Source organism: Mycolicibacter sp. MU0083 (assembly GCF_963378075.1).
GTDB lineage: Bacteria > Actinomycetota > Actinomycetes > Mycobacteriales > Mycobacteriaceae > Mycobacterium > Mycobacterium kokjensenii.
In genome coordinates this window covers 3,541,981-3,654,811 of record NZ_OY726394.1, presented here as the reverse complement: position 1 = coordinate 3,654,811, position 112,831 = coordinate 3,541,981, and the positions used below count along the sequence as shown (strand labels likewise).

Sequence of the window (112,831 nt, the reverse complement as noted above, 5' to 3'; positions counted from 1 at the left end):
CACCTACTACAACGACGTGCGCGTCCCGGCGGACATGCTGGTCGGCGAGGAGAACGGCGGCTGGCGACTGATCACCACCCAGCTCAACAACGAGCGGGTCATGTTGGGCCCGGCCGGTCGTTTCGGCTGCCTCTACGACAAGGTGCACGCCTGGGCGACCATGCCCGGCAGTGATGGGACCACGCCGATCACCCAGGACGCGGTCAAGCGGGGCCTCGGCGAGATCCATGCGATGTGGCGGATCAACGAACTGCTGAACTGGCAGGTCGCCGCGGCCGGCGAGATCATCGAGGTCGCCGACGCCGCCGCCACGAAAGTCTTCGGCACCGAACGCATTCAGTACGCGGGACGGCTCGCCGAGGAGATCGTCGGCTGCTACGGCAACCCCGCCGACGGGCACACCTCCGAGCTGTTGACCTGGCTGGATGCGCAGGCCAAGCGCAACCTGGTGATCACCTTCGGTGGCGGGGTCAACGAGGTGATGCGCGAGATGATCGCCGCCTCGGGCCTGAAGGTCCCGAGGGTGCCGCGGTAGGTTCCGGCCCGACGAGCTGAGGAGACAGATGAGCGATCTTTCCGCCGGGATCGAACAGATCCTTGCTTCCGGAGGCAGTAAACCGCGTACCGGTCGGGATCCGGTGAACCAGCCGATGATCCGCCACTGGGTGGACGCCATCGGCGATGCGAACCCGATCTACATCGACGAGGACGCCGCACGCGCGGCCGGCCACCCCGGGATCGTCGCCCCGCCGGCGATGATCCAGGTGTGGACGATGATGGGCCTGGGCGGACAGCGTGCCGCCGACGACCCGCTCGGCAAGGTCATGGAACTGTTCGACGCCGCAGGCTATGTCGGCGTGGTGGCCACCAACTGCGAGCAGACCTACCACCGCTACCTGCGGCCCGGTGAAGAGGTCAGCGTCACCGCCGAGGTGACCGACATCGTCGGCCCCAAGCAGACCGGTCTGGGCGAGGGCTACTTCGTCACCCAGAACATCCGCTGGTGGGTGGGCGACGAGAATGTGGCCGACATGGTCTGGCGCATCCTCAAATTCGTTCCGAAGAGTCAGACCGAGGCGGCCGAAACCGTCGCCGTGCCGGACGACCTCGACCCGTCGAAGATGATGCGTCCGTCGTGGTCGCGGGACACCGCGTACTTCTGGGAAGGCGTCAACGCCCACGAACTGCGCATCCAGCGTCGCCCGGACGGCAGCCTGCAGCACCCGCCGGTGCCGGCGCTCTGGAAGGACAAGACCGAGACCACCGACTACGTCGTCGCCAGCGGCAAGGGCACGGTGTTCAGCTACGTCGTGCACCACGCCCCCAAGGTGCCCGGGCGCAGTCTGCCGTTCGTGATCGCCCTGGTCGAACTCGCCGAGGGCGTCCGGATGCTCGGCGAACTCCGCGGTATCGACGCCGCGGAGGTGAAGATCGGAATGCCGGTTCACGCAACCTATCTCGACTTTCCGGAGAGTGACGCCGGTCCGGCGTGGACCCTGTACGCCTGGGAGGCGGACGAATGAGCGTGGTGAGCACCGAAGTGGGCACCAAGCTGCCCGAGCTGAAGATCTACGGCGACCCGACGTTCATCGTCTCCACCGCGATCGCCACCCGCGACTACCAGGACGTGCACCACGACCGGGACAAGGCGCAGGCCAAGGGATCCAAGGACATCTTCGTCAACATCCTCACCGACACCGGTCTGGTGCAGCGCTACATCAGCGACTGGGCCGGGTCGAACGCGGTGATCCGCTCGATCGGCCTGCGACTGGGTGTGCCGTGGTACGCCTACGACACGGTCACCTTCAGCGGTGAGGTGACCGCCGTCGAGGGCGATCTGGTGACGGTGAAGGTGGTCGGCAACAACAGCCTGGGCGACCACGTCATCGCCACTGCCACACTGACTCTCGGGGAGGTCTGATGTTGTCCGGTAAGGCCGCGATCGCCGGGATCGGCGCAACCGACTTCTCCAAGGAATCCGGTCGCAGCGAACTGCGGCTGGCAGCCGAGGCCGTCCTCGACGCCCTCGACGACGCGGGTCTGAAGCCTGCGGACGTCGACGGTCTGGTCACGTTCACCATGGACTCCAACCTGGAGACCGCCGTGGCACGCGCCACCGGCATGGGTGATCTGACGTTCTTCTCCCAGATCGGCTACGGCGGCGGAGCGGCCGCGGCCACCGTGCAGCAGGCCGCACTGGCGGTGGCGACCGGCGTGGCCGAAGTCGTCGTCGCCTACCGGGCCTTCAACGAGCGCTCGGAGTTCCGGTTCGGTCAGGTCATGACCGGGCTGACCGTCAACGCCGATTCCCGCGGTGTCGAGTACGGTTGGTCCTACCCGCACGGGCTGAGCACGCCGGCCGCCTCGGTGGCGATGATCGCCCAGCGCTACATGCACGAATACGGTGCCACCAGTGCCGATTTCGGTGTGGTGTCGGTGGCCGACCGCAAGCACGCGGCGACCAACCCCAAGGCGCACTTCTACGGCAAGCCGATCACCATCGAAGACCACCAGAACTCGCGGTGGATCGCCGAGCCGCTGCGGCTGCTGGACTGCTGCCAGGAGACCGACGGCGGGGTGGCGATCGTCGTCACCACCCCGGAGCGCGCCCGCGACCTCAAGCACCGCCCGGCGATCATCGAGGCGGCCGCCCAGGGTTCCGGGGACGACCAGTTCACCATGTACTCCTACTACCGCGACGAGCTCGGTCTGCCCGAGATGGGTTTGGTGGGCAAACAGTTGTGGGCGCAGTCCGGGCTGACCCCCGCCGACATCCAGACCGCGGTGATCTACGACCACTTCACCCCCTACACGCTGCTGCAGTTGGAGGAGCTGGGCTTCTGCGGTCGCGGCGAGGCGAAGGACTTCATCGCCGGCGGTGCGATCGAACTCGGTGGCCGGTTGCCGATCAACACCCACGGCGGCCAGCTCGGTGAGGCCTACATCCACGGCATGAACGGGATCGCCGAGGGCGTGCGTCAGCTGCGCGGTACCAGCGTCAACCAGGTGCCGAACGTCGAGCACGTGCTGGTGACCGCGGGCACCGGTGTGCCCACCTCGGGCCTGATCCTGGGCTGACCGCCGGACCTAGGCGCTTTCGGTCCAGCTCTCGGGCAGCAGTGGCAGCGTCGGTCCGTCGCCGTACGCGCCTCCGGACAGGGTGGCCAACCCGGTAGCGGGTACTTCGGGCTTGGGCTGCGCGCCGGCGAATCCCAGGGGCCCGGCCCCGCTGTCGGAGGCGTCCATGACGGCGGGCATCTGCAGGTATTCGTCGGCGTTGTCGCGAATGATGCGCCGTCGGCGGGCGCGCTTCCGCTCCTGTGCGGAAGCCCCAGCTGCCTCGGAAGCCTCGTCCGGGTTCGGTGCCTTGCCGACCGTGCGTGCCCGGGCGGTGGCGGCGATCCGGCCGGTCGCCCCGGGGGGACCGATCACGTACGGCGGGAACCAGGCCGGGCTGAACCCGGCCGGGGGGGCGGCGGGCGGTGCGGCTGCGGGTGCCCCGGCGGCCGCCGGAGCGGTGACCGAGCCCGTCGTGGCCGGTGCCCCGGCGGCATTGACCGCCGGCGTGGAGCTGCCGCCCGACCCGATAGAAGACAGCACCGGTTCAGGAGTTGCCTCGATCACCGGGACCATCGGCGCGGGCTGGATGCCGGCCAGCCCGGCCAGTCCGGCCGCCCAGCCCAGGTTGCCGATCGCCAACGTCAGCGCGGGCTGTAGCAGCGCGGGGGCGAACTGGCTCAAGGTGGCGGCCAGTTGGCTGGCGTGGAAGGTGACGTCGGCCATGATCACCGGCAGATCGCTGATCAGCGCCGCCGGATCGGTCAGCAGATCGTGGACGATGAGCTCGGCCCACTGGTTCATCTCGCCGAAGACGTCGGTCCACCACTCCGGGTCGGTCGGGTCGAGGTCACCGTCGTGGATGCCGTCGTGGTCGTGGTCATGATCGTGATCGTGGTCGTGGTCGTGGTCGTGGTCGTGGTCGTCGGCCGCACCGTCATGGTTGACGATCGGCGGCGCCGCCGCCAGTTGCGGAGCCGACGCCATCGCCGCACCGGAGACCGCTTCGTAGGTCGCCATCGTGGTGGCGGCCTGAACCCACATCCGTGCGTAGTCGGCTTCGTTGAGGGCGATCGGAATGGTGTTGATGCCGAAGAAATTGGTGGCCACCAGGACGCCGTGGATCGCGTGATTGGCGGCCAGTTCGGGCATGGTGGGCATGGCCGCCAGCGCACCGACGTAGGCGGAGGCCGCCGTCTCGTGCCGGGATGCATGCGCGGCGCTGTCGGCGCTGGCCGTCGCCAACCAGGCCAGAAACGGCAGGTGCGCGGCGAGGTACTGCTGGGCGCTGGGCCCCTGCCAGGAAGTGGCCTGGGTGGTTGCCAGCAGTTCGCGCAGCGCCTCGGCGATCGCGGTGTATTCCAGGCTCAGCGCTGACCAGGCGCCGGCGGCGGACAGCAACGGCCCGGCACCCGGTCCGGTGCTCAGGGCCGCCGAGTGCACCTCGGGAGGTGAGGCCATCCATACCGGCGCGGTCATGGCGACAGCTTATCCGAAGATGAAAGTCATTTTCAATTAGGGTTGCCTGGGTTGACGGCCGCCCGATCGGCGCCCCCGGCCCCTGCCGCGACCACACGCCGAAGCCCCCAATCCGTGATGGAAAAGGGGGCTTCGGTGACTGCTCGGCCGCGGAGAACTAGGCGGTCACCAACTCCACATCGTTGAGGATGGCCGCGTCCTCGCGCGAGGGCGCCACCACGTTGCCCACCAGGCGGTCGCCGTCCTTCCACAACCGGGCCTGCAGGGTCTCGCCCGGGAACACCACGCCGGCGAAGCGGGCGCCGAACGAGCGGACCGCACCGGCGTCACTGCCCAGCGCGGCGTCCACGGTCGACTTGGCGGTCATGCCGTAGGTGCACAGGCCGTGCAGGATGGGGCGGTCGAAACCGGCCGCTTTGGCGAACGCCGGGTCGCTGTGCAGCGGGTTGCGGTCACCGCACAGGCGGTAGAGCAACGCCTGCTGCGGCGAGGTCGGGATGTCGATCCGGAAATCCGGTGCCCGGTCGGGCAGTTCGGTCGCCGTCGACGGTCCGCGCTCACCGCCGAAGCCGCCTTCGCCGCGGGCGAAGATGGAGCGGTGCTGGGTCCACAACGGCGTACCGTCGGTGCCGGTCACCGAGGTCTCCAGCACCACCACGGCGGCCTTGCCCTTGTCCCAGATCTCCACGATCCGGCTGACCGCGCGGGCGCTGCCCGACGGCGGCAGCGGCGCGGGCACGGTCACCTTCTCCGAGGCGTGCAGGATCTTGGCCAGGTCGATCTCGACCCCGGGCCAGCTCACCTTCGGCGGGTCCACCTCGTTGAACGACGCTGCGACACAACCGAACGTCGGCAGCACCTGCGGGGTGTTGTCGACGACGTAGCTCAGTTCGTGCGGGTCCATCGGGTCCGACCCGGCGCCCAGTGCCAGGTTGTAGAGCTGCACATTGGTCGCGGTCCAGGAGAATTCGACCTGGCCGAATTCGGCACCCAGTGCGACGTCGAGATCGATCGCCATGTCACGCCTTCCCTGCGATGTCCAGTGCTGCCAGATAACCGAACGTCATGGCGGGTCCGATGGTGCCCCCCGGGCCCGGGTAGGTGTGGCCCATCACCGGGGCGCTGACGTTGCCGGCCGCGTACAGGCCGGGGATCTCGCTGCCGTCCGCGCGCAGCGCCCGGCCCCTGACGTCGGTGCGGATGCCGCCCTTGGTGCCCAGGTCGCCGGGAACCATCTTGGCCGCGTAGAACGGCCCCTGGGAGATCTGGCCCAGGTTGGGGTTCGGCTTGTTGGTCGGGTCGCCGTAGTAACGGTCGTAGGCGCTCTCGCCGCGGTGGAAGTCCTCGTCCTTGCCGGTGCGGGCGAACTCGTTGAACCGCTCCACGGTCGCGGCCAGCGAGGCGGCCGGCACGCCGGTCTTGCTGGCCAGCTCCTCCAGGGTGTCCGCGGTGACGATCACGCCGGACTCCAGCCATTTCTTCGGAATCCGTTGTCCGGGCTGCAATCCCGCGAAGATGTAGTTGTTGCGGTAGCGCTGGTCGAAGATCAGCCAGGCCGGGATGTTCTCGCCGGGGCCGTCACCCTGGCCGTACTGGCCGCCGTACATGTGGTGGCAGGCCTCGACGTAGGGCATCGACTCGTTCATGAACCGCTTGCCGGCCATGTTGACGATGATCGACCCGGGGGAGTTGCGCTCCGACAGCGCGAACCACGGTGCGCCCTCCAGTGGCACGGTCGGCCCCCACCAGGAGTCCTCCATGATGTCCAGTGCGGCGCCGAGCTTCTCGCCGGCCAGGATGCCCTCGCCGGTGTTGGCCTTGGCGCCCACGGTCCACTCGGTGGTGATCGGGGCGCGCTGGTACTTCTGCCGCATCTGCTCGTTGTGCTCGAAGCCGCCGCTGGCCAGGATGACCCCGCGCCGGGCGCGGATCAGTTGGGGCTGAGCCGATTCGGGCGCGTCGGTGCTGCGCACGTAGACGCCGCGGACCACGCCGTCTTCGACGTAGAGGTCGGTCAGTGCGGTGTTGAGCTGCACCGGAACACCGGCGTCGCGCAGGCCGATGCGCAGCGGCGCGATCAGGGCGCGGCCCATGCCGACCAGGTTCTTGCCGGTGGCCTGTGCCCACATGGTGCGGGCGCCGACCTTCAGGCTGCGCAGCACCCCGCGCGGGTGGCGCTTGAGCTGGTTGAGCCGGACGTAGTCCTGCTGCATGACGACGACGTTGAGCGGAACCTTGCCGTAGGCCGGCTCCAGGCCGGCCATGTCGGCGCCGAGCTTCTTGGCGTTGAACGGTTTCGGCTCGATCGAGCGTCCGGTGGGCTTGCCGCCGGGCTGCTCGGGGTAGTAGTCGGCGTAGCCGGGAACCCAGCACATCTTCAGCGGCGAGTTCTTCAGCACGAACGACAACATCTCCGGCCCGCGCTGCAGGTAGGTGTCGATCTTCTCGGCCGGCACCACGTCGCCGACGATGGTGTGCAGGTAGGTCCGGGCGGCGTCGGCGGTGTCCTTTACGCCGGCGCGTGCAAGCACCTCGTTGTTGGGAATCCACACACCGCCGCCCGAGCGGGCGGTCGAGCCGCCGTAATGGGCGGCCTTCTCGATGACGATGGTGGACAACCCCTGGTGGGCAGCGGTGAGGGCGGCGACCATCCCGGCGCCGCCGCTTCCGACTACGACGACGTCGTACTCCTGTTCGGCCATGTAGAACACGTTATAGAACTGCCCCGCCCGGGCGCCACTTGGCCGGTGGTATCGGTGCACCGGTGTCGAGACGACTATTCCCTGCCGCGCTGGTAACCGCGGCGGACCGACGCGGGTCGGGGCAGGTCAGGCTCGCGGTGCAACAAACTAGAACACGTTCTAATTTATCGCGCCGAGCAGGGTCTTTCTGCCCTTTCTTCTGCGGTGAAGCCTTGCTTTACTGGCACGAGAACATATCGTCTTCGCCAGCAGTTCCGGGATCGTTTTCCCAGTGAGGAGTTGTCATCGTGGCCAGTCCCGCCGTCGCCTCAACCACCCGTCTCCCCGCCGGATTCGACTTCACCGATCCGGAGATCTACGCCAAGAGACTGCCCGACGCGGAGTTCGCCGAGGTGCGCCGCAGCGAGCCGATCAAGTGGATCGAGCAACCCGATGACAAGAGCGGCGGCTTCAAAGACGGCGGCTACTGGGCGATCACCCGGCACGAGGACGTCAAAGAGGTCTCGCGCCTCGACGACGTCTTCTCCAGTGAGCGCAACGGCGCCATCCCGCGCCACCACGACGAGACCACCCGCGAACAACTCGACGCCCAGCGCATCCTGATGCTCAATCAGGACGCCCCCAAACACACCCGGCAGCGGCGGATCATCTCCCGCGGCTTCACCCCGCGGCACATCCTGCCGCTGCACGACGAGTTGCAGTCCAGGGCGCAGGCGATCACCAAGGAGGCCCTGGCCCGGGGCCGCGGTGATTTCGTGGTGGAGGTGGCCGCGGAGCTGCCGTTGCAGGCCATCGCCGGCCTGATGGGGGTGCCGCAGGAGGACCGCCGCAAGCTGTTCGACTGGACCAATCAGATGACGTCCTACGACGACCCGGAGTTCGCGCACTACGATCCGGCGAACTCGGCCCTGGAGATCATTCAATACGGCCTGCAGCTGGCCGAGCTCAAACGGCAGAACCCCGGCCACGACATCGTCACCACGCTGGTCGAAGCCGACGTCGACGGCGAGAAGCTCAACGACGACGAACTGGGCTACTTCATCATCCTGCTGGCGGTGGCCGGCAGTGAGACCACGCGCAACTCGATCACCCAGGGGATGATGGCGTTCGTCGACCATCCCGACCAGTGGGAGCTGTTCAAGGCCCAGCGTCCGGAGACCACCGCCGACGAAATCGTGCGGTGGGCCACCCCGGTCACGTCGTTCCAACGCACCGCCACGCGCGACCACGACCTCAACGGCACCCTGATCTCCGAAGGCCAGCGGGTGGTGATGTTCTACCGGGCGGCCAACTTCGACGAGTCGGTGTTCGACAAGCCGCAGGAGTTCAACATCCTGCGCGACCCCAACCCGCACGTCGGCTTCGGCGGCACCGGTGCGCACTACTGCATCGGTACGCACCTGGCGCGGATGACGATCGGGCTGATCTTCAACGCGATCGCCGACAACATCCCCGACCTCAAACCGTTGGACAAGCCCGAGCGGCTGCGTTCGGGCTGGCTCAACGCCATCAAGCACTGGCACGTCGACTACACCGGCGGGTCGTAACGCTGGGGAGATCACGTCGGGATCGGGTCGCGGCGGGGCCTCGTCTCAGTGTCGGGGCGGGCTGGAACACGTTATAGAGTTGGTGGAGTAACCGCTGGCCGGCCCGGTCACGATGATTAGGGGATTTTCGAAGGATGCTCAGCGCCCAGATCCGCGATCAACTTGCCGCCGACTTGGCGCAGGCCGAACGCAGCCGAGTTCCGATCTCGCCGCTGACGGCGGCCCAGCCCGACATCGACGTCGTCGACGCCTACGAGATCCAGCTGATCAACATCCGCCAGCGGATCGCCGAGGGCGCCCGGGTCGTCGGGCACAAGGTCGGCCTGTCCAGCGAGGCGATGCAGCAGATGATGGGCGTCGACGAGCCCGACTACGGCCATCTGCTCAACGAGATGCAGGTCTTCGAGGACACCCCGGTCAAGGCGTCGAACTACCTCTACCCGCGCATCGAGGTCGAGGTGGCGTTCATCTTGTCCAAAGATCTGCCGGGTGCGGACTGCACCGAGGAAGACGTGCTGGCCGCCACCGAGGCCTACGCCCCGGCCATCGAGTTGATCGACAGCCGGATCAGCGACTGGAAGATCAAACTCTGCGACACCATCGCCGACAACGCCTCCTCGGCGGGATTCGTGCTGGGCAAGCAGCGGGTCAAGCCCGGCGACATCGATATTCGAGCCATCGACGCCTCGCTGACCAAGAATGGCGAAGTGGTCGCCGAAGGGCGTAGCGACGCGGTGCTGGGCAACCCGGTCACCGCGGTGGCGTGGCTGGCCCGCAAGGTGGAGAGTTTCGGGGTGCGGCTCAAGGCCGGCGACATCGTGTTGCCGGGGACTGCGACCCGGGCCATCGACGTACACGCCGGCGACGACTGCGTCGCCGATTTCACCGGGCTGGGTTCAGTCCGACTGGTCTTCGAATAATTCGAATAGAGGAGCGTTCATGGCTGCCAAGGCCTCTGTCGCGATCGTCGGATCGGGCAACATCAGTACCGACCTGCTGTACAAGCTGCTGCGTTCGGAGTGGCTGGAGCCGCGCTGGATGATCGGCATCGACCCGGAGAGCGAGGGCTTGGCCCGGGCACGCAAGCTGGGTCTGGAGACTTCGCACGAGGGCGCGGACTGGCTGCTGGCCCAAGATGAGAAGCCGGACTTCGTGTTCGAGGCCACCAGTGCCTATGTGCACAAGGCGTATGCGCCCAAGTACGAGGCCGCCGGGATTCGGGCCATCGACTTGACGCCGGCGGCGGTGGGTCCGGGTGTCATCCCGCCGGCCAACCTTCACGCTCACGTCGATGCCCCCAATGTCAACATGGTCACCTGTGGTGGGCAGGCCACCATCCCGATCGTGTATGCGGTGAGCCGGGCGGTCAAAGAGCAGGGCGGCACGGTTCCCTATGCCGAGATCGTGGCCAGTGTCTCGAGTGTGTCGGCGGGGCCGGGCACGCGGGCCAACATCGACGAGTTCACCAAGACCACGTCGGCGGGTGTGCAGCACATCGGTGGCGCCGAGCGGGGCAAGGCGATCATCATCTTGAACCCGGCCGATCCGCCGATGATCATGCGCGACACCATCTTCTGCCAGATCCCCGAGGACGCCGACCACGACGCGATCACCAAGTCGATCAAGGATGTCGTCGCCTACGTGCAGACCTATGTGCCGGGCTACCGACTGCTCAACGAGCCGCAGTTCGACGAGCCGTCGCTGAACTCCGGCGGGCGCGCGGTGGTCACCACGTTCGTGGAGGTCGAGGGTGCCGGCGATTACCTGCCCCCCTATGCGGGCAACCTGGACATCATGACTGCGGCCGCCACCAAGGTGGGCGAGGAGATCGCCCGTGAGATGGCGTCGGCGAAGACCGGAGGAGCGTAACCGCTATGTCTGACTACATCTTCGATGTGCGGATCACCGACACCAGCCTGCGCGACGGTAGCCACCACAAGCGCCACCAGTTCACCAAAGACGAGGTGGCCGCGATCGTCGCGGCCCTCGACGCCGCGGGTGTGCCGGTCATCGAGGTGACCCACGGTGACGGCCTGGGCGGGTCGAGCTTCAACTACGGGTTCTCCAAGACCCCCGAGCAGGAGCTGATCAAGCTTGCCGCGGAGACCGCCAAGGACGCCAAGATCGCGTTTTTGATGCTGCCCGGGGTGGGCACCAAAGAAGACATCAAAGAGGCGCAGGACAACGGTGGCTCGATCTGCCGGATCGCCACGCACTGCACCGAGGCCGACGTCTCCATCCAGCACTTCGGGCTGGCCCGGGAGCTGGGGCTGGAGACCGTCGGGTTCTTGATGATGGCCCACACCATCTCCCCGGAGAAGCTGGCCGCCCAGGCCCGGATCATGGCCGATGCGGGTTGTCAGTGCGTCTACGTGGTGGACTCCGCCGGTGCACTGGTACTCGAGGGTGTGGCCGACCGGGTCTCAGCGCTGGTCGCCGAGCTCGGTGACGACGCCCAGGTGGGCTTCCACGGCCATGAGAACCTCGGGCTCGGGGTGGCCAACTCGGTGGAGGCGGTGCGCGCCGGGGCCAAGCAGATCGACGGCTCGGTGCGCCGCTTCGGTGCCGGTGCGGGCAACGCGCCGGTGGAGGCGTTGATCGGGGTGTTCGACAAGATCGGTGTCAAGACCGGTATCGACTTCTTCGACATCGCCGACGCCGCCGAGGACGTGGTGCGCCCGGCCATGCCGGCCGAGTGCGTGCTGGACCGCAATGCGCTGGTCATGGGCTACTCCGGGGTGTACTCCAGCTTCCTCAAGCATGCGGTGCGCCAGGGCGAACGCTACGGTGTGCCCGCCCATGAGCTGCTGCTTCGGGTCGGCCAGCGCAAGCTGATCGGCGGCCAGGAGGACCAGCTCATCGACATCGCGCTGGAGATCCAGCGGGAGCGGGCTGCCAACTCGTGATTTCGGCGCGGTATTACCCGCTGAGCGGGCATAAGCGCGCCGAAATCGCATGAGAACGCAAGCCCAGGCGATCCTGGAACAGCTGGCCGGTCCCGACGCCCGGTTGCGCGACGACCAGTGGGCCGCGATCGAGGCCCTGGTGGTCGGGCGCCGCCGTGCACTGGTGGTGCAACGCACCGGCTGGGGTAAATCGGCGGTGTACTTCATCGCCGCCAAGCTGCTGCGGGCCGCCGGTCACGGGCCGACGGTGATCGTCTCGCCGCTGCTGGCGTTGATGCGCAACCAGGTCGCCGCCGCCGAACGCGCCGGGGTGCACGCCGCCACCATCAACTCCGCCAACGTCACCGAGTGGGCCGACGTGCAGCGCCGGGTGAGCGCCGGTGACCTCGACGTGCTGCTGGTCAGCCCGGAACGGCTCAACAACCCCGACTTCCGCGACGAGGTACTGCCGGCGCTGGCGGCCCGCGCCGGGCTGGTGGTGGTCGACGAAGCGCACTGCGTCTCGGACTGGGGGCACGACTTCCGGCCGGACTATCGGCGCATCCGCACCCTGATCGCCGAATTGGGTGCGGACGTGCCGGTATTGGCGACCACCGCGACCGCCAACGATCGGGTGGTCGACGACGTCGCCGGCCAACTCGGGGTCGGCGGCGCCGACACCCTGGTGCTGCGCGGGGGCCTGGACCGGGAATCGTTGCGGCTGTCGGTGATCGCCGCCGGGGGTCCGGCGCAACGGACCGCCTGGGTCGGCGCCCACCTGAACGAGCTGCCCGGTTCGGGGATCGTCTACACGCTCACCGTGGCCCAGGCCCACGACCTGGCGGCAGACCTGCGGGCGCAGGGGTTCGCGGTCGCCGCCTACACCGGGTCCACCGACTCGGCCGACCGGGAACAGCTCGAGGCCGACCTGCTGGCCAACCGGGTCAAGGCGCTGATCGCCACCTCGGCGCTGGGCATGGGATTCGACAAGCCCGACCTCGGCTTCGTGGTGCACCTGGGTGCCCCGTCTTCGCCGATCGCCTACTACCAGCAGGTCGGTCGCGCCGGGCGTGCCACCGCCAGCGCCGAAGTCATCCTGCTGCCGGGCACCGAGGATCAGGACATCTGGAACTACTTCGCCTCCCTGGCGTTTCCGGCGGAATCGTTGGTGCGCAAGGTGATCGGCGAGCTCTCGCCGGATCAGCCACTGTCGACGCCGGCACTGGAGTCCCGCGTCGACCTGAACCGGTCACGGCTGGAGATGGTGCTCAAGGTCCTCGACGTCGACGGCGCGGTGCGCCGGGTCAAGGGGGGATGGCTGGGCACCGGGGTGCCGTGGATCTACGACGAGCAGCGCTACCGCAAGCTCGACGAACTGCGCCGCGCCGAGCAGCAGGCGATGCTGGACTACCAGCGCACCGACGACTGCCGGATGAGCTTCCTGCGCGCCCAGCTCAACGACCCGCAGCTGCAGCCCGGGGAGCGTTGCGGGCGCTGCGACAACTGCGCCGGACCGCGATTCGACGCCGCGGTGGATGCCGCCGCCGCGGAGGCCACCCGCGAGCGGCTGATGCGCCCGGGTGTGGAGATCACCCCGCGGCGGCAGTGGCCGTCGGGGTTGGCGCGACTCGGCCTCGAGCTGTCCGGCCGGATCACCGACGGTCCCGAGCCGGGCCGGGTCATCGGAAGGTTCACCGACCTGGGCTGGGGGGTGCGGCTGCGGCGACTGCTCGACGAACCGGATCAACAGGTGCCCGAGGAGGTGGTGCGTGCCGCGGTGCGGGTGCTGGCCGACTGGGATTGGCGAACCCGGCCGACCGCGGTGCTGGGGCTGGATTCGGCGACGCATCCGGTGCTGATCGGTTCGCTGGCCGACCGGCTGGCCGAACTCGGCCGGCTGACCCGGCTCGACGATCTGCGGTATGCGCCGGGGCGGCGGGCGACGACGGCGGCGAACTCGGCCTACCGGGTCGCAGCCCTGCAGGGCAGCTGGCTGCCGCCCGCCGAACTCCCGGCCGGCATCGGGCCGGTACTGCTGGTCGACGATGTCACCGACACCGGGTGGACGCTGACCATGGCGGCCCGGGTGCTGCGTGCCGCCGGCGCACCGCAGGTCCTGCCGTTCGCCCTGGCCAGCGTCAACTGAACCGGGCGGCGGGCGCGCGTACCGTCGAAGGAATGAACGTGACCCGCGCAGTGCTGACCGCTGTGGCCGGTGCGATGGTGACGTTGGCACCGGCCGCTACCGCCGCCCCCGAGCAGTGCGACCAGACCGTCGGCGAATCCATCGACGCCTACCTGAATCGGCATCCCGACGTCCGGGCGGAACTGGACGAGCGGGGACGGCAGGAAGACCCCGGCGCCCCCAACCCCGCGCTGTCTTACCTGGAACGCCACCCGCATATCCGGGAGGCGTTGATCACGCTGTCTCAGCAGTGCGTGTGAGAAAACGGTGACCGGAACGCGTACCGACTGGTGGGCACCGTGTCGATGTTGAGGTGGGCGCCGAATCGGGAGATGCTCTCCACCATCTTCTGCACCCGCTGGCCCAGGTCGGCCTCGTCGGCGGCACCGTAGAACGCGTACGGGTCCGACACCGCCTCGTCGGGGAAGTTCTCCTCGACGATCGCGTCGATGTTCGGCGCGTCCTCGGTGAGGGCACGGATCACCACGTTCTGGGTGTAGCCGAACGTCGCCTGGGTGTCGATGGCGATCTGGGTGTGGTCGATGTGCCAGCGGTGCAGCCAGGTCGCCTCGTCCAGGTCGGCCGGTCGGCGCAGCAGCGCCACATTGGCCAAGCCGCGGGTGCGACGGCCCTCCCCGAGGTCCGGCGGCGGCATCGGCATCGACTCGGTCACCAGATACGCGGCCACCGCCTCGGATTCGGCTTCCACGGCGGCGATCGCGGCGCGGGTCTGTTCGCCGTAGTACTGCTGGGTCCAGATGCTGATGACGGCCGCGGCCGGCGGCTCCAGCGTCGTCAGCGTCATCATCGAGTCGCGTACGAGTTCGTCGCGCACGTTGACCGCCAGGCCCGGTAGTCCCAGACCCAGCAGCTTCTCCGCCACCGGCCCGCGCATGTTCGCGCACCACTCGTCACTGAAATCGGTTGTCCGAGCGATGATCATGACTTTTTCCATGGATGTCTCCTTTAGCGTGTTGCGGCGTGGAACGCCTCGACGAGTTCGCTGAGCAGGTCGGTGGCCCGGCCGATGTCCTTCGGCAGTGAGCAGGTGACGCGTACGTCGGTGATACCGGCGGCTACCAGTGCGGGGGCCGACGCCGCGGTGGCGGCGGCATCGAGCGTGCCGTCCGGCTTCTTGGCGGTGGTCGCATGCCCCAGCACCTGCATTCCGCTGGGGTCGCCGCCCTGTGCGGTGACGCGGTCCCGCATCGCCGCGATCGCCCCGGCCGGGTCGCGCATCGCCGGGCCCCACGGGATCCATCCGGTGCCGAACCGGGCCAGCCGGCGGGCCACCGCGTCGTTGACGGTCCCGCTCACCCAGATCGGAACACCGCCGGGTGCCACGGGTTTGGGCATCTGATGAATGTTCTCGAAGGACAGCTCGGGGGAGTCGTAGCCGGCGCGCTGCTGCGTCCACAGTGTCTGGCACACCTCCAAGGTGTGGTCCAGCAGTCGTCCCCGCCGCTCGAACGACAGGCCGGTGGCCTCGTACTCCTCGCGTTGCCAACCGACTCCCACGCCCAGGTCCAACCGGCCGCCCGACAGCACATCGAGGGTGGCCAACTCCTTGGCCAGCACCGTCGGACGGCGCAGCGCCGCCAGCAGTATCGCGGTACCCAACCGGATGCGAGTGGTGGTCGCGGCCAGTGCCGTCAGCACGATCACCGGGTCCAGCCACTGGCCGTCCGGCCCGGTGGGCTGGCGGCCGCCGGCGATCCCGCCGAGACGCGGATCGGCGTAGGCCTCGGGATTCTCGCCGAACGCCACGTGATCGGAGACCACCAGCCGATCGACGCCGGCGGTGTCCATCGCCGCGCCCAGCGCCAGGGTGGTGCCCCAGTCGTGGTCGGGGTCATCGGTGAAAGTTCGGAGCTGCAAAGAGATCTGGGGATGTGTCATGTGCGCACCTGCCGGGCCGGACGGGATTCGATGGCGTCGATCGTCAGGGCGCGGGAGGCGATCCGCCAGCCGTGCTGGTCGCGGCGGTAGGTGTCGCGGTAGCGCAGATACCAGACGTGGTCGGTCAGTCGTCCGTCGTCGTCGACCCAGTGGTGTGCCACGCCGGTGATCTCGCCGGTCGCCTGACCGTCGTCGGCGGTGGCGTAGATCTCGCCGTGGATACCGTGGTGGGTGCGGGCCACCGCTGCCAGCGCGGACATCGCCTCGCCGATACCGGCGTGACCGCGGTGTCGCACGCACGGCTCCAGTCGGCGCGGCGGGTCCGGGAGAACCAATTCGGCGTCGGCGGTGAACAATTCGATCAGCTCGGCGAAGCGCCGGGCGTCGACGCAACCGGCGTAGCGCTGTACCAGCCCGGACAGTTCGACCCGATCGGCGGCGGTCAGGGGCGTGGTCACGGCTTGATTCCGCCGAGTTGCGCGGTCAGGGCGCCGGCGGTCCGGAGCAGCCCGCGCGCCCACTTGCTGATCTCGGCGTCGGTCAGGGCCCGCTGGGCGTGCAGCGAGACCACCATCGCCTGGCGCTGGTGGTGGTCGTAGACCGGCGCGGAGATCACGCTGATGTCGTGCCGTCCACGGCCCTCCGCCTCGCTGCGCAGATACACCCGCTCACCGATGTCGGAGACCAATTCGCCCAGCAGGGCACGCAATTCGTCGGGCAGATTGCTGGACAGGCCGGCCATCAGGGCGTACAGCCGTTGCCCGCCCGGGGTCAGGCGCTCGACCAGGTACCCGTCGGCGCGGCATTCGGCGACCACACGTTCCAGGCGCTCGCTCTCGGAACGCAACGGGATCGTGGGCTGTCGGGTCAGCCAATCCTGCAGGGCCGCGTCATCCCAGAGCACGAACATCAGGCCGACCGGCGGGGCGAACGGATAGCTCTCGCCGGCCTGGACCCCGAGGTGCGCGTTCGGCGCCGCGGCCAGCTCCAGCACGGTGATCCGGTCCTCGACCACCGCACTCAATGCGGCGGAGGTGGCGAATTCCGCGGACAGTCGCCGCAGTTGCTCGCGGGCCTCCGGGCCGACCCGCAGTGACTGCTGGGCGGCGCGGCCGAGCGAGATCAGCCCCGGGCCCAACCGGTAGGTCTTCTCCGGTTCGTCGCGGGTCACATAGCCCGCATCGGCGAGTGTGGTGGCGATACCCAGGCAGGTGGGCTTGGCCAGCCCGGTGCGCCGGGCCAGTTCGGACAGCCCGAAGCGCTCCTCGGGGTGGCGCGCCAGGAATTCCAGCACGGTCACCACGCGCTCGGTCGGGGGAGACGTGCGCACGACCTGTCGGGTAGTCGTCTGATCGGGCCCAGCCATTGCAGCATGCTACCGCGACCCACTAAAGTCGGTTCGAGATATCTACCATTGCGGTCCATTTATGGACCGATTGACCGTCACGGAGGCGCTGCAGTGATGTACTCCGAACCGCTTTCGGCCGCGATCGCCGAAGCGGAGAAACTGGTGACCGAGGCTCCGCACATCGAGACCGAAGCCGACCTGCTCGAGGGCCTGCAGTATCTGGCCGGCGGCGTCGAAGCCTGTGTGCACGCCGCCTTCAACGGCGAGCGCGACCACCCGTTCCTGATGTCGGGCACCGGGCCGTTCACCAAGATGGGCCTGGACAACCCCGACACCCTGTACTTCGGCACGGTGGTGCGGCCCGGCAACGACTACATCGTGCGCGGAACCCGCGGCACCACCACCGATCTCAGCTTCCAGTTGCTCGGCGGCGAATACACCGACGACAACGTCCCGGCCAGTGAAGCCGCGTTCGACGACCGTGAACTCGACGTCGCGGCCGACGGCAGCTTCGAATGGCGCTTCCAGTCGAAGACCCCGGCGCAGCTGGTGATGCGCGAAGTCTACAACGACTGGTCCGCCCGTCGCGGCACACTCTCGATCGCCCGGACCGACACCGAGGGCACCGCGCCGCCGCCGCTGACCAGGCAGCTGATCGAGAAGCGTTATGCGGCAGCCGGAAAGCAACTGATCAACCGGGTCAAGACCTGGCTGGCGTTCCCGCAGTGGTTCTACCTGAACCTTCCGGTCAACACGATGGTGGCGCCGCGGCTGACCCCGGGCGGGCTGGCCACCCAGTACTCCTCGGCCGGACACTACGAGTTGGCTCCGGGGCAGGCTCTGGTGATCACCCTGCCCGTCACGGACGCGCCGTATCTGGGCTTCCAGCTCGGCAGCCTCTGGTACATCTCGCTGGACTACATCAACCACCAGACCTCGTTGAACGGCACGCAGGCGCAGGCGGATCCGGACGGCAAGATTCGGATCGTGGTCAGCGACGAGAATCCCGGCGTCACCAACTGGGTGGAGACCCTCGGGCACCGGCGCGGATTCCTGCAGTTCCGCTGGCAGCGGGTGTCGCGGCAACTGACCGAGGCCGACGGCCCGACCGTCGAGCTCGTCGATGTCGAGGCACTGCCGGGCGTACTGCCGTTCTACGACCACAACAAGATCTCGCCGGAAGACTGGCGGGCCCGTATCGCGCTGCGGCAGCAGCAAATCGCTAACAGAATGCTGGGGTGAACATGACCGGAATGCTGATGGACAAAGTCGTGGTGATCAGCGGGGTCGGGCCGGGCCTCGGCAGCACCCTGGCGAACCGCTTCGCGGCCGAGGGCGCCGACCTGGTGCTGGCCGCACGCAGTGCCGACCGCCTCGAGGAGGTGGCCAAGCAGGTCCGCGACGCCGGCCGTCGCGCGCTGGTGGTGCCCACCGACATCACCGACGAAGACCAGGTCGCCAACCTGGTGGCGACCGCCACCGCCGAGTACGACCACATCGACGTGTTGATCAACAACGCCTTCCGGGTTCCGTCGATGAAGCCGCTGGCGGACACCACGTTTCAGCACATCCGTGACGCCATCGAACTCAGCGGCCTCGGCGCGCTGCGGCTGACCCAGGGCTTCACGCCGGCACTGGCCGCCGCCAAGGGATCCATCGTCAATCTGAACTCGATGGTGATCCGGCACTCGCAGCCCAAGTACGGCGCCTACAAGATGGCCAAGGCCGCGCTGCTGGCGATGTCGCAGTCGCTGGCCTCCGAGCTCGGAGAGCAGGGCATCCGGGTGAACTCGGTTGCGCCCGGCTACATCTGGGGCGACACGCTGCAGAGCTACTTCACCCACCAGGCCGGCAAGTACGGCACCACCGTCGAGCAGATCTACGCGGCCACCGCCGCCAACTCCGACCTGAAGCGGCTGCCCACCGAGGACGAGGTGGCCTCAGCGGTGCTGTTCCTGGCCAGTGATCTGGCCAGTGGGATCAGCGGCCAGGTCCTGGACGTCAACTGCGGGGAGTACCACAACTGATGACCGCGCGTACCAACGTCGGAACCGTCGAGGATCTGCACGCCTCGGCCACCAAGATGGTCGGCCTGGACGACTTCGGCCCCGACGACGACAACTACCGCGAAGCACTCGGCGTGCTGCTGGAGTCGTATCGCACCGAGGCCGACCTGACCGAGCTGGGCAGCAAGATGAACCGGTTCTTCCTGCGCGGTGCGCTGGTGGCCCGGCTGCTGTCGCAGGCCGGCTGGAAGGCGAACCCCGGGTACGCCGACGTCGCCATCGAGCGGCCGATCTTCGTCACCGGGCTGCCGCGCACCGGAACCACCGCGCTGCACCGCCTGCTGGGGGCCGACCCGGCGCATCAGGGCTTGGAGATGTGGCTGGCCGAGTTCCCGCAGCCCCGCCCGCCGCGCGAAACCTGGGACACCAACCCGGTTTTCACCCAGATGCAGGCGCAGTTCGAGCAGCATCACCAGGAGAACCCGGACTACACCGGGCTGCACTTCATGACCGCCGACGGTCTGGAGGAGTGCTGGCAGCTGCTGCGCCAGTCGCTGCACTCGGTGTCCTATGAGACGCTGGCGCACCTGCCGACCTACTCGCGCTGGCTCGCCGAGCAAGACTGGGTTCCGTCGTATCAGCGTCACCGCCGCAACCTGCAGCTGATCGGCCTCAACGAGCCGGAGAAGCGTTGGGTGCTCAAGAATCCCAGCCACCTGTTCGCCCTCGACGCGATCATGGCGGTCTACCCCGATGCGCTCATCGTGCAGTGCCACCGGCCCGCGGAGACCATCCTGGCGTCGATGTGCTCGTTGGCCCGGCACACCACCGAGGGCCAGTCGAACACCTTCGTGGGCGCGCGGATCGGCGCCGACGAGATGGAGACCTGGGCCCGCGGCCTGGAGTTGTTCAACACCCAGCGCAAGCAGTACGACCAGGCCCAGTTCTGCGACATCGACTATCGCGATTTCGTCGCGGACCCGCTGGCCACCGCCGCGAGCATCTACGAACGGTTCGGAATTGCGCTCTCCGACGAGGCACGCCAGGCGATGGCCGACGATTACGCGGCCAGCAAGACCGGGCCGCGCGCGCCGAAACACGAGTACTCGCTTGCCGATTACGGCCTGACCACCGAGCAGGTCAAGGAGCGCTTCGCCGGCCTGTGAGCCCGCTGGGCCCCCCAACCGCGAGCGTGCGTGTCTGTACAGGACACGCCGCGGTCAGGCGTACAACCGTGCACGCTGGTGCCGGGCGGTGGGCGGTAACTGGCTCAGTCGATTCCGTCGCACGGTGGCGGGGCGCTGGAGACCGCCTCCAGATGCCCCTCGGCCACCGCATGCCGGATGCTCTTGCCCAGGTTCGGGCAGCCGCGGTTGCGACTGCTGGGGTGGCCGGCTTCCCGCTCGGCGGTGAAGTAGGCGCACTGCTGCATCGCCGCCGAATTCCATTGCACCGAGGTGTATCCGGGTCCCAGCTTCTTGACCTCGACGGTGGCCCGGCAATGCCGGCACTCCACCGGCATCAGGCCCGAGTGCAGGTAGCGATCCGTATCCCGTTCGGTGGCAGCGCGCAGCGCCTCATAACGTTCCGGATCCACCGGGAACAGCGGCTGCCGGGAATAGCGGGTATCGGGCCCGTCGTCGTCGGACCGGCTGCCGTGCGCACCGTGCTCGTCGTGGTCCTCGTGCGGGCCGTAGAGCATCAGCATCGACCGAGCCAGGTCGTCGGCGTCGGGCACCTCGGGGGGCATGGCGCCGGACCTACTCTGCCTTAACGGTTTCGGCGGCCTTCTCGGACTCCTCCGCTTCGGCCTGCAACCGCAGGTTCTCGGCGACCTCGGCGTTCCACTTCTCGTTGGCCACCGTGGCGTCGATCTCGATCTCGAAGCGGTCGGTCATCTCCGGCGTGACGTCGGCGGCGTCGACGTAGAACTGCGAGTACCACCGACGCAACTGGTAGACCGCACCGTCTTCCTCGACCAGCAGCGGGTTTTCGATACGGCTCTTGTGCGTCCAGATCTCGACGTCCTGCAGGAAGCCCTTGCTGACGCCGTCGGTCATGGCGTCGGCGATCTTCTCCGTGGTGGCGTCGTCGAGGCCCTTGGGCTTCTGCACGATGACGCCCCACATCAGCCGGAACTGGTCCTGGCTGATCGGGTAGTGGCAGTTGATCAGGATGGATTCGGCCTTGAAGCCGCCGTAGCTGTTGTGCAGCCAGTTGATCATGAACGACGGGCCGAAGTAGGAGGCCTCGGAGTCCAGTTCGGAACCGCCGTAGCTGGTACCCAGGCCGGGCACGTCGGAGCGGCCGACGTTGTGCAGGTACTGCGAGGCGATGTGCCCCTCGAAGACGTTCTTGAACGACGTCGGCAGGCCGTAGTGGATGTAGAAGAAGTGCGCGAAGTCGGTGACGTTGTCGATGATGTCGCGGCAGTTGGAGTCGATCACCATGGAGTTCCAGCGCCAGTCGGTCCATTCACCGCTGGACCACTCCGGGATCTCCGGGATCCGCACCTCGTCGGGCGGCGGGTTGCCCTCCGGGTCGTTGTAGATGAACAGCAGACCGCCACGGACGTCGGTGGGGAAGGATTGGGTGCGCGCCACCCGCGGCGTCCGCTTGGAGTAGGGCACCAGCTTGCAGCGGCCGTCGCCGCCCCAGCGCCAGTCGTGGAACGGGCAGGCGATCTCGTCGCCCTTGATCTCGCCGCGGCTGAGGTCGCCGCCCATGTGCCGGCAGTAGGCGTCGAGCACGTGCAGCTCGCCCTTGGAATCGCCGAACACCACCAGCTTGGCGCCGAAGGCATTGATGGAGTGCGGCTTGCCGTCCAGGAACTCCTTCACCGGTCCGAGGCAGTGCCAGCCCCGGGCATAGCGGTCCGGAAGTGTGCCCGTGTCGATGTGGCGGACGCCTACGTCGGCGTTGTCAGTGCTCACCTGTTGCCTCCAACCCTCTGCTTCTAACTAGAACACGTTACAGTTTTGACGCCTGTTTATGCAATAAGACCTGCTGGTTCCGGGTCTTTGGTCCCTGGTATATGTGGACGATGCAGCTGTTCTCGTTCAACGGACGTTCGCCGCGGATCGCCCCGACTGCTTTCGTCGCTCCCACCGCGACGCTGATCGGCGACGTCACCGTCGAAGCCGGTGCCTCGATCTGGTTCGGCGCCATCCTGCGAGCCGACGACGCGCCCATCGTGGTGCGGGAGGGTGCGAACGTCCAGGACGGCTCGGTGCTGCATGTGCCGCCCGGGGTGCCGGTGGATATCGGGCCGGGCGCGACGATCGCCCACATGTGCCTCATTCACGGCGCGCACATCGGTGCGGAGTCGCTGGTCGGCAATCACGCCACCGTGCTCGACGGCGCGGTGATCGGCAGTCGCACCTTGATCGCGGCGGGCTCGACGGTGTTGGCCGGCACCAAGATCCCCGACGGGGTGCTGGTGATCGGCGCGCCCGCCGTCGTCAAGGGGCCGATCGCCGGTACCGGCGCGGAGGTCTGGATCAACGCCAACCCCCCGTACTACCGGAACCTCGCCCAGCGCTATCGCGAGGGGCTGGCGCCGGTCGAGCCGAGTTAAGCCGCGCTGGCCGCGAGTTCGGCCAGCAGTTGCGCGAACCCGTCAGCGGCATCTGAGGCGTCGGCCCCGCCCGAATCGTCGGTGAAGGGGATCTCGAACAGGGTGAACTGCTGCCCGGCGACGCCCACCACGTCCTTCATGCCGTCTTCGGTGATCAAGAAGGTGTTGATGAAGACCGGCCAAATGGTGAACTGGCTGGCGTACCCCAGCTCCGGGTCGTCGATGACGGTGTTGGTGAACAGGTCGATGAGCCCGATGACATGGGTGTCGATCTGGAACAGAGTGGTGGTGTCGACGACGGTTCCCACGCTGGGGTACCCGGCCGTGTCGTCGAGTAGGCCGGTGATCTCGGTGTGCTCGCCCGAGTAGAGATACGGCACGTGGAAAGTGCTTCGATGGGCGGTGTACCAGTCGTCGCTACCTCGGGCGGTATGGGTCGCGGTGTAGTCGCCGTACGAACTGCCGATCGGGCCGAACTGGTCACCGCCGGTGTTCGTCCACGAGGTTCCGTCGATGTAGCCGGGCAAGCTCATCCACGTGCCGGTGCCGTAAGGCCAGGCGTCCTCGATCGCGTCGGCGGCGGCGCCGGCGGCGAGTGCGACCGCGATTCCGGCTGTGGCCAGCCCCATCATGATGCGAGCCCCGTGCATAACAACCCCCGAAAGAAAAAATCGCTCTTTTTAATCTCAGGAAATTATCATCTTGCGGTATGTGAGGTCAATGGCGGTTCAGGGTTCGAAGCGGCGGAGCGTGGGGCGAGGGCTCACGCCAGGTCTGTCGTATTCAGCGCGGGATCGGTCAGTTCGGCCATGAGCTGAGTAAACCCGTCGTCGACGCCCGTGGCGCCCCCCGCGCCGGAGGTGTCGGAGAAGGGGACCTCGAACAGCGTGAACTGCTGGCCAAAACCGCTCATCACGTCCTTGATGCCGGCGTCGGTGAATACAAAGGTGTTGTTCAGCAGTGGCGTCAGGGTGAACTGCGTGGCGTATCCCCGATCCGGATCGTTGATGCTGGTGGTGGTGAACCAGTCGATCGCGCCGATGGGGCTGTTGCTGCGGAACAGTTCGATCTTGTCGAAAATCGTTCCCACGCCGGGATAGTCCGTCGAGTCGTCGACGATGCCTGTGACCTCCGTGCGCTGATCGGTGTAGAGGCCCGGGATGATGAACGTCCTGTCGTGGACGGTGTACCAGGAATCGCTGCCGCCGATGGTGTGGGTGGCCACGTAGTCGCCCCACGAATCGGTGACGGGACCGAAGGCATCCTGACCCTCGTTGGTGCCGTGCCCCTGGGCGATCAGCGCAAAACCGGGCAGCGCCAGCGGGTAGCTCGAGCCGTAGGGCCAGGCGTCATCGATGACGTCCGCAACGGCGGGAGCGGCGAGTGCGGCGCCGCACCCCATCGCAGCGCCGGCAAGTGCCGTCAACGCATTGATCCGCATCATCCACCCCCTGGAGAGGCGAGCGCTCGTCGAACACGTCGCCTTGTCTGATCGCGGCTATGCGCCGCAAATTACTCCGGGTGGTGGCACCCGTCAACGAATGACGGTGCGAATCAGAGCTTGCGGGCGGTCTTGGCAGCCCGGTCCAACTCCCAGTAGGCGCGCAGCGCGACGAGTTCGCCCTTCTCGTTCGCCCGGTAGGTGAAGACACCCTCGGTGACGATCTGGTGGCCACCCATGGTGATGGTGATGTTGCCGGTGTTGGCTTCCTCGTCACCGCACTGGAAGGTGTCGGAGAAGTTGAACTCGATCTTGTCGGTGGACGCGATCGCCTTATCCCAGAACGCCGAGATCTCGTCGCGGCCGCGGTGGCCCTTGCCCTCCGGGTCGAAGTGCGACGGCCCGATGGGGTCCTGCACGATCGCGTCGTCGGCGAAGACCGCCAGCCAGGCTTCCTTGTCGCGGGCGATGACGGCGTCGCGCGAGCGCTTACCTGCTACGTGGGCGGGGTGATCTGCATTCATGCGGGTAGTCCTTTCAGTTGGCGGGCTTGTCGGCGCCGACGACCCACATCGAGAAGTACTGCGCGCCACCGCCATAGGCGTGGCCCAGTGCTTTACGTGCGTTCGGCACCTGGTGATCGCCGGCCTTGCCCATCACCTGGATCGCCGACTCGGCGAACCGGATCATTCCGGACGCGCCGATCGGGTTGGACGACAGCACCCCACCGGAGGCGTTCACCGGGATCTTCCCGCCGATCGCGGTCTCGCCGGCCTGGGTCAGCTTCCAGCCTTCGCCTTCGGGGGCGAATCCCAGGCTTTCCAGCCACATCGGCTCGAACCAGGAGAACGGCACGTAGATCTCCGCGGCGTCGATCTCGTCGATCGGGCTGGTGATGCCGGCGTCGCGCCACAGTGCGGCGGCGGCGTCTCGACTGGCCTGCGGGTTGACCTGGTCGCGGCCGGAGTAGGCCAGCGGTTCGGTGCGCAGCGCGGTGGCGTGGATCCAGGCCACCGGGTGGCCTTCGTCGACCCGGGCCTGTGCGGCTTCCTCGTCGCCGATCACGATGGCGCACGCGCCGTCCGAGGACGGGCAGGTCTCATCGAAACGGATGGGGTCCCACAGCATTTGGGACGCCATGACCTTCTCGACGGTGATGTCGGGCTGATGCAGGTGAGCCAGCGGGTTGCGGGCCCCGTTGAGCCGGTCCTTGACCGCGACGATCGCGCCGGTGTCCAGCGGAGCCCCGGAACGACGGATGTAGGCGCGCACGTGCGGGGCGAAGTAGCCGCCGGCACCGGCGCCGACCGGCTTGGTGAAGGGCACCGGCAGGCTCAACGCCCACATGGCGTTGGACTCCGACTGCTTCTCCCAGGACATCGCCAGCACTCGCCGGTACTTACCGGCCTTGACCAGGCTGGCGGCGACGATCGCGGTCGAGCCGCCCACCGAGCCTGCGGTGTGCACCCGGATCATCGGCTTGCCGGTGGCGCCCATGGCGTCGGCCATGAACAACTCGGGCATCATGACGCCCTCGAAGAAGTCCGGTGCTTTACCGACCACGACGGCGTCGATGTCGTCGAACGTCGAACCCGAGTCGGCCAGTGCGCGGTCGATAGCCTCACGCACCAAGCCGTTCATGGATACGTCGTGGCGCTTGGCGACGTACTTCGTCTGCCCGGTGCCCAGCACCGCAGCCAATTGACCGGCCATCAGTTGCGTCCTTCCATCACTGCGACCAGGTTCTGCTGCAGGGCAGGACCGCTGGTGGCGTGGGCCAGTACCCGGCCCGCCGAGCCGTTGAAGATGTGCTGTGCGGCGAAACCGATGCGTTCCAGGCCGGCGACGAACATCGGGTTGGCCGCCAGGGCGCCTCCAGATGGATTGACCTTCGTCTTCGACGGCAGTCGCATCGCCTCGGTCAGGATCAGGTGCTGGTGCGTGAACGGCGCGTGGATCTCGGCCACGTCCACCGCAGGCATGTCGTCGCCCGTGGCGGCCAGTGTCGAGGCGGTGGTGGACGCCGAACGGGTCAGATCCCGGCTGCCCAGCACGGGGGACTCGATGCGGTGTTCGAAACCGGTGATCCAGGCCGGGTTTTCGCACAGTTCGCGGGCCTTGTCGCCGGCGGCCAACACGATCGCGGCGGCCCCGTCGGTGATCGGCGCGATGTCGTGGCGGCGCAGCGGGTTGGCGAAGAACGGACGCTCAAGCAGTTCGTCGAGGTTCGTCGTCGATTCCACGGAGTCCACGCGGTCGGACTGTGCGAACGAATCCAGTGCCACCCGGGCCATCTGCTCGGCGGTCCACTGACCGCCGTCGAGCCCCATGCGGGCCTGCAGCGCGGCGATCGAGACGGAGTCCGGCAGCAGCGGAGCGACGGTGTAGGGGTCGGTCTGCAGGGCCAGGATCCGGCGCAGCTGGCCGGCCGAGGATTTGCCGAACCCGTAGGCCAGCGCGGTGTCGACCTCGCCGGTCAACACCTTGATGTAGGCCTCGTACAGCGCCCAAGCGCCGTCCATCTCCACGTGCGACTCGTTGATCGGCGGCACCGCGCCGATCGAGTCGATCGCCGAGATGAACGAGAATGCGCGTCCAGCAAGGTAATCCGATGAACCGGAGCACCAGAATCCGATGTCGGTCTGGGCGATGCCCAGGTCGGAGTACAACTGGGCGAAACACGGCATCAACATCTCGACGCCGTTGGTAGTGCCGTCGGTGCGGCGAACGTGCGGGGCGTGGGCGAATCCCACCACCGCGACATCGCGTTGCGTCATGCTGCCCCTCACAGGTGATGCTTGTAGGTGTCGTAGTCGGCGTCCGGTTCGCCGGTCGGCCGGAAGTATTCGATGTTGTCGATGCCCAGGCCCCACTCCTCGCGGGGCTTCCAGACCGCTTCGACACGCATGCCCATCCGCACCTCGGCGGCGTCGATCTCCTGGATCAGGTGCAGGAACGGGATGTCTGCGCCGTCGAGCAGCACATAGGCGGCCACGTACGGCGGCTTGATGCGCTGGCCGGCGAACGGGATGTTGATGATGGCGAAGGTGGTCACCGTGCCGGTGTTGGACAGTTCGACGAAGTTGTCCAGCTGCTGTCCGGTAGCCGGATCGGCTTCGCGCGCAGGGAAGTACACCTTGCCGTCTTCGCCGGTGCGGGCACCGAGCAGCTTGCCCTCCTGCAGCGCGAGCAGGTAGGCGCTCTCCGGGCGCGATGCGCTGTGCTGGATCTCCAGGCTGGTCGGGACGACCACCATGGTCACCGGATCCCGGTCGTCGGTGGAGTCGCCCACCGGCTCGGGTTCTTCACCGACGGCGAAGTAGGCGATGTCGGTGATCGCGCCGACGGTCTCGTCGGCCCAGTGTGCGTGCACCCGGGTGCCGGCGCTGATGTCCTTGGGGCTGTCGACGGCGACCGCGTGCAGCATCGGTACGTCGGCGCCGTCGAGCTTGATCAGTGCCCAGGCGAACGGGACCGTCAGCGGCTGGCCCTCAAGCGGCTCGGGCTGCCACGACCACGAGACCACGGTGCCGACACTGGCCACCGGTACGATCTCGGTGAGCTGTTCGTAGGTCACCGGGTCGTATTCGGCTGGCGGCACATAGACGCGTCCGTCGGATCCGCGGACGCCGACGATGCGGCGCTCACGCAGGGCGGTGAAGAACGCGCCGAGGACGGGGCCGACTGAACGTGTGTAGTCGAAGGACAACTTCAGCGGCGCAGAGAGGGGTGGCTCATGCTCATCGATCTGCGCGCGGTGGCTTTGGCTAGCAGTCACGGCATCGAGTAGAACAGGTTCTAACAATGGTGGCAAGCAGGCAATCGAGGAGCCAAGGATGAAGCTGGGACTGCAACTGGGCTATTGGGGCGCGCAGCCGCCGCAGAACCACGCTGAACTGGTGGCCGCGGCCGAGAATAACGATTTCGACGCCGTGTTCACCGCCGAGGCCTGGGGGTCCGACGCTTACACGCCGCTGGCTTGGTTGGGTTCCTCGACGTCGCGGGTGCGGCTGGGTACGTCGGTGGTGCAGCTGTCGGCGCGCACCCCGACCGCGTGCGCCATGGCCGCGTTGACGCTGGACCACCTCTCCGGCGGGCGGCACATTCTGGGCCTGGGTGTGTCCGGGCCGCAGGTAGTCGAGGGTTGGTACGGCCAGCGTTTCGGTAAGCCGTTGGCTCGCACCCGTGAGTACATCGACATCCTGCGTCAGGTCTGGGCGCGTGAGGCCCCGGTGACCAGCGCCGGTCCGCACTACCCGCTGCCGATCAGCGGTGAGGGCACCACCGGGCTGGGCAAGGCGCTCAAGCCGATCACCCACCCCCGTCGCACCGACATCCCGGTGATGCTCGGCGCCGAGGGACCGAAGAACATCGCGCTGGCCGCCGAGATCGCCGACGGCTGGCTGCCGATCTTCTACTCGCCCCGACTGGCCGGCATGTACAACGAGTGGCTCGATGAAGGCTTCGCCCGGCCCGGCGCGCGGCGTACCCGCGAGAACTTCGAGATCTGCGCGACCGCCAACATCGTGATCACCGACGATCGCGCTGCGGCGTTCGCGGGGATGAAGCCGTACCTGGCGCTCTACATGGGTGGCATGGGCGCCGAGGACACGAACTTCCACGCCGACGTCTACCGCCGGATGGGCTATGCCGAGGTCGTCGACGACGTGACGAAGCTGTTCCGCAACAACCAGAAGGACAAGGCCGCCGAGGTGATCCCCGACGAGCTGGTGGATGACGCCGCGATCGTCGGGGACATCGACTATGTCCGCAAGCAGATCAAGGTCTGGGAGGCCGCGGGGGTCACCATGATGGTGGTCAGCGGTCGCAGCACCGAGCAGATTGAGCAGCTGGCCTCGCTGGTCTAGCGCATGGGTTGCCGGCCGGGTTTGCTCGGCCGGCCTGGTGTAGCTGCGGCGGCGTCTGCTTGAGGTAGTCCTGCCCGGGCGCACTCTCGCGTCGGTCATGCCGCAGGGGCATGGTGAAGCGTTTGCCCGGGGCGGCTCTGGCGTTCGCGTGCGGAGGCGTGCGCCGAGGCTGCCTTCGGTGAGCCCGGCGGGGCATCTACCTGCGTAAAGATGATGTAAGCGCCGATGCGCCTCCCGGGGATACGATCCGTAGCGTGACTATGAATCAGCCTTGGCCCCAGACGTCACCCACCCGTAGTCGGACCTGGCCCGCGATGGTCCTTTCCAGCTTGGCGCTGGTCCTTGCGGCGGCGGCGTTGATCGTGGCGTTGAGTCGGTCAGGCGCGGGGGCGGGGGACGCTCCGAGTTATACGGCGGCGCAAAAGGCTGAGGCGAAGGCGCAGTTGTGTGATCGGTACCGGTTGGCTGGTCATGCTCTGAATATTGAGACACAGCCCGGGAATGATGTTGTCCTGGCTCGGATATCGATGATCAACGGGGCGCTGATTCTTGAGACCGCTGCTGCCGATCCGGCGTTGGAGGAGAAATATAGAGACGCTGCTCGGGCGTTAGCTAAGACATATCAAACTACGGCGGCAATTGGCACAATGGGAATGTCCACCGATGAGCAATGGGATGCGGCCGTTGGCGACACTAACGCCAAGGATCGTGTGATGCAGGGACTGTGCGGTGACTGACCTACCCGATTCAAGGCCTTTTACGCCCCTGCTGATAGGCGCTTGGTGGCCTTCGAAGCCTATCCAGTCAATTGAAGCAGTCTCATTTTGGACTGGGCAGTGCATAATAAAAGAGCGTGAAGCGGAAGAAATTGACGGACTCTGCGCCCAACTTGGCGAACGGAACGCCGGTGTAACTGCTGAAGATATGTTGCGGCGTCTGCGTGCGTACCGGAAACGGTTACTTGACTTTGCCCACGCTTGTCGGTCCAAGGGTGAAGCTAACGACGCTGCCGTTGGTGTAGTTACCTGTCTACGGGGCGCGTTGGATAGTATTGCAAAGTCGGCGAATTCTCAGATTGACGAAATTTTGAAGAAAGATATGCCGGCAAGCATCAAAGCGTCAGCGATAAGCGGAATTGTGGGCGAAGCGAATCGTCAAGCTGGAACCGCTGCGGCAAATTCTAATAATTCCATAGTGGGCATCACTCAGAAGCTGTTTGATCAATTAGGTATTGATGGAAATGCTGAAAAGTGGTTGAAGTCTCGGGGTGCGAATTTTGCGGTACCGCCGCCACGGCAGGCCGATTTGACGCCGGATGAAATTTCCCGGATGTTGAATTTTGACGGAGGCCAGGGTGGACTCGACGCGTCCAGTTTTCAATCGTCCGACGGAGCGGGATCTAACGGATCGGATGGCGGGGCGGGTGGCAACAGCGGACTCGAAGCCAATGGGCCCCCGTTCGCTGGCGATGGCGACGGGGGAGCGGCCAGTGCAGGCAGGAGCGGTGGGGATCGCACCGTTTCGAGTCACGCGGGCGGAGGCAATTCGGGAGTATCTATCGCTGGGGAGGGTTCCCGAAGCGGCCCTTCTGGCAACGCTGGCGGGGGTCGTTCTGGCGGCGGGACTGGTAATGCAGGTGCAGGCCATGCAGTGGGTGGCACTGGGAATGCGGGTACCGGTCATTCAGGGGCCGATCCGGGCAATGCGATTGCGGGCCAACCGGGAGGTGGCACTGCTAATGGCGGTGCTGGCAATGGTGGTAGTCAGGGCGTTGCGGGTGCTAGTAGCGGTACCCTCGCCTCTTCCCCTGCAGCCGGCCTCCCCGGCGGCATCAGCACCCCAGGCGGCGGGATCGCCGGTAATTCACCACTCGCGTCGGGCATGCCCGGACTCGGGGGAGTCGGCGCTCCAGACCCTTCTGGAATGGCGGGCGGCGGCCCGAGCCAAGCCTTCGCCTCGCCCGTGTCCGGTGGTTCGCCCGGCGCGGGTGGCCTGAGCTCTCCGTTGTCGCACGGCGGCGCGGACGCTACGGGGCAGGGGCAACCATCGACCCCGCAGGTCCCGCCGTCGCCGCAGGTGACACCCATGTCGGGAGGGATGCTGGGCAACGTGGCCCGATTGGCCGGTTCGGCGCAAGACATCGCTCAGCAGACACCGGCCGCGGGGATCACTCCGACAACGGCGACGTCACCGGTGCCCCAGACGGCCGCGCCGGTCGCCCCAACTCCCGCTTCCGTCACGTCGGCGCAGATCGGTCCCACCCCCGTGACACCGTCGGGGCCGCTGCCCGGGTACGGGGCCGACCTGCGCCCGGCGGCTGCGTCGGCACCCGTCGCGCCGGCGGCTCCCGGTTCCCCCGCGGCGCCTGCGCCCGGTGGTCCCACCGCGCCGGCCTCCGGTGGCCCCACGGTGGCGTCGACCGGAGACCGTTCGGCAGCATCGGGCAGACCGGCGGCCGGTGGTGGGCAGTCGGGTGCTTCGGTGGCCGCGAATATGGGGGTCGGCGCCACCGCCGGGGCTGGCGCCGGTACGGCTGCGCGGCGACTGGCCGAACGCCAGGACCTGCAGCGAAAGGTCGACGCGGTGGCTCGTCAGGCGCCAGGCCTTGCCTGGGCGGCGGGGCTGCGCGATGACGAGACGACGACGGTCCTGACCACCGATCTGGCCGGCGGTTGGATACCGCCGATCGTCAAGCTCCCGCCGGGCGTGACCGTGCTGGGTCCGGCCCACCGCCGTCCACAGACCAGTGCGGTAGACCTGCTCGGCGCGGTGATCGCAGCCGTCGAACATCAGCCGAATGCCTATGTCGCCGAACCCGGATCGAATGATCTGCTGCCCGGCGGCGGCGAACGTGCCCGCTACGGCCAGCATGTCGACGAGCTAGGCCCGATGCTCATCGACGCGGCGGGTACCAGTGGGCGTTTGCCGCGCATCGTGCAGACCGTGGCCCGTGCGGTGGCGCGTCGATCGGGCGTCGCCGACAACGAAGTCGAGATCTTCCGTCAGGTACTCACCGACATGCAGGAGCAAGTGCTGGGGGCCTATCCCCGGCACACGCCCGAAGACGTCTCCGATTGGATGTTGTTGGCCGCCATCGACGCCCTGATCGACGGCAGTGAAGAACTTTCCCGCTACCACCTGGCGTGGCATCTAGCGGTGGCGGTGGCCAAGCACGCTCGCTAGGGCGTGATCACCACGGCGTCGCCGAAGGTCATTTCGACGTGGCCCACCGTCGAGGACATCATCGGCCGCTTCGGCAGGCCGAGCGCGGCCAACTCGCGGGCATACGGGTGGGTACCCAGCCGGATCTGCGTACCGCCCAGCGCACCGCGCACGTTGGAAACCTTCATCTCCCAAGGCACCTGCCGGGTAGCGCCGTCGATGTGGCTGAACGCCTGCAGCACCTGCGGGCGTGACGTGAACAGGCCGGGCACCGGCAGCCCGCGACCGAACTCCATCGTGATGATGTGCTGGCCGTCGGCGGCCACATCGAAACCCAAGGTCTTTCCGTCACGAACCGTGAAGTCCGACATGATTTTTGGGAAGCCCCAAATGGTGCGCCCGGCCTCCAGGGTGAACTCCTGGTCGACGGGGAGGTGGTGGATGAATGCGCCGGCGGATCTCAGCGCACGCAAACCACGGGCCTTGGTACCCGGCGGGTTGACCATTACCGCGGTACCGAATTCGTGGTAGCCGCCGAGGTCACCGTCGATGTAGCGCGCCAACATCAGGTTGACGACGGAACGCCCTGGCCGATGCTGGAAGACCTGCAGTCCGCTGTAGTCGATCATCGCCTGCGCTGCATCGGCGTCGACTGAGAACATCGCGGTATGCACGTCTGCGTGACGGACGCGGACCGGCATGGTAAGCACAGTGCCAGCGATGGTGTGCTGCGAAAGAGCCATGACGCCCACTGTAATCGGGAGGATCTAGATGACCGAGGTAATGGCCGAACAGGACTCGACCACCAAGCCCGATGTCGATCTGACCGACGGCACGTTCTACGCCGACGGCGGGGCTCACGCCGCCTACCGGTGGATGCGTGCCAACGAGCCGGTCTTCCGCGACCGCAACGGGCTGGCTGCGGCGTCGACCTATCAGGCCGTGATCGAGGCCGAACGCACGCCGGAGGTGTTCTCCAACGCCGGCGGTATTCGTCCTGATCAGCCCGGCTTCCCCTACATGATCGACATGGACGACCCGGCACACCTGCTGCGCCGCAAACTGGTCAACGCCGGTTTCACCCGTAAGCGAGTGCACGCCCAGTTGCCGTCCATCGAGACGTTGTGCGACACGCTGATCGACGCGGTCTGCGAGCGCGGCGAATGCGACTTCGTCCGCGACATCGCCGCGCCACTGCCGATGGCGGTGATCGGCGACATGCTCGGCGTGCTGCCCGAAGAGCGCGGCATGTTGCTGAAGTGGTCCGATGACCTGGTGTGCGGGCTCAGCTCGCACCTGGACCCGGAATCGGCCACCTTCCAGGCCGTGATGGAGGCGTTCAGCGCCTACACCGCTTTCACCATGGACCTGATCGGTAAACGCCGCGCCGAACCCGCCGACGATCTGTTCTCCATCCTGGTCAACGCCGAGGTGGACGGGCAACGGATGACTGACGACGAGATCGTCTTCGAGACCCTGCTGATCCTGATCGGCGGCGACGAGACGACCCGGCACACCCTCTCGGGCGGCACTGCCGCGCTGCTGCGCCACCCCGAGCAATGGGACATGCTGCAACGCGAACCCGACCGGCTGCCGGTGGCGATCGAGGAGATGCTGCGCTGGACCTCGCCGGTGAAGAACATGTGCCGCACGTTGACCCGCGACACCGAATTCTGCGGTACGCAGCTTCGCGAGGGCGAGAAGATGCTGCTGCTGTTCGAGTCGGCCAACTTCGACGAAACCGTGTTCGACGACCCGGAACGCTTCGACATCACCCGAGAACCCAACAGCCACCTGGCATTCGGGTTCGGTACGCATTTCTGCCTTGGCAATCAGCTGGCCAGGCTGGAGTTGCGGTTGATGACGCAACGGGTCCTTCAGCGCCTGCCCGACCTGCGGTTGGCATCCGGTGAGGCTTTGCCGCTGCGGCCGGCGAACTTCGTCAGCGGCCTGGAATCGATGCCGGTGGTGTTCACCCCGACGGCTCCGGTGCTCTAGCCCGTCGCCGAAGGTGTCAGTGCGGAAATCTCGCCCGAAAGTCACGGGGAGTGCACGCGCGACGCGCCCAGGCGTCCGCGACTTGGCCGAGGATGTTGCCCTCGGTGTCTTCCTTGGTGATCCGTAAGTCGATCCAGTCGCGACCGGTCACTGCGTTGTGACGACGTATGCCCAGGTTGAACCGCTGCGGGGACGACGTGGCGCGACGCGCCGGCGCCCGGTCGCCCTATGCCCGCAGCGCCTCGATAATCGCGTCGGTCGGCGAACTCCACTCCAAGCCCAGCTCACTCAACGTCGCCGAATCATCCGTCGGCGTGGGAGTGGTCAGCAGCCATGCCGCTTCATAACTGAGGCTCTCCGGCAATGCGGCGAACTTGCTCACCAGATCACTGACCCGGCCGATACCGCGGAAAACGCTGGGCGCAACACGGATTCGGCGCACCCGCTGACCGAGGCCCTCTTCCACCGCGTCGATCATCTGACCGAAGTCGACCAGGATCCCGCCGCACACGTAGCGGTGTGGGCCGCGGCCCGGGCGCATCAGCGCCTCGTGCACTCGGCCGATGTCGCGGACGTCCACCATCGCCATGCCGCCGCGCACCACGGGCGCCACCCGATACCGCGCGATCGCCGACCAGCCCCGCTCGGTGATGCCCGGCGCCGTCCAGAATGCCGGCCCGACCACGCTGGACGGATAGGTGATCACCACCGGAGCGCCGTCGGCCTGCAGTCGGCGCGCCACCCGCTCGCCGTAGGCCTTGGTGCGGGCGTACGCGCTGCGGCCGTCCACGGTCGGCGTGTCCGGGCCGATGACGCCGTTCGGCGGCGGGAACAGCGCGCTGTAGCTGCTCACCAGCACCACGGGGTCCAGGTTCAGTGCCACCGCCCGGTTCAGGATCGCCTCGGTGGCGTGGGCGTTGATGTCCCACATCAACTTTTCCTGGCGGTCGTTGGTGCCCACCACCCCGGCGGCGTGAAACAGCGCCTCGCAGCCGTCCAACAGACCGGCGACCACGGCCGTATCGCGGATGTCGCCGTCGAGGACCTCGAGTGAACCCAACTCGCGCAGCCGACCGATGACCGGTTCGTCACCGCAGCCCGGAGCGACCAGCAGTCGTACCGAATGCCCGGCCGTCAGCAGCGCTTTGACGGTGTGGGCGCCCAGATAACCGGTGCCGCCGGTGACGGCGACCCGCATCAGCGGTTTTTGAACTGCGGGGGCCGCTTCTCGGAGAACGCCCGGGGGCCTTCCTTGGCGTCCTCGCTCAGGAACACCTTGATGCCGATCTGCGTGTCGAGCTTGAAGGCCTCGTTCTCGTGCATGCCCTCGGTCTCGTGGATGGTGCGCAGCATCGCCTGCACGGCCAGCGGCCCGTTGTTGTTGATCTGCTCGGCGATCTCGAGGGCCTTGGTCAGGGCCTGGCCGTCTTCCACCACGTAGCCGATCAGGCCCATCTCCCGGGCCTCGGTGGCGGTGATGTGGCGGCCGGTGAACAGCAGGTCGCACGCCATGGTGTAGGGGATCTGGCGGGCCAGGCGCACCGCGGAGCCGCCCATCGGGTACAGGCTCCACTTGGCCTCGGAGATGCCGAACTTGGCGCTCTTGCCGGCGATGCGGATGTCGGTGCCCTGCAGGATCTCGGTACCCCCGGCGATGGCCGGGCCCTCCACCGCCGCGATCAGCGGCTTGGTCAGCCGGCGGCCCTTGAGCAGGCCGTCGATGCGCGACGGGTCGTAGCTGCCGTCCTTGAACGAGTCGCCGGGCGCCTTCTTGTTGGCGGCTTTGAGGTCCATGCCCGCACAGAAGTAGCCGCCGGCGCCGGTCAGGATGCACGAGCGGATCTCGTCATCGTTGTCCACCCGGTCCCAGGCCTCGACCATGATCGCCAGCATCTCGGTGCTCAGGGCGTTTCGGGCCTCAGGCCGGTTCAGGGTCAGGATCAGGGTGTGTCCACGCTGTTCGATGAAGGCGTGGGGCTGTTCTGACGACTCGCTCACCGGCGTCTGCCTTTCTGAGGTTGGGTCCTCGACTTGAAAACGAAATGTAACACGTTCTAGTTTGTGTGTTGTGGCTCTCAACATTGCTGACCTCGCTGAGCACGCTATCGACGCCGTACCGGATCGCGTGGCCCTGATTTGTGGTGACGACCAGCTGACCTACGCGCAGCTGGAGGAGAAGGCGAACCGGTTCGCTCATTACCTGATCGCCCAGGGAGTGAAGAAGGACGACAAGGTCGGCCTGTACTGCCGCAACCGCAACGAGATCGTCGTCGCGATGCTCGGCATCGTCAAGGCGGGCGCCATCCTGGTCAACGTCAACTTCCGCTACGTCGAGGGCGAGTTGCGCTACCTGTTCGAGAACTCGGACATGGTCGCGCTGGTGCACGAGCGCCAGTACTCCGACCGGGTCGCCAACGTGCTGCCCGACACCCCCGCCATCAAGACCATCCTGGTGGTCGAGGACGGCTCCGACCTGGACTACCAGCGCTACGGCGGGGTGGAGTTCGAGTCCGCACTGGCTCAGGGCTCGCCCGAGCGTGACTTCGGCCCGCGCAGCGCCGACGACATCTACCTGCTCTACACCGGCGGCACCACCGGGTTCCCCAAGGGTGTGATGTGGCGCCACGAGGACATCTACCGGGTGCTGTTCGGCGGCACCGACTTCGCCACCGGCGAGCCGATCGCCGACGAGTACGACCTGGCCAAGCAGGCCGTCGCCAACCCGCCGATGGTCCGCCACCCGATTCCGCCGATGATCCACGGTGCCACCCAGTCGGCCACCTGGATGTCGCTGTTCAGCGGTCAAACCGTGGTGCTGGCACCGGAATTCGACGCCGACGCGGTGTGGCGCCTGATCCACGACCACAAGGTCAACCTGCTGTTCTTCACCGGTGACGCGATGGCGCGTCCGCTGCTGGACGCGCTGCTGGCCCACCAGGACGCGGGTAACGAGTACGACCTGTCGTCGCTGTTCCTGCTGGCCTCCACCGCGGCGCTGTTCAGCCCCAGCATCAAGGAACGACTGCTGGAGTTGCTGCCCAACCGGATCATCACCGACTCGATCGGCTCCAGCGAGACCGGATTCGGCGGCACCAGCGTCGTCGCCAAGGGCGAGGCGCACACCGGCGGTCCGCGGGTCTCGATCGACAAGAACACCACGGTGCTCGACGAGGACGGCAACGAGGTCAAGCCCGGCTCCGGCGTCCGCGGCATCATCGCCAAGCGTGGCCACATCCCGGTCGGCTACTACAAGGACGAGAAGAAGACCGCCGAGACCTTCAAGACCATCAACGGGGTGCGGTACGCGATCCCGGGCGACTTCGCGCAGGTCGAAGCCGACGGCACGGTGACGATGCTGGGCCGCGGCTCCGTGTCGATCAACTCCGGTGGCGAGAAGATCTACCCCGAAGAGGTCGAGGCCGCGCTCAAGACCCACCCGGACGTCTTCGACGCCCTGGTGGTCGGGGTGCCCGACGAGCGTTACGGCCAGCATGTGGCCGCGGTGGTACAGGCGCGCGGGGATGCCCGTCCGTCGCTGGAGGAGATCAACACTTGCGCGCGAACCGAGATCGCCGGCTACAAGGTGCCCCGCAGTCTGTGGTTCGTCGACGAGGTCAAGCGGTCTCCGGCCGGCAAGCCCGACTACCGCTGGGCCAAGGAGCAGACCGAGGCGCGCCCGGCCGACGAGGTCCACGCCAAGCACGTCAAGGCAGAGAGCTAACTCACGGAACTTTTTGGCGCAGAGCCGCCCTCGGGGGACCGCTGCGCGAGCTAGTCTCGGTCGATGCAACGACTTTCCGGCGTCGACGCCGCGTTCTGGTCCGGTGAAACAGCGGGCTGGCACATGCACATCGGTGGGTTGGCGATCTGCGACACCACCAATGCGCCGAACTACAGTTTCGAGCGGGTTCGGCAGCTGCTGATCGAGCGGCTTCCGCAACTGCCCCAGTTGCGCTGGAAGGTCGCCGACGCGCCGCTCGGGTTGGACCGGCCGTGGTTCATCGAGGACGAGAACCTCGACATCGATTTCCATCTGCGGCGCATCGGGGTTCCCGCCCCGGGCGGTCGGCGCGAGGTGGAACAGCTCGTCGGCCGGTTGATGTCCTACAAGCTGGATCGGTCCCGCCCGCTCTGGGAGATGTGGGTGATCGAAGGCGTCAGCGGTGGCCGGATCGCGACGCTGACCAAGATGCACCACGCGATCGTCGACGGAGTCTCCGGTGCGGGCCTGTTCGAGATCATGCTCGACGTCACCCCGGAGCCGCGTCCGCCGCAATCGGAGTCGGTCGGGTCGCTGACCGGAACCAAGGTGCCCAGCTACGAGCGCCGGTTGGCGGAGGCGCTGGTCAACGTCGCGCTCAAAACCCCGTTCCGCATCGGCCGACTGTTGCAGCAGACCGTCCGCCAGCAGATCGCCACCGTGGGCCTGGGGCTGCCGCGTAAACCACCGCGCTACTTCGACGCCCCAGTGACCCGGTTCAACGCCAGCGTGTCGCCGCACCGGCAGATCAGTGCCTCCCGTGTCGAACTGGCCCGGATCAAGGCCGTCAAGGACGCCTACGGTGTGAAGCTCAACGACGTGGTGCTGGCCCTGGTGGCCGGCGCGGTCCGGGAATATCTCAGCGAGCGAGGGGAACTACCCGACCGGCCGCTCGTCGCACAGATCCCGGTGTCGACCCGCACCGAGGAGAGCCAGGGCGAGGTCGGCAACAAGGTCAGTTCGATGACGGTGTCGATGGCGACCGACATCGAGGGAGCGGCCCAGCGGCTCAAGTCGATTCACGCCAGCACCCAGAGCGCCAAGCAGATGGCCAAGGCACTGTCGGCGCATCAGATCATGGGCCTGACCGACACCACGCCCCCCGGGTTGCTGCAGCTGGCCGCCCGCGCCTACACCGCGACCGGGCTTTCGAATCGGTTCGCCCCGATCAACCTCGTCGTCTCCAACGTGCCGGGACCGCCGATCCCGATCTACATGGCCGGAGCGGAACTGGAATCCCTGGTGCCGCTGGGCCCGCCGGTGATGGACGTGGCGCTGAACATCACCTGCTTCTCCTACCGGGAGCACCTCGACTTCGGCTTCGTGACCACCCCGGAAGTCGCCGAGGACATCCACAAGATGGCCGACGCGATCGAACCGGCGTTGGCGGCGTTGGAGCGCGATATCGACCGCGGGAAGAACCGCACCGGCCGGCGCTGAGCGCTACCGGAACGGCAGCGCCTGCACCGCGCGGATCATCGGCGTCAGCAGCTTCTGCCACACCGGTGTCGAGATGCCCAGCGGCGGATCGAGATTCAGCACGCGAGCGGTGGAGACCGTCTGGGACTCGGTGTACTTCAAGATGCCGTCCGCGCCGTGTCGGCGGCCCACGCCGGAGGCTTTCATGCCGCCCATCGGAGCGGCGGTGGACCCGAAGGCCAGTGCGTAGCCCTCGTCGACGTTGACCGTGCCGGACTTGATCCGCGCGGCGATCGCCTCTCCCTCGGCCTTGCTGCCGGCCCACACGCTGGCGTTCAAGCCGTATTCGGTGTCGTTGGCTTTGGCGATCGCCTCTTCGACGCTGTCGACGGGGTAGATGGAGACGACGGGCCCGAACGTCTCGTTGCGCGCGCACTCCATCTCGTCGGTGACGTCGGTGAGCACCGTCGGTTCGTAGAACAGCGGGCCGATGTCGGGTCGGGCCTTGCCGCCGGCGATAACCTTGGCACCCTTGGCCTTTGCGTCGTCGACGTGGTTGGAGATGGTCTTGATCTGGTCTTCGGAGATCAGACTGCCCATGTCGGCGGAGAAGTCGTAGCCGGCCGCCAGCTTCATCCCGCGCACCTGCTCGGCGAACTTCGCCGCGAACTCGTCGGCGGCCGCACGCTCGACGTAGATCCGCTCGATCGAGATGCACAACTGGCCGGCGTTGGAGAAGCAGGCGCGGGTGGCGGCCTTGGCGACCTCGGACAGGTTGGCGTCCTTGGTCACGATCATCGGGTTCTTGCCGCCCAGTTCTGCGGAGAAGCCGATCAACCGGGAGCCGCACTGCTCGGCCAGGGTGCGGCCGGTGGCGCTGGAACCGGTGAACATCAGGTAGTCGCTCTGTTGCACGATCGCGGTCCCCACCACCGATCCCGGGCCGGGCACCACCGCGAACAGATCCCGGGGCAGCCCGGCCTGATACAGCAGCTCGGCGTTGGCCAGGGTGCAGTAGGGGGTCTGGCTGTCCGGCTTGACCACGACCGCGTTGCCGGCCAGCAGTGCGGGGATGGCGTCGGAGATCGACAGGGTCATCGGGTAGTTCCACGGTGCGATCACACCCACGATGCCCTTGGGGTGGTGGTTGACCACGGTCTTGACGACGCCGGGCAGCAGGCCCGGTACCCGCTTGGAGGCCAGCAGCTTCGCGGCCTGGCGCGCGTAGTAGCGCGCGTTGAGCATGATGTCGAGGATCTCCTCCTGGGCCGCCGAGCGGGCCTTGCCGGTCTCGGCCTGGCAGACGTCCATCAGGAAGTCCCGATTGGCGATCACCAGGTCGCGGTAGCGTTCCATGACCGCGCAGCGTTCCTTGACGCTGCGGGCCGCCCACCCGGCCTGGGCGGCACGGGCTTTGGCGACCGCCGCCGTCACGTCGTCGGCGTTGCCGACCGGGATGGTGGTCAGCGGCTTGCCGGTGAACACCTCATCGATGGTTCTCGACTGCCGGTTCTCGGGGTCGTCGATGGCGGCCAGTTGACGCAGCCGGTCGAATTCTGCGGCGGTTGGGGCGGGCATGGCTGGCTCCTACTTGCGGGTAACAACTGATCAGCGGCCAACCTACCCCGCGCAGCGGCCGCCCGGTAGCTCGGCGGCATGGGAGTTCAGCCACTGGGTCATCTGGTTGAGTGCGGCGATCCCGGAGGAGAAGCTGCCGTCGTTGGGTTCGGCGGCCAGCGCCACCGCCAGGTCGCCGTGCGGGGTGCGTACGACGCCGAACTGCCGTACCAGGTAGCCGCCGCCCGGACCGGGCCCCCAGCCGGCTTTGCTGGGGACGCTGAGGCCGGCCAGGCCCCAGCGCTGATCGGGGATGGTGTTGTTCATGAGGTTGTAGACCTGTCGGGCGGCGGGCAGGCACGGCAGGTGGGCGGCGAACACGGCCTGACGGGCGAGCGGCCATTGGGTCTGGCCGAATGCGCTGAATTCCGGGCGCAGTCGCCGGGACTCGACCGCGGTGCCCGGGTCGCCGCCGGCGCGCAGGACGGCCTGCACCTGTTGGGCGGCCTGGGGCGCGGGCCCGAGCTCGGACCACAGTTTCTCGGCGGCATCGTTGTCGGAGGCGGTGACCGCGCGGGCCGCCAGATCCTGGGCGTTGGGCACGCCTGCGTGCATCGCGGCGATGGCCAGCGGCACCTTGATGGTGGACCAGGCCACCCCGCTCTGCAGCTTGCCCAGCGTGGCGGCGCCGTTCTGGCCGACCGGTGCGTAGGCGATGCCGATGGTGGCGGGGATGGTGCCGGCGAGCCGGGTGAAGTCGTCCTGTAACGGGGCGGCGGAGGCGGGGGCGGCCAGGGCCAGGGCCAGGACGGCGGACAGGGCCGCGACGAGTGCTCGGCGAACAGCGGACATCGACTCAGTATTGCGTGTGGGTCGGCAGGGGCCGTGCAGTTCGACCCGTGTCGGAAATCCGTGTACAATCGAACACATGTTCGATACGACGGGTGTTTTGGAAGGTCAAGCCGGTGCAGCGGTGCCTGCCGGCCTGCCGCCCGCCCGTCTCGCGGATCTGATCGCGGCGACCCATCGGATGGAATCGGTACTGATCGCCAGGCGGCTCGGCGCCATCGCAGCGCTGCTGGATCACCACGGCGGGACCTCGCCGTCGGTGATCGGGCAGGACCCGGACACGGTGACCGGCTACGAGCAGACCTGCGCGGAAGTGTCGGCGCTGATGAACCTGGCGCCCGCGGCCGCCGGGCGTCAGGTGCATTACGCAGAGGTTCTGAGTATCCGGTTTCCCGAGGTCGGCAAACTGTTCGCCGCCGGTGGGCTGGATTGGCGCACCGTGCAGCTGATCATCGATCGCACCGACTTGGTGATGGACGACGATCTGATCGCCGGGTTGGACCGCCAGTTCGCGGCGCGGGCGGCGAATTGGATCAGCTGGTCACGGCGCCGGGTGATCAACGCCGTCGATGCCGCGGTGCTGGCCATCGATCCCGATGCCGCCCGGCGGCGCCGCAAGGAGGCGGTCGACAACCGCTACATCTGGGTCTCCGCGGAGCAGGACGGCATGGCTGAGATCCGTGGCAACGTCGCTGCATCGCAAGGGGCGGCGTTCGACCGGAGGCTGACCCAGTTGGCCGAGGGCGTCTGCCCCGCGGATCCCCGCAGCCTCGATCAGCGTCGGGTGGACGCGTTGGCCGCGCTGACCGAAGGGGTGCCCCTTGCGTGCGGATGCGGGCGTCCCGAGTGTCCGGTCAGCGGCGGCGAGATGCAGCCGTCCGGAACGAAGACCCGGGTGGTGCTCAACGTGATCGCCACCGCCGACACGATCGAGGGGATCAGTCACCGGCCCGGCTATCTGGAGGGCTTCGGGGTCATCGACGCGGACCAGGTGCGTGAGCTGGCCGAGGCTGCATCGCAGTTGGTGCTCGACGCCGCCGTCGATCCTGCGGCCGCGCGGCGGTACCGGCCGTCGGCCGCGGTCGCGCGGGCGGTCCGATGCCGGGATCTGACCTGTCGGTTCCCGGGTTGCTCGCGCCGCGCGACGATCTGCGATTTGGACCACACCATCCCGTTCGATCACCTGGATCCGTCCGCGGGTGGGCAGACGGTCCCGTCGAACCTGAAGTGCCTGTGCCGTTTCCATCAGCGGACACAATTAGTACACTACAACTTATGCGTACAGCCGTCTATACCCGGATCTCAATCGACCGCACCGGCGAGTCGCTGGGCATCCAACGCCAGTCCGACGACTGCCGTGCGCTGGCGGACCAGCTTGGCTGGCGCGTAGTCGCCGAATACACCGACAACGACCGGAGTGCCACCAGTGGCAAGCCGCGACCCGGATTCGAGGAACTGCTCGAAGCAATGGGCTCAGGGGCAGTAGACGCTGTCATTGCCTGGCACCCGGACCGGCTGTACCGCAAACTGTCCGACCTGACTCGACTGCTCGACGTAGCCAAAGGCATCGAGTTCCGCATGGTCACCGCGGGCGAACTCGACCTATCGACCCCAACCGGTCGCATGGTCGCGTCGATTCTGGGCAGTGTCGCAACCGCCGAGGTCGAGCATGCTGCCGAGCGCAAGAGACGTGCATTCCAGCAGATGGCCGAGTCTGGCCGGCCGAAGTGGCGCAAGGCGTTCGGCTACCTCGATGCTGGTGGCGACCGCCGCGAGCTGGACCCCGCAACGGCCCCACTGGTCGCCCAGGCGTACCGCGACATCCTCGCCGGAGCCTCGTTGAATGACATCTGCCGTACCTGGACGGAAGCCGGTGCGACCACCATCAACGGCAAGCCGTGGAAAGCGCCGCAACTGTCATTGTTCCTACGCAATCCACGCAATGCCGGCCTACGCGCCTACCAAGCCAAGCGCGGCAAGGTCGACCGTGACAGCATCGTCGGCAAGGGTTCGTGGCCCCCGCTGGTCGATGAACAAACATATTGGGCTGCAATGGCATTGATGGATGCACCCGAGCGGCAGCCGGGACCGAAGACGGCACGGAAGTACCTGCTTACGGGGATGTTGGGTTGCGGCAAATGTGGGCCTGGATATCACCTGTCTGGTCTATGGGGTAAAGACGCGACTGACACGGTGTACGTCTGCAAGACCTGCCGCGGATGCTCGGTGCGGGCACGCTACGTGGAGCCGCTCGTAATGGACTTGGTCGCGGGACGGCTGGCGATGCCTGATGCCGTCGACCTTCTCACCGCTCAGGAACATGACGCAGCCGAGGCGGAACAATTGCGCACTGAGGCGACGACATTACTGGCCGAGATCGACGCCATCGGAATGGAACGCGCCGATGGGCTGCTGACTGGCAGGCAGGCCAAGTTAGCGACAGACCGATTGCAGGCCAAGCTGGACGCGGTACAGGCCCGGATGAATGACGTTGCACGCGTTCGCGTATTCGACGGAATTCCATTGGGAAAAAAAGAAGTAATTGATGCAGTAAAGGGGCTGTCGCCGGATCGGTTCCGGGTTGTCATGGGCGTACTGATGGACGTGAAAGTGCAGCCTGTCGGTAAGGGGCACTGGGCGGGTGCCAATAGGTTCGATCCAGAGCGAATCAAGGTGGTGTGGCATGACTGAGCAGAAATTCACGGTGGGCTGCAGCGACCGCGGTCAGCATCGTCGGCTTCCCCTCTCGCGCTTGACGCTGACCGATGACGGACAGATTCAGGAAGAATCCAGTCGCGTCGGATCAGCTCACCTACCAGTCGGTGACATCGACGGCACTATGGTCACCAACAAGACGGTTGTGCATGTCGAGAGTCATAGGGACGCAAATGGTTTGTGGCGGTGGAAGTGCCCACGGTGCGGCCGGAACAAGCCGCTGACCGAGCCGCACTTTCGGGCGTGGATGGCCGCGACACGCGAGGATTTCCTAGATATCTCGCTACTGCCTAGGTAGCTAGTAGCCTTTGACACAAGCGGTCGTGAGCGCTTTCTGAACCTCACGGGCAGGCCCCGCCACAAAGCCGGGCAAAGTTCTGCTGCCCGGAGAACGAAATGTCACGCGCACTGGCCGCACGCAATCGGTTGGGAATTACTACCCGCCACCATCGCGGCAATTCCGAGAAGATCACCGAGGCCCGCCGAGAGCTGGCTGAAGCGAAGATTCACGACTTCGTTGAACGGACGTTGTCGCAAGCCCCTCCGCTAACAGATGAGCAGCGCACGCGCCTCGCCGAACTGCTTAAGCCGGTTCGTAAGAGCGGTGCGGCGTGAGCGCCGCGTCGACCGGGGGGCCGCCGGAAATGGAAGCGCCGGCCCCACCCCTGAGACCGGCTGCCACCACATCACCAATGCACCCCGATTCTACCGTTTCTGGCCCCGCGGTGCGGGCAGCCATCGAATTGTTGACCAGTGTCGGATTCGGCTTGTCGATGCCGTGCCAATGCTGCGGGCACCCGCTTTCGACACCGGAGTCGCTGCTCAGCGGAACTGGCCCTAAGTGTCGACGCCGCGCAAAGGCGGTGACCCCATGACGCACCCCTTGAAACTCCGCCGTGCTGCGGCGCAACGACTGCCAGGCGGCGACCCCTGGCCGGCCGAATACGAGCCGGTACCGATCACCGACAACCAGGCCGAGAGCTGGCACGCGACCGTTGAGCACCTCAATCACGCTGGGTGCCTTGCCCTGGTGCCCATAGCGATTCGCCGTGAGCTATGGCGGCGTGGCGGAACTGATCGCCAGCTCTCTCTGCGCCTTCGGTGCGGGGAGGTGGCCGATGCCTAACGACATCGAACGCGGCCGGGAGCTGGTCACCAGCGGCAAGTACGCAGCCGCTTCCGAAGAAAATCTTCTAGCCGAGAAGATTTTGCACGCCACCGGAGCACATGGAGCGGATGTAGCGGATACGAACGGTGTTGGCCGCGATGACGGTGCACGGCTGTTTGACGATGTGGAGACGTTCCTTACGCGGTTCGTGGTGTACCCGAGTCCCCACGCACTGATTGCGCACGTCTTGTGGATCGCTCACGCCTGGTTGATGGACTATTGGGAATCCACGCCGCGGATGGCCTTTCTGTCACCCGAACCGGGGTCAGGGAAGTCGCGTGCACTGGAAGTCACGGAGCCGTTGGTGCCGCGGCCCGTGCACGCGGTCAACACCACGCCGGCCTATCTGTTCCGCAAGGTATCCGACGAGGGCGGGCGCCCAACGATCTTGTACGACGAGATCGACACGGTGTTCGGACCGAAAGCCAAGGACAACGAGGACATCCGCGGGATGCTCAATGCTGGGCATCGCAAGGGCGCTACCGCTGGCCGGTGCGTGATGCGCGGCAAGGTTGTCGAGACCGAGGAATTGCCCGCCTACTGCGCGGTCATGCTCGCTGGCCTCGATGACCTGCCCGACACGATCATGACGCGTAGCGTCGTTGTGCGAATGCGGCGTCGAGCACCCGGCGAAAATGTGGAGCCGTGGCGACCTCGCGTTAACCACCCCGAGGCTTTCGCTCTCGGAGACCGACTATCTGGGTGGGCCGGCTCCGACGCGGTACGGGTAGCCCTGGCTGGAAATTTCTGGCCGCACATCCCCGAATCGGTGACCGACCGTGACGCCGACGTGTGGGAAGCGCTGCTAGCTGTGGCAGACCTCGCTGGCGGCGATTGGCCGCAGCGGGCGCGTGGAGCCGCTGTCGCGCTTGTAGCGGCATCCAAGGAGAGGGCACCCAGCGTCGGGGTACTTCTCCTACGCGACATCCGGCAAGCGTTCTCCGACAGTCAAGTTGACCAGCTCACCACCGAGCACCTGCTGTCCGCGCTGAACAAGATGGATGAGTCACCATGGCCGACTATTCGGCGCGGGGAACCGCTCGATAGTCGTGGGTTGTCGCAACGCCTCGGCAAGTACGGGATCGGCTCGAAACTCCATGCCGGTGAACGGGGATTACGCGGGTACACCTCGGCTCAGTTCGCTGACGCCTGGTCGCGGTACCTCCCCGACGTATCCGCTCCATCCGCTCCATCCGCTCCAGATTCCAGCCCCGATGGCGCGCATGTAGCAGATGTAGCAGAAGTACGGCCTTGCCCGTGCGGGGTTGAACTGACCCGCCCCGAATCCATCGCCGCCGGCCGCTGCGCCGAATGCGCCATCCCCACCACCTGACAGGAGATAAGCAATGACCACCATCGAACCGAACGCAACCGACCTCGACAGCCTGGCAGCCGAATCGGCTACCTACGTTGAGCAAGCACGCCAAATCCTCGACAGAATCGAACAGGCCCGAGACGAACAGCCCGCCCGCCTGGCCGAAGCCCGCGCCGCCGCCGAGACCGCTCGAGACTGGGCGCTGATCGAGGAGCCATGGCACGGCAACGTGACGGCCGTACGGGCGCACACCGCAGGCGGGGAACCCACCGCGACAACCCTCGCCATCCCGAGCATCATTGCCAAGGAACTGTTCGGCGCACGACTGGCGTTCGACATCCTCGACGCCGGCGAAGACCCCGACCTCGTAGACGACGTCAAGGCCCGCTATTTCAGCATGGTCGGAGGCGACCCCGGACAAGCGTTCCTGTTGTTCGCCGCAGCCTTGGACACCGTTGCGAGCCTGGTCGTACCGCAGATGCTTCGGGACCTCGAAGACCACGGCTCCAACTACGACGCCCGAGTGATGCTCGCCGAAGCCCGCACTAAAGCATGGGCGGACCGGGTCAGCAACCACGGCAGTGCGCTCCCTGATGTCGACGGCGGTGACCAGTGACCGCTACTACCTGCTCAACCACCGGATGCGAACAACCCGACCGAGCAAAAGGCATGTGCCGCAAATGCTATAGGCGCGACTGGGGCCGGCGGCAACAGCCACGACCGCCAAGGGAGCCGGTCGCTCGGAGCCTGCCCGCCGTCGATCCTGTGGTCGCGGTGCTGGGCGAAATATTGGCCGGTACACCGAGGCTGCGCGGTGCGGCCTGCCGAGATCACCCCGCTGTGTTCTTCGCATCAGAGGCCGGTCTCTCCGATGGGATCGACGCCGCCGCCCGCATCTGCGCACGCTGCCCAGTCGCCGAAGCCTGCCACGACTGGTACACCGCACTGCCATCAGACAAGCGCCCGCTCGGCGTGACCGCTGGCGTGCTGCATCCGAAATCGGTTGGCCGGACCAACCGCGCAACGCGATCGGAAGGCGCCGCATGAACGCTCAGATCGCCCTAGCAGTCGACTGCCCGACCTGCCATGCGCCGCCAGATCAACCGTGCCGCCGGCCACGCGGCACCCATCGTGCACGAACAGACCGCGCCCAAGCCATCCTCGTCACCCGTCGAAAAGGAGACACCCATGATTGACGACACCACCACAGAGAAACCCGACCGCATCATCGTCCGATGCGCGTATGTCGGCGAAGACTTCCGCATCAACACCGCCGGCCTGAGCCTGCTTTCCGGCATCCCAGAGGATCAAATCCTCCCTGGCCCGGAACACGACGCCGAATACTGGCGCGCCGCCGCACGACGCATCAACGAGGCCGAAGCAAACGGATCGGGCAGTGGCCTAGGCGCTGTCCTGGCGTACTACGCCGACATCGAACGCGACGGAGCAGAGCTCGTCCTAATCGAGGAGAACCACTAATGACCATCAAACTCCCCACCCTCGGCGCAAACGGAGTCCCCGACCCCATCAACGCCCCGATCAGCGCATACCGGTACGCCCTCGCCAAACGGCAAGTCCTCGATGAGGAATCGAAAGCCAAGCCGCTGATCCGGTTATGGGACAAAGACATGAAGTTCATTGGCGTGATCGGTGGTGAGAAGTCACTCGATGTACGCCAGGCACTCCATGACACCGGCACCGGCTCCATCGTCCTGCGCGGGTCGGATTGGATCAACAAATTCCTCCGCACCGATGTCCGTGCCAACGATGACCTGAACATCACCATTGACCCGTACCCCAACAGGCGGAACTGGCGGTGGCGGTGGGGCGGCAAAGTCACCGCAATCCGCCAGGTCCGCACCGAAAAAGGCTTGCACGAACTACATCTCGACGTAGCCGAAAACCGGGAGCACTGGAAGCATCTGTATTTCGCTGCCACACCGTGGTTCGCACCCGAAATCCAGCCCCTCAAGGCATGGGTGCTCCCCGGCAACACCCGCACCATCGTCGCCGCAACCACATTCATCAACCTCGCCCGCATCTTCTGGCCCCCGCTCGGCATCATCGACAACTTTGTGAATCCTGCTGCGTGGATTAAGCCGCTGTCGGATGGGCGACTCTGGTCCCCGTTGGGATGGCCGATCCAGGCGCAGTTCGTGAATCCACTCACGGACATCTCTCGGTTTTCGGTGATCGCCTCCCGCTGGTCCCCAGCCCACGACACCTGCGAAGGCATGCTGAAAGACGCCGGCTGCAACGTCCGCGTCTACACCTGGCTGACCGAAGACGAAGACAGCCCCCACCCGGAACTGGCCGCACTGATCGGGCAAGAAGCCGCACGCCCATCCCGGAACTGCCTCGTCATCGCTGTCGAAGACAACTCCGGTGTTGTCGGGTTGACCGGCACCGCAGTCGATGGAGCCGTGAACCTGGTCGCCACCACAGCAGACGACCTGCTCGCCGAAATCCTCTACCAGTTCAACGACGCCGACGCCATCGATCCGCGCACCAACCAGAACGTCAAGCCGTACATTCGCGACTTGCTCGGCACCGCCCCGAAACTCCCGAGCATTGTGTTCCGGGACTCCACCGCGCAATCACCGATCAAGTCGTCGGAGCATGCGACGTTCAAGTCGAAGGCGAAGTCGATCATTGTCGGCGGCAAGAGTCCCGGCTGGGTCAACGAGTTGCAGACCTTCGGAATCAAGTTCGGACTGTCGTATCTCCAGCTCACCCACGTCTACGGCGGCGCAGCAGGGGGCGGCGGCATGGTCGGCCCAGCTCCGCAGGGCTCCGGCCTCGAAGAGGTATATCAAGGCCAGTTCGACAACATGCTCCTGGCGTTCATGCGGCAGACCGATCCGATGCGGGAAATCCAAGCCGGAGACATGGGGTACCTCGAATACTTCACCCAGGAGGGCGGCGGGACCGCCTACACCATCTCGTCGGCGCTAACGATGCGGCGCGGATTCTGGAAAACCCGCCCCTACCAAAGCTTCAAAGTCTCCATCTGGAATCGCCGCCCCTACAGCGTCTATTTCGACTTCGATCTTGGCACCCGCTGCCTGTTCGAAATCGACGGGCTGCTCTACACCGACCAGGTAAGCGAACTACGCCTCTACTACGACGAGTCGACCCCAAAGACGTTCGACATCACCATCGGAACCGGCGGCGAGATGGAAGACCCACTAGGCCAAGCAGTCCGAACACTCCAAACCATGTGGTCCGCAGTCGGAACCCTGTTCGGCAGCAACGACTTGTTTTAGGTCGGGCAATGGACTGGTCGCAACGCATCGCCCAACACATCACCCCCAACGGCTCGGTCATCGTGCCACCACGCATCGCCAGGTGGCTAGAAACGCAAGCCGGAATGACAGCGGATCGCCGTATCGCACTTCGCATGACCGACCCCGAAGCCTACGAAGTCCTCGCCGCACTGCACCTCGTAGCACTCAGTACGCGTTCCGCTACCGGAACAGAACCAGCAACACCACAACACGATTCGCAAGAATCAAACCAATGGGTCACGACCACCGAGGCAGCAACAAAGCTCGGAGTCACCGACAGAGCAATCCGCAAATGGTGCGCTACCGGACGACTCCCCGCCACCAACTGCGGCGGCCGATGGCTCATCAACACAACACATCTGAACACCCACAAACTCACCGCCTGAACGGAGCACCCCAATGGAACTCAACGAAGCCAGGACGCAAATGGCAAACCTGCGCGCCGACCTCCAGCAGGAATGCGACGAGATCGCCGGCAACCCCAACTTCTCCACCGACGGCAAGGCCCACCAAATCGCGGCGGCCATCACCGCCGCCAACGCCAAAGCGGTCGAACTACGCGACACCTTCGTCACCGGAAACGAAGCCGCCGAACGGCAACTCCGCGGCAAGCTGTTCGGCCTAGGCTCCAGCGACCCGTCAGCGATCATCGCCTACCGCGACGCCAGCGACCGCGCCGCACAGATCAACGACCCCGACCAACTCGGACCCGCACTCGACCGCGCCCTCGACATGGGTGACACCTCGATGGCGACCGCCCTCGCCGCCCGAGCGCACGAACTCGGCGCCAAGAGCATCGTCGCCACCTACGCCAACGCAACCGGCAAAACCGACGCCCACAAGGAACTCCAGAGCATCCCGACCGGCCGCAACATGAACACCGCAACCGCCGTCATCTTCTCCGTCGGCGCCCTCAACCTGCCCCCCGACCTCGCCAGGGAGCTATACCCCTCAGGCCGCAGCGACACCCGACAACTCGAAAAGCTCGCGGCCACCCCGCCCGCACAAGCCAACGCACGCACCATGAAGCACCTGCCCCCCAACGCCCCCGTCGGCAGCACCATCTAGCCCCTCCGATGCACCACAGACACCACCAGGAAGCCGGAACCGTACGGCCCACTGGTGACGCCAACCCGCAGATTCCATGTCTCTGCCGGGTTGTGGCGGAAAGTCGCGGACCGGTTGTCGCCCTCGTCAGCCGGCAACCGGTCCGCGCACCCACACCAACGGAGAGGAGCACCGCATGAAAGCCCCCCGCCGGATCAACGACATCCGAGCCAAACGCCTACGCGCACAAGTCCGCGCCGAGGGCGCACCCTGCCACGTCTGCGGTCAACCTATCGACTACGACGCACACCACCTGGACCCCGCGTCATTCCAGCTCGATCACTTGTGGCAGGTCGCACTGGGCGGGCCAGAGCATGACCCCCTCAACGCAGCAGCCGCACATCGTGCCTGCAACCGCAAGCGAAGCACCACCGTGGACGCCAAGGCCATCGCCACCGCCGCACACTTCGGGGTCACCCTCACACCCCCACCCCGACAACCCAACAGACACGGATGCGCCCCCGACGGGATGCCCTGCACACGCTGCAACGGCATCCACAACCCACGACCCGGCTGCACCTTCGAAACCACACGACGCTGGTAACCGCCGAATGAATATCCACCCCACCGCATACACGCCCCGACCGCAAACCCGCAGGTCAAAGCCCCAGCACGCCCCAACCGGTCGCATAACCGCAGTTCAGCGCCTCAAGGGGGTGGGGGCCGCCCTCAACCCGCCCCCGCGTTCCGACTCAGGGCATACGGATTAATCTGGAGACCCAAATTGACCCACGGAGACCGCCGAATAAATATTCAGGCCCCGACCGCTGATATCGCCCGTTTGGAGGCCCTTCGGGACCGCCTTGAGGCCGTGATCGCTTCCCCGGAAACGTCGGCGCGTGACCTCGCTGCGGTCGGTCGGGAGTACCGCCAGACGCTGGCGGCGTTGGCTGCGGTGGCCCCGCCGGCCGGTACGTCGAAGCTCGATGAGATCGCTGCGCGGCGTCGGAAGCGGGGTGCCTGATGAGTGCCCCGGCTGTCACTACTGCGCCCACGTTCACCCGGGTGCCGGATGGTGACGAGGCGACCGGACAGGACTGCATCGATCTCGCCACGGCTTACGGCGTTGCCTTGGATGACTGGCAGGCGGTCATCGTCCGTGAGCTGTTGCGGGAGACCGGTGGGGCGTGGTCGGCGTCCCAGGCTGGTCTGGTGGTGTCGCGCCAGAACGGCAAAGGCCAGATTTTGCTTGCTGTCGAGCTGTTTGGCCTGTTTGAGCTGGGCGAGAACATCCTGCACACCGCCCACGCCGTCAAGACCAGCTCCGATGCGTTCCGCCGCTTGTGGTCGGTCATCCACAACCACAGTGACCTCGAGGGGCGGGTACGCCGTCACAGCCAGATGATCGGTGCGGAGTACGTCGAGCTGGATACGGGTGCTCGGATCGCGTTCACAACCCGTTCTGCATCTGCTGGCCGTGGTCTCTCGGTGGATCGCCTGATCGTTGATGAGGCTGAGGACTTGCCGGCCCCTGAGGTCGGTGCCCTGGCCCCGACGGTGTTCTCCAGGCCGCGAGCACAATCCCTGTATTTCGGGACGGCACCGGGCGTGACGCATGACGCTTTGGCGTTCGAGACGATGCGCTCGACTGCTCACGATGGGTTGAATCCGCGGCTGGCGTGGTGGGAGTGGTGCGCCGAGTGGGGCCACGACATCGATGATCGGGAGATGTGGGTTCGGGTGAATCCGGCGGTGGCGGCGGGCCGTGTGCCGTTGCAGGCCATCACCGATGACCGGGCGATCTTGCCGGCGGGTCAGTTTCAGGCGGAACGGTTGTCGATGTGGGCGCCGGTGGCTGCGCGCCAGGCCGCGGTCATCACCGAGGCCGGGTGGCTCGAGCTGGTCGGTGCAGGGATAGATGAGGCCCCGACCGCCCTCGGTGTCGACATGTCGCACCGGCTGGATATTTCGGTGGTGGGGTGTTGGAGCCGGGAGGACGGAACGGTGCACGTCGAGGAGCTGTTTGCCGGGTCGGATACCTCGGCTGCCGTCGAATGCATTGCCGGGGCGGCTGGCCGGCGCACACCCATCGTCATCGATGACTTGTCCCCGGCTGCGCAGTTGATCCCGGAGTTGAAGGCCCGTCGGATCAAGGCCACCAGATCCACAGCGCGGGACATGGCCAAGGGCTGCGGCCTGTTCGAGTCGCGGCTCAAGGCGGGCACGTTGAGCCACCGTGGGCAAGAGTCCTTGACCGAGGCGGTGTTGGGGGCGCAGAAACGGCCCATCGGTGACGCTGGTGGTTGGGGTTGGGATCGCCGGGACTCGTCCTGCCGGATACATCCGCTGGTGGCGGCCACGCTGGCGTTGTACGGGGCGGTGGAGAACCCGCGGCGCAGCGGACGGGCTACAGGTCGGGCTGGATTTGCGTAACCGATGGGAAATAGGCGCTGCGGGGCCGGGTGTCGTGCCTGCCGAGAGAACGGGTTAAGGGCGTGCCATGACGGGTTGCTTTCCTCCGAGCGCGTTCCTGCACCCGGTCCCGCAGTCAATCCGGTATCTGTAACCAAAGGGAGGAATCGATGCGAGTTGTACCGGCACCACCCAACATCCACCACCCGCCGATGCCCGGTCCCGACATGCTCGTCTACGACAACATCCTCAGCCCAGCACAGTGCGCTCGGCTTGCCCGTTCAACCTCGCCGGGTTGCCGCACCACGCATCCAAGTGTGGACGACCCAGGCCTGACCGGCATCATCGACACCCTGTCTGCGGTCGTGGATGAGGTCGAGAATCAGCACTACCGATCCGGCGCCACGGGCATTTCCGAGTTGACGCTGATCCGCTACGAGCCTGGTAGTCGGCAGAAGAAGCACCGCGACAACGAATACGAGGGGGCCATCTTCCACGGCGTCACCACACCCCGGACTGTCTACGCGTGCTGCGTCTACCTAGCTGATCCGGCGGACTACGAGGGCGGGGAGCTGGTCGTTGCCGGCCACCCGCCGATGCGGCCCAGCTTGGGTAGTGGGGTGTTCGTGCGGGGCGATGTAGAGCACCGGGTCAAGAAGATCACCGGAGGTCTCCGCTTCGCTCTGAAGGTGACGGTGACGGTGCCGCCTACCGTGTGCTGGCGTCTACGCGCGCGGCACGGTGATGTGGAGTGGGTGCCGGGGAAGCCATTGGAATGCTGGACCACGACCGTATGACATCGGTGCCCCCACGAGATGGCGCGAGTGTCGTATTTTGTCTAGTTGCGCTTGCCTTGATCCGTCTAGCGAAACTAGACTATCGTTCGTGACGAAGCGCAGGGACATCATCAAGAGGATCCGGCAGGGGGCCAAGGATGCTGATGTGGATGTCAGGGAAATCGAAGGCGGCCGTCACACGTTGTTGATCCTTGACGGGCTGCGGGTGCCAGTGGCTCGCCACAACGAGATCCCCGATCTGGATGCGCAGAACATTTACAAAGAGGCGGAACCGAAACTGGGAAAGGACTGGTGGAAGAAGTGACTGAATACAATGCGATCGTTACTCAGTCCGACCCCGGCTGGTCCATCTACGTCCCAGAGGTTGATCGGCATACTTACGCGGCGCATCTGCGTGAAATCGAACCGATGGCGACCGATCTGGTGCAAGTCATGACCGATTGTCCCATCGAAGATATTTCGGTAATCGTCCACTTGCCCGACGATCTAGCTGAAGTGATCGCTAACATGCATCAAGCGCGCAATAATGTCGCCGAAGCTGAAATTGCAGCGCGTGAAGCGCAGCAGGCAGCCGCTGCGGCGTTACGGAATGCTGGAGCACCGCTTCGCGACATTGCCGTGACTCTAGGGGTTTCGCACCAGCGAGTGCACCAGATTTTGGAAGAAGCCGATGCAACTCGCTCCCGATACCTCAAAGAATTCCGGCATACGATAGATATCAGCCTTAGGCATGGTTCGCTCGTTGACTTCGACCTGCCAGTTACCGGCGACGATGGAAGTACTCCGATTGTTGTTGCTCTCGCTATTGAGCGCATATCAGCATTGACTGAACGAATCCAATCGGCCGGTGGATGCGCAAATGTGTTCGTGAAAGACGGCCGGAAAGTGCGCTTTGTCTCTGTCATTGATGAAGCATGCGCGTTAGGTGAAGCTGACGACACTATGGTCGGAGACGAAGCTCCCAGCGCTATCTCGACAGTCGGAATGCTCTTGGACTATGTTCAAAAGAAGCCTAACGGCGTCACCATTTCGGCAGCGCTGGGTCATCCAGCGTGGGCGCGAGATGCGCGCCAAGTTGATCTGGTGCAGGCGTAGCGCGACACTGCACGTCCGGATTCCCCTAAGAGGGCGCGGTAGGCCGCCGGCCGCCTCATCCTGATCTAGCGTTCACTTGTTGGCCGTTACACGCCACGATCAAGGCTTTTCGTAGGTAGCATGGATATTCCATGAAGCTCACTGGGCCAGCGCGCGTTTGGTACGTGCTGATGAACGTCGCATTCGGTGCAGGCTATCTCGCAAAAATCCCCACCAAGAAGGCATTGTCCGAGCGTGGCGTCGCTGTCATGACTAAGGCAGAACGTATCTGGTATCGGCTCATGTGCATCGCATTTGGAACGGGATACTTCGTCAAGATCCCGGCAGCCAAAGCCCTCCGCGAAGCATCCGTAGCTGGCATAGCAGTGCAAGGAGAGGCTGTCGAATCCAGCAAGAAGCCGTCGACAGCTCTCATCGCTGCGGCCGTCATAGGGGGCGTGACAGTCATCGGAGCTGGCATAGCTGGCGGGTACTCATTGATGAGCAACCACCACCAGGAAATACCCGAGGAAACCAGTGCCCCGTTCTGGCATCAAAACGGCATCTACCGATACGAAGTCCGCTACACCCAGGGGATTGTTCGCACTGCAGACGGCCAGGTGATGAGCCTCGCAGCCTTTGGCATGGAAGACGTAGACGACTACACCGCCCGGAGGACTATCTGCAATGAGGGCCAATGCTTGGCTGACAACGTTGCAGTGGACAAGGAAACGCGACGCCACCCACTGCTCGATGACAATGGACTCAAGGTGAAATCGACTGTCAGATGGACCGGTACGCAATGGGTAACCGGCGGCGACGGTCCCCACGGTGGGCGCCTTGAGGAAGTCGACTGCGAGGATCGGGCTGATAGCTGGGAGAGTTGGGCCGAGTTCACCCCGCTTCTGGACGGCACGCTCAAGGGCACATACCACCAATACGTATTGACCAACGAGTGCGGACTAGAAGGCGATCACCGTGAAGTGCCAGCCGTCATGGTCCGTGTAGGTGATGCTCCAGATGGCATCTTCAACTAGAACTGCCATAAAGAGAACCGGCCCCAGCTTGTCCGCTGGGGCCGGTCTCGTTGGTGCTGCGGTTAGAACCGCCAGAGGAACTGCGGGCATTGGCTGGCGACGACGGTGCGGATGTAGACCCGCGCATCGGCTCGGGTGGCGTCCGGGCCGAGCACTTGCCGCACCGTCACCGAGGTCTCCAGCCCGGACGGGGTGTTGCCGGCAGCCAGTAAGCGGCAGACCGCGTTACTGGCCGGGTCCGCGTGGGCCGGTGCAGTGGACACAACGCCCAAGACGATAAGGGCGGCAGTAATGACAGGTCTCATCGTCGGTCGGCCAACCAGACCACGTTTCCGTGCCGATCTTCCCGCCGCCTGTTCGCGGCAACCGCCTCAAGGAAGTCGGCCAGGCCTCGCAACTCGTCAGTCGACCAGGATTCGCCGGGTAATTCTGCCGCGGCCTGTCCGATACGAGCGCGGAGCTGACTTTCCTCAATCGTGGATCTGATAGCGGTCATTTTCCCTCCCACTTCTCGGCGAGGTCGACGGCGCGCTCCAATGTGGGAATCAGGGCACGGAGTTGGTCCGCGGTGTGGCCCCAATCGTTCGGGGCGTCGATCATTGCGGCGATGTCGGTGACTTGGCCGTCTTGGGATTGTTGTGCCCAGAGAACGACGCCGCAGCCAAGATCGGCTTTAAGGAGCCGAATGCCGTCGTCATCGAAGCCAGTCGTGGTGGCGTGCGCGGGCAACGGTGGCACTGTTGCGGTAGTCATCACTTCACCGCCTCGGTGAGTGCGTCGAGTTCGTCGGCGGCGGTGAGCAGGGTCGCGGCTACCTGTCGTGCCTCATCTGCTGTCATGCCTCCGCGGTCATAGACAGCGGCTTCGATCCAGCGTTCGCGGATGGTCCCGTCTGCGCGCTGGTAGCCCGCGAGCAGAAACCTTCCCAGCTCCGTGCTGTGGTTGGTGCCGTCGAAGATGCGCACTTTCTGGTCGTCGTCGTAGTGGAGTTCCCAGTCGTTGGTTTTGGTGGCGTCGGCTGGGGCGGCAATGTCGTGTGTGGTGGTCATGTCGGGCAGCGTGGCACTGGGGTCCGACAGGTTCTCTGATCGCGTGTTGGTGGATGTGGTGGGCATGGTGGCGACTCCTTCGATGAATGTTCTTCGACGTGTCTGCTGACATCACCGCATGAAGACCTTTGGCGGCTGGGCCGATCGGCAGTTGGCCGACGGCACGGTCATCTGGACCAGTCCGTCCGGGGCGACGTTCACCACGAAGCCCGGTTGTCTGGAGGTGATCCCCGAACTCGCAGACGGATTGAGCGTGACCGAGCAGCGCCCGCTGCCGCAGCGCTGCCAGAGCCGCGCCCGCCAACGGGCTGCCCAAGTCTCTCGGATTCGGCGTGATAATCCGAAACGGGTTGCCGACAACTACCTCTACGAAGCGCGGCGCGGTGAGATCGCCGATCGAAGATGGCGAAACGGAATGCGCGCCAAGCTGTTCCTGCTCAAGGGCGGGCCCAGTACCAGCCCATACTGCCGCTGGATCAACGATCCGTACGAGCCGGAGGAGTTGCCGCCGGACTGGCAACCGCCGCCGCTGACGGTTTCCGAATTGCCCGACGAACCGCCCTTTTAGGGAGCGCCACCGAGGACTGCTGCGGCATGAAAAATCCCGAAGCAGTGCAGAATAGTCGCAGATGGTCTACTTTTTCGGCATGACCGGATCCTTTCGTGCAGCGGCGACGGCGACGGCGGCAGTGGCGCTGATCTCTGCAGCCATCAGCGGTACGCCGGGAGCCCGGGCGCAACCGGACATGCACTTCTTCGAATCGCCGAGTGGCAACATCGCCTGTTTGGCCGATGCGGACTGGGTTCGGTGCGACATCCAGGAGCGTGACTGGACGCCGCCCCCACGTCCGGCCGACTGCCCGAGCGAGACCGGATACGGGCAGGGGATTGTCCTTGAGGCGACGGGCAAACCCACGTTCGTCTGCGGGGGAGACACCACGTTCGGTGGTGACGCGCGCATCCTCGACTACGGCGAGCGGGAGAGTTCCACCGCTTACCGCTGCACCAGCGAGACCACCGGCATCCGCTGCGACAACCGCGACGGCCACGGATTCACCATCGCGCGCGAATCCTACGATCTGTTCTGAGGCGCGGGCCATGTATCGGTTGCAGGTGATCGGCCGTGTCGTGCATTGTGCGGCGGTGGGCGCCGCGGGGTGGCGGACGACGGCACCGTCCAGTTGAGCAGTCGACTCGGCGACTTCTGCCTGGACGCCCCGGTCGACGATTGTTTCGCCGCGGTTGCGGTGAACCCCAGTGCGCGCTCGGACTCACAGCGCTGGTACCGCACCGGCAGCTAACCGCAGAACGTGGCCTTCCCCGGTGGGTGCCTGACCAAATCAGATGGGGAAAGGACGTCATTTCGTAAGACGGGAACATGTCCGCTGCGTTCCATTCTGGTCTATCTTTTCGGTATGAACTTTCGGATTGGCATATTGGCGACGGCAGCCGCGGGTCTGATCTCTACCACGATCTGCGGCGCACCCGCGGTCACCGCTCAGCCCGAAACGCATTTCTTCGTGTCGCCGAGCGGCAACATCGCCTGCGTGATGGCTACAGATTTGGTCCGGTGCGATATCGAGGAGCGTGATTGGTCGCCGCCGACCCGGCCGGCGGATTGTCCGAGTCAGACCGGATTCGGCCAGGGCATCAGGGTCAAGGTCACCGGCAAACCGGAATTCGTCTGCGGCGGCGACAGCACTTTCGGCGCGGACGCTCGGACCCTCCAATACGGTGAACGCGACAGTTCTACCGCCTTCCTGTGCACCAGTGAGACCGCCGGCATCAGATGTGAGAACCGGGACGACCACGGTTTCATCATCTCGCGCGAGTCCTACGAGCTGTTCTGAGCGCCTTCAGTGCAGCGCAAGTGCCGCCATGGCAGGCGTCAGCAGCTCGGTCAGCGATGCCCGCAGCACCGTGATCACCGGCATGCCGTGTACGAATTGGTAGTCGGCGAGGTGCAGCTCCTGGCCCTCGGCGGTGCGAAACCAGTTCGCGAAGTTCTCGGCGATCGGGCGGCTGTCGGGCTCATCCGCCATCGGTTCGCCATCTCCGTACACGCTTGGCCAGATCTGCCTGGTCTGTTCCGAAAGCCGGTCGAGGCCGTCTTGCTCATGAACGAACAGATCCCGCAAGGTGATCCACCTGCGGGCCGCCCTCCGATGCTTGGCCGACTTCAGCCCGTCGCGGCACGCTGCTCGTGTGCGCAAGACGCCGCTGATGCGGTCGCCACGGCGAGCAGCGCGGCTGCGAGGGGCCGGATGAATACGGGGCCAGCCGACTGGGGCGGGCGTCATCAGATCATCGCACCGAATCTGCGTGCTCGGGCAGCGGTTCTGTCATCGTGGTTTCGGCGAACGACACCGGTGATCCAGGAGCAGATCGATGTACATCCGACGCAGTCTGGCCATGCTGCATACGGTCCGCGGGGCGGTGGCGCTATCGGTGCTGCTCGGGCTCTTCGTGACTGCCCTGCCGTTCGTGTCGAATGCGGCGTTCGGGCCGCTGATGCAGGCGGTCGCGGCCGCAGGCGTGGGTGGCGATCTGGCTGATGTCTGGGGGCAGCAGGGTTCGCTGTTGACTCGCGAAAGCGTCGAGACGTCCGGCCTGATCGGTTGGCTGGCAACACCATTGACGTTCGCACTGCTGCTGGCGATCTGGGCGGCATCGCTGGTGCTGGCGCAGGCGCTGGGCTTCGTCAACGCCTGGATCGGGGCGCACGTCGAGCGCAGGCTGCTGGCCACGATCCTGCAGCGTGTGCACGATCACATGCAGTCGCTGTCGCTGGACTTCTTCGTCGGCGCGCGCACCGGAGTGCTTATTCAGCGGGTGCAACTCGAGGCGCCATGCGTTCAGCGCCTGTTGACCGATTGTGTTGTCCCACCGGTGATCGACGCGGTGGTGTTGCTGATCGCGCTGAGCTACCTGTTGGTGCTGTCCTGGCCTATGACGATCATTTCGCTGGTCCTCGCCCCGCTCGCGCTGGCAGGTCTCCGGTTTGCCGGTCAGCGACTTCAGACGGTGACGCAGCGGGCGATGGTGGCAAACCGCGTCATGAGCAGTGAGCTTGCGGAGACCACCAGCGGCATCTCCGAGATCCAGGTCTTCAACGCCCAACGGCGGCGCAGTGCACTGTTCCGCGCATCCTCCATGGCGGCGACGAAGAATATGGCCGCGATGAGGATATGGATGCAGGCGGCTACCAACGGCGCTCAGGTGTTCATCGCACTGAGCATCGTCCTGGTGCTGATCACCGGCGTCGTGTTCGGGGCTAGGTTCGGCCTCACCTTCGCCGGACTGGTCGTCTTCATCGCCTATGTTCCGACCATGTTCGCCGCGGTGCAGCGGATGGTGTTGGCCTACACGACGTATAAGTCGATACTCCCGCACGTTGCCTCGACCTACGAGCTGCTCGACACCGGCGCGACCGTGCGGGAGCGCCCAGACGCCGCCGTGCTCCCGGCGGTCAAGGGTGACCTCGTGTTCGACGACGTTTCATTTCGCTATTCGCCTAAACAGCAAATTTTGCAGGGTCTGTCGTTCTCGGTCGCCGCGGGTGAGATCGTGGCGCTGGTCGGGCCGATCGGTTCGGGCAAATCGACCGTCTTCAACCTGCTGCTGCGCTTCCTGGACCCACAGCACGGCCGGATCCTGGTGGACGGAAACGATATCGGTGCGGTGACACTGCATTCGCTGCGTGAACAGGTGTGCAAGCTGGCGCAGTTCCCGTTCTTCCTGAAGGACACTATTCGGGAGAATGTCCGGTTGGGCAGGCACGATGCCACCGACGGCGAGGTCGAAGAGGCCTGTGCGATGGCCAACGTGCACGCTGCAATCAGCGATCCTGCGAAGATGCGCAACGGCTACGACACGATCATCGATGTACAGGTGCCCTCCGGCGGACAGAAGCGGCTGATTGCGCTCGCCCGTTGCCTACTGCGTCGGCCACGGGTACTGCTGCTCGATGAGCCGACCGAAAACCTGGACTCCGATCAGCGGGCGAAGGTAACGGCGTTGATCCGCAACCATGCAGGCGATCGAACCTGCCTGGTCATCAGCCACGACATGGATTTCATCGAGGCTGTCGCAGATCGGATCATCGTGCTGCATCACGGGCGGGCCGTCGAGCAAGGCACCCACCAGGAACTGTTGGCGCTAGGCGGTCTGTACTCGCAACTGTGCGAAGCCGACCGGGCCGAACCCTAAGTGCCGCTTACGACTTCGGCGGCAGTGGTGCCACCGTGTCGGGGGTGTCCGAACTCCGGTTATACCATCCCATGTAGCCGTAACCGGTGCTGCTGTCGGAGAGATAGTTCCCGCTGCCTTGGGTCGTGGCCCGGACATCACCGACACGGACAACCTGGGGAGGAGAGTAGTCGCGCATCCTGGTCTCCAAACTGCTGGTTCGTAGGTACTAGCTGAGTCTACAAAAACCGCACAGGATGTCTACAGCATTCGACAAGCTGTCGGACAAGTGGACAACTTTCAGGTCAGCAGTTCGGGGCGGCCCACGCGATGCAGGTGCCGCAGCCAGACCTCGATCTGGATCGCGTTGTAGAACTGCGTCACTCCACCGATCCGGCCCGCCCCATGCAGCGCGTCGCCCCACGCTGCGGCGTCCACATAGCCGCGCTCAACGATCTGGGGATTCTCACCGAGATAGCTGCGCCACCGAGGATGGCTTTCGAATCCCTGCAGGATGGCCTCGTCCGCGAGCGGCTTTGATCGCCGGCGAAGCACGGTATCGCTGACCACTCCGGCGAAGGCGTACCGCTGCACCGCGCGATCGATCCGCGGATCCGCGGCGACCTCACACGGTGTGGCCATGGCCAAGTCGACCAGGGCCGGGTTCAGCAGCGGATGGCGAAGATCGAACCCTGTCGGCGGAGACAGGTGACGGCTTCGGGCGAACTCGGCACCGCGCACGATGTTCTCCAGAACCGCCTGGCCGTGCACCGTCGGCACCCGGATGCCGGTGGTGAACTGCGCTCGGCTCTGCAGCCTGTGACGCTCGACGTAATCCCGGTGCAGCCAGGGGGCCGCCGTTGTGACCGGCCGGGGTGCCTCTAACGCGAGCGTCCGCCCGCTGCGCCATCGGCGCAGTCCGTCGACAGCGGCACGGCGGATCCAGAACGGAGCGGAGCGCCCCGGCTCAGCCTGAGTGCTCCACCGAAGCGACTCGCGTCGCAGGTGCCGTAGCCGTCCGGTACGCAGCAGGTCGGCCAGATACCAGGGCAACAGGCCTGCGAAGAACACCGCATCGCCGCCTTCGCCCGTCAGGACCGTGGACACGCCCAGTTGTCGTGCAACGGATTCCTCGGCAGCGCTAGGAGCCCAGTTGAGGATGCGTCGCGTCGGTGCCGGGAGGAAAACCCCCAGATCGGGGCCGTCGGTGAAGGTTCCGTGGGCGGACGCGTCGATCGGATGCCATGATGCCGGTGTTGTTTCCAGGGCCGCGCGCATCCACGACGACTCGTCGCTGCCGGGGTGGCCCGGGTGAACGAAACTCAGCGCGTGGACCGGGGCGATACCGGCGGCGACCGCCAAGACCGTCGAAGTGTCGAGCCCGCCCGACAACTCGACCGCCGGTGTGTCTTCGGTGGGCATGGCACAGGCAACAGCGTGTTCGACTGTGTCGCGCAGTCGCTCCCGATGCTCTTCGAATGTCCCGATGAGCGGTTCGGTCGACGGCTGCCACCCACGTCGCAGCTGGAGCCGGCCCGTTTGGCAGGTCCCGAACTCACCGACCTGCAGCCGTCTGATGTTGCGATAGGGCGTGCGGTGCCCCAGGTGCAGGCCAGCGCTGAACAGGTCGGCCAGGTAGTCCTCGTCGAGCTCACGCCAGGCGCCGGTTTCACGAACCAGGGCGGCGAGATCGGTCGACACCACGGTTCCGTTCGGCACGGACGCGCAGTACAGCGGACGCAGGCCCATCCGATCCCCGAACAGCTTCGCATCGGGGCCGCGGACGAGCACGGCTGCGTACTCGCCGACAATGCGTTCTGCTGCATCCTCGTGCCACCGCTGCCACCCGGCCGCCACGATCTGGCCGACGGACGCCGACGTGGGCAGGTTCAACTCGCGGCGCAGCAGCGCCGGGTTCGCGAGGTAGCCGTGGAACCAGACCGCGGACCCGCTGACGGCCTCGGGCTGCGGCCAGCCCCGTACAGCCGCCGGCTCCTGGGCCGGCAGCGCCACCAGGAACCCGTGCACAGGGGGCTGGGCTTGGTACATCAGGCCCGCTGGATTACGGTGAAGCGCCGCAGGGATGCGTCGCTCTCGTTGACCCGAGCGCCCTCCAACTCGACCCAGGCATGGGCTTCGAAGGGATAGAGCGCCACCCCGACCACGTGCTGGGCCGGCCAGCCGGCCGTGCGGAGAAACCGAGTCAGTGCCAGCGAACGCGGCAAGCAGTCCAAGGGTGCGTCGCGGGCTGGGTAGAGGCCCTCGGCGGTCCGGAATGTCTTCGCCACGCGCACCGGATCCGGCCGCGGTGGTGTGACGTCAGCGCCCTGGCCGGTGCGCCCGGCGTAGCCGATCGCGAAACTCTTACGCAGGTCCCGTTCGACGCTGGCGCGTTCCCGCAGCGCGCGCAACAGCGTGGGCCGACGGCGCGGGACCGTCGTGGCGAGCGGCGGCGCAGTCTCGGGTACTCGTTCCGTGCTGAGACGGCCCGCGGCCAATTGCGCCGCGGCGAAGTCGACGAAGTCGCTGTGCACCGCGGCGGCTGGCGCTCCGTACTGTTCGGCCAGGCCGGCGATGTCACGTTCGTCAGGTGGTTGCAGGAGTGCGGTCCACATCGCGGCGCCGACATCATCGATCACGTCATAGACGCCCTCCGTCAGATCGAGCAAGACGATGTGCTCGGCCACCGCGACCCACCGCAGGTTCGCTGCGCAGAACAGCTGCGGTGGTGGGCCGCCTAGGGATCGACGGTCTGCACAGTCGGCCATCAGTGCAGCTTAGTGGTTAGAGTTCCAGATCACGGGTGATCCGGTACACCGGATCCGTGCACTCGAGGCCCTCGGCCGACAGCACCCGCTTGAGCACTTTGAACGTCTCGGTGCGCGGCAACTCCTCGGCCACCCGCACATACGCCGGCCACTGCTTGGGCCCCAGATCGGGCTGCTCGGACAGGAACGCCACGAACTCATCGGCGTCGAACGACGCGCCATGGGCAAGCACCAGCGCGGCCATCACCTGATCGCCCACCGCCGGGTCGGGGATCGGATAGACGGCCACATGGGCGACGGCATTGTGGCGCAGCAGGACCCGCTCGATCGGCGCGGTGCCCAGGTTCTCACCGTCCACCCGCATCCAATCCCCGAGCCGGCCCGCGAAGTAGGCGAAGCCCGCCTCGTCGCGGTAGGCCAGGTCCCCGGAGTGGTAGACGTCGCCGGCCATCCGCTGCGCCTCGGCCTCCGGATCGCGGTAGTAGCCGCGGAACTGCCCGCGCCCGCCGGCGTTCACCAATTCGCCCACCACCCCGGGCGGGCATTCCTCGCCGGTCTCGACGTCGATGATCGTGTTGCCGTCGACCAGCGGCCCCAATGCCCCGGCCGGAGTGTCGGGGGTGCGGGCGATCGAGACCCCGCCCTCGGTGGAGCCGAACGCGTCGATGACCCGACAGTCGAACCGGGCGGCGAACCGCTCCAGATCCCGCGGAGCCCCCTCGTTGCCGTACAGCAGGCGCAGCGGATTGTCGGCATCGTCGGGTCGTTCCGGCGTCGCCAACACGTAGGACAGCGGCTTACCCACGTAGTTGGCGTAGGTGGCGCCGAAGCGGCGTACGTCGGGAATGAACCCGGAGGCGGAGAACTTGCGTCGCAACGCGATCGACGCACCCGCGGCCACCGCCACCGACCAGCCGGCCATCACCGCGTTGGAGTGGAACAACGGCATCGACAGGTAGCAGACGTCCGCAGTCCCCAGCCCGAAGCGTTGCGACAGCAGCACCCCCGGGAACGCGGCCTTCCACTGAGTGCAGCGCACCGCCTTCGGATCCCCGCTGGTGCCGGAGGTGAAGATCAGCATGAACAGTTCGTCGGGATCGGCGTCGCGGAACGTCACCGTCGTGCCGTCGAAGCGTGCCAATTCCGATCGCCACGAGGCCGATTCGATGTCGATCATGCCGGGGACCGTCGCATCGGCGGTGTTGTCGGCCAGCACGAACTGGCAGTCCGCATGTGTCACGTCGCGTTCCAGGGCGGCGCCGCGACGCGTGGGGTTCAACCCGACCGGCACCACCCCGGTCAGCGCGGCCGCCACCAGCATCGTCGAGAAGAACGGCGTGTTACCCAGCAGCACACCGACATGCGGGGGCTTGTCCGGGTCGAGACGGGCGCGCAGCGCGGCCCCCAAACGGGCGCCCGCGGCGATGTGGTCACGCCAGCTGACGAAGGTGTCCTCGTAGAAGAGACCGCGGTCGTCCACTTCGGCCAACGCGGCCAGCAGTGCTGTGACGGTGGGCTGTTCGCCAATCTGGGCCGGTGCTGACATGGAGATCAGATTAGTGTTGCAATAGAGCGGTGACTGATACACAGGCCTTGAACGCCGAAGACACCGCCGCAACTCTGCAGAAAATCGCCGACATCGACGCCATCAAGCAGGTCAAGTACCGCTACATGCGCGCACTGGACACCAAGCATTGGGATGACTTCGCCGCCACCCTGGCCGACGACGTCACCGCCGCCTACGGCCAGTCGATGGGCAAGAAGCAGACCTTCGGCGACCGCGAATCGCTGGTGGAGTTCATGCGGAACTCGTTGCCCGGCAACATCATCACCGAGCACCGGGTGAACCACCCCGAGATCACCCTCACCGGCCCGGACACCGCTACCGGAATCTGGTACCTGCAGGACCGGGTGATCGTGCCGGACGTCAACCTGATGCTGATCGGCGCAGGCTTCTACGAGGACACCTACCGCCGCACCGCGGACGGCTGGAAGCTCAGCCACACCGGCTACCAGCGCACCTACGACGCCACCATCAATCTGGCGGACCTGCCCGGGTTCAACGTGACGTTCGGTGAGGCCCTGAACCGCTGAACCGCTAGAACTTCCGTCCCTACTAGGCGGGCGTTTCGGCCAGTTCGCGGCCGATCGTCAGCAGCTGTCCGGTAGCGCCGCCAAGCGCGAACTCGGTTTGCTTGGCGGCCAGGAAGTAGCGGTGGATCGGGTGGTCGATGTCGATACCGACCCCGCCGTGAATGTGGACGATGCTGTGCGCCACCCGGTGTCCGGCCTCCGCGGCCCAGAACGCGGCGGTCGCCACCTGGGTGGTCGCCGGCAGACCCTCGCTCACCCGCCAGGCTGCCTGGGTCAGGGTGAGCCGCAGGCCCTTGACGTCGATATAGCCGTCGGCCAGCCGCTGCGAGACGGCCTGGAAGCTGCCGATCGGCTTGTCGAACTGCTCGCGCTCTCGGGCGTACTCGGCGGTCAACGCCAGGCCCCGCTCCAGCACCCCCAACTGGTAGGCGCTGTGACCCAGGGCCGCCACCGCGATCAGGTGATCGAGCACCTCCGCACCGCCGACGCGCCGATCGCCCGCCACCTCGGTGCCGGCCAGTTCCAGCAAGCCGACACTGCCCTTACCGGTTGTGGCCAGCGGCGTGACCGTCACGCCGGGGTCGGTTGCGGCCACCAGGAACACCGCAGTACCGGAATCGGTTTCCGCGGGCACCAGGAAAGCGTCCGCCGCCGAGGCGAAGGCGACCTGGGTGCGGGTTCCGGTGAGCCGGAAACCATCACCCGCGGCAGCCGCCCGGACCGGGCCTTCGCCCATCTCGCCGTCGAGTGCGACGGTCAGGATCTTCTCCCCGGCCACCGCCGGTGCGCCCCAGGCCTGCTGCAGCTCGGCCGAGCCGAACTGCGCCAGGGTGCCCGCGCCGAGCACCGCGGACTCGAGGTAGGGCACCGCGGCCAGCTGCCGGCCCAGCGCGGTCAGGATCGCCGCCTGCTCCAGCACGCCGAAACCGCCGCCGCCCAATGACTCGCTCGTCGCGCTCGAGACGACGTCGGCCTCGATCAGCTTGCGCCACAGCTCGGTGTCGAACCGTTCGTCCAGGCCGTCCAGCTCACGCTGGTGCTCCGGGGTGCAGACCGCGTCGACGATGGTGCCCACCAGGCCGGCGAGGTCGTCGGATGCTTCGGTAGTGGTGAAGTCCATGGGTGCAATGCCTCCAAAATCCTTGGGGTTAAAGGTCAGCGGTTCCGGGGCAGGCCGAGGGCCACCATGCCGATGATGTCGCGCTGCACCTCGTTGGTGCCGCCGCCGAACGTCAGGATCAGGCAGGCCCGGTGCATCCGTTCCACCCGGCCGCGCAGCAGCGCACCGGGGGAGTCCTGGCGCACGGTCGCCGCGGTGCCGAGCACCTCCATCAGCAACCGGTAGGCCTCGGTGGCCAGCTCGGTGCCGAACACCTTGGCCGCCGACGCGTCCGCCGGGGACGGCGCCGCGTCCGAAGCCGATGCCAGCTCCCAGTTGATCAGCTTGAGCACCTCGGCCTTGGCCAGGACGCGGGCCAGGTTGAGCTGCACCCACTGCGAATCGATGATCCGATTGCCCTGGGCGTCCTTGGTGTTCTGCGCCCACTCCCGGACCTCTTCGAGGGCCAGGAAGATGGGCTGCGCCGACACCAGGGCTACCCGCTCATGGTTGAGCTGGTTGGTCACCAACTTCCAGCCCTGGTGCTCCTCGCCGACCAGGCTGGTCACCGGAACCCGGACGTCCTGGTAGTAGGTGGCGCTGGTGTCCGGGCCGGCCATGGTGTGCACCGGAGTCCAGGAGAAGCCCTCGGCCGTGGTCGGGACGATCAGCATCGAGATGCCGCGGTGCTTCTTGGCCTCCGGGTTGGTCCGGGCGGCCAGCCACACGTAGTCGGCGTAGGCGATCAGCGACGTCCACATCTTCTGGCCGTTGATCACGTAGTCGTCGCCATCGCGCACCGCGGTGGTGCGCAGCGAGGCCAGGTCGGTCCCGGCGCCCGGCTCGGAGTAGCCGATGGCGAAGTGCAGGTCACCGGCGGCGATCTTGGGCAGGAAGAACTTCTTCTGCTCCTCGGTGCCGAACGCCATGATCGTCGGGGCGACGCTGTTGATGGTCAGGAACGGCACCGGGGCGCCGGCGATGGCGGCCTCGTCGGTGAAGATCAACTGCTCCATCGGCGACCGTGCCTGGCCGCCGTACTCGGTCGGCCAGCTCAGAGTCAGCCAGCCGTCCTTGCCCATCTGCGCGACGGTCTCGCGGTAGACGTTGCCGGTACCGTACTCACCCTGTGTCGAGCTGAGGGCCTCGCGCCGCTCCGGGGTCATCAGCGTGGTGAAGTAGGACCTCAGTTCGCTACGCAGCTGTTCTTGAGCGGGCGTGTAGCTGATCTGCATCGGGGGAGTCCTTCGGTGGTGATCGGTGTCACGATAAGATTCTGGTCGACAGCCCGTTGTAACACGTTCTAGTCCCGGGGTCCAACGGCCCTAGCGGGTCGTGTGGGAGAGCTGTTGCATCGTATGGTGGCACTAGTGGACGACGGCGGCCGCGAATGTGCGGTCGGCGCAGGGCTTTTACAGGAGAATGTCATGCGTGTTGAGGTAGATCTGGACCGTTGCGAAGGCAATGCGATTTGCGTCGGAATCGATCCCGACCTGTTCGAACTGAACGATGACGAGCAGGCCGAGGTCAAGATGGCTCCGGTGCCCGCCGACCGGGTCGCCCACGCCGAGCAGGCCATTGCGGAGTGCCCGCGGGCCGCACTGCGTCGCGTCGACGACTAGTCTCCGACGAGCAACGACTAGAGGCATTCATTCAAGGAGCGGTGTAGATGACTGACAACTCGATCGACCTGACCGGCAAGGTCGCCGTGGTGACCGGTGCGGCCGCCGGTCTCGGCCGGGCCGAGGCGATCGGGTTGGCCCGCTCCGGGGCGACGGTGGTGGTCAACGACATCGCGCCCGCGTTGGAATCCTCGGACGTCATCGACGAGATCGCCGCCGCCGGCGGCAAGGGTGTGGCGGTGGCCGGTGACATCAGCCAGCGCTCCACCGCCGACGAGCTCGTCAGCACCGCCGACGGACTGGGCGGGTTGAACATCGTCGTCAACAACGCCGGGATCACCCGCGACCGGATGTTGTTCAACATGTCCGACGACGACTTCGACGCGGTGATCGCGGTGCATCTGCGCGGCCACTTCCTGCTGACCCGCAACGCGGCCGCCTACTGGCGGCAGAAGGCCAAGGAAGCCGAGGACGGCACCGTCTACGGCCGCATCATCAACACCTCTTCGGAGGCCGGCCTGATGGGCCCGGTCGGTCAGGCCAACTACGGTGCGGCCAAGGCGGGCATCACCGCGCTGACGCTGTCCGCCAGTCGGGCGCTGAACCGCTACGGGGTGTCCGCCAATGCGATCTGCCCGCGGGCCCGTACCGCGATGACCGCCGACGTCTTCGGTGAGGCCAAGGTCGCCGAGGGGGAGATCGACCCGCTCTCGCCCGAGCACGTGGTGACCCTGGTCCGGTTCCTGGCATCGCCGGCCTCGGCCGCGGTCAACGGCCAGGTGTTCGTGGTCTACGGCCCCGACGTGTCCCTGATGGCCGCACCGACGGTGGAGCGCAAGTTCAGCGCCGACGGGCAGTCGTGGGACCCGGCCGGGCTGTCGGACACGTTGGCCAACTACTTCGCCGGACGCGACCCGGGCCGCACGTTCTCGGCCTCGGAACTGATGGACTAGCTGGCGGGCCAGCCCGATAGGCGCCATAACGCGAGTTAGAACGCGTTACAGCGCGACCTGGGTCACAATGGCACTTGACCAGCATTTTTGCCTGATGAATATTGCCAAAATACGTTCTTTGACTCTGCGAACGTGTTCTAGTTAGTATGATCCGGCTCACGCTGGTTGGTGTCTGAATCGCACGAATGACACCGGTCGTACGAGGTTGCCGGATACAGTTTTGCGACCACCGATATGCCGATATCCGAGCCGACAGAAGGACGCGCCTTGATCGAACAACTCACGGTTCCGGCTCGGGCCGTGGGTGGTTTCGTCGAGATGTCACTGGAGACCTTCCGGGCGATGTTCCGTCGGCCGTTCCAGTACCGCGAATTCCTCGACCAGACCTGGATGATCGCCCGCGTATCGCTGTTGCCGACGGTCCTGGTCGCGATCCCGTTCACCGTGCTGGTGGCCTTCACCCTCAACATCCTGCTGCGCGAGATCGGCGCGGCCGACCTCTCCGGGGCCGGAACCGCATTCGGCACCATCACCCAGTTGGGGCCGGTGGTCACCGTGCTGGTGGTGGCCGGGGCCGGCGCGACGGCCATCTGCGCCGACCTGGGTGCGCGAACCATCCGCGAAGAGATCGACGCGATGCGGGTGCTCGGCATCGACCCGATCCAACGGCTGGTGGTGCCGCGGGCGCTGGCGTCGACCTTCGTGGCGCTGCTGCTCAACGGCCTGGTCTGTGCGATCGGCCTGATCGGCGGCTACGTGTTCTCGGTTTTCCTGCAGGGCGTCAACCCGGGGGCCTTCATCAACGGCCTGACCGTGCTCACCGGCCTGGGTGAATTGGTGATGGCCGAGATCAAGGCCCTGCTCTTCGGTACGGCGGCCGGCCTGATCGGCTGCTACCGCGGGCTCACCGCCAAGGGCGGCCCACAGGGCGTCGGCAACGCGGTCAACGAGACCGTCGTCTACGCGTTCATCTGTCTGTTCGTCATCAACGTCGTCATGACCGCGATCAGTGTCCGGGTGTTGGTCAAATGAGTTACGACGCGACGTTGAAGTTCCGGCGGATGTTCCACTGGGCCCCCAAGGTCATCGACAACTTCGGTGAGCAGGCACTGTTCTACGCCGAGTCCATCCGTTACGTCCCCAACGCGGTGACCCGCTACCGCAAGGAGACCATCCGGCTGATCGCCGAGATCACCATGGGCACCGGCGCACTGGCGATCATCGGCGGCACCGTCGGGGTGGCCACCTTCTTGACGCTGGCCTCCGGCGGGGTCATCGCGGTCCAGGGGTTCTCCTCGCTGGGCAACATCGGCATCGAAGCGCTGACCGGCTTCCTGTCGGCGTTCCTCAACGTGCGGATCGTTGCGCCGGTGGTCGCCGGGATCGCGCTGGCGGCCACCATCGGCGCCGGCACCACCGCCCAACTCGGTGCGATGCGGGTCGCCGAGGAGATCGACGCGGTGGAATCGATGGCGGTACACGCGGTGTCCTATCTGGTGTCCACCCGACTGGTGGCGGGCCTGATCGCGATCATCCCGTTGTATTCACTGTCGGTGCTCGCGGCGTTCTTCGCCGCCCGCTCCACCACGGTGTTCATCAACTCGCAGTCGCCGGGCCTCTACGACCACTATTTCGACACCTTCTTGATCCCGACCGACCTGCTCTGGTCGTTCCTGCAGGCCATCATCATGTCCGTCGCGGTGATGCTGGTGCACACCAACTACGGCTTCAACGCCGCCGGCGGACCCGTCGGCGTGGGCATTGCGGTCGGGCAGGCGGTGCGGACCTCGCTCGTCGTCGTCGTAGTCATTACTCTGTTTGTTTCACTCGCCGTCTACGGCGGGTCCGGCAACTTCAACCTCTCGGGATAGCAAGGGATTACACGTGCAGACGGGATCGAGGCGTACCCAGGTACGGATTGCTGCGGCAGTTCTCGGTGCGATCCTGCTTGCCGCCACCGTGTTCACCTACCTGTCCTATGTATCGGTCTTCAGTTCCACCGACAAGGTCACCGTCACCTCGCCGCGCGCCGGCCTGGTGATGGAGCAGGACGCCAAGGTCAAGTACCGCGGAATCCAGGTCGGCAAGGTCAAGTCGATCAGCTACTCCGGCGACCAGGCCAAGCTGTCGCTGGCCATCGACAGCGACGCGATGCGGCAGATCCCGTCGAACGCCGCCGTGCACATCGCCAGCAACACCATCTTCGGGGCCAAGTCGGTGGAGTTCGTCCCGCCGCCGGTACCGTCCGGGGCCACCCTGCGCAACGGCGCCAACGTGCAGGCCGCCGACGTGCAGCTGGAAGTCAACACCCTGTTCGAGAAGCTGACCGACCTGTTGGACAAGGTCGATCCGATTCAGCTCAACGGGTCGATCAGCGCCCTGGCCGAGGGCCTGCGCGGCAACGGCGACAACCTGGGCGGGCTGTTCTCCGGGCTGAACACCTACCTGGGCAAGTTCAACCCGAAGCTGCCGCAGCTGCAGTCGACGTTCGCCAAGACCGCCGTCGTCGGCAACATCTACGGCGACGCCGCCCCCGACCTGGCCACGATCTTCGACAACGCCCCCACGGTCAGCAAGACGCTGGTCGACCAGCGGGAGAACCTGAACAAGGCGCTGCTGGCGACCACCGGGCTGGCCAACAACGGCTACGACACCTTCGAGCCGGCGGCCGACGACTTCATCGCCGGCATCCAGCGGTTCCGTGCGCTGGGAAGTCTGCTGGCCGAGTACTCGCCGGAATTCGGCTGCCTGCTCAAGGGAATTCAGCAGGCGCTGGAGCGGTTCGGTCCGTCGTTGGGCGGCACCAAGCCGGCGCTGTACGTGCAGTCCAGCTTCATTCCAGGCGCACCGGCCTATACCTATCCGGAGAGCCTGCCGGTGGCCAACGCGAGCGGGGGACCGAACTGCCGCGGTCTGCCGGACATCCCGAGCAAGCAGTACGGCGGGTCGTGGTTCCGGTCGCCGTTCCTGGTGACCGACAGCGCCTACGTGCCGTTCCAGCCGAACACCGAGGTGCAGTTCGACGCCCCCTCCACCGCGCAGTTCCTCTTCAACGGCGCCTTCGCGGAACGGGATGAATTCTGATGACCTCGCGCAGCACATTGATCAAGGTCACCGTCTTCACCCTCGCGATGCTGTTGGTGTCGGCCGGTTTGGTGGTGGTGTTCGGCGAATTCCGGTTCGCCTCCAACCACACCTATCACGCTGATTTCGCCAACGCCTCGAGGCTCAAGGGCGGCGAAGACGTGCGGATCGCCGGGATCCCGGTGGGCACGGTCAAGCGGGTCGAGCTGACCCCGGACAACAACGTCAGCGTGACGTTCGACGTCGACAAGCGCTACCAGATCTACGACTCGACCCGTGCGGTGATCCGGTACGAGAACCTGGTCGGCGACCGCTACCTGGAGATCGCGTCCGGCCCCGGTGACCTGCGCAAGCTGCCGCCCGGCGGCACCATCGACCGGGAGCACACCCAGCCTGCGCTGGACCTCGACGCCTTGCTGGGCGGGATGCGCCCGGTGCTCAAGGGCCTCGACGGCGGCAAGATCAACGAGATCAGCAGTGCGCTGATCGAATTGCTGCAGGGCCAGGGCGGAGCGTTGTCGCAGATGCTGGCGAGCACCAGTTCCTTCACCACCACATTGGCGTCGCGGGACCAGTTGATCGGGGACGTGATCACCAATCTCAACACCGTGCTGGCTACCGTCGACGACAAGAGCGAACAGTTCGACGCCACCGTCGACCGGTTGCAGCAGTTGATCACCGGCCTGGCAGAAGGCAAGGACTCCATCGCCGGCGCGATCGGACCACTGTCGTCGGTGGAGAACGACCTGGCCGACACGCTGCGCCGCACCCGCCGACCGCTGCAGGGCGTGATCGAGAACGCCCGGCCGTTGGCCACCGTGCTGGACAAGCGCAAGCAGGAGCTCAACGACGTCATCGACCCGCTGGAGGAGAACTACCTGCGGCTCAACGCGTTGGGCGCCTACGGTTCGTTCTTCAACATCAACTACTGCACGGTCGCGATGAAGATGAACGGCCCCGCCGGCAGCGACATCACGCTGCCCATGGGCGGACAGACCGACACCACCAAGGGGAGGTGCTCTCCTGTCGCAGGATGATGGCGTAAACCCGGTTCGCACGGGTCTGCTGGGCATCGCCTTGGTGGCGTTCCTGGTCCTTGTCTCTTTCGGCTACACCAGCCTGCCGTTCTGGCCCCAGGGCAAGAACTATCACGCGTACTTCGCCGACGCCGGCGGCATCATCCCCGGCAACGACGTGACGGTCTCGGGCATTCGGGTGGGCAAGGTGAAGTCGGTGTCGCTGGCCGGCGCCAGCGCGAAAGTCGACTTCACCATCGACCGCAAGGTCCGGGTGGGCGATCAGTCGCTGGCCGCTATCCGCACCGACACCGTGCTGGGCGAGAAGGCGGTGTCGGTCACGCCCGCCGGTGCCGGTTCGGTCGCGGTGATCCCGCTGGAGCGCACCCGCGCCCCCTACACGCTCAACAATGCGCTTCAGGACCTCGGCGGCAACGCCCGTGAACTGGACAAGCCGCGCTTCGAAGAGGCCCTGCAGGTGCTCACCGACTCGATGCGCGAGGCGACGCCGCAGCTGCGTGGCGCGCTGGACGGGGTGACCGCGTTGTCGCGCAGCATCAATCGGCGCGATGAGGCGTTGGGGCAGTTGCTGACCCACGCCAAGTCGGTCTCCGATGTGCTCAACGAGCGGGCCGACCAGGTCAACCGCTTGGTGCTCGACGGTAACCAGCTGTTCGCGGCCCTCGATGAGCGTCGTCAGGCGCTCGGCGCGCTGATCAGCGGTATCGACGATGTGTCGGTCCAGCTCTCCGGCTTCGTGACCGACAACGAGAAGGAAATCGGGCCGACGCTGAACAAACTGAACCTGGTGCTCGACAACATGATCGAGCGCAAGGACCGGATCTCCGGGGCGATGGACCGACTGCCCGGGTATGCCACCACGCTCGGTGAGGTGGTGGCCTCTGGCCCGGGCTTCCAGATCAACCTGTACGGCCTGCCGCCACCCACCATGTCCGAGGTCTTGATCGACATGTATTTCCAGCCCGGCAAACTCCCGGACAGCCTGGCCGACTACCTGCGCGGGATGATCTCCGAGCGCACGATCATTAAGCCGAAGTCGCCATGACGCGCCGATCGACACGCATCGTCCTCGCCGGAGTGCTGGCGGTCCTGCTGGCCGCCGGCGTCTACGTGGTGTTGCCGGCGCAGCGCAGCTACCGGATCACCGGTTACTTCGCGTCGGCGGTCGGCCTGTATCCGGGCGACGACGTCCGGGTGGTCGGTGTTCCGGTGGGCCGCATCGAATCAATCGAACCGCGGGCCGAGAACGTCAAGATCACCATGTCGGTGAACAAGGACGTCCCGCTGCCCGCCGACGTGCACGCCGTGATGATGGCGCCGAACATCGTCTCGGCCCGCGTGATTCAGCTCGCGCCGGCCTACACCGAGGGCGAGAAGCTGGCCGACGGCGCCGTGCTGGGCGAGGACCGCACCGCGGTGCCGGTCGAATGGGATGAGGTCAAACAGGAACTGACCCAGCTCAGCGCGCAACTGGCCCCCGAAGGTGGCAAGCTCAACGGCGCGTTGAGCGCGGTCGTCAACCAGGCCGCGGACACCTTCGACGGCAACGGCGACTCGTTCCGCAACGCACTGCGGGAGCTGTCGGCGACCACCGGACGGCTCGGCGATTCCCGCACCGATCTGTTCGGCACCGTCAAGAACCTGCAGGTGCTGGTCTCGGCGCTCGCCGGCAGCAACGAGCAGATCGTCCAGTTCACCGATCACGTCGCGGCGGTGTCGGCGGTGCTGGCCGAGAGCTCGGTGGACCTCGACGTCACGCTGGGCACCCTCAACCAGGCGCTGCGCGATGTGCGGGGCTTCCTGCACAACAACAACGACGCGCTGATCGCCCAGGTCAACAAGCTGTCGGAGTTCGCCCAGACGCTGAGCGACCAGAGCGAGAACTTCGAGCAGGTCCTGCACATCACCCCGCACGGCCTGGTGAACTTCTACAACATCTACAACCCCGCCCAGGGCACCCTGAGCGGTCTGCTGTCGCTGCCCGACTTCGCCAACCCGGTGCAGTTCATCTGCGGCGGCGTCTTCGACATCGGTTCGGTGCCGGACAACTTCAAGCGTGCCGAGATCTGCAAGGAGCGGATGGGCCCGGTCATGCGCCGCTGGTCGATGAACTTCGTTCCGTTCCTGCTGCACCCGATCAACTCGATTACCGCCTACAAGGGGCAGATCATCTACGACACCCCGGAGACCGAGGCCAAGGCGCAGACTCCGGTGCCGTACCTGAAGTGGATGCCGGCGCCCGGCGTCACCCCGCCGAGCACCGAAGACGTTGCGGCACTGCTGTTGCCGCCACGCGCGCCGGGCCAGCTGGGTACCGCACCCGGCCCGACCGGACCGCCGGTGGGCCCGGGGCCGGCCTGGTCGACAGAAGCGCAGGGGGGCGGTTGATGAGAATGCAGATCTGTCGCCGTGGCATGGCGTTGGCAGCCGGGATGCTGGTGTTGTCCGGCTGCCAGTTCGGCGGACTGAACTCGTTGAACATGCCGGGCACCGCGGGCCACGGTCGCGGTTCCTACGACATCACCGTGCAGTTGCCGGATGTCACGACGTTGCCGCAGAACTCGCCGGTGATGGTCGACGACGTCACCGTCGGCAGTATCTCCGGAATCCGGGCCGTCCAGCAGCCCGACGGGACCTTCTACGCGGCGGTCAAGCTGTCGCTGGACGGCAATGTCACGCTGCCGGCCAACGCCACCGCGAAGGTCGCACAGACGTCGCTGCTGGGTTCCCAGCACATCGAACTCTCCGCCCCGCACGACCAGCCCGCGGTGGGCAGGCTTGCACCCGGCGACGAGATCCCGCTGAGCCGCACCGGCCGCTACCCCAGTACCGAAGAAGTGCTGTCCTCGCTGGGCGTCGTGGTCAACCAGGGCAATCTCGGTGCGCTGCAGGACATCACCGAGGAGACCTATGCCGCGGTTGCCGGCCGGGCCGGGACCTTCGGCGAACTAGTGCCGCGATTGGCCGAACTCACCGGTTCCCTGGAACGTCAGGCCAACGACATCATCGCCGCCGCCGACGGTCTCAACCGCGTCGGTGTGACGCTGGCCCGCAGCGCCCCCAGCCTGGCGCGTGCGCTGGACACCATGCCCGCCGCCTTGCAGGTGCTCAACGACAACCGCAGCAGCATCGTCGACGCATTCGGTGCGCTGCAGAAGCTGGCCGTCGTCGGATCGCGGATCATGTCCGAGACCAAGGAAGACTTCGCGGCCGACATCAAGGACCTGTACCCGGTGGTCAAGGCGTTCGCCGACAACGCCAACGAGTTGGTGTCGGCCTTCCCGTTCATCCCGACGTTCCCGTTCCCGTCGATGTACCTGCGCAACGCGGTTCGCGGCGACTTCCTCAACGTCTACGTCACCTTCGACATGACGCTGCGGCGATTCGGTGAAACGGTTTTCACCACAGGTGGTTTCGACCCGAACATGCCGCACATGCACGACGTGCTCAATCCACCCGACTTCTTGATCGGCCAGATGGCGAACCTGTCCGGGCAGGCCGCCGACCCGTTCAAGATTCCGCCCGGCACGGCCGTCCGATATGAGGAATGATCTGCGATGCTGACTCGCCTCGTTCGAATCCAACTCGGGATCTTCGCCGTGGTCACCGTGCTGGCCGTCGGTGCGATCTCGATCCTTTATCTGCACGCGCCGAGCCGGATGGGTATCGGCACCTACAAGGTGACCGCCGACTTCATCGGTGGTGGCGGTATCTACAAGAGCGCCAACGTCACCTACCGCGGAGTGACCGTCGGCCGGGTTGGCGACGTCCACCTGACCGATCACGGTGTGGACGCCGAGATGCGGCTCAACAGCAGCACCAAGATCCCGGGCAACGTCACCGCCACCGTCAAGAGCATGTCCGCGATCGGCGAGCAGTACATCGACCTGGTGCCCCCGGCCGGCGACCCGGCCGTGGGAACCCTGACAAACGGTGCCCGAATCGGCCAGGACCGGACCGCGATCGGCCAGGACATCGCCGGCATGCTCGACCAGGCGCAATCGCTGGTCAACAGCGTCGCCAACAGTCGGCTGCGTGACCTGCTGCGCAACGCGTTCGAAGGGTTCAACGGCTCGGGGCAGGAACTGGCCCGGATGATCGCCTCGTCGCGGCAGCTGATCGACGAGGCCAACGCCAACTTCGACGCCACCGCGACACTGCTCGATCAGGCCGAGCCGTTGCTGGACGCGCAGATCCGCGGCGGTGACGACATCAAGACGCTGGTCAAGTCGCTGGCTGCGGTCACCACCGAAGTGGGCAAGGCCGACCCGCAGTTGCGCGAGGTGCTGCAGGCGCTGCCCAGCGTCACCGACGAAGCCAACACCACGTTCAACGGGATCCGGGCCTCCTTCCCGACGCTGGCGGCCAGCATCGCGAACTTCGGTCGGGTCGGGGTCATCTACCGCAAATCGATCGAACAGGCGCTGGTGGTGTTCCCCGCCCTCGCCGCGGCCCTGATGACCGTCGCCGGTGGGGTGCCGATGGAAGAGGGCGTGAAGCTCGACTTCAAGGTCGACATGCACGACCCGCCGCCGTGCACGGTCGGCTTCCTGCCGTTTACCGAGATGCGCACCCCGGCCGACGAGACGGTCCGCGAACTGCCCAAGGACCTGTACTGCAAGGCGGCGCAGAACGATCCGACCGCGGTCCGCGGTGCCCGCAACTACCCCTGCATGGAATACCCGGGCAAGCGTGCGCCGACCATCCAGCTCTGCCGCGACCCGCAGGGCTTCGTCCCGATCGGCAGCAACGCCTGGCGTGGCCCGCCGGTGCCCTACGACACCCCGATCACCGACCCGCGGATGTACAACCCGATGAACAAGTTCCCCTACATCCCGCCGGAGTCCGACTACGACCCGGGCCCGCCGGTGGTGTCGTTGCCCCCGGGTGCGATCGCGGGTCCCGGCCCGGCGCCCAACCCGCCGTTCCCGCTGCCGTACCCGCCGAGCGAATTGGGCCCGAATCCGCCTGCGCCGTGGCCGTACTACGCGCCGCCGGACCAGAACATGCCGACCAGCCCGGGTGGCAACGGCGGCCTGCCGGCCTACGGGCGTGACCCCGCGCCCGGCCCGGCACCCGGGCCCGCGCCGGGTCCGCTGCCCGCCGAGGCCAGCGGAGTCGCCTACAGCAGCTACGACCGGAACGGGAAGTTCGTGGACCCGGCCGGCAACAGCGGAGTGTTCGTCTCCGGCTCGGACAAGTGGCTGCCCGCCGAGAACTGGGCCGACCTCATGCTCGCGCCGAGGCAGACGTGACCGGTCCGGAAGAAACCAAGGGCCGCCGCCGGGCCTCGCGGGCTGCCGGTCCGGCCGGCGATGCCGCCGAAGCCGCCACGGCTACCGTGCAGATCAGCATGCCGACCAAGCCGGCGGGGGGAGCGGTGCGGCCGGTCGGGCCGCCGCCGCGCCGGATGGCCAACGTCCGCAAGGTCGTTCAGGTCGCCGCCGGTGTCGGGCTCGCCGCGGCCGTCGTGCTGGGCGGGATCGTGGGCGTGCTCGGCATCCAGCACCGGCATGCCGTGGCCGAGCAGCAACGCGACCAGCGATACATCGACACCGCGGTGCAGACCGTGCTGAACATGTACACCTACACCCCCGACACCATCAACAGTCAGGTCGACCTGTTCGTCGCGGGAACCAGTGGTCCACTGCGTGACCAGATGGCCGCCAACGCCGAGAACCTCAAAGCTCTGCTGCGCGAGACCAAGCACAGCTCGGAGGCCGTGATCAACGGTGCGGCCATCGAAGGCGTCGACGACGTCGCGGCCAATGCCAAGGTGCTGGTGGCACTGCGCGCCACCGCGACCGACGCCGACGGGGTCAACAAGCCGTCGCAGCCCTACGCTCTTCGGGTGATCGTGCACCAAGACGACGCCGGCAACATGACCGCCTACGACCTACAGTGGCCGGACGGCAGCCGATGACCCCCCGGTGGATGAGTCTGGCCACCGTGGTGGTCGCGTTGCTGGCGTTCGTGGGGCTCGGCGCCGCCGCCGGTGCGCTGTACTGGAGCCGGGTGGAGGCGCACGGCGAGGACGTGGCCCGCACCGAGTTGGTCCAGCTGGCCAGGGAAGAGATTCCCAAGGTGCTCGGCTACGAATACAAGACGGTCGAAGCCAGCCTGATGGAGACCCTGCCGATGTTCACCGGCGACTACCGCCGCGAGTTCGAGGCCCGCGCACTCAACGAGATCATTCCGCAGGCCCGGGCACGGCAGCTGGTGAACCAGGTCGACGTCGTCGGCGCCGCGGCCTTACCGTCGCGGCGGACCTCCGGGTCGGTGCTGGTGTTCATCAATCGGTTGAGCACTGACAAGTCCAAAGAGAAGTTCTACGAGGGCAGTCGGCTGCGGGTCGAGTTCCGCAAGATCGACCGCAAGTGGTTGATCAGCAATATCGTGCCGATCTAGCCGAAAGGATTGAGCGCCATGGGCAAATTCGTTCGTGGACTGGTCGCCCTCGCCGCGGCCATGACGACCGCTACCGGTGTGGCCGGCCCCGCCGTCGCCGACGACGACTCGGCACCGGAGGGCACGGTCGAGGGCGTGTTCACCTACAACGACGGCAAGAGCACCGCGACCTGGAAGATCTACCCGCTGTGCGTGCCGACGGTCGGTGACGGCCGGGTGCCGCTGAAACTCGCGGTCGGCTGCAAGCTGCAGGTGGAGAGCAACGGTATCCCGGGGCAGGCCGGCGCCTACCGGTTGTCGAACGGGAAGTGGACGTACAAGACGCCCATCATCGCCGGCCACCGGTGCAGCGACGGCACCGTGGCCGCCAGCGACGAGATGTACCAGTTCGACGCCTCGCTCAACGGCACCTACACCCACTCGCACAATGCGGTGTGCGGTCTGCAGCCCGGGCTGGAGAAGCGGCCGTTCACGTTGACGTTCGTCTCACCGCTGCCGGTGCCGGTCATCCACTACCCGCTGAACTGCCAGGACAACCCGATCCACCTGTGTAGCTGAGCCGTCCGGCTCAGTCTGTGGAGGCGGCCAGCGCGCCGAGGAAGGACCGCGCCCAGCGGTCCACGTCATGGGCCAGCACCTGGCGGCGCAGTGCCCGCATCCGGCGACGGCCTTCTTCCGGGGCCTGATTGACCGCGGACTCGATGACGTCCTTGACGCACTCCAGGTCGTGCGGATTCACCAGATAGGCCTGCCGTAATTCGGCTGCCGCGCCGGTGAATTCGCTCAAGACCAAGGCGCCGCCCAGGTCACTGCGGCACGCCACGTACTCCTTGGCGACCAGGTTCATCCCGTCGCGCAACGGGGTCACCAGCATGACGTCGCTGGCCACGAAGAACGCGATCAGCTCGTCGCGGGGGACCGGGCGGTGCAGATAGTGCACCACCGGATGCCCGACCTCGCTGTACTCGCCGTTGATGTGGCCGACCTGCCGCTCGATATCGTCGCGCAGCAACTGGTAGCTCTCCACCCGTTCCCGGCTCGGGGTCGCCAGTTGCACCAGCACGGTGTCGTCGCGATTGGCACGGCCCTCGGCCAGCAACTCGTTGAACGCCCTGAGCCGGACGTCGATGCCCTTGGTGTAGTCCAATCGGTCCACGCCGAGCAGGATCTTGCGGGGATGTCCCAGTTCGGCGCGAATCTCCCTGGCGCGCCGACGGATCGCCCGGTCGCGGGCCGTGCGGTCCAGCTCGCCGGAGTCGATCGAGATGGGAAACGCGCCGACCCGAACCGTGCGGTCGGCCAGCCGTACCTCGCCGAACCGGCTGCGCACCCCGACCGAGCCGCGGGAGGTGGCGGCACCGGCGAGGTTGCGGGCCAGATACAGGAAGTTCTCGGCGCCCCCGGCCAGGTGGAAACCGACCAGGTCGGCACCGAGTAGGCCGTCGACGATCTCCGCGCGCCACGGCAGCTGCATGAACAGTTCCACCGGTGGAAACGGGATGTGCAGGAAGAAGCCGATGGTCACATCGGGCCGCAGGGTGCGCAGCATCTTGGGCACCAGTTGCAGCTGATAGTCCTGCACCCAGACCGTGGCACCCGGTGCGGCGGCCCGGGATGCGGCCTCGGCGAAGCGGCGGTTGACGTCGACGTAGCGATCCCACCACTGCCGGTCGTAGATCGGCTTGACGATCACGTCGTGATAGAGCGGCCACAGCGTGGCGTTGGAAAACCCCTCGTAGTATTCCGCGATGTCGGTGGTGCTCAACGGGACCGGATGCAGTTGCAGGTCCTCGACGTCGATCGGCCCCACGGGGGCCTCCAGGCTGCCCGGCCAGCCCACCCAGGCGCCACGCCGTTTACGCAGCAACGGTTCCAGGGCGGTGACCAGACCGCCGGGGCTGCGCTTCCACGCCGTCGTCCCGTCCGGCAGCATCTCGATGTCGATCGGCAGCCGGTTGGCCACCACGACGAAATCGGAATCTCCTACTGCAGAAGCGGTCGGGGCTCCCGACTCCGGCATCTACGCCTCGGGCTTGTCGGGTGTCGCGGGCAATCCCAGCATGGACAGGAACACCCGGCATTCGTCGGCGTCCTCGGCGTAAGCGGCTACCACGCGCCGGGCCTGGTGCTCGGTGCCGTCGCCCAGCGGATCCACGTCCTCGATATCGGCGTGTTCGGTTTTAGCAGGCATGACACGACTCTAGCGAAGTGCGCGCTGTGTCACACCTGCCTCGGGCATCCGGGCGTGCTCGCCGTAGCCTGTCACGGTGACGTTGGTTGACTACGAAACCGTCGATGACGGACGCATCGCCCGGATCTGGCTGAACCGCCCGGAGACCCACAACGCCCAGACTCGCACCCTGCTGGTGGAACTCGACGAGGCGTTCAACCGTGCCGAGGCCGACGACACCGTGCGGGTGGTGATCCTGGGCGCCCGCGGCAAGAACTTCTCCGCCGGCCACGACCTGGGGTCGGAGGCTGCGGTGGCCGAACGCCAGCCCGGACCCGGCCAACACCCCAGCTTCACCGGCAACGGCGCCACCCGCGACCCGATCGTGGAGAAGATGTACCTGCAGGAGTGGCACTACTACTTCTCCAACACCTGCCGCTGGCGTGACCTGCGCAAGATCACCATCGCGCAGGTGCAGGGCAACGCCATCTCGGCCGGATTGATGCTGATCTGGGCGTGCGACCTGATCGTGGCCGCCGACAACGCCCGATTCTCCGACGTGGTCGGGGTCCGACTGGGCATGCCGGGCGTCGAGTACTACGCGCACCCGTGGGAGTTCGGGCCCCGCAAGGCCAAGGAACTGCTGCTCACCGGGGACTCGCTGGACGCCGACGAGGCCCACCGGCTGGGCATGGTCTCGAAGATCTTCCCGGCCGACGAACTGGCGGACAAGACCTTGGAGTTCGCCCGGCGGATCGCCGAGTTGCCGACCATGGCGGCGCTGCTGATCAAGGACTCGGTGAACGCCGCCTCCGACGCGATGGGCTTCTCCGAGGCGCTGCGCCACGGCTTCCACATCCACCAACTGGGCCATGCGCACTGGTCCGCGCACAACGACAGCAAGGCACCCATCGCCCTGCCGCCGGAGGTGCCGGACTGGCGCACCGCCAAAGCCACCGACCTGGCCCGCCGGGACCAGCCGTAACCAGACACAAGTAGAGGAGTGCAGGTGACGCTTTCAGCCCGAATCTCGTTCGCAGACCGTAGCTACCTGGTCACCGGGGGTGGCAGCGGTATCGGCAAGGCGGTCGCCGCCGGGCTGGCCGCCGCCGGCGCCGACGTGCTGATCGTCGGACGCAGCGAAGAGCGGCTCGCGGCGACGGCAGCCGAACTCGGCGACAACGTCCGCTACCTGTCGACCGATGTCACCGACGAGGACAGCGTCGTCGCCGGCGTCGCGGCCGCGGTGGGCAAGCAGGGGCGCCTGCACGGGGTGGTGCACTGCGCCGGTGGCTCCGAGACCTTCGGGCCGATCACCCAGATCGATTCCGAGGCCTGGCGGCGCACGGTGGACCTCAACGTCAACGGCACGCTGTACCTGCTCAAGCACGCCGGGCGCGAACTGGTCCGCGGCGGGGGAGGGTCGTTCGTGGGGATCTCCTCGATCGCGGCCAGCAACACCCACCGCTGGTTCGGCGCCTACGGGCCGAGCAAGTCCGCGCTGGACCACCTGATGAAGCTGGCCGCCGACGAACTGGGTGCATCGTGGGTGCGGGTCAACGGGATCCGGCCCGGCCTCATCCGGACCGAGCTCGTCGCACCGATCCTGAGCTCGCCGGAACTGAGCGAGGACTACCGCATCTGTACCCCGTTGCCGCGGGCCGGCGAGGTCGACGACGTCGCCGATCTGACGTTGTTCCTGCTCAGTGACGCCGCCGAGTTCATCACCGGTCAGGTCATCAACGTCGACGGCGGCCAGAGCGTGCGGCGCGGGCCGGACTTCTCGGCCATGCTCGAGCCCGCGTTCGGCGCCGACGGACTGCGGGGCGTGGTCGCCGACTAGCGGGTGCATCGACCGGCGTCGCCTCCTGATCAACTACTGTCGAGCGCACTATGACTGAGCTGAGCCACGACGAGACGCTGCGCGAAATCACCACCGAGCAGGGCGTACTGCGCTACCACGAGGCCGGTGAAGGCCCGACGCTGCTGTTGCTGCACGGGTCCGGGCCGGGGGTGACCGGGTGGCGCAACTACCGGGGCGTGCTGCCGGCGTTCGCCGAGCACTTCCGTTGCCTGGTGTTGGAGTTCCCCGGGTTCGGGGTCAGCGACGACTTCGGTGGACACCCGATGGTGACCGCGTTCGGCGCCGTACCCGCGTTCGTCGAGGCGCTGGGCCTGGAGCAGTTCAGCATCGTCGGCAACTCGATGGGCGGCGGCGTCGGCATCGGCTACGCGATCGGCAACCCCGACAAGGTCCGCAAGCTGGTGACCATCGGCGGGATCGGCACCAACCTGCTCAGCCCCGGGCCGGCCGAGGGCATCCGGTTGCTGCAGGACTTCGTCGACAACCCCAGCCGCGACGCGCTGGTGCGGTGGCTGCACTCGATGGTCTACGACCCGGCGGTGGTGACCGAGGAACTCATCGAGGAGCGCTGGGCGCTGGCGACGGACCCGGAGACGCTGGCCAGTGCTCGGCGGATGTACGGCAAGGAAGCCTTCACCGCCATGACCAAGATGATGCAGGCGTCCAAGGGCCCGCTGCCGTGGGCGATGATGCACCGGCTCAAGACGCCGACCCTGGTCACCTGGGGGCGCGATGACCGGGTCAGCCCGCTGGACATGGCGCTGATCCCGATGCGGACCATCCCCGACGCCGAGGTGCACGTCTTCCCCAACTGCGGGCACTGGACCATGATCGAGGCCAAGGACGCCTTCGAGGACGTGGTGCTGGGGTTCCTGCGGCGGGGATGATCCGGCGGGCGTGCCCCCGGCAGGCCCGTCGTACAATCGCCGTGGCTCATTGAGCCGACCACGGCCGCGTTAGCTCAGTTGGTAGAGCGTCGCTCTTGTAAAGCGGATGTCGAGAGTTCGAGTCTCTCACGCGGCTCCATCACGGCTCTGGCTCGTATGTCCCAACTGTGACTGGCCGGTCCTATTGAGGGGCTGAACTCGGCGGATCTGTCGGGTCCTGGTCGATCACCCGTGCGGACCGCACGGTGCGGGAACCGCTGCGCCGGCCGCTGCGGCGCGGCAGCAGCGGAATGCGCTCGGCGATGTTGCTCAGCGGGTTGACCACCAGCGTCAGCGCGATCACCGCCTCCTGCAGCGTCTCGATCGCCGGCTCGAGGGCTTCCATGCCCGGGGCCAGCCGGCCCAGGGTGTCGGCGACACCGGCGAGCTGCTCGAGTGGACCGTTGCGGGCGGTGAGCGTGTCGATCAGGCCGCCTTCGGCCAGCAGTCGGTCCGCCAGCCCGTCTTCGGCCAGCAACCGCTCGATGAGTCCGTCCTCGTCGGTCAGTTGATCCACCAGGCCGCCGGGTTGCAGGGCCCGCTGCAGCCCGCCGCCGTCGGCGGTGAGCCGGTCGAGCACGCCGCCCGGGCCGGTCAACTGGTCTACGAGTCCGCCCGGCGCCAGCAGTCGGTCCACCGGGCCGCCGGGTGCCAGCGCACGTCCCAGCGGCGCGTCGTCGTCCATCAGCTTGGCCAGCCGGTTCGCTCGGGCGATGGCGTCGTCCAGGCCCAGCATGTGGGCCATGGAACCCGCCGTGTCCTGCTTCCCGGCCTCGCCGAGGGCTTGGCGGGCGAATCCGAGCGCCGCGCCGGCGACGCTGAGTCCCGCATCGGCGACGGACAGACCGATCCGCGCCGGGGTGGTGGACGCGGCGATCAACTGCTTGACCAGGCTCACCAGGTCAGTCTAAGGGGGAGTGGAAGCATCGATCGGCTAGATTGATTGACAACAAACGCACAGCCGATATCCAGGCCATTTTCACCCGCCCGCGAGGGAATTGACGTTATGGGAGCAACAGCTGCGCAGGACGCCGCACCGGAGGCCCGAGTTCTCGTCGTCGACGATGAGACGAACATCGTCGAACTGCTGTCGGTGAGCCTGAAATTCCAGGGTTTCGAGGTTCACACCGCCTCCAGCGGACCGGCGGCGCTGGACCGTGCGCGTGAGGTTCGGCCCGACGCGGTGATCCTCGACGTGATGATGCCCGGGATGGACGGCTTCGGCGTGCTGCGGAGGCTGCGGGCCGACGGCATCGACGCCCCGGCGCTGTTTCTGACCGCCCGTGATTCGCTGCAGGACAAGATCACCGGGCTGACCCTCGGGGGCGACGACTACGTCACCAAACCGTTCAGCCTGGAAGAGGTGGTCGCCCGACTGCGGGTGATCCTGCGCCGCGCCGGCAAGGGCGCCCAGGAACCGCGCAACTCCCGGCTGACCTTCGCCGACATCGAACTCGACGAGGACACCCACGAGGTGTGGAAAGCCGGTCAGCCCGTGTCGCTGTCGCCGACCGAGTTCACACTGCTGCGGTACTTCGTGATCAATGCCGGCACCGTGTTGAGCAAGCCGAAGATCCTCGACCACGTCTGGCGTTACGACTTCGGCGGCGACGTCAACGTCGTGGAGTCCTATGTCTCCTATCTGCGGCGCAAGATCGACACCGGGGAGAAGCGGCTGCTGCACACACTGCGGGGGGTCGGCTACGTGCTTCGGGAGCCACGATGAACGACGTCCGCCGATGACGGCCGGAATCGCGGTATAGGGCGGCACAGATGGAGACCGTCAAGCCCCTTCGGGACATCCTGCCGCTGCGGGTCAGCCTGGTCGCGGCGACCTTGGCGATGGTCGCCATCGGACTGTTGGCGCAGGGATACGCCGTGACCACGATCCTGCGGCACCGGCTGATCAGTCGGATCGATGCCACGCTCATCGACGCCGCGCACGGTTGGGCGCTGGAACAACGCGGCCGACTGCCCTCCCGGGAAGGCGAAGACCCCAATCCCGGCCGCCCGCCGACCAGCTTCTACGTTCGCGACGTCGACCCCGACGGCAGCATCTGGACGGTCGTCAACGACCAGAACGCCGAGCCGCTGCTGCCGCCGGACAACGACGTGGGGTCGGTTCCGGTCACGATCGGCTCGGTGGACGGATCCGGCGTGCAATGGCGGGCGCTGTCGGTACACGGCGAGAACGGCCGGCTGATCACCGTGGCCCGGGATCTGTCCGATCCGCGGGCCACGCTGCGCTACCTGGCGTGGTCGCGGATGGCGATCGGCGTCGGGGTCCTGGTGGTGCTGGGAGCGGCCGGCTACGTGGTGGTCAATCGCAGCCTGCGGCCGTTGACCGAAGTCGAGCAGACCGCTGCGGCGATCGCCGCGGGGCAATTGGATCGTCGCGTGCCCGAACGCGATCCACGCACCGAGGTCGGTCGGCTGACCCTGGCGCTCAACGGCATGCTGGCCCAGATCCAGGAGGCCGTGGCGGCCACGGCGGCCTCGGCGGACAGCGCGCGCATCTCGGAGGAACGGATGCGCCGGTTCATCACCGATGCCAGTCACGAACTGCGAACCCCGCTGACCACGATCCGCGGCTTCGCGGAGCTGTACCGGCAGGGCGCGGCCCGGGACGTCGAACTGCTGATGTCGCGGATCGAAAGCGAAGCCGGCCGGATGGGATTGCTGGTCGAGGATCTGCTGCTGCTGGCCCGCACCGACGCCCAGCGTCCGCTGGAGCAGGGCTGGGTCGATCTGCTGGTGCTGGCCACCGACGCGGTCCACGACGCCCGGGCCATCGCACCGAACCGGCCCATCGAATTGCAGGTCTTCGACGGGCCCGGCACACCGGAGGTGCTCGGCGACGAAGCCCGCCTGCGGCAGGTGTTGAGCAACCTGGTGTCCAACGCGCTGGAACACACCCCCGACGGAACCGCGATCACCGTGCGGGTCGGCACCGAGGGGCCCGACGCGGTCCTGGAGGTCATCGACGAGGGGCCCGGGATGGACGCCCAGGACCTGGAGCGGGTCTTCGAACGCTTCTTCCGCACCGACTCGTCGCGGGCGCGCGCCAGCGGCGGCACCGGGCTGGGGTTGTCGATCGTCGACTCGTTGACCCGGGCGCACCACGGCCGTGTCACGGCGACCTCTACCCCCGGGCAGGGCTGCACGTTCCGGGTGATGCTGCCGCGGCACTCCGGAGCGGAGATTCCCGCCGCGGAGGTGCCTGCTGAAATCCTCTGAGCGTCAGGCGAGTTCGGCCAGGGCGGCCTTGATTTTGGCCTGCGCCTCGTCGAGGGACTCCGGCGATGGGTTCCGGTCCACGCCGGCGAATCCGAAGTCGGACAGGCTGCGGGTCGGGAAGACGTGAACGTGCAGGTGCGGGACCTCCAGGCCGGCGATGATCATCCCGGCGCGCTCGGTGTCGAACGCCCGGCAGACCGCCTTGCCGATCTGTTGCGAGACCGCCATCACCCGGGCGAACACCGAGCCGTCCACGTCCTGCCACTGGTCGATCTCGGCGCGGGGCACCACCAAGGTGTGCCCCTGGGTCATCGGTTCGATGGTCAGGAAGGCGACGACGTCGTCGTCCTCGTAGACGAATCGGCCCGGCAATTCCCGGTTGATGATCTTGGTGAACACGGTGGTCATGGGCTTCAGCATATGCGCCGAGACCCGGATTCACGCGGCGCAACTGCGTATCATCGACGCTGAGCTGATACCCGTAGTGCGGACCTGTAACGCCTGAGGTAGAGGAGATGAGATGTCATCTGTAGCAGCATTTCTCGGCAATCCCGACGCTATCGGAACCTGGAACCTGGATACCGGGGATTCGAGCATCCGATTCGAGAACGGCACCATGTGGGGCGCGCTGAAGGTCCGCGGATCGTTCACCGAATTCAGCGGCACCGGCGAGATCAAGGACGCCAAGACGGTGTCGGGCCGAATCGATATCAAGGCGGCATCGATCAGCACCGGCCTGGGCACGCGCGATCACGACCTACGTCGGTCGAACTTCTTCAACACCGAGCACTATCCCGATATCACCGTGGTGGTCAACGGCGGCGAACCGGGCAGCGGTGATGTCGCCCGACTGGACGCGCACCTGACCGTCAAGGGCATCACCGGGCCGTTGCCGCTCAAGGTCGAGGTGTCCCCGCTCGACGACGGCGGCGTACGGCTGACCACCGAGGCGACCGTCACCCGCAAGCAGTTCGCGGTGGAGGGAAACTTTCTGGGCATGGTCGGCAACAAGACCAGGCTCAAGGCCAATCTGGTGTTCCGGAAGGCCTAGTACTGCGATGACTCTGCGCTGAGGGCGGGTGCTTCTCGCACTTCGTCGCCCTCAGCGCAGAGTCAACCGATGATTTAGCGGTCCGCGTCGGTGTAGCGGATGATGCCGCGGATGTTCTTACCGTCCACCATGTCCTGGTAGCCCTCGTTGATCTGCTCCAGCTTGTACTGGCGGGTCACCATGTCATCGAGGTTCAGCTTGCCGGCCGCGTACATCGACAGCAGTTGCGGGATGTCGTACTGCGGGTTGCCGCCGCCGAACAGGGTGCCCTGCAGGTTCTTCTGCAGCAGCGTCAGCATCGCCAGGTTCAGCGTCACCTGGTTGTCGAGCATGGAACCCATGGCGGTCAGCACGCAGGTGCCGCCCTTGGCGGTCAGGATCATGTAGTTGTCGATGTCGGCGCCGTGCACCTCACCGACGGTCACGATCACCTTCTGGGCCATCAGGCCGTGGGTGACCTCCATCATTCCGCCCATCGCGGCGAAGATGTCCGGGTAGACGTGGGTGGCGCCGAACTTCAGGGCCTGGTCGCGCTTCCACTCCACCGGGTCGATGACGAAGATGTTGCGGGCACCGGCGTTGACCGCACCCTGCAGGGCCGACATGCCGACGCCGCCGACGCCGACGACCGCGACGTCGTCACCGGGGCGGATGTCCGCGCTGCGGACGGCCGAGCCGTAACCGGTGGTGACACCGCAACCCACCAGGCAGGCCACCTCGAACGGAATCGACGGGTCGATCTTGACCACCGAGGACTTGTGCACCACCATCCACGGCGAGAACGTGCCCAGCAGGGTCATCGGGTAGACGCCCTGGCCGCGGGCGTGGATGCGGAAGGTGCCGTCGCTGACGGCCACGCCGTTGAGCAGTCCGGCGCCCAGGTCGCACAGGTTGCGCAGGCCGGACTGACAGGTCGGACAGGTGCCACACGACGGGATGAAGGACAGCACCACGTGGTCGCCGGGCTCCAGGCCTTCGACGCCGGGGCCGACCTCGGTGACGATGCCCGCGCCCTCGTGTCCGCCCAGGACGGGGAAGCCGGCCATCGGGATGCTGCCGGTCATCAGGTGGTGGTCGGAGTGGCACATGCCGGCCGCCTCCATCTGGATCTTCACCTCGTCCTTCTGAGGCTCACCGATCTCGATCTCCTCGACCGACCACGGCTTGTTGAACTCCCAGAGCAACGCACCCTTTGTCTTCACCGCAAACCTGCTTTCCTTTTGAATATCTCGGGACGTCTGGCAGTCCACTGCTTCGCACCCTATAACCCGCTAACCGGCGGCGGGAAGCGTCCCACCCGTCGGCCTACGCGTGGTAGGCGACCTGCAGATCCTTGATGCCGTTGATCCATCCGGAGCGCAGCCGCTGGGGCTCGGCGATCTTGCTGATATCCGGCAGCTGACCAGCGATCTCGTCGAAGATCAACCGGATCTCCATGCGCGCGAGGTTCGCACCGATGCAGTAGTGGGTGCCCTGGCCGCCGAACGCCAGGTGCGGGTTGGGGTCGCGCAGGATGTCGAATTCGAACGGCCGATCGAATACGTCTTCGTCGTAGTTGGCCGAACTGTAGAACAGGCCGACCCGCTGGCCCTGTGCGATCGCCACGCCGCCGACCTCGGTGTCCACCTTGGCGGTGCGCTGGAAGCAGTGCACCGGGGTCGCCCAGCGGACGATCTCGTCGACGGCGGTGGCCGGCCGCTGCTTCTTGTACAGCTCCCACTGCTCGGGGTTCTCCGCGAATGCGTTGATGCCGTGCGTGATCGCGTTGCGCGTGGTCTCGTTGCCCGCCACCGCCAACAGGATCACGAAGAACGCGAACTCGGTCTCGCCCAGCGATTCGCCGTCCATGTCGGCCTGCACCAGGCGGGTGACGATGTCGTCGGCCGGGCACTGCCGCCGCTGCTCGGCCATGGTGTAGGCGTAGCCCATCAGCTCGGCGTTGGCCATGGTCGGATCGACGTCGAAATCCGGGTCGTCGGTGTTCATGATCGAGTTCGTCCAGTGGAACAGCTTCTCCCGATCGGCCTCGGGGACCCCGATCAGATCGGCGATGGCCAGCAGCGGCAGTTGCATCGCGATGTCGTCGACGAAATTGCCGCTGTCCTTCGCGGCGGCGGCCGCCACGATCTCGCGGGCCGAGGCGGCCAGCTTGGCCTCCAGCGCGCCGACCGACTTCGGGGTGAACAGGCGCGACACCAGCTTGCGCAGCCGGGTGTGCTCGGGCGGGTCGTGGTTGATCAGCAGCGCCTTGGTCAGGTCCAACTGGTCGCCGGTGATGCCATCGGGCAGGCGCATGACCGCGCCTTTGGCGTTGGTCGACCACACGTCGTTGTCGCGGGAGATCTCTTTGATGTGTTGATGTTTGCTGATGACCCAGTAGCCGCCGTCATCGAAGATGTTGCTGTGGGAGGGCTGCTCGTTCCACCAGACCGGTGCGGTCTTGCGCAGCTCGGCGAACTCGGTGACCGGCATGCCGTTCAGGAGGACGTCGGGATCGGTGAAGTCGAAGCCGGAACCGAACGGACAGGCTGATTGCGTTGAGGTCAAAGCGAACACCTTTGGTTGTTGCCGGGGCGCACACCCCGTTCGGACATACACATGATGGTCGTGTGTATGACCGGGTGTCAACCGGTCTTGTGCGGAACGTCGGTGACCAGACCGCCGTCCATGACGAACTCCGATCCGGTGGCGTAGGAAGACTCGTCGCTGGCCAGGAAGACCACGAACGCGGCGACCTCCTCGGATTCGCCGGGGCGGCCCAACGGGATCGTCACCATGTCCTCGGGCAGGTGCTCGGTCATCGGCGTGCGGATGAAGCCGGGGTGCAGGGAGTTGACCCGGATGTTGTGGCGCGCCAACTCCAGCGCCGCGGACTTGGTCAGTCCGCGCACCGCCCACTTCGAGGCCACGTAGGGATGCACCATCGGTGCACCGCGCAGGCCCTCGATCGAGGACACGTTGATGATGGACCCGCCGCCGGCGGCGATCATCGAATCCACCGACGCGCGCATGCCCAGGAAGGTGCCGTTGAGATTGACGTCGATGACGTTGTGCCACTGGTCCAGATCGAACTTCCGCAGCTGCCCCAGCGCGACGGTGCCGGCGTTGTTGACCAATACGTTCAGCTTGCCGAACCGCTCGGTCGCCGCGGTGACCGCGGCCGCCCACTGATCGGGATCCCGGACGTCGAGATGCACGTAGAGGGCGGCGTCGCCGAGTTCGGCCGCCAGGGCCGACCCTTCCTCGTCGAGGACGTCGCCGATCACCACCTGGGCGCCCTCGGCGATGAGCATCCGGGCGTCGGCGGCACCCATGCCGCGGGCGCCCCCGCTGATCAGAGCTACTTTTCCGGCTACACGGCCCATGCGCATTCAGCCTTTCGGTGCGGTGGTGATCTGGATGCCGCCGGTGACCAGCGGCAGGTCGAGCGTGGTGACGATGCCGGGTGGCGCGGCGACCACGGCGGGGACGGCGTTGACGACGCGGCCGACACCGGCGGCGATCGCGGCGTAGTTGTGGTCGCCGTGCCGGCTGGTCGGGCAGATGTCGACGGCGTACGACGGTTCGCCGGTGATCTCCACCCGGTAGGAGCCGCCCGGCTGCGCGGGCTGTGCCCAGTCCGGCCGCAGATCGCTGCGCAGTCGGGTGACGTGCTCCACCACGATCAGCGGCTTGCCGTCGACGATGCCGTTGATCTGGAACTTCAATGCGGCCACCCCGCCCTCGGGGATGTGGCCGGCGGCGATGTCGAACGCCTCCGGGGCGGGTTCGCGCTCGCAGGAGTCGGTGACGGCATCCAGGGTCACGCCCAGCCCGGCGGCCAACTCCCGGATGGTCGCACCCCAGGCGATGCTCAAGATGCCCGGCTGCAACAGCATCGGCACCTCGTCGAGCGAGTTACCGAAGCCCATCACGTCGAACATCACCTCGGCGCCGTCGTAGGTCGCGTAGTCGGCGATCTCCAGGCAGCGGATCTGCTCGACGCTCTCGCAGGTGCTCGCGAACGCCAGCGGCACCAGATCGGTGACGAAACCGGGGTCGACGCCGTTGACGTAGACACTCGACTTCCCCTGCTGCGCCGCATCTTCGATGGGCGCGATGAACTTGTCCGGGATGACGCCCCAGGGGTATTGCAGTACCCCCGGGGCGGTCCCGATGACATTGATGCCGGCCGCCAGCAGGCGGCAGACGTCCTTGAGGGCATCCGGTAGCCGGGTGTCACCCATCGCGCAGTAGACCGCGGCATCGGGCTTGGCGTCGATGATCGCCGCCAGGTCGTCGGTCGCGACGACGCCGGTGCGGACATCCAGGCCGGCCAACTCGCCGGCCTCTCTGCCCACCTTGGCCGGCGTCGAGACCCACACCCCGATGAGGTCGTAGGCGGGATTGGTGATCAGCCCGCGCAGGGCGATGCGCCCGGCGTTGCCGGTACCGATCAGGGCGACACGGATGGCCACGAATCCTCCTAGCGGTGAATCACCTGTTACCAGAGCGGAACCGGGCCTTGGCCCAGCGGGAAATAGCCGGGGAGCTTCTCGCCGGCCATGCTGCGCTGGATGCGCTTCTGCATGCCCTCGGAGAGCTTGCCGGCCTTGATCAGGTCCATGTAGAGCGCGGAGACGTGACCGAAGTCGAAGAAGTCACGCTGCCACTCGATCTTGGCGTCGGCGTTGAGCCGGAACCAGCTGCCGCCGATGCCGTAGATCTCCGACTCGCCGCCGTCCGCGTCGATCGCGACCTGCTTCCAGAAACCGACGATCTCGCCCTGCTTGTCGTCGACCAGCACCTTCTGGTACGGGTACTTCCAGTTCTCCAACCCCTCCATCTCCAGACCCAGTGCGATGTCGCGGATCTCGTCGATGCCGACGCACATGACGTCTTCCTTGGGGCCGATGTTCCAGCCGTAGGTGGCGTCGTCGGCGTAGAAGTCGGCCAGCGGGCGCCAGTCGCCTGCCGCCTCGGCGTCGCGGTTGACCTGCAGCCAGCGCTCGACCCATTCGTCGAGGAGGTCGCGGGGAAGTGATGGCATGGTGTTAATCCTTTATCTCTTCGATGGACAGGGCTCGGGTAGGGCAGGACCGCACCGCCAACTCGATCTGGCGTCGGTCGGAGTCCGGCGGCTCGGAGTCGAGGATCTCGACCTTGCCGCGCTTGGGCACCTGGAAGTAGTCGGGTGCCTCCAGTTCGCACATGGCGTGGCCCTGGCACAGGTCCAGGTCCACTTTCACTCGGTAGCTACCCATATCGGCATCCCTACTTGGCGCGACGGCGGTAGCGGACCTTGGCCGGCCGCGCCAGCTGCACCACCATCTTGGAGTGATCGTTGCGGTAGGTCTCCGGCGGCTGAGACATCTCGAACTCATACTCGCGCAACAGAACCGAGAAGATCGCTTTGATCTGCATGGTGGCAAACGCCGCACCCACGCAGCGGTGCCGACCGGCGCCGAACGGAATCCAGGTCCAGCGGTGGATCACGTCCTCCTCGCGCGGCTCGTTGTAACGCTCGGGGACGAAGGCGTCCGGGTCCGGGAAGTCCTCGGCGATGCGATTGGAGACCGCCGGGGAGGCCGCCACCATGTCGCCTTCGTGGATCGGATAGCCGCAGACCTCGTACTCGCCCTTGGCCACCCGCATCAGGATGATCAGCGGCGGGTGTAGCCGCAGGGTCTCCTTGAGCACGTTCTCCAGGTTCGGGATCTGCCGCAGCGCACGGAAACTCACGTCGCTGCCGTCGGCGTACAGTTCGTCGAGTTCGGCGATCACCGCGGCGTGGGCTTCGGGGTTGCGGAGCATCTCGATCAGCGTCCACGCGGACGTTCCCGAACTGGTGTGGTGGCCGGCGAACATCAGCGAGATGATCATCCCGGTGATCTCGTCGGCGGAGAACCGCGGATTGCCGTCCTCGTCGGGGATCGTCACCAGGACGTCGATCATGTCCCGGCGCTTCTTGTCGGTCTCCGGGTTGGCCAGTCGGCCGTTCATGATGCCCTGCACCAGTTCGACCAGCTTGACCCGGGCCTCATCACGGCGGCGGAAGCTCTCGATCGGCAGGTACGGGTCGACGTAGCACAGCGGATCGGTGCCGCGCTCCAGGTCGTAGTAGGCCGCGGCGAACCGGCCGTCCAATTCGTCGCGGAACTTCTTGCCCACCAGACACGCGGTCGAGGTGTAGATGGTGAGTTCGGCGAAGAACTCCAGTAGATCGATTTCACCGCTCTCGCCCCAGTTCCCGATCATCTGGCGCACCTCGTGCTCGATGGTGCTGGCGTGCCGCTTCATGTGCTCGCCGCGGAGCGCGGTGTTGTGCAGCATCTCGGCGCGCCGCTCCGGGGAGGCGTCGAAGACCACGCCGTTGCCGAAGATCGGCGTCATGAACGGGTAGGCCGCGGCCTGGTCGAGGTCCTCGTCGGAGGAGCGGAAGAAGAACTCGTTGGCCTCGGCGCCGGTCAGCAGGATCACCTTGCGGCCGGCCAGGTCGAACCAGCCGACGTCGCCGCATTCGTCGCGCACCCGCTGCATCAGCGCGATCGGGTCGGTGCGGAACTCTTCGAGGTGACCGTGCTCGGCCTCGCCCCCGGAGACGCGGGGGACCTCAACGGTGGTCGTCATGACGGCATTCCTTCCTCACCCAGTTGCAGGTTTTGGCGATCGGGAGCGGTGTCGTGCAGCGGGGCTTCGGGCTGCAGCTCCATATCGACGACGTGCGCACCGCGCGGCGTCTCGGCCACGAATGCGATGGCGCGGGCCAGATCCTGCGGGCGCAGGAAGTAGCTGTGCCGGGCCTGTCCCCACTTGGCCCAGTCCTCCAACATGGGCCCCACCTGTTCGGCGGAGAGCTTCCAGCCCATCTCGGTCAGGGTCGGGCCGGGGTGCACGATCGACGCGCGAACGCCGGTGCCCTCCAACTCCATCCGCAGGTTGTGCACCATGGCGACCAGGGCGGCCTTGGCCGCACCGTAGGCGCCCATGTGCGGGCGCTGGTTCAGTGCGACGTCGGAGCCGACGAAGATCACGTCGCCGCGCCGGCGGGCGACCATGTCCGGCAGCACCGCGGTGGCCATCCGGTTGGCGCCGATCAGGTGGACCTGGATCTGGTCGTTGAACGCCTCGGTGGACAGCTCGTGGATACGGCCGGGGTTCATGTCACCGGCACCGGAAACCAGCAGCTCGATCTCGCCGAGTGCGTCGATGCTCGAGGCCACAAAGGATTTCACCGAGTCGGCGTCGGTGACGTCGAGCGGGAAGGCGACCGCCTCGCCGCCGTTGTCGCGGATCTTGCCGACCAGGTCGGCCAGCTTCTCGGTGCGTCGGGCGCCCAGCGCCACCGGGAATCCACGGCTTGCCAACTCTTCTGCGGTGGCGGCGCCGATACCCGAGGATGCCCCGGTGACGATGGCCGGCCGGCGGGCCGGGGGTGGGTCGAAACGTGCCATTTATGCCTCCTTGACGGTGATGGGGAGGTCGGCGAAGCCGCGCACGTTGGAGGAGTGCACCCGTACGGCGTTGGCTTCATCGACCTGGTAGTCGCTGATGCGGTTGAACAGTTCTTCGAGCGCCACCCGGGCCTCCATCCGGGCCAGGTGTGCGCCGAGGCAGAAGTGGGCGCCGCTGCCGAAACTGAGCAGCTTGGAGCCGATGTCGCGGCCGATCCGGAACTCGTCGGGGTCGTCGAAGACCCGCTCGTCGCGGTTCCCGGATCCGGGCACCAGCAGCACCACCGAGTCGGCGGGAATGGTGACGCCGTGCAACGTGTAGTCCTGCGCCACGGTGCGCGCCAGGATCTGGCTGGGTGTGTCGTAACGCAGTGTCTCCTCCACCCACAGCGGGATCCGGGAGCGGTCGGCGAACACCGAGGCGAGCTGGTCGCGGTTGCGGTGCCCCCAGTACACGGAGCTGCCCAGCAGTTTGGTGGTGGTCTCGTTGCCGGCGATCACCATCAGGAACAGGAACGCCAGGATCTCTTGGTCGCCGAGCCGGTCGCCGTCGATCTCGGTCTGCAGCAGCGCCGAGGTCAGGTTGTCGGCCGGGTTCTTCTTGAAGTCGGCGATCATCTCGTTGTAGTAGGTCATCAGGTCCATCGAGGCCTGGATCGCCGACGGCGGCACGTCGGTCACGCCGTCCTCGCGGTGCAGCACGCCGTCGGCGAGTTCCCGGATGCGCGCCCGGTCGGCTTCCGGCACGCCCATCAGCTCGGAGATGACGTCCATGGGCAGCTTGCCGGCGAAGTCGTTGATGAAGTCGAACGAGCAGGTGCCGTCGGCGCCGGGCTGGATCGCGGCATCCAGGTGCTGACGGGCGAGGCGAACCACCTGGGGTTCGAGTTCGCGGATCCGGCGCGGGGTGAAGCCCTTGGACACCAGGGTGCGCAGCCGCAGGTGCTGCGGGTCGTCCATCGCCAGAAACGACATCACCAGCTGGGCGTGCGGTCCGCGGGAGACCGGGTCCAGCGAGACACCGTCGCGGTTGGACAAGGCTTCACTGTTGCGGAACCCGTGCAGCACGTCCTGGTGACGCGAGATCGCCCAGAAGTCGAGTTCGTCGTTGCGGTAGACCGGGGCCTCGTCGCGCAGCTTCCGGTAATAGGGGAACGGGTCCTCGTGGAAGTCGTAGTCGTACGGGTTGAGGACCGGGGGAGCGGTCTGCAGGCTCATCGTGGGGCTCCTGACTCCAAGATCAGACTGACCACATAGGCCAGCCGATCGGTGATCTGGTGGTAGGTGAAGGCGCCGCTGCCCGCATTGACCAGGGCGCCGAAGAACGTCATCTCCAGGGCCGAAACCTTTTTGGCGTCCGCGTCGGGGCCGAACGCCGAGACGATGCGCCGGTGGATCTCCGCGCCGATCTGGTCACGAACGGTGCGCACCGCGGGATCGCCGTTGCCGCTGAGCAGTGCCGCGGTGCAGGCCGCCGCCACTTCGGGCTCGTCGGCGACCACCACGGCAAGGTGCCGCAGGGCCTGGTTGACCCGGCTCGGCATCGGCTCGTTGACGTCGGTGAAGTACGGGACCTGGCGAACCAGGTCCAGGTACACCTCGGCGATCAGATGGTTCTTGGAGGAGAAGTAGGTGTAGGCCGTCGCCGGGGCGACCTTGGCGCGGGCGGCGACCGCACGCACGGTCAGATCCGCATACGAGGTCTCCCGCAGCATCTCCACGCCGGCGCGCAGCACCTTGCGGAAGGTCTCCTCTTGGCGCCGGTTGCGCGGCGTGGCGGCAACGTTGGTCGATGTGACTGCTGCCACCGATTCGCTGGACACGTGTCCAACGTAGCTGACAGTCGAATTGTTAGGCAAGTCCGCTGGGAAATAAGGGTTTCAAGCCGACAGGGTTGCGGGGTCGGCGATTCTGCGGCTAGGGTTCGACCGGGTAATAACAGACAAGTGTCCGATTTCTCTGGGAGTAACTGATGGCCTTACTGGCTGACGGCCTGAGCCGACTGTTCATCGACGGAAAGCTGACCGCCGGCGGTGCGGGCGCCTACGCCACCATCAACCCGGCGACCGAAGAGGTGCTCGGTGAGGCGGCGAACGCCGACACCGCCGACATGGACCGTGCGATCGGCGCGGCGCGGCGAGCCTTCGACGAGACCGACTGGTCGACCAACACCGAATTGCGGGTACGCGGCATCCGGCAGCTGCGCGACGCCATGGGTGAGCACCTCGAGGAACTGCGCGAGCTGACGATCGCCGACGTGGGTGCGCCCCGGATGTTGACCGCCGGTGCCCAGCTGGAAGGCCCGATCGCCGATCTGAGCTTTGCCGCGGACACCGCCGAAAGCTACGAGTGGACCCAGGATCTCGGCCTGGCCAAGCCGCTGGGCATCCCGACCAAGCGCAGCGTGGTCCGCGAAGCCGTCGGCGTCGTCGGCGCCGTCACCCCGTGGAACTTCCCGCACCAGATCAACCTGGCCAAGCTGGGTCCGGCGCTGGCCGCCGGAAACACCGTCGTGCTCAAGCCCGCGCCGGACACGCCGTGGGTGGCGGCGGTGCTCGGGGAGCTGATCGCCGAGAAGACCGACATCCCGGCCGGCGTGGTCAACATCGTCACCTCCACCGACCACTCCCTGGGCGCCATGCTCTCGAAAGACCCTCGGGTGGACATGGTTTCGTTCACCGGGTCGACGGCCACCGGCCGCAGCGTGATGGCCGATGCCGCCGCCACCATCAAACGGGTGTTCCTGGAGTTGGGCGGCAAGTCCGCGTTCCTGGTGCTCGACGACGCCGATCTGGCCGCGGCCTGCTCGGTGGCGGGATTCTCGGTCTGCCTGCACGCCGGTCAGGGCTGTGCGATCACCACCCGACTGGTGGTACCCCGGGCCCGCTACGACGAGGCGGTCGCGATCGCGGCCGGCACCATGGGCTCGATCAAACCCGGTGATCCGTCCAAGCCCGGAACCGTTTGCGGCCCGGTGATCTCGGCGCGCCAGCGTGACCGGGTGCAGAGCTACCTGGACCTGGCGATCGAAGAGGGCGGCCGGTTCGCCTGCGGCGGCGGCAGGCCGGCGGATCAGCCCAAGGGCTTCTTCATCGAGCCCACCGTGATCGCCGGGCTGGGCAACGACGCGCGGGTGGCCCGCGAAGAGATCTTCGGGCCGGTGCTGACCGTGATCCCGCACGACGGCGACGACGACGCGGTGCGGATCGCCAACGATTCGCCCTACGGGCTGTCCGGCACCGTCTTCGGTACCGACCCCGAACGGGCGGCCGGCGTAGCGGCACGGCTGCGGGCCGGAACCGTCAACGTCAACGGCGGGGTCTGGTACTCCGCGGATGTGCCGTTCGGCGGCTACAAGCAGTCCGGCAACGGCCGGGAGATGGGGATCGCCGGGTTCGAGGAGTACCTGGAGACCAAAGCCATTGCGACAGCAGCGAACTAGAGGAGAAGAACCTGATGGGGCAATTCGATGACAAGGTGGCGATCGTCACCGGCTCCGGCGGCGGGATCGGGCAGGCCTACGCCCAGGCGCTGGCCGCCGACGGCGCAGCGGTGGTGGTCGCCGACATCAACGTCGACGGTGCCAAGTCGGTAGCCGACCAGATCGTCGCCGACGGCGGAAAGGCGATCGCGGTACGCGTCGACGTCTCGGACATGGAGTCGGCCCAGGCCATGGCCGATGCCGCCGTCGCGGAGTTCGGCGGGATCGACTACCTGGTCAACAACGCCGCGATCTTCGGCGGGATGAAGCTCGACGGCCTGCTGACCGTGCCGTGGGACTACTACGAGAACTTCATGCGGGTGAACCTCGACGGTGCGCTGATCTGCACCCGCGCGGTCTACGAGCACATGGCCAAGCGGGGCGGCGGCGCGATCGTCAACCAATCCTCCACCGCGGCATGGGTTTACTCCAACTTCTACGGGCTGGCCAAGGTCGGCGTCAACGGCCTGACCCAGCAGCTCTCCCGCGAGCTGGGCTGGCGCAACATCCGCATCAACGCGATCGCGCCCGGGCCGATCGACACCGAGGCCAACCGGGTCACCACCCCGGCGGCCATCGTCAAGCAGATGGTGCAGCAGCTGCCGCTGGCCCGGATGGGCACGCCGGAGGACCTGGTGCCGATGTGCCTGTTCCTGTTGTCGGATCAGGCGTCGTGGATCACCGGACAGATCTTCAACGTCGACGGCGGACAGATCATCCGCTCATGAGTGACGTGACCGAAACCCCGCGGCTCGGCTACATCGGGCTCGGCAACATGGGCGCGCCGATGGCCAAGCGTTTGGTCGACTGGCCCGGTGGCGTCACGGTATTCGACGTGCGCACCGACGCGATGACACCCCTGGTGGAGGCCGGGGCCAAGTCCGCCGACAGCGTCGCCGACGTCGGCGCTCACGCCGACATCATCAGCATCACGGTGCTCGAGGACGCCCAGGTCCGTCAGGTGGTCGCCGAACTGGTGACCACCGCCAAGCCGGGCACCGTGTTCGCGATCCACTCCACGATCGCCGACACCACCGCCGCGGAGCTGGCCGACGAACTCAGGCCGCAGGGCATCCACGTCGTCGATGCGCCGGTCAGCGGTGGCGGCGGGGCCGCCGACAAGGGCCAGCTGGCCACCATGGTCGGCGCCGATCGGGCGGTCTACGAGCAGATCAAGCCGGCGTTCAAATGCTGGGCGTCGCTGGTGATCCACGCCGGCGAACCCGGCGCGGGAACCCGGATGAAGTTGGCGCGCAACATGTTGACGTTCACCGCCTACGCCGCTGCCGGCGAGGCGATGAAGCTGGCCGAGGCGGCCGGTCTCGACCTGCAGGCGTTGGGCCGGGTGGTACGTCACACCGATGCGCTCACCGGCGGTCCCGGCGCGATCATGCTGCTGGACTCCACCGCGCCGCTGGCGCCGGACCACTTCCTGCACGACGCCTTCACCCACACCCGCGGGCTGGGGGAGAAGGACCTCGGCCTCGCGCTGGGGCTGGGAGAGGCCACCGGCGTCGAGCTACCGCTGGCCAGGATCGCGCTGGCCGAACTGGCACCCGGTTTGGGCGTGCCGCACTCCGAGGACTAGGAGACCACCGATGGACGAACTGCGTAGCAAAGGCTTGCAGAAGATGAATGAGGTCTACGGATGGGAGATGCCCAACATCGAGGGCGACCCATACTTCGACCTCACCGTCGATCACCTGTTCGGCAGCATCTGGAACCGCCCGGGGCTTTCCATGCGCGACAAACGGATCATGACGCTGACCGCGGTGACCGCGGTCGGCAATCGAGACCTGGCCGAAATCCAGATCAATGCCGCGCTGCTCAACGGCGAACTCACCGAGACCGAGCTCAAGGAAATGGCGCTCTTCGTGACCCACTATCTCGGATTCCCGCTGGGCTCGGCACTCAACGGCGCGGTCGACGCCGTGGTGGCCAGGCGCCGCAAGGCCGCCGCCAAGGGTGCGGCCGAGGACAAGAAGGCCAACGTCAACGACGCGGTCCAGATGCACGCCGGTAAAAAAGTGCATGACTGACGCGCTGCCGGCCGCCCGGGGCGCCGTCGTCGTCGGTGGCAGCCGAGGTATCGGCAGGGCGGTGGCCGAACTGTTGGCGGCCAACGGCGCCGGGGTGGTGGTCAACGGCCGCGACCCGGACGCAGTCGACGAGGCGGTCGGCGCCATTGCCGGTTCGGGTGGGCGGGCCATCGGGCTTGCCGGTGCCGCTCACATCGAGGCGAACGCGGTGGCGCTGATGCAGGCCTGCCGGGAGGAGTACGGCAGTGTCGACGTCCTGATCAACTGCGCCGGTGTCGCCGAACCGGCCGGATCGTCGATTCTGACGGTGTCCACCGCGCAGTTCCACGATCTGATCGACGCGCATCTGGGCACCGTTTTCCAGACCTGCCGCGCGGCGGCCCCCATCATGGTCGAGCAGCGCCGCGGGTCGATCGTCAACAGTGGTTCGGTGGCGTTCCTCGGCGACTACGGGGGCACCGGCTATCCCGCCGGGAAAGGGGCGATCAACGCATTGACCGTCGCGATCGCCGCCGAACTCAGCGAATACGGTGTGCGCGCGAACGTCGTCTGCCCCGGTGCGAAGACCCGATTGTCCACCGGTAGCGACTACGAGGCGCACATCCGCGACCTGCACGCCCGCGGTCTGCTCGACGACGTCAGTATGGCCGCGTCGCTGAACCCGGCTCCCGCCGAGTACGTCGCCGCGCTGTACGCGTACCTGGCCGGCGACCTGGCGGCAGGGGTGACGGGCGCGGTGTTCCTGGCGTCCGGGGGTTTCGTCGGCCGCTTCGATCGGCAGATTCCCGCGGTGCTCGGGTACCGCGATCACCAGAGCGCTGCGCCCTGGTCCATCGACGAGTTGCATGCGATGGTGACGAAGAGCTGAGCCGCGTCTCGGCGCTGTCGGTGAAGCTGAGAGCCGGGTGTGCGCAGCGGGGCGCGTGCTAGGGATTCGTTCGTCCGTGATCGCGGCCAGGCGGGGAATCGGCGCCGGGCTCGTCTTTGCCTGTCGTTGACCGGTGTTGACCGGGGACAACAAGGATTCAACGATCGTCCTGCCCGGTGGACGCATCGATCGCCATCGGCTGCCGATATGGCGCTATCCGGTCGGGACTGTGGACTGTGAGTCTCAAACAAGGCGGCGTAGCCGGGCTTTCATAAGGGATAACCCAGCTTGTTATTAATAAGACTATGGTGATTGTCACTCAATTAGTCCATTGTGATGGACATCATTGGATAATCAGGCGCAACCAGCGGATTTAACCCGCGGTTAACGTCGTGGCGTCTCCCATCGCGCACTTATATCCGACTTTAAGTTGGCGTGTCCACTCAGTCTCTGTAGCTTCCGTCTTTGCGGAAACTTTCCGCATCCTCAGCTTGGGGGCAGGTCAAATTTCGGGAGCGGGTAGGACGTGGCTCGTCAGCGCATCAGCAAGGTCAACGGTCGGACGCGGGGACGTGGAGTGCTCGCAGCATCCACCGCGGTGGGCGCGTTTCTAACCTTTGGACTGATGCCGGCGGTGACTCCGGCCGAGGCTCATGCCGACGAGCTCGGCTCCGGTGACTTCTGGGATTGGTTCGGTGTCGGACCGAGCGACAATGCCTCGGAGTTCAATCCGCTCGATATCTCGGCCTGGACGTTCACCGGTGCGTTGGACCGGGTTTTCGACGCCGATCAGGCGATTCAGTGGCAGGAGACGTTCTACCTGCCGTTGCACGACGTGTTGCAGGACTGGATCAACTCCGATCTGGGGCAGAGCGTCAACGGCATGATCAACGATCTGTTCGCGCCATGGACCGAGGGTGCCTGTGGGTTGATCTGCAACGGTGCCGACGGTACGGAGTTCAATCCGGATGGTCAGACCGGTGGGTTGTGGTTCGGTGACGGTGGAAACGGCTGGAACTCGACCATCGAGGGTGTCGCCGGCGGTCATGGTGGTCTGGCCGGGGGTATCGGCAACGGTGGTGACGGTGGCGCAGGTGGCCTGGGTGCCGATGGTGGTAACGGTGGCCATGGTGGTGAGCACTGGGGCAACGGCGGTGACGGTGGTGCCGGTGGTGCGGGTACCGCGTTCTTGGCCGGCGGAGACGGCGGCAACGGTGGGTCGTCGGGCCAGGCGCAGGACTCGTTCGGGATGGGTGCCTGGGGTAACGGCGGTAACGGTGGCCGCGGTGGTGACGGCTGGACCGGACTCAACGGTGCCGATGCCGCTGTCGCCGGCGGCGCCGGTGGCAATGGTGTGGCCGGTGGCAACGCCGGCAACGGCGGTAACGGTGGTGCGGGGTCGTCGTTCGTCGGGATCGGCGGCGCGGGTGGCGCCGGTGGCGTCGGCGGTGCCGGCGGTAGTGGTGGCGCCGGTGCTGCGGGTGTGAGCGGTGGTCTGACCGGCGTGGTCGGGGCGGGCCTCGACGGTGCCGTGGGTGGCGCCGGAGGTGACGGGGCGCATGGTGGCCGAGGCGGCCAGGGGGGCGCGGCTGGTTACGGGGGTTCGGCTGTCGGCGTTGCCGGTGTCGATGGCGATGGTGGTCGCGGCGGCAGTGGTGGCGTCGGCGGTGCCGGAGGCGCCGGTGCCGATGGCGGTGTGGTCGGTGCCGACGGCGGTAACGGCGGCGCCGGCGGTGCCGGTGGCCAGGCAGCTGCTGGTGGCGCGGCGGGTGGTGCCGGTGCTCGTGCGGGTGCCGATGGTGACGCCGGTGCCGGCGGCAACGGTGGCCAGGGTGGTGCTGGCGCTGCTGGTGTCGATGGTGTTGCGGGTGCGGTCGATGGCACTGCGGGTGGTAATGGTGGTGCCGGCGGTGCTGGTGGTCTGGGTGGCCTGACCGCCGATGGCCAAGCGCGTGGTGTACAGGGTGATGGCGGCAACGGTGGTGCAGGTGGAGCCGGTGGTGCCGGTCTCGATGGCGGGTCCGGGACCAACGGTGGTGCCGGGGTCGACGGTGTCGATGGAACCGAGTCGTCGATCGATGGCACGGCAGGTGGCCGCGGTGGCGACGGCACGGCCGGTGACCGTGGTGGCAATGGTGGTGCGGGCGGTAACGGTGGTGCCGCCGGTGCGGGTGCCCGTGACGGTATTGCCGGCCTCGGTGGTGTCGGTGGTGCTGCCGGTGATGGTGGCGATGGCGGCGACGGTGGTGCCGGCGGCCAGGGCGGTAATGGTTTCGAGCAGACCGGTGACGGTCTGGCCGGTGGCAACGGTGGCAGTGGTGGTGCCGGTGGCGACGGTGGTGCCGGTGGCGCGGCTGGAACCGTGGGCCGCGGTGGACTCTCCGGTGACGGGGTCCGGGCTGCCGACGGTGCCGCGGGAACCGACGGCGCCCAAGGCGTTGGTGGTGTCGGTGGTAACGCCGGGGACGGTGCCGACGGCACCGATGGTGCCGATGGCCGTGATGGCTTGACCGATGGCAACACCTCGGTTGACGGTGAAGCCGGCCAAGCCGGTGGCGCCGGTGGCAATGCCGGTGTCGGCGGTGCCGGTGGCAGCGGCCGCGGTGGTCAAGCGGCCGACGGTGCCGATGGCCTCGCGGGTATCGGCGGTGACGGCGGCAACGGCGGAGCCGGAGCTGCCGGCTTGGCCGGGGTCATCGGAGCAATCGACGGCACTGCGGGTGGCAATGGTGGTGCCGGCGGTGCTGGTGGTCTGGGTGGTCTGACCGCTGACGGCCAGGCGCGTGGCCTGCAGGGTGATGGCGGCAACGGTGGTGCCGGCGGAGCCGGTGGCGCCGGCCTGTCGGGTGCCGCCGGGACAAACGGTGGCGCCGGATCCAACGGTGGCAACGGGACGGCCCTCTCGCCCAACGGCGGCAATGGTGCTGCCGGCGAAGACGGTGCCGATGGCGGCCGCGGTGGCAACGGTGGCGCAGGTGGTAACGGTGGTGCTGCCGGCACCGGTGCCCGCGACGGCAACTCCGGTGCCGGTGGCGCCGGTGGTGCAGCCGGCAACGGCGGCGACGGCGGCAACGGTGGTGCCGGCGGAAACGGCGGCAACGGTACCGCCCCGACCGGCGCCGGTCTCGACGGCGGCAACGGCGGCAGTGGTGGTGCCGGCGGTGACGGTGGTGCCGGTGGACTTGCCGGAACCGTGGGCCGCGGCGGTCTCTCCGGTGACGGGGCCCGGGCGGCCGACGGTGTCGCGGGCACCGATGGCCGGCAGGGCTTCGGCGGAGCCGGCGGTAACGCCGGGCACGGTGCCGATGGCACCGACGGTGCCGACGGCCGTAATGGTCTGACCGACGGCAACACCTCCGTCGATGGCGAAGCCGGCCAGGCCGGTGGCGCCGGCGGTAACGCCGGTGTCGGCGGTGTTGGTGGTAGCGGTCGGGGTGGTCAGGCTGCTGATGGTGCCGATGGTGATGCCGGTGTGGGCGGTAACGGTGGTGCCGGTGGTCGGGGTGCTGATGGTGTCGATGGTGTTGCGGGTGCAATCGATGGCACTGCCGGTGGCAATGGTGGTGCCGGCGGTGCTGGTGGTCTGGGTGGTCTAGCGGCCGATGGTGTGAACCGGGCATCGCAGGGTGATGGCGGCAACGGTGGTGCCGGTGGTGCAGGCGGTGCTGGCCTGTCGGGTGCTGCGGGGCTCCAGGGTGGTGTTGGTGCCGATGGTGCTGAAGGCACCGCGTCGTCGATCAACGGTGGCAATGGTGGCGTCGGTGGCGACGGCACCGATGGCGACCGCGGTGGCGATGGTGGTGCCGGTGGTAACGGTGGTGCCGCAGGCACGGGCGCCCGTGATGGTGTTGCCGGTCTTGGTGGCGTCGGTGGTGCTGCCGGTGACGGTGGCGACGGCGGCGATGGTGGTGCCGGCGGCCGCGGTGGTAATGGTTTCAAGCAGACCGGTGACGGTCTGGCCGGTGGCAACGGCGGCAGTGGTGGCGACGGCGGCGACGGTGGCGCAGGTGGCGTGGCCGGGACCGTGGGCCGTGGGGGGCTTTCCGGAGACGGGGTCCGGGCCGCTGATGGTGATGCAGGCACCGATGGCCGGCAGGGTCTTGGTGGTGTCGGCGGTAATGCCGGTGACGGTGCTGATGGCACCGACGGCGCCGACGGTCGTAATGGTTTGACCGATGGCAACACCTCCATCCACGGTGAAGCCGGCCAGGCCGGTGGCGCCGGTGGCAATGCGGGTGTCGGTGGTGTTGGTGGTTCGGGCCGTGGTGGTCAGGCTGCCGATGGTGCGGACGGTGAGGCCGGTGTCGGCGGTAATGGCGGCAGTGGTGGCGCCGGTGCGGCCGGTGTCGATGGTGTTGCGGGTGCGATCGATGGCACTGCCGGTGGCAACGGTGGCGCCGGCGGGTCGGGTGGCCTCGGTGGCCTGACCGCCGACGGCCAGGCGCGTGGCCTACAGGGTGATGGCGGCAACGGTGGTGCCGGTGGTGCCGGCGGCGCTGGTCTGTCGGGTGCTGCGGGACTCCAGGGTGGTGTCGGTGCCGACGGTGCTGAGGGCACCGCGTCGTCGATCAACGGTGGCAACGGTGGCGTCGGTGAAGACGGCACCGATGGTGAACGCGGTGGCGATGGTGGTGCGGGTGGCAACGGTGGTGCTGCTGGCGCGGGTGCCCGCGACGGTGTCGCCGGTCTTGGTGGCGTCGGTGGTGCTGCGGGTGACGGCGGTGACGGCGGCGATGGTGGTGCCGGCGGCCAGGGCGGTCATGGTTTCGAGCAGACCGGTGACGGCCTGGCCGGGGGTAACGGCGGCAGTGGTGGTGCCGGCGGCGACGGTGGCGCCGGTGGTGCGGCCGGGACCGTGGGTCGTGGGGGGCTTTCCGGTGACGGGGTCCGGGCTGCCGACGGTGCCGCGGGAACTGACGGCGTTCAAGGTGTTGGTGGTGTTGGTGGTGCTGCTGGTGACGGTGCTGATGGCACCGACGGTGCCGACGGCCGTAATGGTTTGACCGATGGCAACACCTCCATCCACGGTGAAGCCGGCCAAGCCGGTGGCGCCGGTGGCAATGCCGGTGTCGGTGGTGTTGGTGGCAGTGGCCGCGGTGGTCAAGCGGCTGATGGTGCCGACGGTCTCGCGGGTTCCGGCGGTAACGGTGGTGCCGGTGGTCGGGGTGCTGATGGCGCCAACGGTGTTGCGGGTGCAATCGATGGCACTGCCGGCGGCAACGGTGGCGCCGGTGGTTCGGGTGGCCTCGGTGGTCTGACCGCTGACGGCCAGGCGCGTGGCCTGCAGGGTGATGGCGGCAACGGTGGTGCCGGTGGTGCAGGCGGCGCCGGTCTGTCGGGTGCTGCGGGACTCCAGGGTGGTGTCGGTGCCGATGGCGCTGAAGGCACCGCGTCGTCGATCAACGGTGGCAACGGTGGCGTCGGTGAAGACGGCACGGCTGGTGACCGCGGTGGCAATGGTGGCGCGGGCGGCAACGGTGGTGCTGCAGGTGCGGGTGCCCGTAATGGCAACTCCGGCGCCGGTGGCATCGGTGGTGCTGCCGGTGATGGTGGCGATGGCGGTGACGGGGGTGCCGGCGGCCAGGGCGGTAATGGTTTCGAGCAGATCGGTGACGGCTTGGCCGGCGGCAACGGCGGCAGTGGCGGTGCCGGCGGCGACGGTGGCGCCGGTGGCGAGGCCGGAACAGTTGGTCGCGGTGGACTCTCCGGAGACGGGGTCCGGGCCGCTGATGGTGTCGCGGGAACCGATGGTCGGCAGGGCTTCGGTGGTGTCGGTGGTGACGCCGGGGACGGTGCTGATGGCACCGACGGCCGCGATGGCCGTGATGGTTTGAGCGACGGCAACACCTCCATCCATGGTGAAGCCGGCCAAGCCGGTGGCGCCGGTGGCAATGCCGGTGTCGGCGGTGCCGGTGGTAGCGGCCGCGGTGGTCAGGCGGCCGACGGGGCCGATGGCGAAGCCGGTACCGGTGGCAAGGGCGGTAACGGCGGCGACGGTGCTGACGGCACCGACGGAACCCAGGGCACCGCCCCGGGAGTCGACGGCACCGCCGGTACCGACGGTGGCAACGGCGGCAATGCCGGTGCAGCGGGCAAGGGCGGACTGAACGCCGACGGCAGTGCGAGCGGACTCGACGGCACCCAGGGCGACGGCGGCAACGGTGGCGACGGCGGTGACGGTGGTGCCGGCTACCAGGGCTTGAACGGTGCGACCGCCGGTGCCGATGGCCAAAGCGGAAGCAACGGCGGAGTCGGTGGCGCCGGCGGTAACGGCGGCACCGGTGTCGTCGGAGGCACCGGTGGCCAAGGCGGCAACGGCGGACAAGGCGGCAACGGCGGCACCGGCCACGACGGCTACGACGCAGCCACCGATGCCGACGCCGCAGCAGGCACCAACGGCGGTCATGCCGGCAACGGCGGCAACGGCGGCCAGGGCGGCGCCGGTGGCACCGGTGGCAACGGCGGCGCCTCCACCGTGCCCGGCGGCACCGCGGGAGCCAACGGCGACGGCGGCGACGGCGGCGACGGTGGCAACGCCGGCACCCCCGGCGACGGTGGCGACGGCAAGGACGGCGACGCCGCCCACCCTGCCGGCGGTAACGGCGGCAACGGTGGCAACGTCGGTACCGCCGGGGCAGCAGGCAACCGCGGCGAAGCCGGCACCGGCGGAGCGACCGGGACCGGCAGCGCCGGCCGGGACGGCACGGCCGGTACCGAGATCACCGGCGTCGTCGGCAACGGCGGCAACGGCGGCAACGGCTACGACGCCGCCACCGACGCCCAGGCGATCGCCGGCGCCAACGGCGGCAACGGTGGTCTCGGCGGCAACGGTGGTGACCACGGCAACGGCGGCAACGGCGGTGACGGCGGCGACGGAAGCACCGGCGCCCGCGGCATCAACGGCGTGGCCCCCGGGGCGGCCGGCGGCACCGGGGGAACCGGCGGATCGGGCGGTAAGGGCGGTGCCGGCGGCGCCAGCGGCACCGAAGCCGGCAGCGCCGGATCCGGCGGCAACGGTGGCAACGGGGCCGACGGCGGCGTCGGCGGCCTCGGAAACAACGGCGCTACCGGAACTTTCGCCAACAACGGTTCCGGCAACGGCGGCCACGGGGGCCACGGCGGCGACGGCGGCAAGGGCGGCAACGGCGGTGACGGCGGTGCGGCGGGAACGCTGAACAACGCAACCGGTAGCGCCGGAACCCAAGGCACCGGCGGTGACGCCGGCAACGGCGGCAACGGTGCCGACCCGGGCAACGGCGGCAACGGCGCCACCGGCATCGCCACCCACACCACCGGCGGCAACGGCGGCAACGGCGGCAATGTCGGACACGGCGGGGCGGCAGGAACCGCCGGCACCGGCTCGAACGGCTCCGGCAAGGCCGGCACGACGGGCAGCACCCCGGACTACATCGTCGGCAACGGCGGCACCGGTGGCACCGGCTACACGCCGCCCGCCCCGCCGACCAACAGCGGCCAGACCGGCGCCAACGGCGGGGCCGGCGGCAACGGTGGCAACGGCGGCGACCACGGCAACGGCGGTATCGGCGGTACCGGCGGCAGTGGCGCAGACGGTGCCGCGGCCACCAACCTCAACACCGGTGGCCACGGTGGCCACGGCGGTGTCGGTGGCAAGGGCGGCCAAGGCGGCTCGATCATGGGCAACGGCGGTCACGGCGGCGACGGCGGCACCGGCGGTGCCGGCGGTCTGGGCTCGGCCGGTGAGCACACCGGCACCCCCGGCCCCAACAACTCCGAGCTTCCCGGGGCCGCAGGAAACGGCGGCGTCGGCGGCACCGGCGGCAACGGCGGTATCGGCGGCAACGCCACCAACGGCGATGCCGGCAACGGTGGCAACGGTGGTGCGGGCGGCGCCGGCGGAACCGGCGGCAAGGGCGGCATGTTCGACCACCAGTTGCAGAAGTCCGGCAACTCCATCGAACGCAACACCGGCTCCATCCACATCGGCCCGGCCGGTAACGGCGGTAGCGGCGGTAACGGCGGTAACGGCGCCGCCGGCGGAACCACCAGCGGTGGCGGCGTCAACGGCCGCCTCGGAGACGGCGGTGACGGTGGTGCCGGCGGTGTCGGTGGCCGGGGGATGAGCCCGACGGATGCCAGCGACAACGGCGTCGGCCCGATCTTCATCGACCCGACCAACCACAAGGACTATCCGAGCGCCGGCAACGGCGGCAACGGTGGCAACGGTGGCACCGGCTACCACGCCGGCGAAGGCGGCGACGGCGGTGACGGCGGTGCCGGCAACACCGGGGCCGGACTCAACGGCGGTAACGGCGGTAACGGCGGCGTCGGCGGTGCGGCCACCTCGGTGGCCAACGGCGGCGACGGCCGCGGCGGTGACGGCGGTGACGGCGGTGACGGCGGTGACGGCGGCACGATCGTCTGGGGTCGGCCGAACTACAGCACCAACACCAACGGCGGGAACCTCTCCGGTCCGATCAACGGCATCAAGGGCGGTAACGGCGGTGCCGGTGGTGCCGGTGGCTCCGGCGGCATCGACGGGTACGGCGGCAACGGTGGCGACGGCGGAAACGGTGGTGGACTCAACCAGCCGAACATCCAGGTCGGCCACTCGTCGACCAGCGGACAGCCCAACGGTGGGGCCGGCACCACGCAGGGCACCGGTGGCACCGCCGGTGCCGGCGGTCGCGGCGGCAACGGCGGCGGTGGCGGCCTGGGCGGCGGCACCGGCGGCGACGGCGGTAACGGCGGCACCGCCAGCCCCAACCCGGGAGGGGCCAACAGCGGCAACCTCGGTGGCAAGGGTGGTGCCGGCGGCAACGGCGGCGCGGTGATCGGCGGGAAGAGCGGCGGCACCGGAACCAACGGCTCGTCCAACACCGGGCAGACC

General features: G+C 67.0%; 113 protein-coding genes and 1 tRNA gene (2 of these 114 running past the window's edge). 70 read left to right on the top strand and 44 right to left on the bottom strand.

What is annotated here, in order from left to right; translation table 11 throughout:
* The 4 genes in view from fadE29 to RCP38_RS17195 are tightly spaced (at most 28 nt apart) and all read left to right on the top strand, a layout consistent with a single transcriptional unit that may run on beyond the window.
* A protein-coding gene (gene fadE29 / locus RCP38_RS17210) for an acyl-CoA dehydrogenase FadE29 (protein ID WP_308474136.1) crosses the window boundary here: on the top strand, positions 1–535 show its end. It extends 629 nt beyond the left edge of the window; only the last 535 of its 1,164 coding nucleotides appear in the window; the start codon falls outside the window, past its left edge; it ends in the stop codon at positions 533–535.
* 28 nt (positions 536–563) lie between these two features.
* Positions 564–1,523: a bifunctional MaoC family dehydratase N-terminal/OB-fold nucleic acid binding domain-containing protein gene (locus tag RCP38_RS17205; protein ID WP_308474135.1), complete on the top strand. Its 960-nt coding sequence runs from the start codon at positions 564–566 to the stop codon at positions 1,521–1,523.
* A complete protein-coding gene (locus RCP38_RS17200; protein ID WP_308474134.1) occupies positions 1,520–1,921 on the top strand; it encodes a MaoC family dehydratase in 402 nt (133 codons plus the stop codon). The genes RCP38_RS17205 and RCP38_RS17200 overlap by 4 nt, the downstream gene beginning before the upstream one ends.
* Positions 1,921–3,078: a lipid-transfer protein gene (locus tag RCP38_RS17195; RefSeq protein ID WP_308474133.1), complete on the top strand. Its 1,158-nt coding sequence runs from the start codon at positions 1,921–1,923 to the stop codon at positions 3,076–3,078. The genes RCP38_RS17200 and RCP38_RS17195 overlap by 1 nt, the downstream gene beginning before the upstream one ends.
* A gap of 9 nt (positions 3,079–3,087) precedes the next feature.
* Here RCP38_RS17195 and RCP38_RS17190 read toward each other — a convergent pair whose 3' ends face one another.
* From RCP38_RS17190 to kstD, 3 genes are all read right to left on the bottom strand, one after another.
* Complete coding sequence (locus RCP38_RS17190) at positions 3,088–4,536, bottom strand: PPE family protein (protein ID WP_308474132.1); 1,449 nt, start codon at positions 4,534–4,536, stop codon at positions 3,088–3,090.
* Positions 4,537–4,693: 157 nt separating this feature from the next.
* The gene (locus tag RCP38_RS17185; RefSeq protein WP_308474131.1) at positions 4,694–5,554 is read right to left on the bottom strand and encodes a MaoC/PaaZ C-terminal domain-containing protein; all 861 of its coding nucleotides are present in this window, start codon (positions 5,552–5,554) and stop codon (positions 4,694–4,696) included.
* Position 5,555: 1 nt separating this feature from the next.
* Positions 5,556–7,238, bottom strand: coding sequence for a 3-oxosteroid 1-dehydrogenase (kstD, locus tag RCP38_RS17180; protein ID WP_308474130.1), 1,683 nt, complete (start codon positions 7,236–7,238; stop codon positions 5,556–5,558).
* Positions 7,239–7,525: 287 nt separating this feature from the next.
* On the opposite strand from kstD, the gene RCP38_RS17175 reads away from it, so the two are divergent.
* The 6 genes from RCP38_RS17175 to RCP38_RS17150 all read left to right on the top strand — a co-directional run bounded on the left by RCP38_RS17175 (position 7,526) and on the right by RCP38_RS17150 (position 14,115).
* The gene (locus RCP38_RS17175) at positions 7,526–8,785 is read left to right on the top strand and encodes a cytochrome P450 (RefSeq protein ID WP_308474129.1); all 1,260 of its coding nucleotides are present in this window, start codon (positions 7,526–7,528) and stop codon (positions 8,783–8,785) included.
* Positions 8,786–8,919: 134 nt separating this feature from the next.
* Positions 8,920–9,705: a 2-keto-4-pentenoate hydratase gene (locus tag RCP38_RS17170; protein WP_308474128.1), complete on the top strand. Its 786-nt coding sequence runs from the start codon at positions 8,920–8,922 to the stop codon at positions 9,703–9,705.
* Between the two features lie 19 nt (positions 9,706–9,724).
* Complete coding sequence (locus RCP38_RS17165; RefSeq protein ID WP_308474127.1) at positions 9,725–10,654, top strand: acetaldehyde dehydrogenase (acetylating); 930 nt, start codon at positions 9,725–9,727, stop codon at positions 10,652–10,654.
* Between the two features lie 5 nt (positions 10,655–10,659).
* On the top strand, positions 10,660–11,691 hold the full coding sequence (gene dmpG / locus RCP38_RS17160; RefSeq protein WP_308474125.1) for a 4-hydroxy-2-oxovalerate aldolase: 1,032 nt from the start codon (positions 10,660–10,662) through the stop codon (positions 11,689–11,691).
* A gap of 49 nt (positions 11,692–11,740) precedes the next feature.
* Positions 11,741–13,816, top strand: a complete 2,076-nt coding sequence (locus RCP38_RS17155) for a RecQ family ATP-dependent DNA helicase (RefSeq protein WP_308474124.1) — start codon at positions 11,741–11,743, stop codon at positions 13,814–13,816.
* A 32-nt stretch (positions 13,817–13,848) separates the two neighbouring features.
* The gene (locus RCP38_RS17150) at positions 13,849–14,115 is read left to right on the top strand and encodes a hypothetical protein (protein WP_308474123.1); all 267 of its coding nucleotides are present in this window, start codon (positions 13,849–13,851) and stop codon (positions 14,113–14,115) included.
* On the opposite strand, the gene RCP38_RS17145 is transcribed toward RCP38_RS17150, so the two are convergent.
* The 4 genes from RCP38_RS17145 to RCP38_RS17130 are packed head-to-tail and all read right to left on the bottom strand — an operon-like array spanning position 14,100 to position 17,120.
* Complete coding sequence (locus tag RCP38_RS17145) at positions 14,100–14,810, bottom strand: EthD domain-containing protein (RefSeq protein ID WP_308474122.1); 711 nt, start codon at positions 14,808–14,810, stop codon at positions 14,100–14,102. The two genes, RCP38_RS17150 and RCP38_RS17145, sit on opposite strands and share 16 nt — an antisense overlap.
* An 11-nt stretch (positions 14,811–14,821) precedes the next feature.
* The gene (locus tag RCP38_RS17140; RefSeq protein ID WP_308474121.1) at positions 14,822–15,754 is read right to left on the bottom strand and encodes a TIGR03619 family F420-dependent LLM class oxidoreductase; all 933 of its coding nucleotides are present in this window, start codon (positions 15,752–15,754) and stop codon (positions 14,822–14,824) included.
* Positions 15,751–16,212, bottom strand: coding sequence for a nuclear transport factor 2 family protein (locus tag RCP38_RS17135; protein ID WP_308474119.1), 462 nt, complete (start codon positions 16,210–16,212; stop codon positions 15,751–15,753). Before RCP38_RS17135 ends, RCP38_RS17140 begins: the two co-directional genes overlap by 4 nt.
* Entirely contained in the window at positions 16,209–17,120 is a 912-nt protein-coding gene (locus tag RCP38_RS17130) for an IclR family transcriptional regulator (RefSeq protein ID WP_308474118.1), read from the bottom strand. The genes RCP38_RS17135 and RCP38_RS17130 overlap by 4 nt, the downstream gene beginning before the upstream one ends.
* Positions 17,121–17,216: 96 nt before the next feature.
* On the opposite strand from RCP38_RS17130, the gene RCP38_RS17125 reads away from it, so the two are divergent.
* From RCP38_RS17125 to RCP38_RS17115, 3 genes are read left to right on the top strand one after another with little or no spacing between them, the layout of a single operon-like run.
* Complete coding sequence (locus RCP38_RS17125; protein WP_308474117.1) at positions 17,217–18,344, top strand: hypothetical protein; 1,128 nt, start codon at positions 17,217–17,219, stop codon at positions 18,342–18,344.
* 2 nt (positions 18,345–18,346) lie between these two features.
* Positions 18,347–19,129, top strand: a complete 783-nt coding sequence (locus RCP38_RS17120) for an SDR family oxidoreductase (protein ID WP_308477377.1) — start codon at positions 18,347–18,349, stop codon at positions 19,127–19,129.
* A complete protein-coding gene (locus RCP38_RS17115; protein ID WP_308474116.1) occupies positions 19,129–20,274 on the top strand; it encodes a sulfotransferase family protein in 1,146 nt (381 codons plus the stop codon). Before RCP38_RS17120 ends, RCP38_RS17115 begins: the two co-directional genes overlap by 1 nt.
* 104 nt (positions 20,275–20,378) lie before the next feature.
* Here the strand turns inward: RCP38_RS17115 and RCP38_RS17110 are convergent, their stop codons facing one another.
* Complete coding sequence (locus RCP38_RS17110) at positions 20,379–20,858, bottom strand: hypothetical protein (RefSeq protein ID WP_308474115.1); 480 nt, start codon at positions 20,856–20,858, stop codon at positions 20,379–20,381.
* Positions 20,859–20,868: 10 nt separating this feature from the next.
* Entirely contained in the window at positions 20,869–22,041 is a 1,173-nt protein-coding gene (locus tag RCP38_RS17105; protein ID WP_308474114.1) for a Rieske 2Fe-2S domain-containing protein, read from the bottom strand.
* A 110-nt stretch (positions 22,042–22,151) separates the two neighbouring features.
* Between RCP38_RS17105 and RCP38_RS17100 the strand changes: the two genes are divergently transcribed.
* Positions 22,152–22,685: a gamma carbonic anhydrase family protein gene (locus tag RCP38_RS17100; RefSeq protein ID WP_308474113.1), complete on the top strand. Its 534-nt coding sequence runs from the start codon at positions 22,152–22,154 to the stop codon at positions 22,683–22,685.
* On the opposite strand, the gene RCP38_RS17095 is transcribed toward RCP38_RS17100, so the two are convergent.
* The 6 genes from RCP38_RS17095 to RCP38_RS17070 all read right to left on the bottom strand — a co-directional run bounded on the left by RCP38_RS17095 (position 22,682) and on the right by RCP38_RS17070 (position 27,904).
* Positions 22,682–23,335, bottom strand: a complete 654-nt coding sequence (locus RCP38_RS17095; RefSeq protein WP_308474112.1) for a hypothetical protein — start codon at positions 23,333–23,335, stop codon at positions 22,682–22,684. The genes RCP38_RS17100 and RCP38_RS17095 overlap by 4 nt on opposite strands.
* A gap of 113 nt (positions 23,336–23,448) precedes the next feature.
* The gene (locus RCP38_RS17090; protein WP_308474111.1) at positions 23,449–24,126 is read right to left on the bottom strand and encodes a hypothetical protein; all 678 of its coding nucleotides are present in this window, start codon (positions 24,124–24,126) and stop codon (positions 23,449–23,451) included.
* A gap of 113 nt (positions 24,127–24,239) precedes the next feature.
* Positions 24,240–24,650, bottom strand: coding sequence for a nuclear transport factor 2 family protein (locus tag RCP38_RS17085; RefSeq protein ID WP_308474110.1), 411 nt, complete (start codon positions 24,648–24,650; stop codon positions 24,240–24,242).
* Positions 24,651–24,663: 13 nt separating this feature from the next.
* Positions 24,664–25,839: a thiolase domain-containing protein gene (locus RCP38_RS17080; RefSeq protein ID WP_308474109.1), complete on the bottom strand. Its 1,176-nt coding sequence runs from the start codon at positions 25,837–25,839 to the stop codon at positions 24,664–24,666.
* The gene (locus RCP38_RS17075; protein ID WP_308474107.1) at positions 25,839–26,903 is read right to left on the bottom strand and encodes a thiolase domain-containing protein; all 1,065 of its coding nucleotides are present in this window, start codon (positions 26,901–26,903) and stop codon (positions 25,839–25,841) included. The genes RCP38_RS17080 and RCP38_RS17075 overlap by 1 nt, the downstream gene beginning before the upstream one ends.
* An 8-nt stretch (positions 26,904–26,911) precedes the next feature.
* The gene (locus RCP38_RS17070) at positions 26,912–27,904 is read right to left on the bottom strand and encodes a Zn-ribbon domain-containing OB-fold protein (protein WP_308474106.1); all 993 of its coding nucleotides are present in this window, start codon (positions 27,902–27,904) and stop codon (positions 26,912–26,914) included.
* Positions 27,905–27,962: 58 nt separating this feature from the next.
* Between RCP38_RS17070 and RCP38_RS17065 the strand changes: the two genes are divergently transcribed.
* From RCP38_RS17065 to RCP38_RS17055, 3 genes are all read left to right on the top strand, one after another.
* Complete coding sequence (locus RCP38_RS17065; RefSeq protein ID WP_308474105.1) at positions 27,963–28,994, top strand: LLM class F420-dependent oxidoreductase; 1,032 nt, start codon at positions 27,963–27,965, stop codon at positions 28,992–28,994.
* A 314-nt stretch (positions 28,995–29,308) separates the two neighbouring features.
* Complete coding sequence (locus tag RCP38_RS17060) at positions 29,309–29,731, top strand: hypothetical protein (protein WP_308474104.1); 423 nt, start codon at positions 29,309–29,311, stop codon at positions 29,729–29,731.
* A 1,348-nt stretch (positions 29,732–31,079) separates the two neighbouring features.
* Positions 31,080–32,177, top strand: coding sequence for a DUF5631 domain-containing protein (locus RCP38_RS17055; RefSeq protein WP_308474103.1), 1,098 nt, complete (start codon positions 31,080–31,082; stop codon positions 32,175–32,177).
* On the opposite strand, the gene RCP38_RS17050 is transcribed toward RCP38_RS17055, so the two are convergent.
* Positions 32,174–32,899 carry an acetoacetate decarboxylase family protein gene (locus RCP38_RS17050; RefSeq protein ID WP_308474102.1) on the bottom strand — a complete coding sequence of 242 codons (726 nt, stop codon included), beginning with the start codon at positions 32,897–32,899 and terminating at the stop codon, positions 32,174–32,176. The genes RCP38_RS17055 and RCP38_RS17050 overlap by 4 nt on opposite strands.
* Positions 32,900–32,927: 28 nt before the next feature.
* On the opposite strand from RCP38_RS17050, the gene RCP38_RS17045 reads away from it, so the two are divergent.
* Positions 32,928–34,154: a cytochrome P450 gene (locus RCP38_RS17045; protein ID WP_308474101.1), complete on the top strand. Its 1,227-nt coding sequence runs from the start codon at positions 32,928–32,930 to the stop codon at positions 34,152–34,154.
* A gap of 226 nt (positions 34,155–34,380) precedes the next feature.
* On the opposite strand, the gene RCP38_RS17040 is transcribed toward RCP38_RS17045, so the two are convergent.
* Entirely contained in the window at positions 34,381–35,352 is a 972-nt protein-coding gene (locus RCP38_RS17040; protein ID WP_308474100.1) for an NAD-dependent epimerase/dehydratase family protein, read from the bottom strand.
* Entirely contained in the window at positions 35,352–36,152 is an 801-nt protein-coding gene (locus tag RCP38_RS17035; protein ID WP_308474099.1) for a crotonase/enoyl-CoA hydratase family protein, read from the bottom strand. The genes RCP38_RS17040 and RCP38_RS17035 overlap by 1 nt, the downstream gene beginning before the upstream one ends.
* Before the next feature lie 61 nt (positions 36,153–36,213).
* On the opposite strand from RCP38_RS17035, the gene RCP38_RS17030 reads away from it, so the two are divergent.
* Positions 36,214–37,875, top strand: a complete 1,662-nt coding sequence (locus RCP38_RS17030) for an acyl-CoA synthetase (RefSeq protein WP_308474098.1) — start codon at positions 36,214–36,216, stop codon at positions 37,873–37,875.
* Positions 37,876–37,938: 63 nt separating this feature from the next.
* Positions 37,939–39,354, top strand: coding sequence for a WS/DGAT/MGAT family O-acyltransferase (locus RCP38_RS17025; RefSeq protein ID WP_308474097.1), 1,416 nt, complete (start codon positions 37,939–37,941; stop codon positions 39,352–39,354).
* 3 nt (positions 39,355–39,357) lie between these two features.
* Here the strand turns inward: RCP38_RS17025 and RCP38_RS17020 are convergent, their stop codons facing one another.
* Together RCP38_RS17020 and RCP38_RS17015 are read right to left on the bottom strand one after the other, a co-directional pair.
* The gene (locus tag RCP38_RS17020) at positions 39,358–40,911 is read right to left on the bottom strand and encodes a succinic semialdehyde dehydrogenase (RefSeq protein WP_308474096.1); all 1,554 of its coding nucleotides are present in this window, start codon (positions 40,909–40,911) and stop codon (positions 39,358–39,360) included.
* 42 nt (positions 40,912–40,953) lie between these two features.
* Positions 40,954–41,742, bottom strand: coding sequence for a hypothetical protein (locus RCP38_RS17015; protein ID WP_308474095.1), 789 nt, complete (start codon positions 41,740–41,742; stop codon positions 40,954–40,956).
* 76 nt (positions 41,743–41,818) lie between these two features.
* Between RCP38_RS17015 and RCP38_RS17010 the strand changes: the two genes are divergently transcribed.
* From RCP38_RS17010 to RCP38_RS16935, 18 genes are all read left to right on the top strand, one after another.
* Positions 41,819–43,129, top strand: a complete 1,311-nt coding sequence (locus RCP38_RS17010; RefSeq protein WP_308474094.1) for an HNH endonuclease signature motif containing protein — start codon at positions 41,819–41,821, stop codon at positions 43,127–43,129.
* Positions 43,015–44,430, top strand: coding sequence for a recombinase family protein (locus RCP38_RS17005; RefSeq protein WP_308474093.1), 1,416 nt, complete (start codon positions 43,015–43,017; stop codon positions 44,428–44,430). Before RCP38_RS17010 ends, RCP38_RS17005 begins: the two co-directional genes overlap by 115 nt.
* Positions 44,431–44,850: 420 nt before the next feature.
* On the top strand, positions 44,851–45,069 hold the full coding sequence (locus tag RCP38_RS17000; protein ID WP_308474092.1) for a hypothetical protein: 219 nt from the start codon (positions 44,851–44,853) through the stop codon (positions 45,067–45,069).
* A gap of 29 nt (positions 45,070–45,098) precedes the next feature.
* Positions 45,099–45,329, top strand: a complete 231-nt coding sequence (locus RCP38_RS19985; RefSeq protein ID WP_373692526.1) for a DUF6011 domain-containing protein — start codon at positions 45,099–45,101, stop codon at positions 45,327–45,329.
* A 174-nt stretch (positions 45,330–45,503) separates the two neighbouring features.
* Positions 45,504–46,955, top strand: coding sequence for a DUF3631 domain-containing protein (locus tag RCP38_RS16995; protein WP_308474090.1), 1,452 nt, complete (start codon positions 45,504–45,506; stop codon positions 46,953–46,955).
* A 13-nt stretch (positions 46,956–46,968) separates the two neighbouring features.
* Positions 46,969–47,553 (top strand): hypothetical protein, encoded by a 585-nt coding sequence (locus tag RCP38_RS16990; RefSeq protein WP_308474089.1) that lies wholly within the window; start codon positions 46,969–46,971, stop codon positions 47,551–47,553.
* 149 nt (positions 47,554–47,702) lie between these two features.
* Positions 47,703–47,984 carry a WhiB family transcriptional regulator gene (locus RCP38_RS16985; protein ID WP_308474088.1) on the top strand — a complete coding sequence of 94 codons (282 nt, stop codon included), beginning with the start codon at positions 47,703–47,705 and terminating at the stop codon, positions 47,982–47,984.
* The gene (locus tag RCP38_RS20040; protein WP_465270691.1) at positions 47,981–48,133 is read left to right on the top strand and encodes a zinc finger domain-containing protein; all 153 of its coding nucleotides are present in this window, start codon (positions 47,981–47,983) and stop codon (positions 48,131–48,133) included. The genes RCP38_RS16985 and RCP38_RS20040 overlap by 4 nt, the downstream gene beginning before the upstream one ends.
* Positions 48,126–48,416 carry a hypothetical protein gene (locus RCP38_RS16980; protein ID WP_308474087.1) on the top strand — a complete coding sequence of 97 codons (291 nt, stop codon included), beginning with the start codon at positions 48,126–48,128 and terminating at the stop codon, positions 48,414–48,416. Before RCP38_RS20040 ends, RCP38_RS16980 begins: the two co-directional genes overlap by 8 nt.
* Complete coding sequence (locus tag RCP38_RS16975) at positions 48,416–50,203, top strand: Gp37-like protein (RefSeq protein ID WP_308474086.1); 1,788 nt, start codon at positions 48,416–48,418, stop codon at positions 50,201–50,203. The genes RCP38_RS16980 and RCP38_RS16975 overlap by 1 nt, the downstream gene beginning before the upstream one ends.
* Before the next feature lie 8 nt (positions 50,204–50,211).
* Positions 50,212–50,610, top strand: a complete 399-nt coding sequence (locus tag RCP38_RS16970) for a helix-turn-helix domain-containing protein (RefSeq protein ID WP_308474085.1) — start codon at positions 50,212–50,214, stop codon at positions 50,608–50,610.
* Positions 50,611–50,650: 40 nt separating this feature from the next.
* Positions 50,651–51,292, top strand: a complete 642-nt coding sequence (locus RCP38_RS16965) for a hypothetical protein (RefSeq protein WP_308474084.1) — start codon at positions 50,651–50,653, stop codon at positions 51,290–51,292.
* Between the two features lie 850 nt (positions 51,293–52,142).
* Positions 52,143–52,295, top strand: a complete 153-nt coding sequence (locus RCP38_RS16960; RefSeq protein ID WP_308474083.1) for a hypothetical protein — start codon at positions 52,143–52,145, stop codon at positions 52,293–52,295.
* Between the two features lie 41 nt (positions 52,296–52,336).
* Positions 52,337–53,704 (top strand): hypothetical protein, encoded by a 1,368-nt coding sequence (locus tag RCP38_RS16955; RefSeq protein WP_308474082.1) that lies wholly within the window; start codon positions 52,337–52,339, stop codon positions 53,702–53,704.
* 191 nt (positions 53,705–53,895) lie between these two features.
* Complete coding sequence (locus tag RCP38_RS16950) at positions 53,896–54,480, top strand: 2OG-Fe(II) oxygenase (protein WP_308474081.1); 585 nt, start codon at positions 53,896–53,898, stop codon at positions 54,478–54,480.
* 88 nt (positions 54,481–54,568) lie between these two features.
* Positions 54,569–54,784: a hypothetical protein gene (locus RCP38_RS16945; RefSeq protein ID WP_308474080.1), complete on the top strand. Its 216-nt coding sequence runs from the start codon at positions 54,569–54,571 to the stop codon at positions 54,782–54,784.
* On the top strand, positions 54,772–55,575 hold the full coding sequence (locus RCP38_RS16940; RefSeq protein WP_308474079.1) for a hypothetical protein: 804 nt from the start codon (positions 54,772–54,774) through the stop codon (positions 55,573–55,575). Before RCP38_RS16945 ends, RCP38_RS16940 begins: the two co-directional genes overlap by 13 nt.
* A 131-nt stretch (positions 55,576–55,706) precedes the next feature.
* A complete protein-coding gene (locus RCP38_RS16935; RefSeq protein ID WP_308474078.1) occupies positions 55,707–56,591 on the top strand; it encodes a hypothetical protein in 885 nt (294 codons plus the stop codon).
* Positions 56,592–56,653: 62 nt separating this feature from the next.
* On the opposite strand, the gene RCP38_RS16930 is transcribed toward RCP38_RS16935, so the two are convergent.
* The 3 genes from RCP38_RS16930 to RCP38_RS16920 all read right to left on the bottom strand — a co-directional run bounded on the left by RCP38_RS16930 (position 56,654) and on the right by RCP38_RS16920 (position 57,706).
* Positions 56,654–56,854: a hypothetical protein gene (locus tag RCP38_RS16930; protein ID WP_308474077.1), complete on the bottom strand. Its 201-nt coding sequence runs from the start codon at positions 56,852–56,854 to the stop codon at positions 56,654–56,656.
* 229 nt (positions 56,855–57,083) lie between these two features.
* Complete coding sequence (locus RCP38_RS16925) at positions 57,084–57,344, bottom strand: hypothetical protein (RefSeq protein ID WP_308474076.1); 261 nt, start codon at positions 57,342–57,344, stop codon at positions 57,084–57,086.
* The gene (locus tag RCP38_RS16920) at positions 57,344–57,706 is read right to left on the bottom strand and encodes a hypothetical protein (RefSeq protein WP_308474075.1); all 363 of its coding nucleotides are present in this window, start codon (positions 57,704–57,706) and stop codon (positions 57,344–57,346) included. The genes RCP38_RS16925 and RCP38_RS16920 overlap by 1 nt, the downstream gene beginning before the upstream one ends.
* Before the next feature lie 52 nt (positions 57,707–57,758).
* Here RCP38_RS16920 and RCP38_RS16915 point away from each other — a divergent pair, with 52 nt between their 5' ends.
* From RCP38_RS16915 to RCP38_RS16900, 4 genes are all read left to right on the top strand, one after another.
* On the top strand, positions 57,759–58,208 hold the full coding sequence (locus RCP38_RS16915; RefSeq protein WP_308474074.1) for a hypothetical protein: 450 nt from the start codon (positions 57,759–57,761) through the stop codon (positions 58,206–58,208).
* A gap of 61 nt (positions 58,209–58,269) precedes the next feature.
* Positions 58,270–58,728: a DUF6636 domain-containing protein gene (locus RCP38_RS16910; protein ID WP_308474073.1), complete on the top strand. Its 459-nt coding sequence runs from the start codon at positions 58,270–58,272 to the stop codon at positions 58,726–58,728.
* Between the two features lie 69 nt (positions 58,729–58,797).
* Positions 58,798–58,941: a hypothetical protein gene (locus tag RCP38_RS16905; protein WP_308474072.1), complete on the top strand. Its 144-nt coding sequence runs from the start codon at positions 58,798–58,800 to the stop codon at positions 58,939–58,941.
* Positions 58,942–59,055: 114 nt separating this feature from the next.
* Positions 59,056–59,490, top strand: coding sequence for a DUF6636 domain-containing protein (locus RCP38_RS16900; RefSeq protein ID WP_308474071.1), 435 nt, complete (start codon positions 59,056–59,058; stop codon positions 59,488–59,490).
* Between the two features lie 6 nt (positions 59,491–59,496).
* On the opposite strand, the gene RCP38_RS16895 is transcribed toward RCP38_RS16900, so the two are convergent.
* Positions 59,497–59,778: a hypothetical protein gene (locus RCP38_RS16895; protein ID WP_308474070.1), complete on the bottom strand. Its 282-nt coding sequence runs from the start codon at positions 59,776–59,778 to the stop codon at positions 59,497–59,499.
* A 250-nt stretch (positions 59,779–60,028) separates the two neighbouring features.
* Here RCP38_RS16895 and RCP38_RS16890 point away from each other — a divergent pair, with 250 nt between their 5' ends.
* Positions 60,029–61,849, top strand: coding sequence for an ABC transporter ATP-binding protein (locus RCP38_RS16890; RefSeq protein WP_308474069.1), 1,821 nt, complete (start codon positions 60,029–60,031; stop codon positions 61,847–61,849).
* Positions 61,850–61,856: 7 nt separating this feature from the next.
* Here the strand turns inward: RCP38_RS16890 and RCP38_RS19980 are convergent, their stop codons facing one another.
* The 4 genes from RCP38_RS19980 to fadD17 all read right to left on the bottom strand — a co-directional run bounded on the left by RCP38_RS19980 (position 61,857) and on the right by fadD17 (position 66,142).
* Positions 61,857–62,027, bottom strand: a complete 171-nt coding sequence (locus tag RCP38_RS19980; RefSeq protein WP_373692386.1) for a lasso RiPP family leader peptide-containing protein — start codon at positions 62,025–62,027, stop codon at positions 61,857–61,859.
* 101 nt (positions 62,028–62,128) lie between these two features.
* Positions 62,129–63,841 carry an asparagine synthase-related protein gene (locus tag RCP38_RS16885; protein WP_308474068.1) on the bottom strand — a complete coding sequence of 571 codons (1,713 nt, stop codon included), beginning with the start codon at positions 63,839–63,841 and terminating at the stop codon, positions 62,129–62,131.
* A 35-nt stretch (positions 63,842–63,876) separates the two neighbouring features.
* Positions 63,877–64,596, bottom strand: coding sequence for a lasso peptide biosynthesis B2 protein (locus tag RCP38_RS16880; protein WP_308474067.1), 720 nt, complete (start codon positions 64,594–64,596; stop codon positions 63,877–63,879).
* Positions 64,597–64,612: 16 nt separating this feature from the next.
* A complete protein-coding gene (gene fadD17, locus RCP38_RS16875; RefSeq protein ID WP_308474066.1) occupies positions 64,613–66,142 on the bottom strand; it encodes a long-chain-fatty-acid--CoA ligase FadD17 in 1,530 nt (509 codons plus the stop codon).
* 29 nt (positions 66,143–66,171) lie between these two features.
* On the opposite strand from fadD17, the gene RCP38_RS16870 reads away from it, so the two are divergent.
* On the top strand, positions 66,172–66,690 hold the full coding sequence (locus RCP38_RS16870) for a nuclear transport factor 2 family protein (protein WP_373692385.1): 519 nt from the start codon (positions 66,172–66,174) through the stop codon (positions 66,688–66,690).
* A 22-nt stretch (positions 66,691–66,712) separates the two neighbouring features.
* Here RCP38_RS16870 and RCP38_RS16865 read toward each other — a convergent pair whose 3' ends face one another.
* Both RCP38_RS16865 and RCP38_RS16860 read right to left on the bottom strand, forming a co-directional pair.
* Positions 66,713–67,810 carry an acyl-CoA dehydrogenase family protein gene (locus RCP38_RS16865; protein ID WP_308474065.1) on the bottom strand — a complete coding sequence of 366 codons (1,098 nt, stop codon included), beginning with the start codon at positions 67,808–67,810 and terminating at the stop codon, positions 66,713–66,715.
* Positions 67,811–67,845: 35 nt separating this feature from the next.
* Positions 67,846–69,024 (bottom strand): acyl-CoA dehydrogenase family protein, encoded by a 1,179-nt coding sequence (locus RCP38_RS16860; protein ID WP_308474064.1) that lies wholly within the window; start codon positions 69,022–69,024, stop codon positions 67,846–67,848.
* Between the two features lie 192 nt (positions 69,025–69,216).
* Here RCP38_RS16860 and RCP38_RS16855 point away from each other — a divergent pair, with 192 nt between their 5' ends.
* The 13 genes from RCP38_RS16855 to RCP38_RS16795 all read left to right on the top strand — a co-directional run bounded on the left by RCP38_RS16855 (position 69,217) and on the right by RCP38_RS16795 (position 81,451).
* Positions 69,217–69,411, top strand: a complete 195-nt coding sequence (locus RCP38_RS16855) for a ferredoxin (RefSeq protein ID WP_308474063.1) — start codon at positions 69,217–69,219, stop codon at positions 69,409–69,411.
* A 47-nt stretch (positions 69,412–69,458) separates the two neighbouring features.
* A complete protein-coding gene (locus RCP38_RS16850; protein ID WP_308474062.1) occupies positions 69,459–70,364 on the top strand; it encodes a 3-oxoacyl-ACP reductase in 906 nt (301 codons plus the stop codon).
* A 267-nt stretch (positions 70,365–70,631) separates the two neighbouring features.
* Entirely contained in the window at positions 70,632–71,396 is a 765-nt protein-coding gene (locus RCP38_RS16845) for an MlaE family ABC transporter permease (RefSeq protein WP_308474061.1), read from the top strand.
* Positions 71,393–72,235 carry an MlaE family ABC transporter permease gene (locus tag RCP38_RS16840; RefSeq protein WP_308474060.1) on the top strand — a complete coding sequence of 281 codons (843 nt, stop codon included), beginning with the start codon at positions 71,393–71,395 and terminating at the stop codon, positions 72,233–72,235. The genes RCP38_RS16845 and RCP38_RS16840 overlap by 4 nt, the downstream gene beginning before the upstream one ends.
* A gap of 13 nt (positions 72,236–72,248) precedes the next feature.
* Positions 72,249–73,448, top strand: coding sequence for an MCE family protein (locus tag RCP38_RS16835; protein WP_308474059.1), 1,200 nt, complete (start codon positions 72,249–72,251; stop codon positions 73,446–73,448).
* Positions 73,448–74,485, top strand: a complete 1,038-nt coding sequence (locus tag RCP38_RS16830; RefSeq protein WP_308474058.1) for a virulence factor Mce family protein — start codon at positions 73,448–73,450, stop codon at positions 74,483–74,485. Before RCP38_RS16835 ends, RCP38_RS16830 begins: the two co-directional genes overlap by 1 nt.
* Positions 74,472–75,530 carry a virulence factor Mce family protein gene (locus RCP38_RS16825; RefSeq protein ID WP_308477374.1) on the top strand — a complete coding sequence of 353 codons (1,059 nt, stop codon included), beginning with the start codon at positions 74,472–74,474 and terminating at the stop codon, positions 75,528–75,530. Before RCP38_RS16830 ends, RCP38_RS16825 begins: the two co-directional genes overlap by 14 nt.
* Positions 75,527–76,873 carry an MCE family protein gene (locus RCP38_RS16820; protein WP_308474057.1) on the top strand — a complete coding sequence of 449 codons (1,347 nt, stop codon included), beginning with the start codon at positions 75,527–75,529 and terminating at the stop codon, positions 76,871–76,873. The genes RCP38_RS16825 and RCP38_RS16820 overlap by 4 nt, the downstream gene beginning before the upstream one ends.
* A gap of 26 nt (positions 76,874–76,899) precedes the next feature.
* Entirely contained in the window at positions 76,900–78,036 is a 1,137-nt protein-coding gene (locus RCP38_RS16815; RefSeq protein ID WP_308474056.1) for an MCE family protein, read from the top strand.
* A gap of 6 nt (positions 78,037–78,042) precedes the next feature.
* On the top strand, positions 78,043–79,740 hold the full coding sequence (locus RCP38_RS16810; RefSeq protein ID WP_308474055.1) for an MCE family protein: 1,698 nt from the start codon (positions 78,043–78,045) through the stop codon (positions 79,738–79,740).
* Entirely contained in the window at positions 79,737–80,408 is a 672-nt protein-coding gene (locus tag RCP38_RS16805) for a mammalian cell entry protein (RefSeq protein WP_308474054.1), read from the top strand. The genes RCP38_RS16810 and RCP38_RS16805 overlap by 4 nt, the downstream gene beginning before the upstream one ends.
* A gap of 11 nt (positions 80,409–80,419) precedes the next feature.
* Positions 80,420–80,893, top strand: a complete 474-nt coding sequence (locus tag RCP38_RS16800; RefSeq protein ID WP_308474053.1) for a mammalian cell entry protein — start codon at positions 80,420–80,422, stop codon at positions 80,891–80,893.
* 18 nt (positions 80,894–80,911) lie between these two features.
* Positions 80,912–81,451: a hypothetical protein gene (locus RCP38_RS16795; RefSeq protein ID WP_308474052.1), complete on the top strand. Its 540-nt coding sequence runs from the start codon at positions 80,912–80,914 to the stop codon at positions 81,449–81,451.
* A 10-nt stretch (positions 81,452–81,461) separates the two neighbouring features.
* Here RCP38_RS16795 and RCP38_RS16790 read toward each other — a convergent pair whose 3' ends face one another.
* The gene (locus RCP38_RS16790) at positions 81,462–82,913 is read right to left on the bottom strand and encodes an alpha,alpha-trehalose-phosphate synthase (UDP-forming) (RefSeq protein WP_308474051.1); all 1,452 of its coding nucleotides are present in this window, start codon (positions 82,911–82,913) and stop codon (positions 81,462–81,464) included.
* Positions 82,914–83,084, bottom strand: a complete 171-nt coding sequence (locus tag RCP38_RS16785) for a hypothetical protein (protein ID WP_308474050.1) — start codon at positions 83,082–83,084, stop codon at positions 82,914–82,916.
* Between the two features lie 76 nt (positions 83,085–83,160).
* Between RCP38_RS16785 and RCP38_RS16780 the strand changes: the two genes are divergently transcribed.
* The 4 genes from RCP38_RS16780 (at position 83,161) to RCP38_RS16765 (ending at position 85,953) form a co-directional block, all read left to right on the top strand.
* The gene (locus RCP38_RS16780; protein WP_308474049.1) at positions 83,161–84,048 is read left to right on the top strand and encodes an enoyl-CoA hydratase; all 888 of its coding nucleotides are present in this window, start codon (positions 83,161–83,163) and stop codon (positions 84,046–84,048) included.
* Positions 84,049–84,072: 24 nt separating this feature from the next.
* Entirely contained in the window at positions 84,073–84,906 is an 834-nt protein-coding gene (locus tag RCP38_RS16775) for an SDR family oxidoreductase (protein WP_308474048.1), read from the top strand.
* Between the two features lie 50 nt (positions 84,907–84,956).
* Positions 84,957–85,814, top strand: coding sequence for an alpha/beta fold hydrolase (locus tag RCP38_RS16770; RefSeq protein ID WP_308474047.1), 858 nt, complete (start codon positions 84,957–84,959; stop codon positions 85,812–85,814).
* 63 nt (positions 85,815–85,877) lie between these two features.
* Positions 85,878–85,953: transfer RNA gene (locus tag RCP38_RS16765), tRNA-Thr, on the top strand.
* Positions 85,954–85,995: 42 nt separating this feature from the next.
* On the opposite strand, the gene RCP38_RS16760 is transcribed toward RCP38_RS16765, so the two are convergent.
* Complete coding sequence (locus tag RCP38_RS16760) at positions 85,996–86,751, bottom strand: hypothetical protein (RefSeq protein ID WP_308474046.1); 756 nt, start codon at positions 86,749–86,751, stop codon at positions 85,996–85,998.
* A gap of 108 nt (positions 86,752–86,859) precedes the next feature.
* Here RCP38_RS16760 and RCP38_RS16755 point away from each other — a divergent pair, with 108 nt between their 5' ends.
* A complete protein-coding gene (locus tag RCP38_RS16755; RefSeq protein ID WP_308474045.1) occupies positions 86,860–87,579 on the top strand; it encodes a response regulator transcription factor in 720 nt (239 codons plus the stop codon).
* Between the two features lie 47 nt (positions 87,580–87,626).
* Entirely contained in the window at positions 87,627–89,090 is a 1,464-nt protein-coding gene (locus tag RCP38_RS16750) for a sensor histidine kinase (protein ID WP_308474044.1), read from the top strand.
* Positions 89,091–89,093: 3 nt separating this feature from the next.
* Here RCP38_RS16750 and RCP38_RS16745 read toward each other — a convergent pair whose 3' ends face one another.
* Positions 89,094–89,498: an HIT family protein gene (locus RCP38_RS16745; RefSeq protein WP_308474043.1), complete on the bottom strand. Its 405-nt coding sequence runs from the start codon at positions 89,496–89,498 to the stop codon at positions 89,094–89,096.
* A gap of 112 nt (positions 89,499–89,610) precedes the next feature.
* Here RCP38_RS16745 and RCP38_RS16740 point away from each other — a divergent pair, with 112 nt between their 5' ends.
* Positions 89,611–90,141, top strand: a complete 531-nt coding sequence (locus RCP38_RS16740; RefSeq protein ID WP_308474042.1) for a YceI family protein — start codon at positions 89,611–89,613, stop codon at positions 90,139–90,141.
* Positions 90,142–90,215: 74 nt separating this feature from the next.
* Here the strand turns inward: RCP38_RS16740 and RCP38_RS16735 are convergent, their stop codons facing one another.
* From RCP38_RS16735 to RCP38_RS16690, 10 genes are all read right to left on the bottom strand, one after another.
* Positions 90,216–91,343 carry an NDMA-dependent alcohol dehydrogenase gene (locus RCP38_RS16735; RefSeq protein WP_308474041.1) on the bottom strand — a complete coding sequence of 376 codons (1,128 nt, stop codon included), beginning with the start codon at positions 91,341–91,343 and terminating at the stop codon, positions 90,216–90,218.
* Positions 91,344–91,446: 103 nt separating this feature from the next.
* A complete protein-coding gene (locus RCP38_RS16730) occupies positions 91,447–92,688 on the bottom strand; it encodes a cytochrome P450 (RefSeq protein WP_308474040.1) in 1,242 nt (413 codons plus the stop codon).
* Positions 92,689–92,765: 77 nt separating this feature from the next.
* Positions 92,766–93,506 carry a glucose 1-dehydrogenase gene (locus RCP38_RS16725; RefSeq protein WP_308474039.1) on the bottom strand — a complete coding sequence of 247 codons (741 nt, stop codon included), beginning with the start codon at positions 93,504–93,506 and terminating at the stop codon, positions 92,766–92,768.
* Positions 93,507–93,512: 6 nt separating this feature from the next.
* Entirely contained in the window at positions 93,513–94,598 is a 1,086-nt protein-coding gene (locus tag RCP38_RS16720; protein WP_308474038.1) for an NAD(P)H-dependent amine dehydrogenase family protein, read from the bottom strand.
* A gap of 26 nt (positions 94,599–94,624) precedes the next feature.
* Positions 94,625–95,170 (bottom strand): nuclear transport factor 2 family protein, encoded by a 546-nt coding sequence (locus RCP38_RS16715; protein WP_308474037.1) that lies wholly within the window; start codon positions 95,168–95,170, stop codon positions 94,625–94,627.
* A gap of 4 nt (positions 95,171–95,174) precedes the next feature.
* A complete protein-coding gene (locus tag RCP38_RS16710; protein WP_308474036.1) occupies positions 95,175–95,384 on the bottom strand; it encodes a ferredoxin in 210 nt (69 codons plus the stop codon).
* A gap of 10 nt (positions 95,385–95,394) precedes the next feature.
* On the bottom strand, positions 95,395–96,750 hold the full coding sequence (locus RCP38_RS16705; protein WP_308474035.1) for a cytochrome P450: 1,356 nt from the start codon (positions 96,748–96,750) through the stop codon (positions 95,395–95,397).
* Positions 96,747–97,574 carry an SDR family oxidoreductase gene (locus RCP38_RS16700; protein ID WP_308474034.1) on the bottom strand — a complete coding sequence of 276 codons (828 nt, stop codon included), beginning with the start codon at positions 97,572–97,574 and terminating at the stop codon, positions 96,747–96,749. Before RCP38_RS16700 ends, RCP38_RS16705 begins: the two co-directional genes overlap by 4 nt.
* Entirely contained in the window at positions 97,575–98,792 is a 1,218-nt protein-coding gene (locus RCP38_RS16695; protein ID WP_308474033.1) for a cytochrome P450, read from the bottom strand.
* On the bottom strand, positions 98,789–99,397 hold the full coding sequence (locus tag RCP38_RS16690; RefSeq protein ID WP_308474032.1) for a TetR family transcriptional regulator: 609 nt from the start codon (positions 99,395–99,397) through the stop codon (positions 98,789–98,791). The genes RCP38_RS16695 and RCP38_RS16690 overlap by 4 nt, the downstream gene beginning before the upstream one ends.
* Before the next feature lie 149 nt (positions 99,398–99,546).
* Here RCP38_RS16690 and RCP38_RS16685 point away from each other — a divergent pair, with 149 nt between their 5' ends.
* The 6 genes from RCP38_RS16685 to RCP38_RS16660 form a co-directional block, all read left to right on the top strand.
* Complete coding sequence (locus RCP38_RS16685; RefSeq protein WP_308474031.1) at positions 99,547–101,016, top strand: aldehyde dehydrogenase; 1,470 nt, start codon at positions 99,547–99,549, stop codon at positions 101,014–101,016.
* A gap of 14 nt (positions 101,017–101,030) precedes the next feature.
* Positions 101,031–101,783 carry an SDR family oxidoreductase gene (locus tag RCP38_RS16680; RefSeq protein ID WP_308474030.1) on the top strand — a complete coding sequence of 251 codons (753 nt, stop codon included), beginning with the start codon at positions 101,031–101,033 and terminating at the stop codon, positions 101,781–101,783.
* Positions 101,780–102,643, top strand: a complete 864-nt coding sequence (locus RCP38_RS16675) for an NAD(P)-dependent oxidoreductase (RefSeq protein ID WP_308474029.1) — start codon at positions 101,780–101,782, stop codon at positions 102,641–102,643. The genes RCP38_RS16680 and RCP38_RS16675 overlap by 4 nt, the downstream gene beginning before the upstream one ends.
* Positions 102,644–102,653: 10 nt before the next feature.
* Positions 102,654–103,094 carry a carboxymuconolactone decarboxylase family protein gene (locus RCP38_RS16670; RefSeq protein WP_308474028.1) on the top strand — a complete coding sequence of 147 codons (441 nt, stop codon included), beginning with the start codon at positions 102,654–102,656 and terminating at the stop codon, positions 103,092–103,094.
* Positions 103,087–103,962 carry an SDR family NAD(P)-dependent oxidoreductase gene (locus RCP38_RS16665; RefSeq protein WP_308474027.1) on the top strand — a complete coding sequence of 292 codons (876 nt, stop codon included), beginning with the start codon at positions 103,087–103,089 and terminating at the stop codon, positions 103,960–103,962. The genes RCP38_RS16670 and RCP38_RS16665 overlap by 8 nt, the downstream gene beginning before the upstream one ends.
* Before the next feature lie 625 nt (positions 103,963–104,587).
* Positions 104,588–112,831, top strand: partial view of a PGRS repeat-containing protein gene (locus tag RCP38_RS16660; RefSeq protein ID WP_308474026.1) — the 5' portion only. The gene runs 42 nt beyond the window's last position; only the first 8,244 of its 8,286 coding nucleotides appear in the window; it begins with the start codon at positions 104,588–104,590; the stop codon falls past the right edge of the window.

What these genes read in the sequence shown, in the direction of transcription:
- RCP38_RS17155 (WP_308474124.1), top strand. Translation starts at nt 11,741, where the DNA reads ATGAGAACGCAAGCCCAGGCGATCCTGGAACAGCTGGCCGGTCCCGAC.
- RCP38_RS17200 (WP_308474134.1), top strand. Translation starts at nt 1,520, where the DNA reads ATGAGCGTGGTGAGCACCGAAGTGGGCACCAAGCTGCCCGAGCTGAAG.
- RCP38_RS16680 (WP_308474030.1), top strand. Translation starts at nt 101,031, where the DNA reads ATGGGGCAATTCGATGACAAGGTGGCGATCGTCACCGGCTCCGGCGGC.
- RCP38_RS16785 (WP_308474050.1), bottom strand. Translation starts at nt 83,084, where the DNA reads ATGCCTGCTAAAACCGAACACGCCGATATCGAGGACGTGGATCCGCTG.
- RCP38_RS17090 (WP_308474111.1), bottom strand. Translation starts at nt 24,126, where the DNA reads ATGCGGATCAATGCGTTGACGGCACTTGCCGGCGCTGCGATGGGGTGC.
- RCP38_RS16950 (WP_308474081.1), top strand. Translation starts at nt 53,896, where the DNA reads ATGCCCGGTCCCGACATGCTCGTCTACGACAACATCCTCAGCCCAGCA.
- RCP38_RS17045 (WP_308474101.1), top strand. Translation starts at nt 32,928, where the DNA reads ATGACCGAGGTAATGGCCGAACAGGACTCGACCACCAAGCCCGATGTC.
- RCP38_RS16755 (WP_308474045.1), top strand. Translation starts at nt 86,860, where the DNA reads ATGGGAGCAACAGCTGCGCAGGACGCCGCACCGGAGGCCCGAGTTCTC.
- RCP38_RS17170 (WP_308474128.1), top strand. Translation starts at nt 8,920, where the DNA reads ATGCTCAGCGCCCAGATCCGCGATCAACTTGCCGCCGACTTGGCGCAG.
- RCP38_RS17120 (WP_308477377.1), top strand. Translation starts at nt 18,347, where the DNA reads ATGACCGGAATGCTGATGGACAAAGTCGTGGTGATCAGCGGGGTCGGG.
- RCP38_RS17075 (WP_308474107.1), bottom strand. Translation starts at nt 26,903, where the DNA reads ATGACGCAACGCGATGTCGCGGTGGTGGGATTCGCCCACGCCCCGCAC.
- RCP38_RS16700 (WP_308474034.1), bottom strand. Translation starts at nt 97,574, where the DNA reads ATGGCACGTTTCGACCCACCCCCGGCCCGCCGGCCGGCCATCGTCACC.
- RCP38_RS16880 (WP_308474067.1), bottom strand. Translation starts at nt 64,596, where the DNA reads ATGGCCGACTGTGCAGACCGTCGATCCCTAGGCGGCCCACCACCGCAG.
- kstD (WP_308474130.1), bottom strand. Translation starts at nt 7,238, where the DNA reads ATGGCCGAACAGGAGTACGACGTCGTCGTAGTCGGAAGCGGCGGCGCC.
- RCP38_RS16670 (WP_308474028.1), top strand. Translation starts at nt 102,654, where the DNA reads ATGGACGAACTGCGTAGCAAAGGCTTGCAGAAGATGAATGAGGTCTAC.
- RCP38_RS16980 (WP_308474087.1), top strand. Translation starts at nt 48,126, where the DNA reads ATGATTGACGACACCACCACAGAGAAACCCGACCGCATCATCGTCCGA.
- RCP38_RS17195 (WP_308474133.1), top strand. Translation starts at nt 1,921, where the DNA reads ATGTTGTCCGGTAAGGCCGCGATCGCCGGGATCGGCGCAACCGACTTC.
- RCP38_RS16915 (WP_308474074.1), top strand. Translation starts at nt 57,759, where the DNA reads ATGAAGACCTTTGGCGGCTGGGCCGATCGGCAGTTGGCCGACGGCACG.
- RCP38_RS16990 (WP_308474089.1), top strand. Translation starts at nt 46,969, where the DNA reads ATGACCACCATCGAACCGAACGCAACCGACCTCGACAGCCTGGCAGCC.
- RCP38_RS16935 (WP_308474078.1), top strand. Translation starts at nt 55,707, where the DNA reads ATGAAGCTCACTGGGCCAGCGCGCGTTTGGTACGTGCTGATGAACGTC.
- RCP38_RS16850 (WP_308474062.1), top strand. Translation starts at nt 69,459, where the DNA reads ATGACTGACAACTCGATCGACCTGACCGGCAAGGTCGCCGTGGTGACC.
- RCP38_RS16685 (WP_308474031.1), top strand. Translation starts at nt 99,547, where the DNA reads ATGGCCTTACTGGCTGACGGCCTGAGCCGACTGTTCATCGACGGAAAG.
- RCP38_RS16830 (WP_308474058.1), top strand. Translation starts at nt 73,448, where the DNA reads ATGACCTCGCGCAGCACATTGATCAAGGTCACCGTCTTCACCCTCGCG.
- RCP38_RS20040 (WP_465270691.1), top strand. Translation starts at nt 47,981, where the DNA reads ATGAACGCTCAGATCGCCCTAGCAGTCGACTGCCCGACCTGCCATGCG.
- RCP38_RS17080 (WP_308474109.1), bottom strand. Translation starts at nt 25,839, where the DNA reads ATGGCCGGTCAATTGGCTGCGGTGCTGGGCACCGGGCAGACGAAGTAC.
- RCP38_RS16970 (WP_308474085.1), top strand. Translation starts at nt 50,212, where the DNA reads ATGGACTGGTCGCAACGCATCGCCCAACACATCACCCCCAACGGCTCG.
- RCP38_RS17125 (WP_308474117.1), top strand. Translation starts at nt 17,217, where the DNA reads ATGTACTCCGAACCGCTTTCGGCCGCGATCGCCGAAGCGGAGAAACTG.
- RCP38_RS17085 (WP_308474110.1), bottom strand. Translation starts at nt 24,650, where the DNA reads ATGAATGCAGATCACCCCGCCCACGTAGCAGGTAAGCGCTCGCGCGAC.
- RCP38_RS17100 (WP_308474113.1), top strand. Translation starts at nt 22,152, where the DNA reads ATGCAGCTGTTCTCGTTCAACGGACGTTCGCCGCGGATCGCCCCGACT.
- RCP38_RS19985 (WP_373692526.1), top strand. Translation starts at nt 45,099, where the DNA reads ATGGAAGCGCCGGCCCCACCCCTGAGACCGGCTGCCACCACATCACCA.
- RCP38_RS16800 (WP_308474053.1), top strand. Translation starts at nt 80,420, where the DNA reads ATGAGTCTGGCCACCGTGGTGGTCGCGTTGCTGGCGTTCGTGGGGCTC.
- RCP38_RS16750 (WP_308474044.1), top strand. Translation starts at nt 87,627, where the DNA reads ATGGAGACCGTCAAGCCCCTTCGGGACATCCTGCCGCTGCGGGTCAGC.
- RCP38_RS17130 (WP_308474118.1), bottom strand. Translation starts at nt 17,120, where the DNA reads ATGGCTGGGCCCGATCAGACGACTACCCGACAGGTCGTGCGCACGTCT.
- RCP38_RS16820 (WP_308474057.1), top strand. Translation starts at nt 75,527, where the DNA reads ATGACGCGCCGATCGACACGCATCGTCCTCGCCGGAGTGCTGGCGGTC.
- RCP38_RS16675 (WP_308474029.1), top strand. Translation starts at nt 101,780, where the DNA reads ATGAGTGACGTGACCGAAACCCCGCGGCTCGGCTACATCGGGCTCGGC.
- RCP38_RS17145 (WP_308474122.1), bottom strand. Translation starts at nt 14,810, where the DNA reads ATGGAAAAAGTCATGATCATCGCTCGGACAACCGATTTCAGTGACGAG.
- RCP38_RS16790 (WP_308474051.1), bottom strand. Translation starts at nt 82,913, where the DNA reads ATGCCGGAGTCGGGAGCCCCGACCGCTTCTGCAGTAGGAGATTCCGAT.
- RCP38_RS16810 (WP_308474055.1), top strand. Translation starts at nt 78,043, where the DNA reads ATGCTGACTCGCCTCGTTCGAATCCAACTCGGGATCTTCGCCGTGGTC.
- RCP38_RS17040 (WP_308474100.1), bottom strand. Translation starts at nt 35,352, where the DNA reads ATGCGGGTCGCCGTCACCGGCGGCACCGGTTATCTGGGCGCCCACACC.
- RCP38_RS16725 (WP_308474039.1), bottom strand. Translation starts at nt 93,506, where the DNA reads ATGGGCCGTGTAGCCGGAAAAGTAGCTCTGATCAGCGGGGGCGCCCGC.
- dmpG (WP_308474125.1), top strand. Translation starts at nt 10,660, where the DNA reads ATGTCTGACTACATCTTCGATGTGCGGATCACCGACACCAGCCTGCGC.
- RCP38_RS16910 (WP_308474073.1), top strand. Translation starts at nt 58,270, where the DNA reads ATGGTCTACTTTTTCGGCATGACCGGATCCTTTCGTGCAGCGGCGACG.
- RCP38_RS16740 (WP_308474042.1), top strand. Translation starts at nt 89,611, where the DNA reads ATGTCATCTGTAGCAGCATTTCTCGGCAATCCCGACGCTATCGGAACC.
- RCP38_RS16975 (WP_308474086.1), top strand. Translation starts at nt 48,416, where the DNA reads ATGACCATCAAACTCCCCACCCTCGGCGCAAACGGAGTCCCCGACCCC.
- RCP38_RS17050 (WP_308474102.1), bottom strand. Translation starts at nt 32,899, where the DNA reads ATGGCTCTTTCGCAGCACACCATCGCTGGCACTGTGCTTACCATGCCG.
- RCP38_RS16795 (WP_308474052.1), top strand. Translation starts at nt 80,912, where the DNA reads ATGGGCAAATTCGTTCGTGGACTGGTCGCCCTCGCCGCGGCCATGACG.
- RCP38_RS16815 (WP_308474056.1), top strand. Translation starts at nt 76,900, where the DNA reads ATGGCGTTGGCAGCCGGGATGCTGGTGTTGTCCGGCTGCCAGTTCGGC.
- RCP38_RS16890 (WP_308474069.1), top strand. Translation starts at nt 60,029, where the DNA reads ATGTACATCCGACGCAGTCTGGCCATGCTGCATACGGTCCGCGGGGCG.
- RCP38_RS17005 (WP_308474093.1), top strand. Translation starts at nt 43,015, where the DNA reads ATGCGTACAGCCGTCTATACCCGGATCTCAATCGACCGCACCGGCGAG.
- RCP38_RS16900 (WP_308474071.1), top strand. Translation starts at nt 59,056, where the DNA reads ATGAACTTTCGGATTGGCATATTGGCGACGGCAGCCGCGGGTCTGATC.
- RCP38_RS16710 (WP_308474036.1), bottom strand. Translation starts at nt 95,384, where the DNA reads ATGGGTAGCTACCGAGTGAAAGTGGACCTGGACCTGTGCCAGGGCCAC.
- RCP38_RS17205 (WP_308474135.1), top strand. Translation starts at nt 564, where the DNA reads ATGAGCGATCTTTCCGCCGGGATCGAACAGATCCTTGCTTCCGGAGGC.
- RCP38_RS17010 (WP_308474094.1), top strand. Translation starts at nt 41,819, where the DNA reads ATGTTCGATACGACGGGTGTTTTGGAAGGTCAAGCCGGTGCAGCGGTG.
- RCP38_RS16695 (WP_308474033.1), bottom strand. Translation starts at nt 98,792, where the DNA reads ATGAGCCTGCAGACCGCTCCCCCGGTCCTCAACCCGTACGACTACGAC.
- RCP38_RS16855 (WP_308474063.1), top strand. Translation starts at nt 69,217, where the DNA reads ATGCGTGTTGAGGTAGATCTGGACCGTTGCGAAGGCAATGCGATTTGC.
- RCP38_RS16865 (WP_308474065.1), bottom strand. Translation starts at nt 67,810, where the DNA reads ATGGACTTCACCACTACCGAAGCATCCGACGACCTCGCCGGCCTGGTG.
- RCP38_RS17020 (WP_308474096.1), bottom strand. Translation starts at nt 40,911, where the DNA reads ATGCCCGCCCCAACCGCCGCAGAATTCGACCGGCTGCGTCAACTGGCC.
- RCP38_RS17115 (WP_308474116.1), top strand. Translation starts at nt 19,129, where the DNA reads ATGACCGCGCGTACCAACGTCGGAACCGTCGAGGATCTGCACGCCTCG.
- RCP38_RS16705 (WP_308474035.1), bottom strand. Translation starts at nt 96,750, where the DNA reads ATGACGACCACCGTTGAGGTCCCCCGCGTCTCCGGGGGCGAGGCCGAG.
- RCP38_RS17060 (WP_308474104.1), top strand. Translation starts at nt 29,309, where the DNA reads ATGGTCCTTTCCAGCTTGGCGCTGGTCCTTGCGGCGGCGGCGTTGATC.
- RCP38_RS17095 (WP_308474112.1), bottom strand. Translation starts at nt 23,335, where the DNA reads ATGCACGGGGCTCGCATCATGATGGGGCTGGCCACAGCCGGAATCGCG.
- RCP38_RS16745 (WP_308474043.1), bottom strand. Translation starts at nt 89,498, where the DNA reads ATGACCACCGTGTTCACCAAGATCATCAACCGGGAATTGCCGGGCCGA.
- RCP38_RS17185 (WP_308474131.1), bottom strand. Translation starts at nt 5,554, where the DNA reads ATGGCGATCGATCTCGACGTCGCACTGGGTGCCGAATTCGGCCAGGTC.
- RCP38_RS16665 (WP_308474027.1), top strand. Translation starts at nt 103,087, where the DNA reads ATGACTGACGCGCTGCCGGCCGCCCGGGGCGCCGTCGTCGTCGGTGGC.
- RCP38_RS19980 (WP_373692386.1), bottom strand. Translation starts at nt 62,027, where the DNA reads ATGCGCGACTACTCTCCTCCCCAGGTTGTCCGTGTCGGTGATGTCCGG.
- RCP38_RS16770 (WP_308474047.1), top strand. Translation starts at nt 84,957, where the DNA reads ATGACTGAGCTGAGCCACGACGAGACGCTGCGCGAAATCACCACCGAG.
- fadD17 (WP_308474066.1), bottom strand. Translation starts at nt 66,142, where the DNA reads ATGTCAGCACCGGCCCAGATTGGCGAACAGCCCACCGTCACAGCACTG.
- RCP38_RS17165 (WP_308474127.1), top strand. Translation starts at nt 9,725, where the DNA reads ATGGCTGCCAAGGCCTCTGTCGCGATCGTCGGATCGGGCAACATCAGT.
- RCP38_RS16860 (WP_308474064.1), bottom strand. Translation starts at nt 69,024, where the DNA reads ATGCAGATCAGCTACACGCCCGCTCAAGAACAGCTGCGTAGCGAACTG.
- RCP38_RS17015 (WP_308474095.1), bottom strand. Translation starts at nt 41,742, where the DNA reads ATGTCCGCTGTTCGCCGAGCACTCGTCGCGGCCCTGTCCGCCGTCCTG.
- RCP38_RS16965 (WP_308474084.1), top strand. Translation starts at nt 50,651, where the DNA reads ATGGCAAACCTGCGCGCCGACCTCCAGCAGGAATGCGACGAGATCGCC.
- RCP38_RS17025 (WP_308474097.1), top strand. Translation starts at nt 37,939, where the DNA reads ATGCAACGACTTTCCGGCGTCGACGCCGCGTTCTGGTCCGGTGAAACA.
- RCP38_RS17065 (WP_308474105.1), top strand. Translation starts at nt 27,963, where the DNA reads ATGAAGCTGGGACTGCAACTGGGCTATTGGGGCGCGCAGCCGCCGCAG.
- RCP38_RS17000 (WP_308474092.1), top strand. Translation starts at nt 44,851, where the DNA reads ATGTCACGCGCACTGGCCGCACGCAATCGGTTGGGAATTACTACCCGC.
- RCP38_RS17150 (WP_308474123.1), top strand. Translation starts at nt 13,849, where the DNA reads ATGAACGTGACCCGCGCAGTGCTGACCGCTGTGGCCGGTGCGATGGTG.
- RCP38_RS17110 (WP_308474115.1), bottom strand. Translation starts at nt 20,858, where the DNA reads ATGCCCCCCGAGGTGCCCGACGCCGACGACCTGGCTCGGTCGATGCTG.
- RCP38_RS16715 (WP_308474037.1), bottom strand. Translation starts at nt 95,170, where the DNA reads ATGCCATCACTTCCCCGCGACCTCCTCGACGAATGGGTCGAGCGCTGG.
- RCP38_RS17055 (WP_308474103.1), top strand. Translation starts at nt 31,080, where the DNA reads ATGTCGGGAGGGATGCTGGGCAACGTGGCCCGATTGGCCGGTTCGGCG.
- RCP38_RS16840 (WP_308474060.1), top strand. Translation starts at nt 71,393, where the DNA reads ATGAGTTACGACGCGACGTTGAAGTTCCGGCGGATGTTCCACTGGGCC.
- RCP38_RS16925 (WP_308474076.1), bottom strand. Translation starts at nt 57,344, where the DNA reads ATGACTACCGCAACAGTGCCACCGTTGCCCGCGCACGCCACCACGACT.
- RCP38_RS17190 (WP_308474132.1), bottom strand. Translation starts at nt 4,536, where the DNA reads ATGACCGCGCCGGTATGGATGGCCTCACCTCCCGAGGTGCACTCGGCG.
- RCP38_RS16920 (WP_308474075.1), bottom strand. Translation starts at nt 57,706, where the DNA reads ATGCCCACCACATCCACCAACACGCGATCAGAGAACCTGTCGGACCCC.
- RCP38_RS17140 (WP_308474121.1), bottom strand. Translation starts at nt 15,754, where the DNA reads ATGACACATCCCCAGATCTCTTTGCAGCTCCGAACTTTCACCGATGAC.